General features: G+C 59.9%; 103 protein-coding genes and 1 tRNA gene (1 of these 104 only partly in view). 53 read left to right on the forward strand and 51 right to left on the reverse strand.

Translation table 11 applies throughout. The annotated features are described in order from the left end of the window. Positions 1-811: the 5' portion of a M20 family metallo-hydrolase gene (locus ACTJJ6_RS12430; protein ID WP_016930115.1), read on the reverse strand. 506 nt of this gene lie to the left of the window's left edge; 811 of the gene's 1,317 nt are visible here — the first part of the coding sequence; it begins with the start codon at positions 809-811; the stop codon falls past the left edge of the window. A gap of 272 nt (positions 812-1,083) precedes the next feature. Here ACTJJ6_RS12430 and ACTJJ6_RS12435 point away from each other — a divergent pair, with 272 nt between their 5' ends. Further along, positions 1,084-1,980, forward strand: coding sequence for a LysR family transcriptional regulator (locus tag ACTJJ6_RS12435; RefSeq protein WP_049299864.1), 897 nt, complete (start codon positions 1,084-1,086; stop codon positions 1,978-1,980). Positions 1,981-2,008: 28 nt separating this feature from the next. Here the strand turns inward: ACTJJ6_RS12435 and ACTJJ6_RS12440 are convergent, their stop codons facing one another. The 16 genes from ACTJJ6_RS12440 to ACTJJ6_RS12515 form a co-directional block, all read right to left on the reverse strand. After that, entirely contained in the window at positions 2,009-4,132 is a 2,124-nt protein-coding gene (locus ACTJJ6_RS12440) for a TonB-dependent receptor family protein (protein ID WP_440803642.1), read from the reverse strand. Between the two features lie 159 nt (positions 4,133-4,291). Then, positions 4,292-5,428, reverse strand: coding sequence for an ABC transporter substrate-binding protein (locus ACTJJ6_RS12445; protein WP_049299862.1), 1,137 nt, complete (start codon positions 5,426-5,428; stop codon positions 4,292-4,294). An 85-nt stretch (positions 5,429-5,513) separates the two neighbouring features. Continuing rightward, positions 5,514-7,661 (reverse strand): phosphocholine-specific phospholipase C, encoded by a 2,148-nt coding sequence (locus ACTJJ6_RS12450; protein WP_116403794.1) that lies wholly within the window; start codon positions 7,659-7,661, stop codon positions 5,514-5,516. A gap of 123 nt (positions 7,662-7,784) precedes the next feature. After that, entirely contained in the window at positions 7,785-8,624 is an 840-nt protein-coding gene (gene queF, locus ACTJJ6_RS12455) for an NADPH-dependent 7-cyano-7-deazaguanine reductase QueF (protein ID WP_049299937.1), read from the reverse strand. Further along, positions 8,602-9,498: a queuosine precursor transporter gene (locus tag ACTJJ6_RS12460; RefSeq protein WP_004937338.1), complete on the reverse strand. Its 897-nt coding sequence runs from the start codon at positions 9,496-9,498 to the stop codon at positions 8,602-8,604. The genes queF and ACTJJ6_RS12460 overlap by 23 nt, the downstream gene beginning before the upstream one ends. Next, the gene (locus ACTJJ6_RS12465) at positions 9,499-10,113 is read right to left on the reverse strand and encodes a helix-turn-helix domain-containing protein (RefSeq protein ID WP_016930109.1); all 615 of its coding nucleotides are present in this window, start codon (positions 10,111-10,113) and stop codon (positions 9,499-9,501) included. A 531-nt stretch (positions 10,114-10,644) separates the two neighbouring features. Beyond that, positions 10,645-11,946 (reverse strand): cytosine permease, encoded by a 1,302-nt coding sequence (locus ACTJJ6_RS12470; protein ID WP_028127599.1) that lies wholly within the window; start codon positions 11,944-11,946, stop codon positions 10,645-10,647. Between the two features lie 20 nt (positions 11,947-11,966). Next, positions 11,967-12,656, reverse strand: a complete 690-nt coding sequence (locus tag ACTJJ6_RS12475; protein WP_004937346.1) for a helix-turn-helix transcriptional regulator — start codon at positions 12,654-12,656, stop codon at positions 11,967-11,969. Positions 12,657-12,683: 27 nt separating this feature from the next. Then, a complete protein-coding gene (locus ACTJJ6_RS12480) occupies positions 12,684-13,094 on the reverse strand; it encodes a GNAT family N-acetyltransferase (protein WP_016930107.1) in 411 nt (136 codons plus the stop codon). Between the two features lie 427 nt (positions 13,095-13,521). Next, entirely contained in the window at positions 13,522-14,436 is a 915-nt protein-coding gene (locus ACTJJ6_RS12485) for an alpha/beta hydrolase (RefSeq protein ID WP_440803631.1), read from the reverse strand. A gap of 639 nt (positions 14,437-15,075) precedes the next feature. After that, on the reverse strand, positions 15,076-15,960 hold the full coding sequence (locus ACTJJ6_RS12490; protein WP_016930105.1) for an ATP-grasp fold amidoligase family protein: 885 nt from the start codon (positions 15,958-15,960) through the stop codon (positions 15,076-15,078). A gap of 50 nt (positions 15,961-16,010) precedes the next feature. Continuing rightward, entirely contained in the window at positions 16,011-17,306 is a 1,296-nt protein-coding gene (locus ACTJJ6_RS12495; RefSeq protein WP_151254411.1) for a lysine N(6)-hydroxylase/L-ornithine N(5)-oxygenase family protein, read from the reverse strand. 928 nt (positions 17,307-18,234) lie between these two features. Further along, complete coding sequence (locus tag ACTJJ6_RS12500) at positions 18,235-19,095, reverse strand: hypothetical protein (RefSeq protein WP_228009761.1); 861 nt, start codon at positions 19,093-19,095, stop codon at positions 18,235-18,237. Positions 19,096-19,131: 36 nt separating this feature from the next. Continuing rightward, positions 19,132-19,614 (reverse strand): Hcp family type VI secretion system effector, encoded by a 483-nt coding sequence (locus ACTJJ6_RS12505; RefSeq protein ID WP_025304261.1) that lies wholly within the window; start codon positions 19,612-19,614, stop codon positions 19,132-19,134. Between the two features lie 47 nt (positions 19,615-19,661). Beyond that, on the reverse strand, positions 19,662-20,144 hold the full coding sequence (locus tag ACTJJ6_RS12510) for an Hcp family type VI secretion system effector (protein ID WP_004937362.1): 483 nt from the start codon (positions 20,142-20,144) through the stop codon (positions 19,662-19,664). A 456-nt stretch (positions 20,145-20,600) separates the two neighbouring features. Next, positions 20,601-20,676 (reverse strand) — tRNA-Phe (locus ACTJJ6_RS12515). 705 nt (positions 20,677-21,381) lie between these two features. Here ACTJJ6_RS12515 and speF point away from each other — a divergent pair. Further along, positions 21,382-23,547 (forward strand): ornithine decarboxylase SpeF, encoded by a 2,166-nt coding sequence (gene speF, locus ACTJJ6_RS12520; protein WP_440803720.1) that lies wholly within the window; start codon positions 21,382-21,384, stop codon positions 23,545-23,547. Between the two features lie 48 nt (positions 23,548-23,595). Here the strand turns inward: speF and mltC are convergent, their stop codons facing one another. The 3 genes from mltC to mutY form a co-directional block, all read right to left on the reverse strand. Continuing rightward, positions 23,596-24,672 (reverse strand): membrane-bound lytic murein transglycosylase MltC, encoded by a 1,077-nt coding sequence (gene mltC, locus ACTJJ6_RS12525; protein ID WP_004937402.1) that lies wholly within the window; start codon positions 24,670-24,672, stop codon positions 23,596-23,598. Between the two features lie 63 nt (positions 24,673-24,735). Continuing rightward, a complete protein-coding gene (locus tag ACTJJ6_RS12530; protein WP_004937404.1) occupies positions 24,736-25,008 on the reverse strand; it encodes an oxidative damage protection protein in 273 nt (90 codons plus the stop codon). After that, positions 25,005-26,105 (reverse strand): A/G-specific adenine glycosylase, encoded by a 1,101-nt coding sequence (gene mutY / locus ACTJJ6_RS12535; RefSeq protein ID WP_004937408.1) that lies wholly within the window; start codon positions 26,103-26,105, stop codon positions 25,005-25,007. The genes ACTJJ6_RS12530 and mutY overlap by 4 nt, the downstream gene beginning before the upstream one ends. Positions 26,106-26,282: 177 nt before the next feature. On the opposite strand from mutY, the gene trmB reads away from it, so the two are divergent. The 5 genes from trmB to ACTJJ6_RS12560 all read left to right on the forward strand — a co-directional run bounded on the left by trmB (position 26,283) and on the right by ACTJJ6_RS12560 (position 29,559). Continuing rightward, positions 26,283-27,002, forward strand: a complete 720-nt coding sequence (gene trmB / locus ACTJJ6_RS12540) for a tRNA (guanosine(46)-N7)-methyltransferase TrmB (protein ID WP_016930097.1) — start codon at positions 26,283-26,285, stop codon at positions 27,000-27,002. Next, positions 27,002-27,328, forward strand: coding sequence for a YggL family protein (locus ACTJJ6_RS12545; RefSeq protein ID WP_049300553.1), 327 nt, complete (start codon positions 27,002-27,004; stop codon positions 27,326-27,328). Before trmB ends, ACTJJ6_RS12545 begins: the two co-directional genes overlap by 1 nt. A 215-nt stretch (positions 27,329-27,543) precedes the next feature. Next, a complete protein-coding gene (glsB, locus tag ACTJJ6_RS12550; protein WP_004937414.1) occupies positions 27,544-28,467 on the forward strand; it encodes a glutaminase B in 924 nt (307 codons plus the stop codon). Between the two features lie 30 nt (positions 28,468-28,497). After that, positions 28,498-29,220, forward strand: coding sequence for a DUF2884 domain-containing protein (locus ACTJJ6_RS12555; protein WP_033639389.1), 723 nt, complete (start codon positions 28,498-28,500; stop codon positions 29,218-29,220). Between the two features lie 90 nt (positions 29,221-29,310). After that, the gene (locus ACTJJ6_RS12560) at positions 29,311-29,559 is read left to right on the forward strand and encodes a DUF2442 domain-containing protein (protein WP_143779450.1); all 249 of its coding nucleotides are present in this window, start codon (positions 29,311-29,313) and stop codon (positions 29,557-29,559) included. Positions 29,560-29,595: 36 nt separating this feature from the next. Here ACTJJ6_RS12560 and hemW read toward each other — a convergent pair whose 3' ends face one another. The 6 genes from hemW to ACTJJ6_RS12590 are packed head-to-tail and all read right to left on the reverse strand — an operon-like array spanning position 29,596 to position 33,764. Further along, the gene (gene hemW, locus ACTJJ6_RS12565) at positions 29,596-30,738 is read right to left on the reverse strand and encodes a radical SAM family heme chaperone HemW (RefSeq protein WP_048796774.1); all 1,143 of its coding nucleotides are present in this window, start codon (positions 30,736-30,738) and stop codon (positions 29,596-29,598) included. Continuing rightward, complete coding sequence (locus ACTJJ6_RS12570; protein ID WP_016930092.1) at positions 30,731-31,324, reverse strand: XTP/dITP diphosphatase; 594 nt, start codon at positions 31,322-31,324, stop codon at positions 30,731-30,733. The genes hemW and ACTJJ6_RS12570 overlap by 8 nt, the downstream gene beginning before the upstream one ends. A gap of 18 nt (positions 31,325-31,342) precedes the next feature. After that, positions 31,343-31,633, reverse strand: a complete 291-nt coding sequence (gene yggU, locus ACTJJ6_RS12575) for a DUF167 family protein YggU (RefSeq protein WP_004948014.1) — start codon at positions 31,631-31,633, stop codon at positions 31,343-31,345. Continuing rightward, on the reverse strand, positions 31,630-32,184 hold the full coding sequence (locus tag ACTJJ6_RS12580; RefSeq protein WP_004937436.1) for a YggT family protein: 555 nt from the start codon (positions 32,182-32,184) through the stop codon (positions 31,630-31,632). Before ACTJJ6_RS12580 ends, yggU begins: the two co-directional genes overlap by 4 nt. A 31-nt stretch (positions 32,185-32,215) precedes the next feature. Beyond that, positions 32,216-33,037 carry a pyrroline-5-carboxylate reductase gene (gene proC, locus ACTJJ6_RS12585; RefSeq protein ID WP_033639391.1) on the reverse strand — a complete coding sequence of 274 codons (822 nt, stop codon included), beginning with the start codon at positions 33,035-33,037 and terminating at the stop codon, positions 32,216-32,218. Between the two features lie 19 nt (positions 33,038-33,056). After that, positions 33,057-33,764 (reverse strand): YggS family pyridoxal phosphate-dependent enzyme, encoded by a 708-nt coding sequence (locus tag ACTJJ6_RS12590; RefSeq protein ID WP_049300549.1) that lies wholly within the window; start codon positions 33,762-33,764, stop codon positions 33,057-33,059. A 20-nt stretch (positions 33,765-33,784) separates the two neighbouring features. Here ACTJJ6_RS12590 and ACTJJ6_RS12595 point away from each other — a divergent pair, with 20 nt between their 5' ends. After that, entirely contained in the window at positions 33,785-34,807 is a 1,023-nt protein-coding gene (locus ACTJJ6_RS12595) for a type IV pilus twitching motility protein PilT (protein WP_440803614.1), read from the forward strand. Here ACTJJ6_RS12595 and ruvX read toward each other — a convergent pair. The 6 genes from ruvX to ACTJJ6_RS12625 all read right to left on the reverse strand — a co-directional run bounded on the left by ruvX (position 34,804) and on the right by ACTJJ6_RS12625 (position 39,007). Further along, positions 34,804-35,226, reverse strand: a complete 423-nt coding sequence (gene ruvX, locus ACTJJ6_RS12600) for a Holliday junction resolvase RuvX (RefSeq protein ID WP_015379046.1) — start codon at positions 35,224-35,226, stop codon at positions 34,804-34,806. The two genes, ACTJJ6_RS12595 and ruvX, sit on opposite strands and share 4 nt — an antisense overlap. Beyond that, complete coding sequence (locus ACTJJ6_RS12605) at positions 35,226-35,789, reverse strand: YqgE/AlgH family protein (protein ID WP_033635940.1); 564 nt, start codon at positions 35,787-35,789, stop codon at positions 35,226-35,228. The genes ruvX and ACTJJ6_RS12605 overlap by 1 nt, the downstream gene beginning before the upstream one ends. 146 nt (positions 35,790-35,935) lie before the next feature. Next, positions 35,936-36,886: a glutathione synthase gene (gshB, locus tag ACTJJ6_RS12610; RefSeq protein ID WP_143779453.1), complete on the reverse strand. Its 951-nt coding sequence runs from the start codon at positions 36,884-36,886 to the stop codon at positions 35,936-35,938. Positions 36,887-36,896: 10 nt separating this feature from the next. After that, positions 36,897-37,628: a 16S rRNA (uracil(1498)-N(3))-methyltransferase gene (rsmE, locus tag ACTJJ6_RS12615; protein ID WP_049300547.1), complete on the reverse strand. Its 732-nt coding sequence runs from the start codon at positions 37,626-37,628 to the stop codon at positions 36,897-36,899. A 69-nt stretch (positions 37,629-37,697) separates the two neighbouring features. After that, positions 37,698-38,393 (reverse strand): deoxyribonuclease I, encoded by a 696-nt coding sequence (endA, locus tag ACTJJ6_RS12620; protein WP_049300546.1) that lies wholly within the window; start codon positions 38,391-38,393, stop codon positions 37,698-37,700. Between the two features lie 101 nt (positions 38,394-38,494). Further along, complete coding sequence (locus ACTJJ6_RS12625; protein WP_016930082.1) at positions 38,495-39,007, reverse strand: SprT family zinc-dependent metalloprotease; 513 nt, start codon at positions 39,005-39,007, stop codon at positions 38,495-38,497. Positions 39,008-39,379: 372 nt separating this feature from the next. Between ACTJJ6_RS12625 and fumA the strand changes: the two genes are divergently transcribed. After that, the gene (gene fumA / locus ACTJJ6_RS12630; protein ID WP_016930081.1) at positions 39,380-41,026 is read left to right on the forward strand and encodes a class I fumarate hydratase FumA; all 1,647 of its coding nucleotides are present in this window, start codon (positions 39,380-39,382) and stop codon (positions 41,024-41,026) included. 150 nt (positions 41,027-41,176) lie between these two features. After that, entirely contained in the window at positions 41,177-42,043 is an 867-nt protein-coding gene (locus ACTJJ6_RS12635) for a helix-turn-helix domain-containing protein (protein WP_016930080.1), read from the forward strand. Here ACTJJ6_RS12635 and ACTJJ6_RS12640 read toward each other — a convergent pair. Further along, on the reverse strand, positions 41,967-43,019 hold the full coding sequence (locus ACTJJ6_RS12640) for an XdhC family protein (protein ID WP_049300545.1): 1,053 nt from the start codon (positions 43,017-43,019) through the stop codon (positions 41,967-41,969). The two genes, ACTJJ6_RS12635 and ACTJJ6_RS12640, sit on opposite strands and share 77 nt — an antisense overlap. An 8-nt stretch (positions 43,020-43,027) precedes the next feature. Further along, entirely contained in the window at positions 43,028-43,612 is a 585-nt protein-coding gene (locus tag ACTJJ6_RS12645; protein ID WP_016930078.1) for a nucleotidyltransferase family protein, read from the reverse strand. Between the two features lie 208 nt (positions 43,613-43,820). Here ACTJJ6_RS12645 and ACTJJ6_RS12650 point away from each other — a divergent pair, with 208 nt between their 5' ends. The 3 genes from ACTJJ6_RS12650 to ACTJJ6_RS12660 are packed head-to-tail and all read left to right on the forward strand — an operon-like array spanning position 43,821 to position 48,393. Beyond that, a complete protein-coding gene (locus tag ACTJJ6_RS12650; protein ID WP_049300544.1) occupies positions 43,821-46,610 on the forward strand; it encodes a xanthine dehydrogenase family protein molybdopterin-binding subunit in 2,790 nt (929 codons plus the stop codon). Next, complete coding sequence (locus ACTJJ6_RS12655) at positions 46,607-47,161, forward strand: (2Fe-2S)-binding protein (protein ID WP_015379038.1); 555 nt, start codon at positions 46,607-46,609, stop codon at positions 47,159-47,161. The genes ACTJJ6_RS12650 and ACTJJ6_RS12655 overlap by 4 nt, the downstream gene beginning before the upstream one ends. Beyond that, on the forward strand, positions 47,158-48,393 hold the full coding sequence (locus ACTJJ6_RS12660) for a cytochrome c (protein ID WP_110147407.1): 1,236 nt from the start codon (positions 47,158-47,160) through the stop codon (positions 48,391-48,393). Before ACTJJ6_RS12655 ends, ACTJJ6_RS12660 begins: the two co-directional genes overlap by 4 nt. A 63-nt stretch (positions 48,394-48,456) precedes the next feature. Here ACTJJ6_RS12660 and ACTJJ6_RS12665 read toward each other — a convergent pair whose 3' ends face one another. Continuing rightward, entirely contained in the window at positions 48,457-49,833 is a 1,377-nt protein-coding gene (locus ACTJJ6_RS12665; protein WP_004937488.1) for an amino acid permease, read from the reverse strand. Between the two features lie 631 nt (positions 49,834-50,464). Between ACTJJ6_RS12665 and pdhR the strand changes: the two genes are divergently transcribed. From pdhR to yacL, 6 genes are all read left to right on the forward strand, one after another. Further along, entirely contained in the window at positions 50,465-51,229 is a 765-nt protein-coding gene (gene pdhR, locus ACTJJ6_RS12670) for a pyruvate dehydrogenase complex transcriptional repressor PdhR (protein ID WP_004937490.1), read from the forward strand. A 165-nt stretch (positions 51,230-51,394) separates the two neighbouring features. Continuing rightward, complete coding sequence (gene aceE, locus ACTJJ6_RS12675) at positions 51,395-54,058, forward strand: pyruvate dehydrogenase (acetyl-transferring), homodimeric type (RefSeq protein WP_151254407.1); 2,664 nt, start codon at positions 51,395-51,397, stop codon at positions 54,056-54,058. A gap of 13 nt (positions 54,059-54,071) precedes the next feature. Continuing rightward, positions 54,072-55,955 carry a pyruvate dehydrogenase complex dihydrolipoyllysine-residue acetyltransferase gene (gene aceF, locus ACTJJ6_RS12680; protein WP_004937497.1) on the forward strand — a complete coding sequence of 628 codons (1,884 nt, stop codon included), beginning with the start codon at positions 54,072-54,074 and terminating at the stop codon, positions 55,953-55,955. 233 nt (positions 55,956-56,188) lie between these two features. After that, complete coding sequence (gene lpdA, locus ACTJJ6_RS12685; RefSeq protein ID WP_004937500.1) at positions 56,189-57,613, forward strand: dihydrolipoyl dehydrogenase; 1,425 nt, start codon at positions 56,189-56,191, stop codon at positions 57,611-57,613. A 514-nt stretch (positions 57,614-58,127) separates the two neighbouring features. Next, positions 58,128-60,725 carry a bifunctional aconitate hydratase 2/2-methylisocitrate dehydratase gene (gene acnB / locus ACTJJ6_RS12690; protein WP_004937504.1) on the forward strand — a complete coding sequence of 866 codons (2,598 nt, stop codon included), beginning with the start codon at positions 58,128-58,130 and terminating at the stop codon, positions 60,723-60,725. Between the two features lie 139 nt (positions 60,726-60,864). Then, positions 60,865-61,227 carry a protein YacL gene (yacL, locus tag ACTJJ6_RS12695; RefSeq protein ID WP_016930072.1) on the forward strand — a complete coding sequence of 121 codons (363 nt, stop codon included), beginning with the start codon at positions 60,865-60,867 and terminating at the stop codon, positions 61,225-61,227. A gap of 32 nt (positions 61,228-61,259) precedes the next feature. On the opposite strand, the gene speD is transcribed toward yacL, so the two are convergent. The 3 genes from speD to ACTJJ6_RS12710 all read right to left on the reverse strand — a co-directional run bounded on the left by speD (position 61,260) and on the right by ACTJJ6_RS12710 (position 63,418). Then, complete coding sequence (speD, locus tag ACTJJ6_RS12700) at positions 61,260-62,054, reverse strand: adenosylmethionine decarboxylase (RefSeq protein WP_004937510.1); 795 nt, start codon at positions 62,052-62,054, stop codon at positions 61,260-61,262. A 27-nt stretch (positions 62,055-62,081) separates the two neighbouring features. Then, positions 62,082-62,945, reverse strand: coding sequence for a polyamine aminopropyltransferase (gene speE, locus ACTJJ6_RS12705; protein ID WP_016930071.1), 864 nt, complete (start codon positions 62,943-62,945; stop codon positions 62,082-62,084). Between the two features lie 125 nt (positions 62,946-63,070). After that, the gene (locus ACTJJ6_RS12710; protein ID WP_033634347.1) at positions 63,071-63,418 is read right to left on the reverse strand and encodes a YacC family pilotin-like protein; all 348 of its coding nucleotides are present in this window, start codon (positions 63,416-63,418) and stop codon (positions 63,071-63,073) included. 216 nt (positions 63,419-63,634) lie between these two features. Here ACTJJ6_RS12710 and cueO point away from each other — a divergent pair, with 216 nt between their 5' ends. From cueO to hpt, 4 genes are all read left to right on the forward strand, one after another. Then, positions 63,635-65,278: a multicopper oxidase CueO gene (cueO, locus tag ACTJJ6_RS12715; protein WP_049300404.1), complete on the forward strand. Its 1,644-nt coding sequence runs from the start codon at positions 63,635-63,637 to the stop codon at positions 65,276-65,278. Between the two features lie 105 nt (positions 65,279-65,383). Further along, positions 65,384-65,575 carry a type II toxin-antitoxin system RelB family antitoxin gene (gene relB, locus ACTJJ6_RS12720; RefSeq protein WP_016930068.1) on the forward strand — a complete coding sequence of 64 codons (192 nt, stop codon included), beginning with the start codon at positions 65,384-65,386 and terminating at the stop codon, positions 65,573-65,575. 5 nt (positions 65,576-65,580) lie between these two features. Next, on the forward strand, positions 65,581-65,856 hold the full coding sequence (locus ACTJJ6_RS12725) for a type II toxin-antitoxin system RelE/ParE family toxin (protein ID WP_049208401.1): 276 nt from the start codon (positions 65,581-65,583) through the stop codon (positions 65,854-65,856). Between the two features lie 90 nt (positions 65,857-65,946). Further along, positions 65,947-66,483, forward strand: coding sequence for a hypoxanthine phosphoribosyltransferase (hpt, locus tag ACTJJ6_RS12730; protein WP_004937527.1), 537 nt, complete (start codon positions 65,947-65,949; stop codon positions 66,481-66,483). 38 nt (positions 66,484-66,521) lie between these two features. On the opposite strand, the gene can is transcribed toward hpt, so the two are convergent. Further along, complete coding sequence (can, locus tag ACTJJ6_RS12735; RefSeq protein WP_016930066.1) at positions 66,522-67,178, reverse strand: carbonate dehydratase; 657 nt, start codon at positions 67,176-67,178, stop codon at positions 66,522-66,524. 210 nt (positions 67,179-67,388) lie between these two features. On the opposite strand from can, the gene ACTJJ6_RS12740 reads away from it, so the two are divergent. The 3 genes from ACTJJ6_RS12740 to ACTJJ6_RS12750 all read left to right on the forward strand — a co-directional run bounded on the left by ACTJJ6_RS12740 (position 67,389) and on the right by ACTJJ6_RS12750 (position 70,537). Continuing rightward, the gene (locus ACTJJ6_RS12740; protein ID WP_015379030.1) at positions 67,389-68,312 is read left to right on the forward strand and encodes an ABC transporter ATP-binding protein; all 924 of its coding nucleotides are present in this window, start codon (positions 67,389-67,391) and stop codon (positions 68,310-68,312) included. Continuing rightward, entirely contained in the window at positions 68,309-69,079 is a 771-nt protein-coding gene (locus tag ACTJJ6_RS12745) for an ABC transporter permease (RefSeq protein ID WP_004937535.1), read from the forward strand. Before ACTJJ6_RS12740 ends, ACTJJ6_RS12745 begins: the two co-directional genes overlap by 4 nt. A 177-nt stretch (positions 69,080-69,256) precedes the next feature. Beyond that, a complete protein-coding gene (locus ACTJJ6_RS12750; RefSeq protein WP_440803591.1) occupies positions 69,257-70,537 on the forward strand; it encodes a polysaccharide deacetylase family protein in 1,281 nt (426 codons plus the stop codon). A 34-nt stretch (positions 70,538-70,571) separates the two neighbouring features. Here ACTJJ6_RS12750 and panD read toward each other — a convergent pair whose 3' ends face one another. From panD to panB, 3 genes are all read right to left on the reverse strand, one after another. Further along, positions 70,572-70,952 carry an aspartate 1-decarboxylase gene (panD, locus tag ACTJJ6_RS12755; RefSeq protein ID WP_004937544.1) on the reverse strand — a complete coding sequence of 127 codons (381 nt, stop codon included), beginning with the start codon at positions 70,950-70,952 and terminating at the stop codon, positions 70,572-70,574. A 145-nt stretch (positions 70,953-71,097) separates the two neighbouring features. Then, a complete protein-coding gene (panC, locus tag ACTJJ6_RS12760; protein ID WP_016930063.1) occupies positions 71,098-71,952 on the reverse strand; it encodes a pantoate--beta-alanine ligase in 855 nt (284 codons plus the stop codon). Between the two features lie 23 nt (positions 71,953-71,975). After that, positions 71,976-72,770 carry a 3-methyl-2-oxobutanoate hydroxymethyltransferase gene (panB, locus tag ACTJJ6_RS12765; RefSeq protein ID WP_004937548.1) on the reverse strand — a complete coding sequence of 265 codons (795 nt, stop codon included), beginning with the start codon at positions 72,768-72,770 and terminating at the stop codon, positions 71,976-71,978. A 165-nt stretch (positions 72,771-72,935) separates the two neighbouring features. Here panB and qseB point away from each other — a divergent pair, with 165 nt between their 5' ends. Both qseB and qseC read left to right on the forward strand, forming a co-directional pair. Next, complete coding sequence (qseB, locus tag ACTJJ6_RS12770; RefSeq protein WP_016930062.1) at positions 72,936-73,598, forward strand: quorum sensing response regulator transcription factor QseB; 663 nt, start codon at positions 72,936-72,938, stop codon at positions 73,596-73,598. Continuing rightward, a complete protein-coding gene (gene qseC / locus ACTJJ6_RS12775) occupies positions 73,595-74,953 on the forward strand; it encodes a quorum sensing histidine kinase QseC (RefSeq protein WP_079450230.1) in 1,359 nt (452 codons plus the stop codon). The genes qseB and qseC overlap by 4 nt, the downstream gene beginning before the upstream one ends. Before the next feature lie 5 nt (positions 74,954-74,958). Here qseC and folK read toward each other — a convergent pair whose 3' ends face one another. The 6 genes from folK to thpR form a co-directional block, all read right to left on the reverse strand. Then, entirely contained in the window at positions 74,959-75,459 is a 501-nt protein-coding gene (gene folK / locus ACTJJ6_RS12780) for a 2-amino-4-hydroxy-6-hydroxymethyldihydropteridine diphosphokinase (RefSeq protein WP_440803586.1), read from the reverse strand. Beyond that, positions 75,459-77,006 (reverse strand): polynucleotide adenylyltransferase PcnB, encoded by a 1,548-nt coding sequence (gene pcnB, locus ACTJJ6_RS12785; protein ID WP_071591451.1) that lies wholly within the window; start codon positions 77,004-77,006, stop codon positions 75,459-75,461. Before pcnB ends, folK begins: the two co-directional genes overlap by 1 nt. A gap of 61 nt (positions 77,007-77,067) precedes the next feature. Continuing rightward, positions 77,068-77,979: a tRNA glutamyl-Q(34) synthetase GluQRS gene (gene gluQRS / locus ACTJJ6_RS12790; protein WP_004937564.1), complete on the reverse strand. Its 912-nt coding sequence runs from the start codon at positions 77,977-77,979 to the stop codon at positions 77,068-77,070. A 195-nt stretch (positions 77,980-78,174) separates the two neighbouring features. Next, the gene (gene dksA / locus ACTJJ6_RS12795) at positions 78,175-78,630 is read right to left on the reverse strand and encodes an RNA polymerase-binding protein DksA (RefSeq protein ID WP_004937569.1); all 456 of its coding nucleotides are present in this window, start codon (positions 78,628-78,630) and stop codon (positions 78,175-78,177) included. Between the two features lie 183 nt (positions 78,631-78,813). Next, positions 78,814-79,521, reverse strand: a complete 708-nt coding sequence (gene sfsA / locus ACTJJ6_RS12800; protein WP_004937572.1) for a DNA/RNA nuclease SfsA — start codon at positions 79,519-79,521, stop codon at positions 78,814-78,816. Continuing rightward, on the reverse strand, positions 79,518-80,060 hold the full coding sequence (gene thpR / locus ACTJJ6_RS12805; RefSeq protein ID WP_143779457.1) for an RNA 2',3'-cyclic phosphodiesterase: 543 nt from the start codon (positions 80,058-80,060) through the stop codon (positions 79,518-79,520). Before thpR ends, sfsA begins: the two co-directional genes overlap by 4 nt. Positions 80,061-80,250: 190 nt before the next feature. On the opposite strand from thpR, the gene hrpB reads away from it, so the two are divergent. The 7 genes from hrpB (at position 80,251) to ACTJJ6_RS12840 (ending at position 91,949) form a co-directional block, all read left to right on the forward strand. After that, positions 80,251-82,689, forward strand: a complete 2,439-nt coding sequence (hrpB, locus tag ACTJJ6_RS12810; RefSeq protein WP_170913144.1) for an ATP-dependent helicase HrpB — start codon at positions 80,251-80,253, stop codon at positions 82,687-82,689. A gap of 118 nt (positions 82,690-82,807) precedes the next feature. Continuing rightward, positions 82,808-85,309, forward strand: a complete 2,502-nt coding sequence (gene mrcB, locus ACTJJ6_RS12815) for a bifunctional glycosyl transferase/transpeptidase (RefSeq protein WP_016930056.1) — start codon at positions 82,808-82,810, stop codon at positions 85,307-85,309. Positions 85,310-85,560: 251 nt separating this feature from the next. After that, positions 85,561-87,753, forward strand: a complete 2,193-nt coding sequence (gene fhuA, locus ACTJJ6_RS12820) for a ferrichrome porin FhuA (RefSeq protein WP_049300407.1) — start codon at positions 85,561-85,563, stop codon at positions 87,751-87,753. A gap of 47 nt (positions 87,754-87,800) precedes the next feature. After that, entirely contained in the window at positions 87,801-88,598 is a 798-nt protein-coding gene (gene fhuC, locus ACTJJ6_RS12825) for a Fe3+-hydroxamate ABC transporter ATP-binding protein FhuC (protein ID WP_016930054.1), read from the forward strand. Beyond that, positions 88,598-89,506 (forward strand): Fe(3+)-hydroxamate ABC transporter substrate-binding protein FhuD, encoded by a 909-nt coding sequence (gene fhuD, locus ACTJJ6_RS12830; protein WP_197755423.1) that lies wholly within the window; start codon positions 88,598-88,600, stop codon positions 89,504-89,506. The genes fhuC and fhuD overlap by 1 nt, the downstream gene beginning before the upstream one ends. Then, positions 89,503-91,491, forward strand: a complete 1,989-nt coding sequence (gene fhuB, locus ACTJJ6_RS12835; RefSeq protein WP_440803573.1) for a Fe(3+)-hydroxamate ABC transporter permease FhuB — start codon at positions 89,503-89,505, stop codon at positions 91,489-91,491. The genes fhuD and fhuB overlap by 4 nt, the downstream gene beginning before the upstream one ends. Positions 91,492-91,796: 305 nt before the next feature. Continuing rightward, entirely contained in the window at positions 91,797-91,949 is a 153-nt protein-coding gene (locus ACTJJ6_RS12840) for a Hok/Gef family protein (protein WP_440803715.1), read from the forward strand. Between the two features lie 123 nt (positions 91,950-92,072). On the opposite strand, the gene metK is transcribed toward ACTJJ6_RS12840, so the two are convergent. Beyond that, entirely contained in the window at positions 92,073-93,227 is a 1,155-nt protein-coding gene (gene metK / locus ACTJJ6_RS12845) for a methionine adenosyltransferase (RefSeq protein WP_016926681.1), read from the reverse strand. Between the two features lie 909 nt (positions 93,228-94,136). Here metK and speA point away from each other — a divergent pair. From speA to ACTJJ6_RS12860, 3 genes are all read left to right on the forward strand, one after another. Next, positions 94,137-96,113, forward strand: a complete 1,977-nt coding sequence (gene speA, locus ACTJJ6_RS12850; RefSeq protein ID WP_028127388.1) for a biosynthetic arginine decarboxylase — start codon at positions 94,137-94,139, stop codon at positions 96,111-96,113. Positions 96,114-96,307: 194 nt separating this feature from the next. Continuing rightward, positions 96,308-97,228, forward strand: coding sequence for an agmatinase (speB, locus tag ACTJJ6_RS12855; RefSeq protein WP_004937606.1), 921 nt, complete (start codon positions 96,308-96,310; stop codon positions 97,226-97,228). Between the two features lie 334 nt (positions 97,229-97,562). Beyond that, positions 97,563-97,715, forward strand: coding sequence for a Hok/Gef family protein (locus tag ACTJJ6_RS12860; protein ID WP_004937610.1), 153 nt, complete (start codon positions 97,563-97,565; stop codon positions 97,713-97,715). A 110-nt stretch (positions 97,716-97,825) separates the two neighbouring features. Here ACTJJ6_RS12860 and ACTJJ6_RS12865 read toward each other — a convergent pair whose 3' ends face one another. Further along, positions 97,826-99,070 carry an MFS transporter gene (locus ACTJJ6_RS12865; RefSeq protein WP_440803564.1) on the reverse strand — a complete coding sequence of 415 codons (1,245 nt, stop codon included), beginning with the start codon at positions 99,068-99,070 and terminating at the stop codon, positions 97,826-97,828. A 397-nt stretch (positions 99,071-99,467) separates the two neighbouring features. Here ACTJJ6_RS12865 and ACTJJ6_RS12870 point away from each other — a divergent pair, with 397 nt between their 5' ends. The 14 genes from ACTJJ6_RS12870 (at position 99,468) to ACTJJ6_RS12935 (ending at position 112,574) form a co-directional block, all read left to right on the forward strand. After that, positions 99,468-99,785 carry a non-heme iron oxygenase ferredoxin subunit gene (locus tag ACTJJ6_RS12870; protein ID WP_004937614.1) on the forward strand — a complete coding sequence of 106 codons (318 nt, stop codon included), beginning with the start codon at positions 99,468-99,470 and terminating at the stop codon, positions 99,783-99,785. Between the two features lie 2 nt (positions 99,786-99,787). Next, positions 99,788-100,096, forward strand: coding sequence for a recombinase-like helix-turn-helix domain-containing protein (locus ACTJJ6_RS12875; RefSeq protein ID WP_016930050.1), 309 nt, complete (start codon positions 99,788-99,790; stop codon positions 100,094-100,096). Positions 100,097-100,116: 20 nt separating this feature from the next. Then, positions 100,117-101,160, forward strand: a complete 1,044-nt coding sequence (locus ACTJJ6_RS12880) for an aromatic ring-hydroxylating oxygenase subunit alpha (protein ID WP_028127706.1) — start codon at positions 100,117-100,119, stop codon at positions 101,158-101,160. Then, positions 101,157-101,912 carry an SDR family oxidoreductase gene (locus tag ACTJJ6_RS12885; RefSeq protein ID WP_193843076.1) on the forward strand — a complete coding sequence of 252 codons (756 nt, stop codon included), beginning with the start codon at positions 101,157-101,159 and terminating at the stop codon, positions 101,910-101,912. Before ACTJJ6_RS12880 ends, ACTJJ6_RS12885 begins: the two co-directional genes overlap by 4 nt. A gap of 37 nt (positions 101,913-101,949) precedes the next feature. Then, positions 101,950-102,744 (forward strand): IclR family transcriptional regulator, encoded by a 795-nt coding sequence (locus tag ACTJJ6_RS12890; protein WP_004937625.1) that lies wholly within the window; start codon positions 101,950-101,952, stop codon positions 102,742-102,744. A 109-nt stretch (positions 102,745-102,853) separates the two neighbouring features. Continuing rightward, positions 102,854-103,795, forward strand: coding sequence for a VOC family protein (locus ACTJJ6_RS12895; protein ID WP_016930047.1), 942 nt, complete (start codon positions 102,854-102,856; stop codon positions 103,793-103,795). Then, positions 103,792-105,003 (forward strand): NAD(P)/FAD-dependent oxidoreductase, encoded by a 1,212-nt coding sequence (locus ACTJJ6_RS12900; protein WP_420276686.1) that lies wholly within the window; start codon positions 103,792-103,794, stop codon positions 105,001-105,003. The genes ACTJJ6_RS12895 and ACTJJ6_RS12900 overlap by 4 nt, the downstream gene beginning before the upstream one ends. A gap of 23 nt (positions 105,004-105,026) precedes the next feature. Then, positions 105,027-106,283 (forward strand): MFS transporter, encoded by a 1,257-nt coding sequence (locus ACTJJ6_RS12905; RefSeq protein WP_016930045.1) that lies wholly within the window; start codon positions 105,027-105,029, stop codon positions 106,281-106,283. A 168-nt stretch (positions 106,284-106,451) separates the two neighbouring features. Beyond that, positions 106,452-106,976, forward strand: coding sequence for a cupin domain-containing protein (locus tag ACTJJ6_RS12910; RefSeq protein ID WP_004937634.1), 525 nt, complete (start codon positions 106,452-106,454; stop codon positions 106,974-106,976). Next, complete coding sequence (locus ACTJJ6_RS12915) at positions 106,976-107,794, forward strand: alpha/beta fold hydrolase (RefSeq protein WP_048796837.1); 819 nt, start codon at positions 106,976-106,978, stop codon at positions 107,792-107,794. Before ACTJJ6_RS12910 ends, ACTJJ6_RS12915 begins: the two co-directional genes overlap by 1 nt. Then, complete coding sequence (locus ACTJJ6_RS12920; RefSeq protein ID WP_049299792.1) at positions 107,791-108,585, forward strand: SDR family oxidoreductase; 795 nt, start codon at positions 107,791-107,793, stop codon at positions 108,583-108,585. The genes ACTJJ6_RS12915 and ACTJJ6_RS12920 overlap by 4 nt, the downstream gene beginning before the upstream one ends. Positions 108,586-108,600: 15 nt before the next feature. Then, complete coding sequence (locus ACTJJ6_RS12925) at positions 108,601-109,395, forward strand: aspartate dehydrogenase (RefSeq protein ID WP_033639423.1); 795 nt, start codon at positions 108,601-108,603, stop codon at positions 109,393-109,395. 16 nt (positions 109,396-109,411) lie between these two features. After that, positions 109,412-110,881 (forward strand): aldehyde dehydrogenase, encoded by a 1,470-nt coding sequence (locus tag ACTJJ6_RS12930; protein WP_016930041.1) that lies wholly within the window; start codon positions 109,412-109,414, stop codon positions 110,879-110,881. Positions 110,882-110,933: 52 nt separating this feature from the next. Beyond that, positions 110,934-112,574, forward strand: coding sequence for a thiamine pyrophosphate-binding protein (locus tag ACTJJ6_RS12935; RefSeq protein ID WP_049299791.1), 1,641 nt, complete (start codon positions 110,934-110,936; stop codon positions 112,572-112,574). A gap of 41 nt (positions 112,575-112,615) precedes the next feature. On the opposite strand, the gene ACTJJ6_RS12940 is transcribed toward ACTJJ6_RS12935, so the two are convergent. Then, complete coding sequence (locus ACTJJ6_RS12940; protein ID WP_440803550.1) at positions 112,616-113,368, reverse strand: M48 family metallopeptidase; 753 nt, start codon at positions 113,366-113,368, stop codon at positions 112,616-112,618. Positions 113,369-113,606: 238 nt separating this feature from the next. On the opposite strand from ACTJJ6_RS12940, the gene ACTJJ6_RS12945 reads away from it, so the two are divergent. Continuing rightward, positions 113,607-113,689: hypothetical protein (locus tag ACTJJ6_RS12945; protein ID WP_134267863.1), on the forward strand; the 83-nt coding region annotated here is incomplete at its 3' end.

The following is a 113,689-nucleotide window of genomic DNA, read 5'->3' on the forward strand; positions in this document are numbered from 1 at the left end:
TGTGGCGCGGGATGGCGTAAAGCCCCAGCGCAGCCTGCGCCGCTGCCAGCAGCGCGTTGCGACCGTCTTCCGGCTTGGCGCCGGCGTGGGAGGCGACGCCGCGAAAGGTAACGTCCAGCTTGCTGGTGGCCATAAAGCTGTCGCTGCCGCACACCAGCTCGCCGGCCGGCACGCCGGTGCCGATATGCACCGCGGTGAAGAAATCGACGTCGTCCACCACGCCGGCCTCCACCATCGATTTTGCGCCGCGTGTGCCTTCTTCCGCCGGCTGGAAGATCAGTTTGACGGTGCCGCTAAGCTGGGACTCCAGGCTTTTGAACACGTGCGCCAGCCCCAGGCCGATGGTGGTATGGCCATCATGACCGCATGCATGCATCATGCCGCTGTTGCAAGAGGCGAACCCTTCACGGAACGGCAGGTGCTCGGGTTCCAGCAATTCGTTGAGATCGAGGGCGTCCATATCCACGCGGTAGGCGATAGTCGGGCCGGGGCGGCCGGTATCGAGCGTTGCGACGATGCCGGCGAAGCCGCCGGAAAAATGCGGCAACCATTTTTCCAACGCGCCCTGATTGCGGGCGCGCAGTTCCTGCGCCTCCAGCTCATCGGATGAGGGCAGTCCCATGCGCGCCTCGGCCTTGATGACCTCGCGGCCCAGCTGCAAACGATAACCCAGCCGATCGAGTTCTTCCGCCACCAGGGTAGCGGTGCGAAACTCAAACCAGCCGGATTCGGCATAGCGGTGGAAGTCGCGGCGCCAGGCCTGCAATTGCGGGTACAGATCGGCCACCAACATCGAAAGCGAATTAGTCATAGTGATATCTCATAAGTTATCGCGCGCTGGATCGCTCCAGGCAGCAGTTATGCTCTGAACTGAAATCAGACGGTGAAGCTATTGCAAAGAAAAAGGTGCGTTTGGTTACTAACTGCCGTGAATGGCGCTTATTGGCGCAGAAAATGCGCTTAATTAAGCGAAATAAGAATTTGGTTATTTATTATGTTTTTTCCGAATGTACACAATGGAATCTGGCTAAATAAGATGCCAATATCTTGCTATTGATAAATAACGGTTATCGCCTTTCGCCTATGCCAGCCTCGATAAAATTGCACCAATTGCGCGCATTTGTGGACGTTAGCCGCCAGGGCAGCATCCGCGCCGCCAGCCGCACCTCTCGCCTTTCCCAGCCTGCACTGACCAAAGCCATTCAGGAGCTGGAAGAGGTGCTGGGCGCCAAGCTGTTTATTCGCCGCAGTCAGGGGGTGGTATTGACCGACTGCGGCGATAACTTTTTCCAGCATGCCAGCCTGATCCTCGAAGAGCTGCGGGTGGCGCAGGAAGACATTCAGCAGCGGCTGGGGTTGGCGGGCGGCACGGTGAATATCGGCGTTGGCGGCAGCATTGCGCGCACCGTGATGCCGCAGGTGGTCACCCAGTTTCACCGTGAGTATCCGAACGTGAAGGTGCGCATCGTCGAGGGGCAACTGGTGTCGATGATCCCAGAACTGCGCCAGGGCGAGCTGGATTTTACCGTCAATACCTATTACCCCAGCAGCCTCGACAACGAGCTGCAGTATGAACGGCTGATGGAAAAAGAGTATCGGGTGGTGGTGCGCAAAGGGCATCCGATGGAGGGGGCGACCTCGCTGAAACAGCTGCAGCAATGCGACTGGACCATGCCGACGCCGAAAGGCAGTTATTACCGGCTATTGCACGATCTGTTCGGGGACTTGGGCATGGCGCCGTCGATCAGCGTGACCTGTGAGACCTTTATGGCCTGTACCAGCCTGGTGGCGCAGAGCGATTTTGTCAGCATTCTGTCGGTGGACGTGATTTCGGATCCGATTCTGGGCAAGCATTTGGTGCCGCTTGAGCTGGAAGAGCGTCTGCCGAAAGCGACGTTTTATCTTATCCAACGGAAGGACACCACCTTGACGCCGATGGGCGCGCACCTGGCGCGCCTGTTTCGTCTTTATTGTCGGTGATACCGAAGCCCCATTGGGGGCCTGGGTATCAGAAAGCGATCGACCCCTGCACGAAGAAGGTGCGCGGTTCGCCGACGTACTTGCCGAAGTTATTGTCGTTGGAGCGGGTGAAGTAGCGCTGATCGAACAGGTTTTTCACCCCGGCGCCCAGCGTCAGGTTCGACAGCTGCGGCCCGAAGTTATATTCCCCGCGCATATTCCACACCATGTAACCGGCGATGTTGCCGAACTGGCCATCGGCGCTTTCCTGCGTGATGTACTCCGGCCCGGTGCCCGGCGAATGCTGTTTCGACTGCGCATAACCGTCCAGATTCCATACCCAGTTGCCGGTGGCGTAACGCGTACCGACGGTATAGACCTGGCGCGAGTAGAACGGCAGATCTTTACCGGCGAAGTCGCCCTTGTCGGTGCTGGCCTTGGTGTAGGTATAGCTGGTGTAGACGCTGGCGCCGTCGAGCTCCCGATTCAGCTCGCTGAGATCGTAGCTGAGCGCCAGCTCGATGCCTTTGTGCTTGGTGGCGCCCATGTTGGTCCAGCCCACGTCGTTGCTGATGTACTGCAGCTGGTTATCGAAGTCGATGTAGAACAGCGTGGCCTCGGCCTTAACCACGGTGTCGTCGTAGCGGGTGCCGAACTCATAGGTGCGCGCTTTTTCCGCCGTCAGCCCCGGCGCCGGCTGGTTGCCGTTGCCGCCTTTGGTCAGTTGGAAATACTGCATGCTGCCGAACGAGGTGTTGGCGTTGGCGAACAGTTTCCAGGCGTCGGACAGGTGGTACATCACGTTCAATGACGGCAGCGGCTCGCTGTAGCTTTTCTCGCGGCTAATGTTGTTGAACGAATCGTCCACGTGGGTGCGAATGCTTTCATAACGCAGGCCCGGCGTGACCGTCCAGTTGCCGACGTTAATGGTGTCGTCGATATAGAACGCGTTGGCTGCGGTGCCGCCAGAGGTGTGCTGGTAATAGTCCGGGGTCTCCGGCGTCGAGCCGATATTCGCCGGGTTATACCAGGCCGAACGAGACGCCTTTTCATCCATGGTTTCATTCAGGTAGCGGTAACCGAGGGTGATCTCGTGCGCCATATCCCAGAAACGGAAGACCTGCGAGTAACTTGGTTCGATCGCCCAGGTTGAATAGTGGCGCGGATAGGAAACCATGCGCCGCTGGCCCGCGTTTTTGCCGGTGCCTTCCGATTCGATGTTGCTGCCGCGGTAGCTGTCGGTGAAGTAGGTCAACACTTCGAACTGTTTGTCGTCTTCCTGATGTTTGTACTTGAACGACATATCCTTGCGGCGGCCTTCGAACTGATCCCACGGCCGCGTGGACTGGAACGGGTTCTGCGCGTATTGCGCGCTGCTCAGCCCGCCCGGCATGCCGGCTTTGGCGTCGTAGTAGTGGAAATTGGCCAACAGTTCGTCGCGATCGGTAAACGCATAACGCGTTTTCAGCATGAAATCGTCGATGTCGGTGTTGTCGTTGTTGTCGCGGTAGCCCTGGCCGTGCAGGCCGGAATAGAGCAGTTCGGCGCCGAGGCCGTTGTCTGCGGTGCCGCCCACGGAGGCGCTGGTCAGGGTCTTCAGGCCGCCGTGGCTGGCGCCCTGGGTTTGTACGCTGGCGGTGCCGCCAAACGTTTTGGGAATGTCTCGGGTAACGAAGTTGATCACGCCGCCGACGTTCTGCGGCCCGTAGCGCACCGCGCCGCCGCCGCGCACAACGTCCACCGATTGCAGATTACCGATAGACAGCGGAGCCATCGACAGCTGCGGTTGGCCGTAAGGCGCGACCGCCAGCGGGACGCCGTCCATCAGAATGGTGGAGCGTGGAGAAAGGCGCGAAGTCAGGCCGCGCACGCCGACGTTGAGCGAGATGTCGCTGCCGCCGGTGCCGTTGCTGTCGCGCACTTGCACGCCGGGTACGCCGCGCAGGCTATCGGCGATGGTTTGGTCGCCCTGTTCGTGCATTTGCTGCTGGGTGACGATGGAACGCGCGCCCGGATGGTTGAGCAGCACCGAACTGGTATCAGGGTTGTCCAGCCAGTTGCCGACGACGGTCACGGTGTCGGTATCGTTCTGAGATGAGTTATCAGTAGCAAGGACAGGGAATGCGATGGCGATGGAAGCCGTCAGCAGAGAAAGCCGAAAAAGAGGTGACATAATAATGCCTTAAGAGTTTCAGACCCGGATGTATTTTTTAGAAAAGACAATCTTAATGATAATTATTGGCAAGTAAATAAAATTGTTACGGGATAGTTAAGTAGGCAACTAAATAATGACTGCGGGAAACAGGGCCCGGCTGGCGGGCCCTGGCGGGGGTTATTGTGGCGTAAGCCAGAAGACGCCGCTGTAATCCAGCGCGGTGAATTTCCGGTGCACCATTTCGATATCCGCTTGCGGATCAATATCTTTAAACAGCGCCGGGTGCAGGAATTTGGCGATCGCCTCAACCGCGATAAAGTTGAGCGGCGTGTCGTAAAATTGATGATAAATCGCCATCACGCGTTTTTCTTTCACCGCTTTCAGCACGTTAATGCCGGTGCGATCCAGCAGGTGCGCCAGTTTCTTTTGGCTGGTGGCCATATCGGTGGCGTAACCCAGCGGCACCGCCAGTGTGCCGCGATGGCCGCGGCTCCAGTCGGCGCCGGTCAGCAGATAGAAATCCGGGTTGCTGCTGATCACCTGTTCGACGTTCACTTCACCGCCCATGTCTGAAAACAGCGTGCTGCCGATATTGTTGCCGCCGGCGGTATCGATGAACTGCCCGAAACTGCCTTTGCCGAAGGTGTTGCAGCACTGTTCGCCTTTGATGCCGGCGCTGCGCTCGATGAAGACGCTGGGGCGCTGTTCCGGTTTCAGCGTGGCGACCCGCTGCCGCACCAGCTCGAGGCGCTGCTGATAGAGACGGATGAAGGCGTCGGCATTGGGCTGCTCGTCAAATACTTTACCCAACAGTGCCATGCTGGCGATGGTGTTGGTCAGCGGCTGTTGGCGAAAATCGATGATCAGCACCGGGATACCGACTTTTTCCAGCTGGGTCAGCACGCCGCTGTCTTTCAATTTGCTCAGCAGGCCAATGTCGAAAATGATCAGATCCGGTTGACGTACCACCGCGCTTTCCACGCTGAAATCACTGGTGTAGGGGTTGTCGAAGGTGGGGATCTGCATGACCTGCGGGAATTTTTTCGCGTAGGCTTCAACCAGATCCGGCGCTTTGACCTTCAGCGAGTTGTCCCAGGCGATGATGTTTTTCAGCGGCTCCTGCGGATGCAGAATATTCAGTGCCAGCAACGCGCGGGCATCGGCCAGGATAACGCGTTTTGCCGGTTGCGGCAGGGTGACCTGGCGGCCGGCGACATCGGTGACGACGATCGGCGCGGCTTGAGCGGCGCCGGCCAACAGTAAAACGCAGGCGGCCAACCAGCGGCCGGCTTTGGCGATAAGAACAGCGGGCATGAAGATCCTTGGGTAATAGGCGAAGAACGAGAACGCAATGATAAGCGATATCCTTTCGATTTTTGAACTCCCACAGTGCCGATAGTTACTCATGGCCCATCAGCGGGTCGCTGACGCTGTGTTCGCCATCTTCCAGCCGCCCCGACAGACGACGCAGCCAGCCCCCGGCGCTTTGCAGCGTAATATCGTACCAACCGCCGCTGGCGCGGGCGTCAAACGCTTGCTGGTGGCTGCCGCCCGCAGGCAGCGTGACAGGCCACGGGCCTTGCTGCGTGTAAGGGCAGCGTTCGAGGGTGATCGCTATCGCTTCGGTGCCCGGGTTATTCAACTGCAGCAGCAGGTTGCGGCCCGTCGGGCGCAAACGCACCTCAGGCTGCGGCCGGCTCAGGGCGCCGCGCAGTTCACGATGAAAGCCGTTGGGGCCGAGCAGCCACAGATGGTACTCATTTTCTGCCCGCCAGTCGTCGCTGACCGCCTTGCCGGCCTCGACGGTATAGCGACGCGGGATTTGCGTCAGGTCTCGCCGATCGTAGACGTGAAACACCGCTCCCTGCTCGCCGGTATTGAACAGGTTCAGCGTCACGCGGCGCTGCTCGGTCGCGACGCTGGCCTCGACGTGCAGCTGGTAGGGCAGAGCGCGGGAAGGGCGCGCCAGGCGGCGTTGGTGGGGTAAACGCTGGTGGGTGGGCGGCGGCAGCGGCACCTGCGGCAGCTGTTCCTGACGCTGGCGCAGGCCGTCAGCGGCGTGGCGGCTGGTGGCGGGCAGGCTCGGCAATGCTTCGCCGTTAGGATCGACAAAGTTGAACGCCGAAGTGAGATCGCCGCACACCGCGCGGCGCCAGGCGCTGATGTTGGGTTCATGCACCTGAAAGCGCTTTTCCAAAAATTGCAGCACCGAGGTGTGATCGAAAACCTGTGAATTGACCCAGCCGCCGCGGCTCCAGGGCGACAGCACCAGCATCGGGACCCGCGGGCCGGGGCCGTAGATGCGGCCGTCCGGCGGCGGTTGATCCTGCGAGCCGGGCGGCGCCACGTGCTGGAAGATCTCGGTGTCGAACGGTACGGTCGATTTACCGGCGAAGCTGCCGTCTTCGCGCAGCGACGGCGCGGAAGGCGAAGGCATATGGTCAAAAAAGCCGTCGTTTTCGTCGTAGTTGACCAGCAGGACGGTTTTACTCCACACCTCCGGGTTGTCGGTCAGCGCGTTGAGGATCTCTTGGGTGAACCAGCCGCCCTGCACCGGGCTGGAGGGATCGGGATGTTCCGAATAGGCCGCCGGCGCGATGATCCAACTGACCTGCGGCAGTTTGCCCTGCTGCACGTCGGCGCGGAATCCGGCCAGCATGGCGTCCAGGTCGTTGCCGTCGGCGGCCGGCAGGGTGTTGCCGTTGCCTTTGTAGAGCGGTGCGGCCTCGTTGAGCGCATCGCTATAAGGCACGAAAGCGTTGAAGTCTTTCGGCGGCCGCGCCGGGTTGCCCACTTGAATGCTGGCGGCGCGGTATTGGCGAAAACCCGCCAGCGGGTTGTCGGTAAAGTTGTCCGGCAGGAATTGATACACCTTCCAACTGACGCCGCTCGCCTCCAGCCGTTCCGGATAGGTTGTCCACTGGTAGCCGATGTCCGCCGGGCCGGGGCTGTCCCATTCGTTGACCACTACCGCCACGTCGGCGGCGGACGGGCCGTTGGTGCCGGTCCAGTGGAACAGCCGGTTGGTGTTGGTGCCGGCGTGGATGGAACAGTGATAGGCATCGCACAGGGTGAAAGCGTTGGCCAGTGCGAACTGGAACGGCAGCTCTTGCTGACGGTAGTAGCTCATCGAGGCCGGCGTTTTGTAGGTGGGCCAGGCGCTCATGCGGCCGTGATCCCAGGCGGCTTGCTCATCCACCCACGAGTGCGGCGTGCCGGTGACGCGCTGGGCGTTGCCGCGTTTGCTGTCCAGATGGTAGGGCAGCACCAGCCGTTCGGCCCCCTGTTGCTGCCAGACGAGGCGATCGCCGGGCAGTGGGATGGTAAAGCGATCGCTGAAGCCGCGCACGCCCGGCAGGGTGCCGAAGTAGTGATCGAAAGAGCGGTTTTCCTGCATCAGGATCACCACGTGTTCGACGTCGCGCAGGGTGCCGGTGCGGTTGTTGGCGGGAATGGCCAGCGCTTTGCGAATCGAGGCGGGCAACAGCGAGAATGCCGATCCGATGGCGGCAGCCCGCAGGATATCTCTGCGTGAAAGGTCAGGCATGCGTCGTTAATCTCCGTCAGTGTGCTTTGAAGATAGCCGCTGACGACGATAATGGTGAAAAATAACAGGGAGATGAAAGCGAGGGAAACAATGCTCCCTGGCGGGAGCATTGGGGGGTAACGCTTACTGCCTGATCAGGCGGCCGAGCGCCGGCGCCGTCTCGAAATCGCTGCGGAAGGGGTTGATGTCCAGGCCGCCGCGGCGGGTGTAACGCGCGAACACGCTGAGTTTTTCCGGGCGGCAGCTCTGCTTGATGTCGTTGAAAATGCGCTCGACGCACTGCTCGTGGAATTCGTTGTGCTGGCGGAAGGAGATCAGGTAGCGCAGCAGGCTTTCGCGATCGATTTGGCGGCCTTCATAGCGGATCACCACGCTGCCCCAGTCCGGCTGGTTGGTGACCAGGCAGTTGGATTTCAGCAGATTGGAAGACAGCGTCTCCGCCACGCGTTCCCCTTGATCGGCCGCGCCGCTCAGGTATTCCGGCTTGAAGGCGAAGTCGTCGATCGCGATATCCAGGTCGTCGATGTTGATGCCCGGCAGGCGATCGATTTGCGCCGGGTAACCTTCCAGCCCCGGATAGAGTTTGACGGTGACCTGGCCGTTGGCCGCCTGCGACAGATCTTTTTGCATGGCGGCGCTCACCTGTTCCACGCTGTCGAAGCGCGTTTGGTTGAAACTGTTGAGATACAGCTTGAACGACTTGGATTCGATCAGGTTCGACGAGGAATGCGGGAAGGTAAATTCGCCGATGCCCACCACCGGCTTGCCCTTGCCGTTGAGCCACGACAGCTCGAAGGCGGTCCAGAGATCAAAGCCGCTGAATGGCAGTTGCCGCTCGTCCACGCCGATCAAATCGCGGCCGCGCGCGCGCGGCAAGGCTTCGAGCAATGCGGGAGCATATTGATCCGGATAATCGGAGTTCGCGCCAAGATGGGTGATCTTATCTTGCTTTTGGATATGCATATTCATTGCCCTTTGCTTGTTCGGTATTGATGTAGCGGTTAAACAGACTGCGGGTGGCGTAGATCGGCCCGACGCCCAGCAGGGCGTAAACCACCTTGATCAGGAACTGCGACAGGATCATGGTCTTGATGATGTCCCAGCTCAGCACGTTGTAAAACGCCAGCGTACAGAACACCACGCTGTCGATGGCCGACGCCACTACGGTACTGGTGATCACGCGCACAAACAGGTAACGGGAGTTGGTCAACTCTTTGATTTTGCAAAGCAGATAGGAATTGACGTTCTCGGAAATCAGATAGGCCGCCGACGAGGCCACCAGCACCGCCATGATGCTGTGCACGATGCCGTTGTAGGTCTCGCTGTACTCCCACTGCGGAATGCTCGGCACCAGCGTTGTCACCCAGACTCCCAGAACGAAGGTCAGGTTGGCGATAAACGAGATGATGATGGTGCGCCGAGCCAACCGCAACCCATAGAATTCGTTAAGGATGTCCACCAGAATGAACGTGAGCGGGTAAATGAAGATCGCCGGCGGCGTGATGAGATTCAGTACCGGGATTTGGATCGGCTTGACGCCGCACAGCGTTGAGAAAATATAAATCACGCTGAGCGCCACGGTAATAATCAGATAGGCGTACCAGGAGCGTTCGTGGCGATCGCTGAGCTCGTAGGCGGTTTTTTGTTGGTTATCGCCATAGAGTTTGCGGTACAGCGCCTGCAGCTCGTGCCGGCTCAGATCTTCTGATATTTCGCTGTCGGCCAGCTCATTCAGCCCCATGGTAATGGTTTTGCCGGTGGCCAATACCATGACATTGGCCGCGATGGTGCCATGCCGGGTGAAGCCCAACAGCTTGAACTTCTGATTCGGTTCCATTTATAACCTTTCTCCAACGATGTAACCCAGGAATTGCACGGTGTCCTGAGGGCGTTTGTCCATGCTTTCGCTGTCTTTGTCTTCAACCACAAAGAAGCCGCTTTTTCCCGAGTGATACAGCAAAGGCGAATCGCAAATCAGTACCGGCGGGCGTTTGATGATGATGACCTCGCCGGGAATAAATGACCCTTTAATTTCGGTCTCTATTTTCATTGCCAACATGTTCGACTCATCGCCGAAGAAATAAGTCAAAGGGAACTCAGTGACCAGCTGCCCGATCTTGCGCTGCGAGACGGCCAGATAGCGCGACTGCGGGATCACCGGAATGGCGGAAGGGTTCTTGTTGCCTTCGGTGGACAGCGTTTCGTTAAGCAGCTCCAGCTTTTCCAGATCGTAATCTTCGATCTCTTCACAGGAGACACCGAAGAAATCGGAGATCCGATTCACGGTGGATTGCTGAACGTTGTTCACTCTTCCGTCAAGAATTTTGTAGAGGGTAGTGCGCGTCAGGCCGCTGCGATTGGAAAAGGAAGCCTTGGTTTCACCGCGGGTACGCATCAGATATTCAATATTTTTAATGATGTTGATTTTGCGCTGTGCGTTGGTGGTTTTCATTGGCTGTCCTTACAAACATTACGCAGGCTTCACTATATCTTACGCATTGGCGTTGTCCAGATAAAAAGGCGCGGACGGGCGGGTAACGAACTGATTATTAGTGGTAATTATTGTTTATCGTCAGCCGTTTAGCGCAGTGATGTCAGCGGAGGTGGCCTGCTTCCTCTGCGAGAAAGATAAAGCCGTGCAAATCAATTGATTAGGTTTTACTTATGGAAAAGTGAACACAAAAGCCGGTTTTATGTTTACTTTTATGTTGACCAAAGCCGATTTCATGGGCTACTGTTCATGCAAGCTGAAGCTTTTCTTTACGATCAAAATACGGAAGCCGACAGTTTTTATAATAAAAAGCTCAGAGGGGGCATTGCCACACTCTGAGCATAAATGGATAGCTTGCTACCGACACCAGGGACCCTAACCACCACGGCCGCTTGTCTGCGCGATCGGCCCCTTCTTTTGCATTGAATCCCCTTTTCGAGCGTCAAACACTCCCCAGAGACCTGGAGGAGTGCATTATCGCGTTCACGAAAATCAGAGCGATTTCTGTGATGCCAGCGGTTTTTGCGCCCGGCTGAAGACCAGTTTAAGCACCCAATACAGCAGGCTGGCAGCGACCAGGGAATTGATGGTCGGTACGCCCCATTCGGTCGCCAGGCCGACGGCGCCGCCGGCGATGCTGGCGACGATCGCTGCCCAGCCGATAGTTGGCGTTTCGTTCGGCAACTGGCCGGTACGGCGGCTCTCATCCAGGATCTTGCGATGGCTGCGCAGCAGATAATAGTCCACCAGCATGATGCCGATAATCGGCGGGAAGACCACGCCAAGCACCGTCAGGAAGTCGACAAAGCGGTCAAGAATGCCCAGCACCGACAGCGTGGTGCCCAGAATACCGATCACCAGCGTAGTGTAGGTGTACTTCAGCTTCTTGCCGGTGATGCCTTCCACCGCGTTGACGATGCCCAGCGAAGAAGAGTACAGGTTGAGATCGTTGACGCGCAGGGTGGAGAACACCACCACCAGCAAACCGGCGCCGCCGGCCGCTTGCGACATGATGGTGACCACATCCGCGGTGCCCAGGGTTTTGGCGATCAGGATCGCCAGGCCGTTCACCACGAACTCGCCGGCGATGATGGTGAAGAGCGTGACGCCGAGCACGTGCTTGCCGTTTTTGGAGTAACGGGTCAGATCGGGGGTCATCAGGCTGGCCACGATGGCGCCGCCGACGACGATGGTGATGCCGGCGCTGATGGTCAGCGGTTCACCCGGCGGCGCCAGCTGGATGATCTCCTGCAGGTTATGGCCGGAAAGCGCGGTCACCGAAATATAGGCCACCAGCATGATGAACATCGGCACCGCGATACGGGCGGCGATGCGCAGCGCCTTGAAGCCGAATGCCACCAGGATGGTCAACAGCGTGCCCGAGAGCCCGGCGGCCAGGCCAAAGCCCAGCTTATTGCCGAGCGCGAAGTCGAGCGATTTGGCGAAAATGGCGTTCTGAATGCCGAACCAACCCAGCAGGCTGACGGCAACCACCACGCCGATCAGCACCGAGCCCAGACGGCCGAAACCGCACCAGCGCGCCAGCAGGCTGCCGGAAATGCCTTCGCGCATGCCTGCCAGCCCCAGGCCGAAGGTCACCACGCCGAAGATCAGGCTGCCGACAAAAATGGCGGTGAAGGCGTCAATCAGCGTCATGGAGTTGCCGAGCACGGCGCCGAGCATGAACTGGTCCAGCGCGGTCAGCATGCCCATATGCACGATGGCCACGCTTAAAAACGAAACTCGTTTATCTTGCGGCACCCGGGTGAGCGGATAATCTTCGATCTTTATCACGGTGAGATCTTCCTTGCGGTTCAAATAAACTGAATGCCTTTGGTTATCAGGCGATCGGGAATGTAGTTATCCAGATTGGCGTATTTGCAGTATTCCTCAAATTGCTGCTGAGTATGCACGTTGGCCTTCTGGTAAATGTTATAAATGCGGTTTTCGATGGTCTTATTGCTGACATTATAGATTTTGGCTATCTCTTTCACTGTAAATCGTTGCAGCATAAGGAAAATGACATCGAGTTCGGCACGGGTGAACAGCTCGTTATTGACTTCGGTGGTCAACACGCTGGGTTTTTGCTGGTTGATGTACTTCAACGGCGACAGGCTGTTCATCGGCTTGGCGTTCCAGATCACGCCAATCACCTGTTTGTCATCGTTGTACACCGGCAGCTTTTCGCTGATAAACGGCGTCAGGCTGTCTTTGCCGTACCAGTAGTGCGTTTCTATGACCGTGACCCGATCGCGCGCCGCTTCGGTCATTTTGTCATGTTCGATAAAGTCGGCGGCGGAGTCGGCCCAGTCGGCGGGGAACTCGTGGTCATATTTGCCGGCGACGTCGAAATTCAGCGGCGTATTGGTATAGAGATAAGCGGCGCGGTTCATATAGAGGTGGCGGGACAGGTGATCTTTGATGCCCCAGGGTTCGCTCAGGTGCTCCATCATGGTGATGAGGCCCTTAAAATAAGATTCATTATTTTTATGCGATGACCCCATACCCACCTCTGTGCCGCTCAGGCCGCGTTACAGGCTTTTAGCCAGATAATGGCGGGTGTGGCGATGCGCATAGTCGCCCAGTTCGCCGTAGACCCGGTAGCCCAGTTTTTCGTAGAAGCCTCTGGCCTGGAAATCGAAGGTATCGACATAGGCCATATGGCAACCGCGCTTGCGGGCTTCTTCTTCGGCCAACTCCATCAATTGGCGGCCGTACCCGCTTTTGCGGCATTGATCGCCAACCCACAGATACTGCACTTCCAGGCCGCCCCACCAGGTGCGCGCGACCAGGCCGCCGACGATCTGCTGGCTGTCGTCGGTAACGGTCAGGAACAGCGGGTGAATGTCTACGGGCTGGGTTTTATGATTGTGCGCCCAAAGGCTGTCGATAACGAACTCTTCATCCTGCGGGTTGGGTTTGTCGGTGATATTAATATTCATTTTTAATATAATTCCCTGATTTAATTATTCAAAACTGAACTAGGCGCTTTCGCCCCAACCGCTTCTAATATCACTTTCGTTAATGTATTTCAAGGGTGGTTTTCACCCTTTTCCACCTGGTGAGCGGGCGCTTATGATAGGCGCCACAGGGAGAAGAAAATAGTGAAACAGGCGGTATTAAAACGCTGAAATGCCCTGCTTACACCATCTTTTCCTACTTGCGCCTCACCAGGGCCCCACCGGGAAAACTGCAGTACTGTATGGCTCCACCGGATAGAGCAAGCTCACTTGCCGACGGGGGAGCCACTTTGTTTTTTGACGCGCTCGCCCGCGGCCACCGTTCTCTGTCTCAGATATTAAACACTCTTCTTAACAGAAGATATGCGCCGCAGATGAAAATGTGGCCGATACATTCTGAGCCGCGGATTCAGTCTTCTGCGATGACGCTGTCCAGCGCCGGCTCGATGGTCGCGCCCAGCATGGCGCCGTGCCCTAAGGTGGGCCATTCCCGATAGCCGACGGTGAAACCGTCGAGCTGCGCCAGCTGTTCGGCCAGCAAATGCGTTGCGTCCGCCGGCAGAGCGGGGCTCTTCACGCCGGGCGGGGTCGCGCGATCGCGTTCCGCCAGGCCAACCCACAGTTGCAGCCTTACCGCCGGCGTCGCGCGCCGTTCCGTCCTCTGCTGCGCTTTTTGCAGGATCATGCCATTGCCCCACCACAGCGAGGGTTCCACGGCGATATAGCGCTGAAAGGCGGCGGGATGGGTAAACAACGTGTGCAGAACGAAGAGCCCGCCGTAAGAGTGCCCCCACAGCGTCTGCCGCTGCGGATCGACCGCCAGTCTGGCGGCGATCGCCGGTTTGATCCGAGTTTCAATCAATTGCAGGAACGCATCCGCGCCCCCGCCGGACCGCGGCGGTGTCTTCATGCCTGCCGGCAGAGGGAGCGTATAGTCGTAGGCGCGGCCGGCGGCATCGATGCGCAGATCGTTGTCATAGCCGATCATGACCAGCACCGGCGGCCGCTTCGCCGCTGCCAATTTGGCCAGTAAGGCGGCGTTTAACTCCATCAGCACCGCGTTGCCGTCAAGGAAATAAATCGTTGGATAGCCGTCCGGCTCAGGCGCCCGATGCGGTTGGGCGATGCGAACGCGATAATGCCGTCGGCCATCGGCGGAGGTGAAGCGCAGGTCGCTGAAACGGTAATCCGCAGAATCGCTATCGGCTACGGTAGCGCCGATCTTGCGTTCCAAATCGGGCCTGGCCAGCACGGAGCCCGGCAGCCAAAGGCCGATGGCGAGCGCCAGAAGCGCAGAGATAAAATGCCGGTTGGACAAAAACATGCGGGTTAACACCTTCGGAAAAAGGCCGATAGTAGCATCCGTTCGCGCCCGGCAAAAACCTAGCTTTAGGGCGGACATTCCGGCCGAGAATGGCGGCCAAAACCCGGAAGAGGGGCGCCAGTTGCTTTGCCGGGTTAATAGCAACTCATTGTTATTATTGGTAAGTCAGGAATAAGAGAGATTGCAATTAATTAGAAATGGTTATGATTTTTATGGTGAGAGGAATGGCGAAGGGAGGGGGAACTACACGGTTATCAACGATTTTTAGCAAAAAAAGCCCTATAAAATAGGGCAAAGACACACAACAACACCAGGGAAACTTTCCGGTATCTTATATTATAGCTTCCTATACATATAGAACATTTTATTATAAATATGTAAGCGATTCTTATTGATTATTTAATGCCATTATTTTTCAAATGGTTATGTGGTCCGGCTGAGGCATTGCTCTTGGGTCGGCTGCGGGCTATCAGGGATGGGGGCGGGGCTTTTCTGTAACGGCGGCATGAACAAGCGAGGTCATTGGCCCGATAACCCTCAGGGCAATACCGGCCGGCAGGCTGCGAACATGCCGGCCGGTATTCCTCCTCGCGCTGGATACTGCGCCGCACGATCTTCTCTGCGGGCGTCCGGTGAAAATCAGTGCTGTTGCAGCGTCAGCATCTTGCCAAGCAAAATATCGGTCGGCGGCAAAATATCCGTATCCAACCCGGCGGAGGGGGTAAAAGTCAGTTCGCCAAAAATGATCTGGCCTTGCGAGATGTAGAAATCAACGCGAACAAACTCAAAGGGCGCCGACAAGCGAGTGGCGTACTCAAACAGTTCATCATATCCCTCAGGTTTCACGAAAGCGTTTATCTCCTCCTGGCTCAATGCCAGGCAGTCCTCGCTATAGCAAAGGAACTTGAACTCTTTGTCGAAGAAGTAATATTTTGGCGTCCCGGTATCCCTGCCGACGCACAGTAAGGTGCAGTAAGGCACACCGCGGAAACAATAGATTTTATAGTCTTCAGGCCCGTGACCATTGGCCGATTCGATATATTTTTCCCCAATGATCTTTTTTTGTATCCCTTTGTAGTTGAGTTCTACATAGGTTTTCCAGTAATCGTCTTTCATCCACCCATCAATCAGATGAGAGGCGCTTTTAATGTTCAACGATTGCTTATTTTGGCAAATTAAATTATACCCTGAACCGTGGTTTCCCTTGATGACAAATTTATCAGGCAGCGTTTCCCACGGTATTTCCTGCACTGAATCACAGGAAAAATACAACTCATTAAGAATCTCTTCACATCCCTTTTCTTTGATGTACTCTCTCACCGCATATTTATCTGCACATTGAGTCACTAATGCGTTATTACTGTAGTCATTCAACTTAAGATGATTTATCTTTTCATTCCAGGTTGAGGGGGACTGTAAATTCAGCGGTTTGCCAAATGCCCTTTTGTATATCAATCTGGCCTTGAATTCGGGGGCTAATACGGCCAGCTGATTCAGAATAAACTTCTTGAATTGTCTCTTCATATACGTAATTCCATCAAAGCATAATGACAATGATTAAGACGTTCTTGTATTTAAAACGCGGGCGGCACGCTTTCACTGCGCCATTGAATGGCTGTCGGCGTTGTTCCCAGATCAAATGGCTTGTGCTCTAACGCCCGATTAAGAATACGGGCCGATCGCCAGGCCATCAGGCTCAGCTGAGGATCGGCAATGCCGTGATTATGCATACTGGCGTTCATCGCAAATAAGCAGTTCTCCGCTGGGCCTTCCCACTCAAAGGTAAAGTCAGGGGCTATGCGGTATTCGCCGTCCGCAGTCTTCAACAACCGGTGGGCCAAAGGCTCAAGGAACTCAGGCGTCGCCGATTGATAACCGGTGGCAAAGATCACCACGTCCGCCTTGAAGGTTTCCTGGCCGTGATCGAGATGATGACGCGTTTCGAGCTGATAGGCGTTATCCAGCGTGTGTTTCACGGCCATCAGCGAACGGCTGGGCAGCAGGCGCACCCATAATTTCTCGCGCAGGACGTCGAAGCGGTGGTACATGGCGCGATAAATCGCCAGCAGCGACTCACTGGTGATGCCATCTGAGGTCATCTTCTGTTCGGCCAGCATATGCCGCTTGGCCGCGCTGTCCAGTGAGTAAAAGCTCTCGACGTAATCGGGCGTGAAGTATTCGTTGGCAAAAGCAGCCTCATCGAGCGCATTGTAGTTGTTGCGGCGCGATATCCAGTCGAGCTGCTCCGGCTGCCCCCATTCCCCTTTAAAAATATTCAGGAACAGATCTGCGCCGCTCTGGCCGCCGCCGACGATCGCCACGCGTTTCCCGGTCAGATCGGGGTTGCGCAGCATCATTTCGCTGGCGTGGAAACAGCGATCGCTTTGCGTCGTCACGCAATCCGGCAACTTTATTTTCTTGCCTATACCTATGCTGACGTGTTTGGCGTGGAAGACCTTATTCGAGGTGGTCACCACGAACTGGCGCTGCCGATCGTCAAATTCGACCCGCTGAACGTCTTGATTGAATGCCAATGATCCCATACCGGCGGCGGCCCAGGTAAGGTAATCGGCGAACTCTTCGCGCGATGCGGTGCGCTGCTCCGTCGTCAGGAAACGATAAAATTTTCTGTTTTTCACCAGATAGTTGAGAAAGCTGTAGCGATTGGTTGGGGCAACCGCACTCACTAAATCTTTTAAGAAGTTGGTCTGCATACTGCAATCCGCCAGGATCATCCCTGGGTGCCAGGAGAAGTGAGGCTTGCGTTCAAGGAATTGTCCCGTAAATCCCTCTATTTCACTTCCTAAGGCTGCCAGGCTAAGATTCGATGGGCCAAGGCCAATACCGATGATATCCAAACGCTGATTCATTAATAAGCTCCAGTATAATGAGAATAATACCCAGAAATACGGCTGCAGATAGGGTGGCTTATAGCAACCAGGCTGCCTTTTTCTTATAAGTAAGCTTCACGAATTAAATGTAATTAAACGGTGTACGGGCCAAAATGCCGTATTTTTAAATGCCCGTTGAGAATTCGGTAGCGCATCAGGTAAAGGCTACAGGCGTATTTCTTTCCATGAAAATCCCTATGAAGGTTTGCGCGTGTATTTAATGAATATTCCTAAGTAAAAATCCGATGCCGCCTGATTCATCAAGCCATGAAAACGGCCACCAGGGAGGATGTCCACCGTATGAGTTCTTATCTGCTTTTCTGGTGTATATGCCATTGCATTGCCGGGATCGGTGTATTCGTTGCTTAGAATAGCCTTAAAATAGGCGCGGGGAAGGTGAAATAACGTGATATTAGAGGCAGGATGCTTTTTGCAAAGATGAAATCGGAAGTGAAATTATGAAATTTGTGCGTTGTGAGATGGTTTTTATCATTTAATTCAACGTGTTATTTTGTTTTTTGCGGCAGAGTATCACACTCTTTCACTGAGGTGATACGCACGCTTCTGTACCTTTATCTCCTCTTGTTGCCCCCCGAACGGCAATATTTTACCCCGAGTTGCATCACCCTAATGGGCGCGGATGGTTCGCGTTAACTACCGGGGTCAGGATTCGTTTAATTAATGCCGGACAAAGGCTGGCCGGAGAGGACGCTTGCTCGAGCCGAGTGTGAAAAAACCTGGCCACGCTGGCGCAACGATCGCGTCCGATCCGGCAATCTGCCTTGTCATCATCATTGACCATTCTTACCGACAATAAAAATCTTTTGGTCAGCTCGGGGCATTTTTGCGCGCTGGACAGAATGACAACCGTTGCGCCAAAACCGTGAAGACCTGCCAGGTTGATCAATCACGGGAGCTTCAAATTGCTGAGGTAGTCATACTGGGCTTGCGAAATGTCCAGTTCCCCATCGCTGAAAAAGACTTTTATAAACATATCGCCCTGGCCGACGATATCGACACGTTGGTAGGTTCCCGTCACAAAACGGCGCACGATAGCCTGAATGGCAGCGGTATGATTAGCAGGAACTGCATTGTTATCCGTGACTTTCTGTTCAAAAGTAATAGGGTGCTCTGCCTGAGGATCGGGACTGTATTGTGCGCGTTTGGCTGCGCTTTCGAACTTGAAATCATTAAAGGCGTTGTGGGTGGAGTTAAACATATCGGCAAGGTTTTTGATATGCGCCGCCATCTGATTCACGACCATGGTTTTATTGGTCACGAAGCGTTTACCCAAATAAGTGCCAGTCACTACCGCGAGCTGGGCGGCATTTCTGCCTAAAATGCTGCCTACGCCAGAACCGGCCCCCGTCCATAATCCCGCGATCAAAACCAGTCCGGCTCCGCCGACGGTACTCGATGCGATATTCTCAAAATGCTGAACACGTGCCCCCATTTGCCATGAGGTTCCGGGAAAAGAGACATTAATGCGGTTATCCAGGTGATTAATTCTTCCGCCTGGTCGTTGTCCTGACTCAATATTATTGGCTGTCAGCCGGCGGTTGTTTTCATCTTTGAGTTCACCCAGCGTAAACGCGATCTGTCCGGTCTCCGTTTTTGTTAATCGAAAGACTTCTTCTGGTGACAGAGACCTGACGAGGATCAGAGCCTCATTTAAAATCTCACGGGTCAAAAAGTTGGCTGACACCCGATTATTCGATTCGTGTTGCGATGTCAGAGCTAAAATTTCATGTGACTTAGGAAATGCCATAATCCCCCCGCCATTACGATATGCACCGTAATGTGATTAGCTTTCTTTATTTTGCTTAATATCCCAGCCCATCTGCACCGAAGCTCCTTTATTGCCTTGCTTCGCTTGCTCCCAATATTCCATCGATACTTTACCGGCCTGAAAAGAGTATTCAATGCCTAGCGTGGAACCGTGCTCGACACCGATGAAGTCGGTATGAGTCACTAATACATCTTCCAGGGTAATACGGGTATATTCCACTTCCTGCCCACCGGCTTTGCAAAGCGACAACTGCACTTTGGCGAGGTGTTTACCGGCCGAGCAGTATTTCAATAAGGCAGGAGTCGCTTTATCTATCAGAGCCTGTACGGTCAGATCGCGAAAATTTACTTTACCCGCACCGCCGCCGCCGCCAACGGCCATATTGCCAGGCTGCCGCGCGCCCCAGTTAAAGGAAAAGACATCGATCCATTGCTTGTGATTCGCATTTTTCGATTCGCCATTAATGCCTTCAACTTTTAAAAACATATCCATTGCCATGATTTTATCACCCGATCATTAACGTATTGTTAGGTGCCCGAATGCGCTTAGCTCTCTTTATTCTGCTTGATATCCCAACCAGATTTGCTTTCCGCGCCTTTAGTGCCGCTGCTGCCTTGTTCCCAGTAACTCATGGTGACTTTTGACGCCTGGAAGGCGTAATCAACCAGGATCGCATCATTTTGACCGACACCGTTAAAATCGGTTTGCGTCACCAGCACGTCTTCGAGAACGATTTTGGAATATTCCACCTGGTTGCCGCCCGCTTTGCAGACGGAAAGCTCGATTTTCGCGACATGTTTTCCACTGGAACAATATTTAAGAATGGCGGGCGTAGATTTGTCGATAAGCGCTTGAATACGGAGGTCTTGGTAATTCACTTTCCCGGAACCGCCCCCACCGCCGACAGCCATATTTCCTGGCTGTGAAGCCCCCCAGTTAAACGAAAGTACGTCGGTCCATCCTTTATGATTGCTGTCTTGGGACTCACCCGTCATTCCTTCAACTTTCATATACATATCAATTGCCATTGTCGTCGGATTCTCCATTATTTCGCGTTGGTAGCGGAATAGGTTAAAAATGTCTTATCAATGGGTAAAATTCAGCATAGCCTTATATGAATGAATTAACAGCAATGTTGTTTTTATTCGGAATTTTCCTAGTTTTAATCCAATATGTTGTGATTTAACAAAGTGATACCGTTATAGGTTCGTGGCTATATTCCATCACCGAATGACAATAAAACACTCGATAAACGGAGAATAGGCGTGCGCTCGTTTGACGCTTGGGTGGTCGGGGATTGGGGGGCGGGCCTTTCGTGAAAGTGGCATCTGTAATGCGAAATTGCACATCCATCGGATGATGCGGTGGCGCTTGAGCGCTGGCCCGCAGGGTGAGGTCTTCAGACCGAATAATCGAACGTAGTTCGATGGAGAGTCCAGTCCCTGAAAAGCAAAAACCCAGCCATAGGCTGGGTTCTCTAAATATGGTGCCCGGACTCGGAATCGAACCAAGGACACGGGGATTTTCAATCCCCTGCTCTACCGACTGAGCTATCCGGGCAACGGGGCGCATTAAACCGTATTGGCCGGATGGCGTCAATCGCTTTCTGTCACAAAGCCGATCGGTTGCTCTATTTTCAGGCAGCGAGCCCGGAGGGGCGGGGGACGGGAGGATATCCTCATTCAATAAATATGCATATAAAACGTGTATTTATACTACTCTAGAACGCGCCATTTATTATTTTTCAATTAAATAACAATGGATTATGTCTTGGTCAACGGACGTTCAATCAAGACGATTCTCGCTTGAACCCCGCAACGAATCATGCAATCATTGCGCAAATTTTAGCACTCTCCGTTCGCTAACGGTGTTCCCGCTTCTTATAAGCCAGAGGGTTATTGGCATGACTGGTTTTGTTGCTCAAGCGCTGCTGCGCACCAGACATCTGACGCCGCCACCGTTCCGCCGTTGTTTCCTCCGCACGTCATCCGCCCGAATACGCCTGCCGGCCATGCGGTAAGGCCGCCTGACGCTCGCTGTTAGGCATGCGTAAAGCCAGCGCTGCGGCCCTGATTTTACTGATGCCTGTCGGACGCTGCCAAGACCAGTTCCCCCGATAGCCGCCTCATGATCCCCGATCATGAGCCGGTCACGCACGCCGCTTATGCTGCCGTGCCCGGGTATCGCTTTTACCGGGATAACCGCGTTATCTCATTACCGTGCCGGTGGCACACCCTCATCCTTCACCGTTTGAGAGTCAGCATGATGAAAGAATTGAAAATCGCGACCAGCGCCAGCCTGGTCGCCACCATTGAGACGCTGCGCCAGATCGTGCGCGTAGAGCAGACGGACTACACCGACGTAGCGGCGGTGGTGGTGTCGGTCGCCGACGTGAACGCCGGCATTCTGGCGCGTTTGCAGGCGACGGGGTTCGACATTCCGACCTTCGTGGCGGTGGAAGGGGACGAGCATCTCTCGCCGGACTATCTGCCGTTTGTCAGTGGGGTTTTCGCGCTGCTGGCCGGCGCCAGCAAGCCGTTCTACATGGCGCAGCTGGAGGCCGCCGCCGACGCCTATGAGCAGGCGCTGCTGCCGCCGTTCTTCAAAACGCTGAAGACCTACGTCGAGATGGAAAACTCGACCTTCGCCTGCCCAGGGCATCAGGGCGGCGAGTTCTTCCGCAAACACCCGGCCGGCCGGCAGTTTTTTGATTTCTACGGCGAGACCCTGTTCCGTTCCGATATGTGCAACGCCGACGTCAAGTTGGGCGATCTGCTGATCCACGAAGGCTCGGCCAAGGATGCGCAAAAGCACGCGGCGCGGGTGTTCAACGCCGATAAAACCTACTTCGTGCTCAACGGCACCTCGGCGGCCAACAAGGTGGTGACCAACGCGCTGCTGACCCGCGGCGATCTGGTACTGTTCGATCGCAACAACCACAAATCCAACCACCACGGGGCGCTGATCCAGGCCGGCGCCACGCCGATCTATCTGGAAACCGCCCGCAACCCGTTCGGCTTTATCGGCGGCATCGATGCGCACTGCTTCGACGAACGCTATCTGCGCGAGCAGATCCGCGAGGTGGCGCCGGAGAAAGCCGCGGCGGCGCGGCCGTTCCGGTTGGCGATCATTCAGCTCGGCACTTACGACGGCACGATTTACAACGCTCGCCAGGTGATCGACACCATCGGCCACCTGTGCGACTACATCCTGTTCGACTCCGCCTGGGTGGGCTACGAAGGCTTTATTCCGATGCTGAAAGAGTGCTCGCCGCTGCTGCTGGAGCTGGACGAGCACGATCCGGGGATCTTCGTCACCCAGTCGGTGCATAAACAGCAGGCGGGGTTCTCGCAGACCTCGCAGATCCACAAGAAAGACGACCACATCAAAGGGCAAAAGCGCCACTGCAACCACAAGCACCTGAACAACGCATTCATGCTGCATGCGTCGACCAGCCCGTTCTATCCGCTGTTCGCCGCGCTGGACGTCAACGCCAAGATGCACGCCGGCGCCGCCGGGCGCCGCATGTGGATGGACTGCGTCAAGCTGGGCATCGAGACGCGCAAACAGCTGCTCACGCGCTGCTCGCAGCTGAAGCCGTTTATTCCGCTGCAGGTGGCGGGCAAAGACTGGCAGGATTACGATACCGATCTGATCGCCAACGACGCGCGCTTCTTCACCTTCGTGCCGGGGGAGACGTGGCACGGCTTTGAAGGCTATGCCCAGGACCAGTATCTGGTGGATCCGTGCAAGCTGCTGCTGACCACGCCGGGCATCGACGCTTCGACCGGCCAATACACCGAGTTCGGCGTGCCGGCCACCATTCTGGCCAACTTCCTGCGCGAGAACGGCATCGTGCCGGAGAAGTGCGATCTCAACTCGATCCTGTTCCTGCTGACCCCGGCGGAGAACCCGGCCAAGATGGAACAACTGGTGGAGATGCTGGCGCAGTTCGAACGTTATGTCGAAGTGGATGCGCCGCTGAGCGTGGTGCTGCCGACTGTGTACCGCAAGAACGAGCAGCGTTACCGCGGCTACAGCATTCGCCAGCTGTGTCAGGAGATGCACGATCTGTACGTCAGCTTTGACGTCAAGCAGCTGCAAAAGGAGATGTTCCGTCAGGATCATTTCCCGCCGGTGGTGATGAACCCGCAGGACGCCAACGTGGAGTTTATCCGCGACAACGTCGAGCTGGTTCCGATCGGCCAGGCGGAAGGGCGCATTGCGGCGGAGGGGGCCCTGCCGTACCCGCCGGGCGTACTGTGCGTGGTGCCGGGCGAAGTGTGGGGCGGCGCGGCGCAGCGCTACTTCCTGGCGCTGGAGGAGGGCATCAACCGCCTGCCGGGCTTCTCGCCGGAGCTGCAGGGGGTCTACATCGAGAAAAAAGATCACGGCTGGAAGCGCATCTTCGGCTATATGATCAAGCCATGAAAAAAGGGCCGGTTCGCACCGGCCCTTCTTCCATCCACGCGGGAAGCGCTACTTCCTGCGGTAGCTCTTCTGCGCGGTATTCACTTTCACCAGATAGCGGCGCGACTCGGCGGCCGGGTGCTTGGTGGTCAGCGTTTGGTACACGTCGCCCGGCTGCATGCCGTTGATGATGCCCACCGCGCGCGTCCTGTCGCTGGAGAACACCCGCAGCACGCTGCCGGCGCCGCCGTTGTAGGCGGTGATCACCGCATAGCGGCGCGAGGTCGGGTTCTGAATGCCGCCCAGGTAGTTGTTTTGCAGGATCGCCAGGTAGGCGGTGCCGGTGTCGATGTTGTTCTCCGGATCGAACAGATAGCTGCGGCTCGGGGTGCCCCATTTGCCGCGCATCTGGAACACATCCTTACCGGCGGTGTGCTGCACCACCTGCATCAGGCCCAGCGCATCCGAACCGCTCACCGCATAGGGGTTGAAGCTCGATTCGGTCTGCATGATTGCCAGGATCAGCGATTCGTCCACGCCGTATTTTTCCGACGCCTTGCGCACCATCGGCAGATATTTGTGCGCACGTTTGTCCAGGTGGTTCGGCACCAGCTGGATGGTGACCGAGTAGATGACGTGCAGGCCGGAGGTGCGTTTTTGCAGCTTGGTCTGCAGCAGGTAATCGGCGAAGTGCGCCGCGCGCCATTCCCAGCGGATCGGCGCGCCTTTGTTATCCAGCACCTGGCCGTACAGGAACGGCTCTTTGCTGATCTGGATATCGTTGGCGTCGGAATAGAGATCGATGGAGCCCGGATCGTCACCCATCAGCAGCGTGCTGATGATCGCCTGGCGCAGGTGCGCGGCCGGATCGGTGGTGGCGATGGTCTCGATGGTGATGGCGCCGGTGTCGAAGTTGATGTGGCTGCGGGTTTGGTATTGGTCGGTATATTTGACGTAGTCTTTCGGCCCGGCGATCAGAACTTCGTTCAGACCCCAGATGTTCTCGATGTTGTGAGCGAATTGCCCCATCAGAATGTCGAAGCCGTTGGTGTCTTTGATCCAGGCTTCGTTGATTTCTTCACTTTTTTTGCCGGAACAGGAGATCAGCAAAGGCGCTATTACGAGCAAAGCTAAAATTTTCTTCATCTTAAAGCCGTTTGGAAGAAGTATAAGAGGATTGAAGCGGGCCAGCGCCTGGCCCCAACAGCGTTATTCGCTTGGCGGCGTATAGCCTTCGATGTGCACGTCGTGCCCTTCGAACAGGAACTTGATCATTTCCTCTTCCAGCAGTTTGCGGTCATCCACGTTCATCATGTTCAGCTTCTTCTCGTTGATCAGCATGGTCTGCTTCTTCATCCACTCGCCCCAGGCTTCCTTGGAGATCTCGTTGTAGATGCGCTTGCCGACGTCGCCGGGATAAAGCTGGAAGTCCTGGCCTTCGGCGTCGCGCTGCAGGAAAGTACAAAAAATGGTGCGGCTCATGCTAATTCCTCGTCGATGGCGCTATCGCCATATAAGTTTTGTTGGATCGGGGGCTGCTTCGCCAGCTGTTGCAACAGGCGATCCACCGGCGCTGCCAGCCCGACCGACGGCGGCTGCGCTAAGTTATACCAGAGACCCGCGCCCTCATCCATGCCGCTGCCCGCCGCGTCGAGCGACAGCCACATCGGCACGATATCGAGATGGAAATGGCTGAACGTGTGGCGAAATGCGGTCAGCTGTTCCAGGCGCTTGCCTTTCAGACCGCGCTGCTGCAGCCAGAGTTCCAAATCCACGCGCGCGCTGAACTGCGGGAAGCAGAACAGGCCGCCCCACAGGCCCACCGCCGGGCGCTGTTCCAGCCACACGCGGTCGCCGTGCTGCAGCAATAAGAAGTAGGCGGTTTTTTCCGGCAGGGTCTGTTTGGGTTTCTTGCCGGGGTAGTTGGCCCAGCTGTGATTGGCGTAAGACAGACAGCCGACGTTGAGCGGGCAGAGTTCGCACTTGGGCTTGGAACGGGTGCAGACCATGGCGCCCAGATCCATCATCGCCTGGTTGAACTGGCCGACGCCCTGCGCCGGGGTGACCTCTTCGCTGATTTTCCACAGCCGGTTTTCGACCTCTTTTTTGCCCGGCCAGCCTTCCACCGCGTAGCAGCGGGCCAGCACGCGCTTCACGTTGCCGTCGAGGATCGGATAGTGTTGGCCCAGCGCCAACGACAGCACCGCGCCGGCGGTGGAACGGCCGACGCCCGGTAAATCGGCGATTTCTGCGAAGGTTGTCGGGAACTCGCCGCCGTGCTGTGCGACAATGGTCTGCGCCGCTTTGTGCAGGTTGCGGGCGCGGGCGTAATAGCCGAGGCCGGTCCACAGATGCAGCACTTCGTCCAGCGGGGCTTCCGCCAGCGCGCGCACGTTGGGAAAACGGGCCATAAAGCGCTGAAAATAAGGAATGACGGTGGCAACCTGGGTCTGTTGCAACATCACCTCGGAGAGCCATACTTGATAGGCGGTTTTTTCCAGCTGCCACGGCAGGGTTTTGCGGCCGTAGCGCTGATACCAGTCAAGCACCACCTGTGCGAATTGTTGTGCTTGCATCATGAGCAGCGTCGTTATCCGGCAGAAAATGAAGCGAGATTGCAGCATAGAGTCATGGTGCTGTAAACCGGAACTTTCCGACGCCGCACGGCGGGTACAGAAGATGAACACTTGCTAAACCAATGTATCTTTGCATAATGCGCGTTTCCCTAATTGGCAGCCAAACAGACAGAAAGCACTATGATTAATGACGTCATCTCCCCGGAATTTGATGAGAACGGCCGCGCGATGCGCCGTATCCGCAGTTTTGTCCGCCGCCAGGGGCGGCTGACCAAAGGCCAGCAGCACGCGCTGGAGAACTATTGGCCGGTGATGGGCGTGGAGTATCAGGCTGAGGCTGTCGATCTCGCCGCGCTGTTCGGCCGCGAAGCGCCGACGGTGCTGGAGATCGGTTTTGGCATGGGCGCCTCGCTGGTGACCATGGCGGGCAATAATCCGCAGCAGAACTTTTTAGGGATCGAAGTGCACTCGCCGGGCGTGGGCGCCTGCCTGGCCGACGCCCACGAGGCGAAGCTGAGCAACCTGCGCGTGATGTGCCACGATGCGGTTGAAGTGCTGGAAAACATGATCCCGGACGGCTCGCTGGACATGGTGCAGCTGTTCTTCCCCGATCCGTGGCACAAGGCGCGCCACAATAAGCGCCGCATCGTGCAAACGCCGTTTGTCGAACTGGTGCTGCGCAAGCTGAAGACCGGCGGGGTCTTCCACATGGCCACCGATTGGCAACCTTATGCGGAACATATGTTAGAGGTTATGAACGGGGTCGCAGGCTACCGTAATCTTTCCAGCGATAATGATTATGTGCCGCGTCCGGATTCGCGCCCATTGACGAAATTTGAATTACGCGGCCAGCGCCTGGGACATGGCGTTTGGGACTTGATGTTTGAGAGGAAAGAATAATGGCTAAGAACCGCAGTCGTCGTTTACGTAAAAAGTTGCACATTGAAGAATTTCAGGAGCTGGGTTTCTCCGTAGCCTGGCGCTTCGCCGAAGGCACGTCGGTGGAAGACATCGACAGCACGCTGGATACCTTCATCGATGAAGTGATCGAGCCGAACGGCCTGGCGTTTGACGGCAGCGGCTACCTGCAGTGGGAAGGTCTGATCTGCCTGCAGAAGATCGGCCACTGCACCGACGAGCATCGCGAACTGGTGAAAAGCTGGCTGGAAGCGCGCAAACTGACCGACGTTAAGGTCAGCGATCTGTTCGATATCTGGTGGGATTGATCGCGGCTGCCCGATGAGCGCGGCTTCGCGCCGCTTATTTCCCCCTAAATAATTGGATTCGCATCACGGCGGCAAGAGGGTGATTCCCCAGGAGCTTACTTCAGTAAGTGACTGGGGTGAGCGCTCGCAGCCAACACAGATGCGGATTCAAGTATGACGGGGATGGATTTAAGGTGCCTTAACGGCGCCTTTGTTTTGCCCGGAGTGTGACCGAGGTGGTAACAACATTGGATAACGCGTTGCTGGAAGAGATCCTGCAACAGGTGCGCCCGCTGATTGGCCAGGGAAAAGTGGCCGACTACATCCCGGCGTTGGCGGAAGTGCCCGCCGATCGGCTGGCGATCGCCGTGTGTACGGTGGATGGCGAACTGTTCCAGGCCGGCGACGCCGCGGAGCGCTTCTCCATCCAGTCGATCTCCAAAGTGCTGAGCCTGACGCTGGCGCTGACGCGCTATCAGGAGCCTGAGATCTGGCGGCGCGTCGGCAAAGAGCCTTCCGGCCTGCCGTTCAATTCGCTGCTGCAGCTGGAGATGGAACAGGGCAAACCGCGCAATCCGTTTATCAACCCCGGCGCGCTGGTGGTGTGCGACATGCTGCAAACCCGGCTCAGCGCCCCCAAACAGCGCATGCTGGAGGTGGTGCGTCAGTTGGCCGGCGAAGACGACCTGGCCTATGACCTGCGGGTGGCGCGCTCCGAGTTCGAACACTCCGATCGCAATGCGGCCATCGCCTATCTGATGAAATCGTTCGGCAACTTCGAAAACGACGTCATCACCGTGCTGCAAACCTATTTCCACTACTGCGCGCTGCGCATGAGCTGCGTGGAACTGGCGCGCAGCTTCGTCTATCTGGCCAATCACGGCCGCGATCTCAGCGGCGAGGCGGTGATCAGCCCGCTGCAGGCCCGGCAGATCAACGCCCTGATGATGACCAGCGGCATGTACGACGGCGCCGGCGAATTCGCCTATCGGGTGGGGATGCCGGGCAAGTCTGGCGTGGGCGGCGGCATCGTGGCCATCGTGCCGGACGAGCTGTCGATCGTCGTTTGGTCGCCGGAGCTGGATGCTTCCGGCAACTCGCTGGCGGGAACTGCGGCGCTGGAACTGTTGTCTCAACGTATCGGTCGTTCGATTTTTTAATCCCAGTCTGGATGGGAGTCAGGAGAAGCTATGTTGAAGAAAACCGGGTTAGCCTTACTGCTGCTGGCGGCGACTGCCGCGCAGGCCCACGCCGAGTACCAATGCAGCGTTAAACCCCAAGACGATGTGATCATCAGCCCGCAGAGCGTGCAGGTGAAAGGCGCCAGCGGCGACCTGCAAATATCGCCGGATGGCGACGTGATCCGCAACGGCCAGGCGCTGAGCCTGAACGACAGCCAGCGGCAGAAAGCCTTCAGTTACCAGAGCGCCTTGCGCAAGCAACTGCCGTGGATCGACGACGGCGCGCAGAAACACCTGGAGAAAGCCCGCGCAGCGCTGGATAAAGTGATCGTTAAAGAGCTGGGCAGCAACAGCAACGTGCGCAACCGGCTGACCACCCTGAACGGCCAACTGAAACAGCAGATGAACCGCATCATCGAGCACCGCAGCGACGGTCTGACCTTCCACCACCAGGCGATTGACCAGGTGGAACAGGACGGCCGCAACATCGTGCAGCAGAGCATGGGCGGCGTGCTGCAGGACAGCCTGAACGAGATGGGCGTCAAACAGGCCGCCAATAGCGGCGGCAACCCGCTGCAGGCGATCATGGGCAACCTGGGCGGCTTGCAGAAGGCGATCCAGAACGAATGGAACAATCAGGAGCAGGACTTCCAGAACTTCGGTCATGACGTGTGCAACCGCGTCACCGCACTGGAAACCCAGCGCAAGGATCTGCTGAAGGCGTTGAAGTAACGGATAGATATCGCATATCCATATCAGAGACGCTGAGGCGAAGCGAAATTCTGGTTGATACCTATCAGGCATTGTTTTTGGAGGCTTGGCTTGAGTATTTCGGCTAAACGCGTCAGCTTTGACGATGCGACGATGTGGGTCGAACTGAGCGACGCCCGAATTATTGGCGTGCCACTGGCCTGGTTTCCGCGTTTGTTGAATGCGACGCAAGAACAGCGGGCGGGGTATGAGCTCAGCGCTCGCGGCATCCATTGGGAGGCGTTGGACGAGGATGTTTCCGTTGAGGGATTGCTGAAGGGGCGTGGCGACGTGACGCATCGCCCTCATAATGCCGCCTGAACATGAAAAAAAGCGCTGATCATTCAGCGCTTTTTTTTATTCGTCGTCCGCCAGGAACAGTTCCAGCAGCGAGTTGAGGAACAGCTTGCCCTTCTCGGTAATTTGCCAATGCTCCGCGGTTTCTTCCAGATAGCCTTTGGCCAGCGCCTCGTCCAACTGCGGGCGAATGACGCTTTCCGCCAGCCCGGTGTAGTTGACGAAGTCGGCGCGCGGCGCGGCTTCCAGCAGGCGGAAGCGGTTCATGAAGAACTCGAACGGCCGATCCGCCGCCGCCACCTCATGCTGCTTGTCCATGTAGTCGCCGCGCATAAAGCCGCGCGGGTGCTTGGTCTTGGCGGTGCGCAGGATGCGCCCGTCGCTGAAGGTCACCTTGCCGTGCGCGCCGCAGCCGATCCCCAGATAGTCGCCGAAGCGCCAGTAGTTGAGATTGTGCTGGCATTGGTAGCCCGGCTTGGCGTAGGCCGAGGTTTCATACTGCTGGTATCCGGCGGCGCTCAGCAGCTGGTGGCCGCGCTCGAAGATGTCCCACAGCGCGTCGTCGTCCGGCAAGACCGGCGGGCGTGAGCTGAACAGGGTGTTCGGCTCGATGGTCAGCTGATACCACGACAGGTGCGGCGGATTGAGGGCGATCGCCTGGCGCAGATCGTCCAGCGCCTCTTCCAGCGACTGATCCGGCAGGCCATGCATCAGATCGAGGTTGAAGCTGCGCAGGCCAAGGCCGGTCGCCAGCGTCGCCGCGCGTTTGGCTTCTTCCGGGCCGTGGATGCGCCCCAGACGGTTCAACTTCTCGGCGCTGAAGCTTTGCACCCCGATGGAGATGCGGTTGACGCCGGCGCGCTGGTAGCCGCTGAAACGATCGGCTTCCACGGTGCCGGGGTTAGCCTCCATGGTGATTTCGGCGTCGTCGGCGACGCGAATGCGCGCCCGCACCCCGTCCAGCAAGGCCTGCATCGCCTCGGCGCTCAGCAGGCTGGGGGTGCCGCCGCCGATAAAGATAGTGCTGATTTCCCGGCCGCCGGCCAGCGGCAGGTCGGCATCCAGATCCGCCAACAGATGATCGACGTACTCCTGATGCGGCACGTCACCCTTCAGCGCATGGGAGTTGAAGTCACAGTACGGGCATTTCTGCACGCACCACGGGATATGGATGTAGAGACTCAGCGGGGGCAGCTTAAGCATTGCGCATGGCTTCCAACATCAGCTTCAGCGCCTTGCCGCGGTGCGAAATCGCCCGCTTCTCGTCGCGGCTTAGCTCGGCGGCGGTGCGGCCCAGCTCCGGCACGTAGAAGACAGGGTCGTAACCGAAGCCGCCTTCACCGGCGGCCTGCTCAGTGATTTCGCCGGCCCAACTGCCGTGGAACACCAGTGGCGTCGGGTCTGCCGCATGGCGCAGATAGACCAGCACGCAATGGAATTGCGCGCCGCGCCGGCCCGGCGCCACGTCTTTCAACGCCGCCAGCAGCTTGTCGAGGTTTTGCCGATCGTCGGCATCTTCGCCGGCATAGCGTGCGGAGTAGATGCCCGGCGCGCCGCCCAGCGCGTCCACTGCCAGACCGGAGTCGTCGGCGATCGCCGGCAGGCCGGTGACCTGTGCCGCATGGCGCGCTTTCAGGATGGCGTTTTCGATAAACGTCAGGCCAGTTTCTTCGGCGGATTCCACGCCCAGATCGGTTTGCGCGACCACGTCCAGGCCGAAATCGGCCAACAGGTCGGCAAGTTCGCGCACTTTGCCCGGGTTACCGGTGGCAAGAACGACTTTTTGCATAAGTGACTACCTTGAAAATTATTCGATGAGCGCCGCGACCACGGCGGGGATCTGTTGCGGATTCACGATGCGTAACTGTTTATGCCGCCCCAGTTCGCCTTTCTCGATGGTGACGTTGCTTTTCGCCACTTTGAACTGCTTGGCGATAAACTTGATCAGATGGGCGTTGGCTTGGCCGTCGACCGGCGGGGCGGTGATGGCGACTTTTAGTTCGTCGCCATGCAAGCCGATAATTTGGTCGCGGCTGGCTTTCGGCTGAATATATAGCCTGATCGCCAGCCCGTCCAGCACCGGAGTGACCGCACTCACAGCAGGAACCAGATCTCGCCGAACAGATCCATGCCCAGGTAGTTGATCAGATAGAGGATCAGGATCACTACCATGGCGGAAAAGTCGATGCCGCCCATCGCCGGGATGATGCGACGGATCGGCGCCATCAAGGGTTCGGTCAGTTGGTACATCACGTAGTCGATCGGGCTGCGGCCCTGGCTTACCCAGCTCATCAGCGCACGAATGATCATCACCCAGAAGATCAGGTAGCCGGCGGACTTCACCAGCGAGATCAGACCGAACAGCAGGTTATACGGGCTGAGCGACATCGCGCCGCCCTGAATCAGCAGCAGCAGCGGGTACTTGATGGTCATCAGCAGGAACGCCAGCAGCAGCGAAGCGCTGTCGATGGGCCCCAGTGACGGGATGATGCGGCGCAGTGGGCCGACCACCGGCTGGGTGATCTTCACCACAAACTGTGAGAACGGGTTGTAAAAATCGGTGCGCGCCCACTGCATCCAAATGCGCAGCAACAGCACCATCACGTACAGATCAATAACGGTCTTGACCAGGAAAGTCAGCGTTAGCATGAAGTGGTCCTTCTCCTTAACTCGCGGTTATTTAAAATAATTTTTCCATCTCTTGGGCGCGGGAAACGGCGGCCTGCATCGCTTGCCCCACGGTTTCCGGCAGTTGGCGTTCGTTGAACACCCGCAGCGCTTCGGCGGTAGTGCCGCCTTTGGAGGTCACCTGTTCGCGCAGCGTGCCCAGCGGCGTATCCGGGTTGGCTTCCACCAATGCGGCGGCGCCGGAAGCGGCCTGTTGCACCAGATCGCGCGCGGTCTGGCTGTCGAAGCCCATGCGCTCGGCCTCTTTTTGCATCGCCTCCATAAACAGGAAGAAATAGGCCGGGGCGCTGCCCGCGGCGGCGATCACGCCGTTGATGCCATTTTCGTCATCGACCCAGCAAACTTTACCGACCGACGCCATTAAATCGCCGGTGTAATCGCGATCCCGCTGGCTGACCTGCGCCGGCGCGTACAGCCCGCTCATGCCCTTGCCGACCAGCGACGGAGTGTTGGGCATGATGCGCACGATGTCCAGCTTGTCGCCGAGCAGCTGATAGAAACGGCTGACCTGAATGCCGGCGGCGATCGACAGCACCAGCTTGCCGCTGAAATCGACCTGCTCGCGCAGCGGCTGGCAAACGTCGGCCATCAGCTGCGGTTTGACCGCCAGCACCACCACCTCGGCCTCGCGCGCGCAGGCGACGTTGTCGCCGCTGCTGACGATGCCGTAGTCCGCCGCCAGTGCGTCACGGTTTTTCGCCGAGGGGGCGCAGACGCTGATGGATTTGGCTGGATAGCCGCCCGCCACCAGGCCGGCGATGATTGCACGCGCCATGTTGCCGGCGCCGATAAAGGTAATCTTGCGATGTTGCATCAAATCCCTCGTCTGTGTGTCAGGCCTGCGAGTAGTCGCGGGCGCCAAAAATTGCGGTGCCGATGCGCACCAGGGTGCTGCCTGCGGCGATCGCCGCCGCCATATCGTCCGTCATGCCCATCGACAGCGTATCGGCCTGCGGATAACGCTGGCGCAGGGCGAGAAAGGCGTCGTTCATCCGGCTGAATACCGCCAACTGCCGCTGATAATCCGCTTCCGGCGCCGGGATGGCCATCAGGCCGCGCAGCGTCAGGTTCGGCAGCGCGACGATCGCGTCGGCCAACGCCGGCAGCTCGGCCAACGCAATGCCGGATTTGCTTTGCTCGTCGCTGATGTTGATTTGAATCAGCACGTTGAGCGGCGGCATGTCGGCCGGGCGCTGATCGCTCAGGCGCTGGGCGATGCGCAGCCGATCCACGGTATGACACCAGGCGAAATGTTCCGCCACCAGCCGACTCTTATTGGATTGCAGCGGGCCGATAAAGTGCCACACCAACTCATCGCCCTGCGGCGACTCGGCGAAATGCCGGATCTTGTCTACCCCTTCCTGCACGTAGTTCTCGCCGAAGGCGCGCTGGCCGGCGGCGATGGCTTCTTCGATCGCCGCCACAGGTTTGGTTTTGCTGACTGCAAGCAGAGCAACTTCTTCCGGCGCCCGCGCGCAATTTCGCGCGGCGGCCGCGATGCGGTTTCTGACATCCTGCAGGTTCTGTTGGATAGTGCTCATTATTGACCCGGGAGAGTGATATGGATATCGATGAATTCGTGGCCCTTAGTGTAAAGCATAATGCTTCCGATCTGCACCTTTGTGCCGGTCATCCGCCGATGTTGCGCATCGACGGTGAACTGCAGCCGCTGGCGGCGGCGCCAACGCTGACGGCGCAAGGCGTGCAGGCCCTCTGCGACGGATTGCTGAATGCGCAGCAGCGCGAGAGCCTGCGGCGGCTGGGGCAGGTCGATCTGGCGTTGCACAGGCCGGGCGGGGAGCGGCTGCGGGCCAACGTTTTTCAACAAAGCGCGGGGATTTCTCTCGCGTTGCGGCGTATCGCCGCGCAATCGCCTTCGCTTGCCGAGCTGGCGGCGCCGGCCATTGTCCCGGCGTTGCTGCGGCGCGACAACGGGCTTATCCTGGTCACCGGCGCCACCGGCAGCGGCAAGTCCACCACGTTGGCGGCGATGATCGACGAGATCAACCGGCACCAGCAGCGGCACGTTTTGACGCTGGAGGATCCGATCGAGTTCCTGCACCGCAGCCGGCGATCGCTGATCCAGCAGCGGGAGATCGGCCGCGACAGCCACAGCTTCGATGCGGCGTTGCGCGCCGCGCTGCGCGAAGATCCGGATGTGATCCTGCTGGGCGAGCTGCGCGATACCGCCACCATCCGGCTGGCGCTCACTGCGGCGGAGACCGGCCACCTGGTGCTGGCGACGCTGCATACCCGCAGCGCGGCGCAGGCGGTAGAACGGCTGGTGGACGTGTTTCCCGCGGAAGAGAAACCCTATGTGCGCGCCCAGCTGGCCGGCAGCCTGCAGGCGGTGATCGCGCAAAAGCTGATGAGGCGCCCCGGCGGCGGACGCGTGGCGATCTTTGAAGTGCTGACGGCGACGGCGGCGGTCAGCAACCTGATCCGTGAAGGGAAAACGCATCAGTTGGCGAGCGTGTTGCAAACCGGCGCGCAGTCCGGCATGCAAACCTTTGAGCAAGGTTTGCAGCAGCGGATCGACGCCGGTGTGTTGGGGGACTGCGCGGGGGAGGGAACGGGCGTTTAGCCCAGCTGCCGTTCGAACCAGCTTTCGAGGATAACCACCGCCGAGGCGGAATCCACGCTGCCTTTGTCGAGCGCGCGGAAGCCGCCGCGATCGAACAGGTTGGCGCGCGCCTCCACGGTGCTCAGACGCTCGTCATGCAGATCGATCTGGATGCCGAAGCGGCCGTGCAGGCGGTTGGCGAACTTGCGCGCCTGGGCGGTAACGGGTTGTTCGGTGCCATCCATGTTCAGCGGCAGGCCGACCACCACCAAATCCGGTTGCCACTCCTTCAGCAGCTTTTCGATTTTCAGCCAGTCCGGCGAGCCGTCCTGCGCTTTGAAAGCCGGCAAGGCGCGGGCGCTGCCGGTCAACTCCTGGCCGACGGCCGCGCCGATGCTTTTGGTGCCGAAGTCGAAGGCGATAATGGTGCGGTTGCTCATCAGGCGTGTCCTGCGTGGTTGGCGATGCTGCGAATGTCGATACCCAAAAGGTTCCCCGCCTCGCGCCAGCGGCTGGCGATCGGCGTGCGGAACAAAATGTCGGTGTTGGCTTCGATGGTCAGCCAGGCGTTTTCCAATACTTCCTGCTCCAACTGGCCCTTTTCCCAACCCGCATAACCCAGTGCCACCAGCACGTCGTCCGGTTGCTCTGGCGTGCCGAGCGTTTCCAGCACGTCTTTCGAGGTGGTGATCATGGTGTTGGGCGAAATTTGAATGCTGGCGCCGAAGCCGTGGCGCGGCGTATGCAGGATAAACCCGCGATCGTCCGCCAGGGGGCCGCCGGCGAACACCGGCTTGTCCAGGCTGATGGCCGGATCGCGCGCAGGCGGCATGATCTTCAGCTTGCTCAGCACCGTGGCTACCGTGAACTGCTCCACCGGTTTATTGATCACCAAACCCATGGCGCCTTCTTCGTTATGCTCGCAGACGTAAATCACCGAGCGTTTGAAGCGAGGATCCTGCAGCGTTGGCATGGCGATCAGAAAATGGTGCTGTAAATTCATGGCGTTAGTATAAGGTAATCAATGGGTGAGAAAATAAACAGCCGCCAGTATGCGGCTATACCCGCCGCCTTTCAAGCCGTTGCCGAAAGGCGCGCTTTGGCGGGCGCGATACGGGATAGCGGGCGGCATACCGCCCGCATGACGCATTACTTCGCCGCCAGGCGCTTTTCAATCGCGTCCATCAGCATGCCGGTAATCGAAATCGGGAATGCCGCCTCAATCTCGCGTGCGCAGGTTGGGCTGGTCACGTTGATCTCGGTCAGGCGATCGCCGATCACGTCCAGGCCGACGAAGATCAGCCCTTTCTCTTTCAGCGTCGGGGCGACGGCGCGGGCGATTTTCCAGTCGCTTTCGCTCAGCGGGCGCGCTTCGCCGCGGCCGCCGGCCGCCAGGTTGCCGCGGGTCTCGCCCTGCGCCGGAATGCGCGCCAGGCAGTAAGGCACCGGCTCGCCGTCCACCACCAGGATGCGTTTGTCGCCGTCCTTGATCGCCGGCAGGAAGTTCTGCGCCATGCAGAAACGGCTGCCGTGTTCGGTCAGGGTTTCGATGATCACCGACAGGTTAGGATCGTCCTGCTTCACGCGGAAGATAGACGCGCCGCCCATGCCGTCCAGCGGTTTCAGGATGATGTCGCCGTGCTGCTGGTGGAATTCGCGGATGTGCGCGGCGCTGCGGCTGACCAGCGTATCCGGCGTCAGTTCCGAGAACCAGGCGGTGAACAGCTTCTCGTTGCAGTCGCGCAGACTTTGCGGCTTGTTGACCACCAGCGTGCCTTTAACTTCGGCGCGTTCCAGAATGTAGGTCGCATAGATGTATTCGGTATCGAACGGCGGATCCTTGCGCATCAGGATCACGTCCAGTTCGTGCAGCGCCAGATCCTGCTCGGCGCCGAAGCTGAACCAGCTCTCCTTGTCTTCCTTCACGCTCAGCAGGCGGGTGCGCGCGCGCCCGTCACCGGCGTGCAGATAGAGATCGTTCATCTCCATGTAGTGCAATTCGTAACCGCGGCGCTGCGCTTCGAGCAGCATGGCGAAGCTGGTGTCTTTCTTGATGTTGATGGAATCGATAGGATCCATCACGATGCCGAGCTTAATCATCTTTTCTCCTTTAACCCAGGTCGCCGAAGCGGACCTGCAGAGCGGTAATGGCGGTGAGCGCTGTGGTTTCGGTACGCAGAACGCGTGGTCCCAGCAGAATATCAGTAAATCCGTGGTCGGTGGTCATGGCGATTTCGTCGGCGGACAAACCGCCTTCCGGGCCGATCAGCAGGCGAACATGATCCACCGGCTGCGGCAGCGTGTTGATGCTGTGGCTGGCGCGCGGGTGCAGGTTGAGTTTCAGGCTGCCGTCCTGCTCGGCGCACCAGGCTTCCAGCGACATCGCCTCGCGGATTTCGGGAATGCGGTTGCGGCCGCACTGTTCGCAGGCAGCGATGGCAATCTTTTGCCATTGCTGGATTTTCTTCGCCAGACGCTCGCCGTCCAACTTCACGCCGCAGCGCTCGGAAAACAGCGGGGTGATGACGTTGACGCCCAGCTCGATGGATTTCTGGATGGTGAACTCCATCTTCTCGCCGCGCGAGATCACCTGGCCCAGGTGCAGGTTGAGCGGCGATTCGATGTCATCCACGCGGCCGTCGCCGAGGCGCACCAGCACGCTCTTTTTGTCCACCCGGACTATCTCGGCGTCGAACACCTGGTTGCTGCCGTCGAACAGCTGCAGCGCCTGGCCGGCGCTCATGCGCAGCACGCGCCCGACGTGGTTGGCGGCGTCCTCGCTGAGGGCGATCTCCGCCCGGTCGGTCAACGGCTGCGGATGGTAAATGCGGGGTATGCGCATGGGTAGTCTGATCCTGACGAAACGGCGCCGCGGGTTGGCGGCGCCATGAAAGATAAAGGCTATAGTAGGTTAGCTTTTCCGCTGCTGACAAGCCTGTTGAATATAGGGGTTGTGGTTGCCCTGCACCTTGGCGATACGTGCTTCGCGCTGACATTCCCATTGGCTCACCGGATATTGCCGGTTCCACACCTCGAACAGCCGGGTTTGCTGGCGTGACAGCCGCAGCTGGTAGCGATCGCGCATGTAGAAGTAGGTGCGGGCAATGGCGCCGCGCGCGCGGGCGGGCGGCTCCGCCTGTTTATTCTTGAAATCCACCTTCATCGGGCATTGCCCGTACTGGCCCGCGCCGCCGTTCCATTGGCTGTACATGAAGTTGTTGCGGTCGCCGTTCACTTCGCCGATCGCCGGCTGCAGGTTGTGCAGATCGGTTTCGATCTGGCGATAGGTGGCGTCTTTGTTGCAGTTCTTGCGCCCGCCGTCCTGCCAGCACTGCAGCTGGTGGCCGAACTGCCAGGCCGGCACCACGTGTTCCCACTCGATACGCTGCGCGCGTTGGGCGTTTTTACGCACCTGATAGCCGCAGCCGGCGAGATCTGGGATGCCCTTCTTGCCTTGCCAGTCGATGCGGCAGCCGCAGTAAAAACTGCCCGGCGCATCCTGGTTAATCTTGGCCGCCGCCGCCTTGGCCTGAGAAAAATTATTGATGCCGTGCGCCTGTACGGCGCCTGCGGCGAAAACCGCCATAAACAAAATTCTGCGAAGCATATTCCAAAACAGCTCAAAATTGGAAAAGCAGGCAGGGTAACGGAACTTGCCGGCAGTGGCAAATGGCGATATTTGCTTGTTTTAACGTATAAATCGTTTAACTAAAGGTTCTCGCTAGCAAGAAATTTCAGTTTTTCGCCGCACCGGCGGCAGCGGTATTCGCTTTCGCCGCGCAGCACGCGGTTATGGCGGCGAATGGTGAGCTGGTGCTGTCCGCAGCCGCAGCGGTAGGGGAAGGTTTTGCTTTGCACCGAGGCGGTTTCGAAACGGTGAGTGCGGCTGGCGGGGGTCAGCAGTACGCTTTCCATCATCCAGCGCCATTCGCGGCCGTGCGGCGCCACCCGGCCGAATTGGCGAAACACCAGCAGGTGCGCCAGCTCGTGCGGCACCACTTCATCGATAAACGGCTGTTGGTTTTCCAGCAGCAGCACCGGGTTCAGACGGATTTCCCAGCTTTGCAGCCAGGCGGTGCCCGCGCTGGTGCCGCGTTGCTGATAGACGATGCTGGGTTCGGGGAACTCGACGGCAAAATGCCGGCGTGCCAACTGCAGCTTTTCTCGCAGGCAGCGCATCACCGCTTGTTGCAGCGCGATGGGGATTCTCGGTTTGTTCATTGCGGCCTAGCTTAAGCAATGGCGCGGCGGCTGACAATATGCCCCGGCCTAAATCCGCATCCGACGCTTTCTTGGCGCTGTGCGCCGGTTTTTCGCCACATTGATAAGACGATCGCCGTCGATGGATTGTAATCAATGTGTTAACTGCGGGATAATAAAGCGTGCATGATGAGCCTGTACCCGCAGTTCTCACCGGACAAGGTTGAAACGCCGCCTGTGGTAATCCCTTACGCAAAGAGCGGTTATTTTGCGATTTGGCGCAATAACTGACTGATTAAAAATACGTAAGGTGGAGGCAGTTTTTTGACAAGGCGCCGCCTCGCGCGCCGCAAGTGTGAATTTAACGCAGCTGATGTTGCAAGTGAGAGATCAATGTCGAATAAACCGTTCCACTATCAAGATCCGTTCCCGCTGAAGAAAGACGATACCGAATATTATCTGCTGAGCCGCGACCACGTTTCCGTGAGCGAGTTTGAAGGCCAGGAAATACTGAAAGTTGCCCCTGAAGCGTTAACCCTGCTTGCCCAGCATGCGTTCCACGACGCCTCGTTCATGCTGCGCCCGGCGCACCAACAGCAGGTGGCCGATATCCTCGACGATCCGGACGCCAGCGAAAACGACAAGTACGTTGCGCTGCAATTTCTGCGTAACTCAGAAATCGCCGCCAAGGGTATTTTACCGACCTGCCAGGACACCGGCACGGCGATCATCGTCGGCAAAAAGGGCCAGCGCGTCTGGACCGGCGGCGGCGATGAAGAAGCGCTGTCGCGTGGGGTCTACAACACCTACATCGAAGAGAACCTGCGCTATTCGCAGAACGCCGCGCTGGATATGTATAAAGAGGTCAATACCGGCAGCAACCTGCCGGCGCAGATCGATCTCTACAGCGTGGACGGCGAAGAGTACAAATTCCTTTGCATCGCCAAGGGCGGCGGCTCCGCCAACAAAACCTATCTGTACCAGGAAACCAAGGCGCTGCTGTCGCCGGGCAAACTGAAAAACTACCTGGTCGACAAGATGCGCACGTTGGGCACCGCGGCTTGCCCGCCGTACCACGTGGCGTTCGTCATCGGCGGCACCTCGGCGGAAGCGACGCTGAAAACCGTCAAGCTGGCCTCGACCAAGTATTACGATGGCCTGCCGACCGAAGGCAACGAGCATGGCCAGGCGTTCCGCGATCTGGAACTCGAAGCGGAATTGCTGCAAGAAGCGCAAAACCTGGGGCTGGGCGCGCAATTCGGCGGCAAATACTTCGCGCACGATATCCGCGTGGTGCGCCTGCCGCGCCACGGCGCCTCCTGCCCGGTCGGTATGGGCGTCTCCTGCTCGGCGGATCGCAACATCAAAGGCAAGATCAACCGCGATGGCATCTGGCTGGAAAAACTGGAGCACAATCCGGGTAAATTCATTCCTCAGGAGCTGCGCCAGGCCGGGGAGGGCGAAGCGATCAAGGTCGATCTCAACCGCCCGATGGCCGAGATCCTCAAACAGTTGTCGCAGTATCCGGTTTCCACCCGCCTGTCGCTGAGCGGCACCATCATCGTCGGCCGCGATATCGCGCACGCCAAGCTGAAAGAGCGTCTGGATCGCGGTGAAGGCCTGCCGCAGTACGTCAAGGATCACCCGATTTACTACGCCGGCCCGGCCAAAACGCCGGAAGGCTACGCGTCCGGTTCCTTGGGGCCGACCACCGCCGGACGTATGGATTCCTACGTCGATCTGCTGCAATCTCACGGCGGCAGCATGATCATGCTGGCGAAAGGCAACCGCAGCCAGCAGGTGACGGATGCCTGCCACAAGCACGGCGGCTTCTACCTCGGCAGTATCGGCGGCCCGGCGGCGGTGCTGGCGCAGCAGAGCATCAAGAGCCTGGAGTGCGTGGAGTACCCTGAGCTGGGCATGGAAGCGATCTGGAAAATTGAAGTGGAAGATTTCCCGGCGTTTATCCTGGTGGATGACAAAGGCAATGACTTCTTCCAGAAGATTCAGGCCGGTCAGTGCGCCAGCTGTCTGAAATAATCGCTGCCCCCTCCACCGCCCGCGGGTGGTGGAGGGGATTGTGTAAAGTCCTGTAGCTTGCTGGACGTCGAGTTTTAACCTGTATACCCTACGCGAATAGCACTAAAATTCGACTAATGGAATATCGGCAACATAAGGTTCGGCAAGCACATGGGCACGCAGGAAAGTCACATCAGGGAGTTACTGGTCTGGATTGAAGATAACCTGACCAATCCGCTGTCGTTGGATATCGTTTCCGCCAAGTCAGGCTATACGAAATGGTACCTGCAGCGCATGTTCAAGAAGCAGACCGGATTATCGTTAGCTTCCTACATTCGCGCTCGCCGCCTCTACATCGCCGCCTTCGCCTTGCGTTTCACGCAGAAGAGCATCCTCGATATTTCGGTTGAATATCAATTCGATAATCAGCAGACATTCTCGCGCTGTTTCAAGAAACATTTCGCCGAATCGCCCAGCGTTTATCGTCATGCCCGCAAACAGGACTTCAGCAATCTGGTGCGTTCGCTGGCGGCCAGCCAGCCCGGCGATATTCAGGTCGAACGCGTCAGCATCGCCAGAGGGCAATACGCCTTTCAGGGCAAACAGTACGCTTATCACCTGGATATCGAAAAGTTGGACAAGTCGCATCTGCCGCAGCGCAGCGCGCTGCGGGCGCAGTTCTACACCTTGTTGGGCGAGCGTCCGGCGCAGACCTATTCGTTTACCCAACTGGTGCCGGACGGCGAGCGGGTCAGGGTCGACTATACCCTGGGCGTGACGGCGGACTATCCGCTGCGTGAAGGCGTGGCGCTGGAGCCGCTGCCGGAGGTCCACGGCGAGTTTTGCCGTTTTCGCTATTCCGGCAAGCCGGTGGCGCTCAATGACCACATCATTCAAATCTACACGCAGGTGCTGCCCGAAATGGGGCTGGCCCGCGGCGACGGGCCGGACATGACGGTGTTCAGCTATTCGCTGAGCGGGAAAGAGGAGCTGCACCTGGAGCTGCAACATCTGGTGCCGGTGGTGCCGCTGCACTGATCCCGTCGGCGGCCGGCCGCCGGTTTTTTTGCTGCACGATCGCCGCCATCACCGCCAGGGCGATTTCCGCCGGGGTTTTGCTGCCGAGCGGCAGGCCGATCGGCGCGTGAATGCGTTCCAACTCCTGCGGCGTGAATTCGGCGATCTGCTGCAACCGCTGGCGCCGCCGCGCGCTGTTTCTGAGCGAGCCCATGGCGCCGATGTAAAACGCCGGGGTGTGGATCGCTTCCATCAGCGTCAGATCGTCCATACGCGGATCGTGGGTCAGCGCCACGACGGCGGTATTGGCGTGGCAACCGCCGTCCTCAATGAACTTGGCCGGAAACTGGCGCAGCAGCGTCACGCCCGGTTTTAACTCGGCGGCGAAGTTATCCAGCGCCTCCGGGCGGTTCTCGCACACCAGCACCTCAAACCCCAGCGCTACGGCGAAATCGGCGCAGTACAGCGCCACGCTGGACAGCCCGGCGATCAGCAGGCGCGGCGCGGCCGCGATATGCAGGGTAATCTGTTCGAGCCGGCGTTCAACCTGAGTGGCGCTGGTGAAATGGCTCTGCTCAAGGCTATGGCAGGCGTTGGGCAACGTCAGGCGTTTGAGCAACGCATGATGCCCTTCCAGCGCGCCGGCGATGCGCCGCAGGTAAGCGACGCTGGCTTCTCCCGCCGGCAGATACTCGATCAGTACGTCCAGCACGCCGCCGCACGGCAGCGCCACATTGGGCGTCATGCCGCCTTCGCCGTAGCGGATCACCTGGCTGGCCGCCTGATACTCCCCGGCGGCCACGCGCCGCAGAAAGTCCTCCTCCACGCACCCGCCCGACAATGAGCCGCTGTAGCGGCCGTCGCGGGTCGCGGCCATCAACGCGCCCGGCGACCGCGGCGAAGAGCCATAGGTGCTGAGCACGGTGCATAACCAGACCGGCTGTTGTTGCAGCCAGCTTATCGCCTGGCTGACCACGGTGACATCAAGATGTTGCATAGGTGAATTTACTCGCTGGCCGGGAGTTGCGATGGAAGATCAATATCCCGCACGACGCCGGGGTGTTCAAGCGGCAGCAGGTGCACCGCTGCGCCTTGCAGCAGTTCACGCGCGCCATTATCGCCGCGCAGTTGGCAAAGTGGTTTGCGCAATCGGGCGGAAAAGCCGACCGGGTGGCCGGGCTGTTGCGCATAGCTGGGGCGCACGATCGGGTGCTGCCGTAAGGCATCCGCCACCTGTCGGAAAACGTCGGCGCCGACGAACGGCATATCGGCCAGGTGGATCAGCCAGCCCTGCCAGTGCGGCGTGGCCGCAACGCCCGCGGCGATTGAGTCGCCGAGGCCCGCGCTGGCGAGCAGGGTGACCGGCACCTGGTTGGCGGCGCAGGCTGCCAGCACCGGCAGATTATCCGGCCGGGCCACCACATGTACCGGCAGGCCGGAGGCCAATGCCCGGCGCAGGGTGTGTTCAAACAGCGATCTCTGCTCGCCCGCCGCATCGGCAAATCCGGCGTTCAATTTGTTGCCCTGGCCGCCGGCCTGAATAAAGCGCTCTCCGCGTCCGGCGGCGGTAATGACAATGCCCGTGGTCATGGTTGAAGTCCGCGTTTGCGCAAATTATTTATTAGCCTACAAACTACCTGTGTTTTGTAAATGTTTTTTTGTTGAAAACAACCTGTTAATCATCACATAATTTTAGTTATAAGCATATGCTTATGACGTCTACGGCAAGGTCGTCAGCGTTTGCGCAACAACACCGCGAACAAAAACCAATTACAAGAAAGACGTGAAGGACTTATTTATGAGCAATTTCAACCCGTCGCGGCGCCGCTTTATCAAAAGCGCCGTGATTGCGGGGGTCTCCGTGTACCTCGCCCCCCTGTACAGCCGTGCCTACGCCGCGCTGTTCGAGCAAAAAATCCTCCAGTCGCCCAACTGGGATCCGCAGGCCAAGCGCGTCCGTTTCCGTATCGATGGCCGCGCCAAGGTCATGGGGCAGAAGGTGTTCGCGCGCGATATCCGCGCGGTGGACATGCCGCACTGGCCGCAGAAACAGGCGCACGCCTTCATTCTGCGCGTGACTAAAGCCGACCGGCTGTTCGAAGGCGTCGATCTGTCGCTGCTGGGGGACGATCTGCAGCCCGATCGCCTGGTGACGGCGGAAGATCTGGCGCGCGACGGCCTGGCCTTTCCGGCGTTCTACGGTGACGACATGCTGCTGCCGAGCGGCAAAACCCCGGCCTACCTCGGCCAGGCGGTGGCGATCCTGATCTATCACGACTTCGCCCGTTTCCGCTTCGCCAAGGACAAGCTGAAATTCCGTGAGGAAACCATCAAATACGGCGCGGTCACCGGCCCGCTGGAGCGCGATCCCTGGGGCAGCTTCCGCTATGTGCGGGTGGGGGGAGAACAGCCGTTCGACGACGACCGCTTCTCCAGCCTGAAGGACACGCCGATCTTCCCGGTGTCGATGAAAAAACACCTGCCGGTGTGGCCGGAAGGGCGTGAGGGCGGCAAGCTGGATCAGGAAGGCATGCGCTATGCGGGGATGATCGCCGACGAGATGGCGAACCCGCCGGCCGACTGGCTGGTAATGTCGCGCCGCTACACCACGCAGTCGATCGACACCTCGGCGCTGGAGCCGGACAACGCCAACGGCTGGTTCGACGCGCAGACGCAAACCCTGCATCTGGTGGTGCCGACCCAGTCGCCGCAGGAAGTGGCCGACGAGATGCCGCGCATGCTGGCCAAGCGCAACCCGCCGGTGAAACAGCTGATCCTGCACCCGTGCTACACCGTGGGCTACGGCTCGAAAGATCACTACAACTTCCCGTATTACGGCGCGGTGGCGGCGATGTATGGCGACGGCCACCCGGTGCGCCTGGCCAATGATCGCTTCGAACAGTTCCAGACGGCGTTGAAGCGCCACGCGTTCGACATGAACTACCGCATCGCGGTGAATAAGCAGACCGGCGTCATGCAGTCGTTCCTCGGTGACATGACCGCGGACGGCGGCGGCCGCAGCAACTTTACCCCTTCGGTGGTGATGGTCGGCGCAACCGCCGCCCAGTCGATTTACTACTTCCCGAAAAGCGATCTGTCGTCGGTCGGGTTGGCTTCACGCGCCATCGACGCCGGTTCGGCGCGCGGTTACGGCACGCTGCAGAGCATGGCCGCCACCGAGATGATGGTGGATGAGCTGGCCGCCGAGCTGAAGATCGACCCGATCGAGTTTCGCCTGCGCAACGTGCTGAAATCCGGCATGAAAAACACCCAGGGGGCGATCCCGGCCGGTGCGATCCGCGCCGATGAAGTGCTGGAGAAGGCGGCGAAGCACGAGATGTGGCTCAAGCGCGCCGAACGCAAGGCCGAGTTTGAGAGCCGCCATCCCGGCAAGCGCTATGGCGTCGGCTTCGGCTGCGTGCAGAAAGACTTCGGCACCGGGGCGGAAACTTCGTTCGCCCGGGTGGAGCTGAGCGAAGATGGCCGCATCACCCTGCATCACAGCGGCGCGGAGATGGGCACCGGCATGTCGACCTCGCAGTCGGTATTGTGCGCGCAGTGGCTGGGCAAACCGGCCGACGAAGCGCACTTCTCGGTCACCGACTGGTCGGTATTGCCGATGGTCACCAGCGGCGATCCTTACCTGATGTCGCAGGAAGAGCAGGACAAGCTGCAAACCAACCCCAACTGGACGCCGAGCTACTGTTCGCCGTCCAGCGCCAGCAACTCGGCCTATTACTTCTCGCACAGCACCCGCGAAGCGGCGCGCCTGATCTTCGATCACGGCCTGTGGCCGGCGGCGATGGCGCTGTGGCAGGCCGGTATCGGCGGCGGCCAGGCGGCGCCGCTGGTGGTGCGGCGCGAAGATGCGCGTTGGGTCGAAGGCGGCCTGACGGCGGCGGGCATGTCGGTGCTGAGCCTCGAGCTGCTGGCCAAGACTGCTTATCAGATGGGCGGCGTCACCGGTGCCGCGGTGCACGTGTTCAACCGCTGGCAGTGGGCGGAGGCCGATTTCACGTTGAACGGCAAAAGCGAACGCCTGCCGATCGACGGCATGGCGCTGCGCAATGCCGGCGGCGAATTCAAACCGCTGGCGCGCGGGCAGGTCTACTACCCGCCGACCCAGCGCAACAATGCGGCGGTGACCTACTACAGCGCCGTCGGCACGTTGGCGGAAGTGGCGGTGGATATCGCCACCGGCCAGGTGGAGTTGTTGAATCACCACTCGATCATGGAGTGCGGCAACCTGATCGTGCCGGAACTGGTTTCCGGCCAGCTGCAGGGCGGGCTGGCGATGGGCATCGGCCATGCGCTGCACGAATATTTACCGCTGTACGAAGACGGCCCGGGCAACGGCACCTGGAACTTCAACCGTTACCACCTGCCGCGCGCCAGTGATGTGGCGGTGTGGAAACAGAGCGGCGACATCCTGCCGGCGCTGTCGGAAACCGATCCGCCGAAAGGCATGGCGGAGGTGGTGATGATCCCGATCGTGGCCGCGCTGGTCAACGCCATCGCCGACGCCACCGGCCACCGTTTCCGTGATTTGCCCGTTCGTGCAGAAAATATTCGTGAGGTATTACAATGAGCATTAAAACCCAGCCGATTTCCCTGACCATCAACGAAAAGCAGTACGGCCCGATCGAGGTGCCGGAAGGCCTGATGATGATCGATTTCCTGCACGAGTATCTCGATTTGACCGGTTCGCGCCTCGGCTGCGGGCAGGGCATTTGCCACGCCTGCGTGGCAATCGTCGATCACCCGAGCGGCACCAGCGAAGAGGTGCGCACCTGCATCACCGGCGCGCATTTCTTCAACGGCAAGAAAGTGCGCACTGTCGAAGGCCACGCCAGGGTGGACGAACAGGGCGAGGTGGTCGAGCTGTCGCCGATCCAGCAGGCGTTTCTGGAACACTACAGCTTCCAGTGCGGCTACTGCACGCCGGGCTTCGTCAACGCCGCCACCATTTTCGTGGAAAAGCTCAAGCGTGAGCCGATCGCCCGCGATCAGCTGGAGAATGCCATCGAGCAGGCGCTGGATAGCCACATTTGCCGCTGCACCGGCTACGTGCGCTACTACGAAGCGGTGCGCGACGTGGTGCTGAAAACGCCGGGCCTGCTGAAGGAGACGGCGCAATGAAAAAACGTCTCGCAGTGTTGATTGTGCTGGTGGCGATCGTGGTGATTGCGCTGCTGTGGTGGCGGGAAAACCGCCGTTACGACGGCCCGGTGCAGCAGGTAACCGCCAGCGCCGAACAGATCGCCCGCGGCCGTTATCTGGCGCAGGCCGCCGACTGCGCCGCCTGCCATACCGCCAGCGGTGGGGCGCCGTTGGCCGGCGGCTATCCGCTGGACACGCCGTTCGGCACGATTTACGGCAGTAACTTGACGCCGTCGGCCGACCACGGCATCGGGCGCTGGAGCAAGGACGACTTCTTCCTGGCGTTGACGCAGGGCGTGGCGCCGGGCGGGCGGCACCTGTACCCGGCGATGCCTTACACTTCGTATAAGGGCATGTCGCGTCAGGACGCCGACGACATCTACGCTTACCTGATGACGCGCCCGGCGGTGGACGTGGCCATTCCGGCCAACGACATGCCATTTCCGTTTAACCAGCGCATGGCGCTGATCGGCTGGAATCTGTTGTTCCGCAGTCAGGATCCGTTGCCGGCCAGCTCGCAGGGCAGCTCGCCGCAATGGCAGCGCGGTCGCTATCTGGCCGACGTGCTGGGCCACTGTGGCGAATGCCACACGCCGCGCGGCGCGCTGGGGCAGATGGATCTCGGCAAACCGATGCAGGGCGGCGATCTCGGCCGCTTCATGGCGCCGGACATTACGCCGCACGGTCTGGCGCAGCGCGGCTGGACGCCGCAGGACGTCAGCCGCTTCCTCAGCACCGGCCTCGCACCGCAGGGTTCCGCCTTCAGCGAGATGCACATGGTGGTGGATCTCAGCACCCGTCATTTGACGCCGGAAGATCATCAGGCGCTGGCGCTGTATCTGATGGGTGAGCAGCCGCCGGCGGCGGTGCCGGTGAAAATGGGCCAGGGCAGCGATGCCGGGCGCATGACCTATCTGGATCAGTGCGCCGGTTGCCATGCGCGCGAAGGCGAGGGCAAACCGCACGTCGCACCGGCGATGCGCGATAACGCCACGCTGCGCCAGGCGGACGGCAAGAACCTGATCGTGTCGGTGCTGGATGGCCTGCCGGCCCAGCAGTTCCCGAACGGTGAAAGCATGCAGAGCATGCCGGGCTTCGGCGAGCGTCTGAGCGATGCTGAAGTGGCGGAACTGGTGAATTACCTGCGGGTGACCTGGGGCGGTTTGCCGGCGGACGTCACCGCCGAGCAGGTGAAAGCGCTGCGCAAGTAAGCGGCGTTCAGGCGAAAAAAATGGCCCGCATCTGCGGGCCATTTTATTGCGCGGTCACGGGGTTCAACGGCTGGTGACGCCGTCGACGCGCTGGCTGCGCTGTTTGATGGCGTAACCGACGGCCAGGATCGCTACCCACACCGGGATCAGCAGCACCGAGATTTGAATGCCCGGCGTCAGGTACATGATCACCAGGATGCCGGCCATGAACAGCAGGCACAGGTAGTTGCTGAACGGATACCAGAACGCTTTGAACTTCGGCACCACGCCTTCGCGGTTTTTGGCGGCGCGGAACTTCAGGTGCGCCAGGCTGATCATCGCCCAGTTGATCACCAGCGCCGATACCACCAACGCCATCAATAGTTCGAAGGCGCGGCCCGGGATCAGGTAGTTAATCAGCACGCACAGCGCGGTGGCGAGGGCGGAAATGCCGATGGCCACCACCGGCACGCCGCGGCCGTCGACCTTCAGCAGGCTTTTCGGGCCGTTGCCCTGCTGCGCCAGGCCGTACAGCATGCGGCTGTTGCAGTAGACGCAGCTGTTGTAGACCGACAGCGCGGCGGTGAGCACCACGATGTTCAGCACGGTCGCCACCAGGTTGCTGTTCAGCGCGTGGAAGATCAGCACGAACGGGCTGCCGCCTTCGACCACTTTGCCCCACGGGTACAGCGACAGCAGAATGGCCAGCGAACCGATATAGAAGATCAGGATGCGGTAGATCACCTGATTGGTCGCTTTCGGAATGCTTTTTTGCGGGTTGTCGGCTTCGGCTGCGGTGATGCCGACCAGCTCGAGGCCGCCGAAGGAGAACATGATCACCGCCATCGCCATCACCAGGCCCATGACGCCGTTCGGGAAGAACCCGCCCTGCGCCCACAGGTTGGTGACGGTGGCTTCCGGGCCACCCATGCCGCTGAACAGCAGGTAGGCGCCGAACACGATCATGCCGATAATCGCCACCACTTTGATGATGGCGAACCAGAACTCCATCTCGCCGTAAACTTTGACGTTGGCCAGGTTGATGGCGTTGATCGCCAGGAAGAACACCGCGGCGGAAACCCAGGTGGGGATCTCCGGCCACCAGTACTGCACGTAGATGCCGACCGCGGTCAACTCCGCCATCGCCACCAGGACATACAGCACCCAGTAGTTCCAGCCGGAGGCGAAGCCGGCGAAGTTGCCCCAGTATTTGTAGGCGAAGTGGCTGAAGGAGCCGGCGACCGGCTCTTCCACCACCATTTCCCCCAGCTGGCGCATGATCAGAAACGCGATGAAGCCGCCGATGGCGTAGCCGAGAAGCACTGACGGGCCGGCCATTTTTATTGTTTGAGCGATACCGAGAAATAACCCGGTGCCGATTGCGCCACCTAAGGCGATGAGCTGAATATGGCGGTTTTTCAGGCCGCGTTTCAGCTGGTCACCATGCTGTTGACCATCCATCAATCTAACCCTCTGTCGTTGTGAATGCCCACCTGCTTGTAAAGCAGTGGTTACGATGTGTGTTTTGTTTTATTTACGGCGTTATAGCTATTAATTCCACGGCGCCGCTACCGTTTGGCAGAGAATAATGTTATGTGCGTCGGTTTGCACCTGCTTTGTCGTGTGAGTGATTAAGATTGCAGCAGTTTAGGAAACAAAATGCGGGTTGTGTGACGGCGGGGGGGATTCAGTGCATGAAATAAGCAACAAATCACATAATGCGCAAAAATAACGTAGATCTGAATGGTGGGGTGCGTTCAAATAATGAACGAACCACCGTTGCGCCGCTCGCCAAATAGCCATTCATTAAAGCGTCATAACCATGCAATAAAACTCGGGCAAAAAGTTTGCACTCTGCCTTGCGTAAGGTTTGGTAAAAGTTAAATCCCCAACCCGCCGCGTAAATGGTAATACCATCACGGCGTTACCGGTTTGCAGCGGGGTTTTCAGCGGGGTGTTAAAATGTGCGGGTAACCTGATTTCGATCAAGGCCCGTATGGACAGGAGGTGAATACTTTGTTACTTTACCGTCACGTTTTTGAAATTGGTATTACCAATTGACTCCGCGCCATTCGCAGAGAAGAATTCACTCATGGCCTACAGCAAAATCCGCCAACCCAAGTTGTCAGATGTTATCGAGCAACAGCTCGAATACCTGATCCTCGAGGGGACACTGCGCCCAGGCGAAAAACTGCCTCCGGAGCGCGAGCTGGCGAAACAATTTGATGTCTCCCGTCCTTCTCTGAGAGAGGCCATTCAGCGCCTTGAAGCGAAAGGGCTGCTCCTGCGCCGTCAGGGCGGCGGCACCTTCGTGCAAACTAATCTGTGGCAGAGCTTCAGCGATCCGCTGGCCGAGCTGCTGGCCGACCATCCCGAATCACAGTTCGATCTGCTGGAAACCCGTCACGCGCTGGAAGGCATTGCCGCCTATTACGCGGCGCTGCGCGGCACCGATGAAGATCTGGCGCGCATCCGCGATTGCCACATCGTGATTCAACAGGCTCAAGACAGCGGCGATCTCGACGCCGAAGCCGATGCGGTCATGCAGTATCAAATCGCCGTGACCGAAGCCGCTCACAACGTTGTGTTACTTCACCTGCTACGCTGCATGGGGCCGATGCTGGAACAGAACGTGCGTCAGAACTTTGAATTGCTCTACTCGCGCCGTGAGATGTTGGCAAAAGTGAGCAGCCACCGCGCCGGAATTTTTGAGGCGATTGTGGCACGCGAGCCGGAAAAGGCCCGTGAAGCCTCGCATCGCCACTTGGCGTTTATCGAGGAAATCTTGCTGGATCTCAGCCGGGAGCATACTCGGCGCGAGAGATCGCTACGGCGTCTCCAGCAACGCAAGGATTAAGAGCTGTCCTCTTCAGGGTACACCAGCCTGCGGGGGTTAAGTTCGAGGTACTTAGTTAAGTACTTAAGCGGCAACTAAACTGATGGGCCTGTCTTCGTGTGTTTTTTCACAGAGCACAGGAAGACAGGCTCCAAACAAACCATTAGACAGATAAGGAATACCACCATGTCAGAACGTTTAAACAATGACGTGGATCCGATCGAAACCCGCGACTGGCTGCAGGCGATCGAATCGGTCATCCGTGAAGAGGGTGTTGAGCGAGCTCAGTTTCTGATTGATCAGGTATTGGGAGAAGCCCGCAAAGGCGGCGTTAACGTTGCGGCCGGTGCTGCAGCGCACAACTACGTCAACACCATCGCGGTAGAAGACGAACCGGCCTACCCAGGCAACCTGGATCTGGAACGCCGCATTCGCTCTGCGATCCGTTGGAACGCGATCATGACCGTTCTGCGCGCATCCAAAAAAGACCTGGAGCTGGGCGGCCACATGGCTTCCTTCCAGTCTTCCGCGACCTTCTATGAAGTCTGCTTTAACCACTTCTTCCGCGCACGCAACGAGAAAGACGGCGGCGACCTGGTGTACTTCCAGGGCCACATCTCTCCGGGCGTTTACGCGCGCGCCTTCCTTGAAGGCCGCCTGACCGAAGAACAGATGAACAACTTCCGTCAGGAAGTGCACGGCAACGGTCTGTCCTCTTACCCGCATCCTAAGCTGATGCCGGAATTCTGGCAGTTCCCGACCGTATCCATGGGCCTGGGCCCAATCAGCGCCATCTATCAGGCGAAGTTCCTGAAATACCTGGAACACCGCGGCCTGAAAGACACCTCTGAGCAGACCGTTTACGCCTTCCTGGGCGACGGTGAGATGGATGAGCCGGAATCCAAAGGCGCCATCACCATCGCGACTCGCGAGAAGCTGGACAACCTGGTGTTCGTCATCAACTGCAACCTGCAGCGCCTGGACGGCCCGGTCACCGGTAACGGCAAGATCATCAACGAACTGGAAGGCATCTTCTCCGGCGCAGGCTGGCAGGTGCTGAAAGTGATCTGGGGCGGCCGTTGGGACGAGCTGCTGCGCAAAGACACCAGCGGTAAACTGGTTCAGCTGATGAACGAGACCCTGGACGGCGACTACCAGACCTTCAAATCCAAAGACGGCGCTTACGTGCGCGAGCACTTCTTCGGCCGTTACCCGGAAACCGCGGCGCTGGTCAAAGACATGAGCGACGACGAAATCTGGGCGCTGAACCGTGGTGGTCACGATCCGAAGAAAATCTTCGCTGCACTGAAAAAAGCGCAGGACACCAAAGGCAAACCGACCGTTATCCTGGCCCACACCATTAAAGGTTACGGCATGGGTGAAACCGCGGAAGGTAAAAACATCGCTCACCAGGTGAAGAAAATGAACATGGAAGGGGTTCACCACTTCCGCGATCGTTTCAATGTGCCGGTTGCCGATGCTGACATCGAAAAACTGCCGTACATCACCTTCGAGAAAGATTCCGAAGAGTACAAATACCTGCACGAACGTCGCCAGGCGCTGAAAGGCTACGTGCCTACCCGTCTGCCGGAGTTCACCCAGAAGCTGGAAATGCCGGCGCTGGAAGATTTCAGCTCGCTGCTGGAAGAGCAGAACAAAGAGATCTCCACCACTATCGCCTTCGTGCGTGCCCTGAACGTGATGCTGAAGAACAAGTCGATCAAAGATCGCCTGGTGCCAATCATCGCCGACGAAGCGCGTACCTTCGGTATGGAAGGTCTGTTCCGTCAGATCGGTATCTACAGCCCGAACGGCCAGCAGTACACCCCGCAGGACCGTGAGCAGGTTGCTTACTACAAAGAAGACGAGAAAGGCCAAATCCTGCAGGAAGGCATCAACGAACTGGGCGCAGCCTCTTCCTGGCTGGCCGCAGCGACCTCCTACAGCACCAACGATCTGCCGATGATTCCGTTCTACATCTACTACTCGATGTTCGGTTTCCAACGCATCGGCGACCTGTGCTGGGCAGCGGGCGACCAACAGGCGCGCGGCTTCCTGATCGGCGGGACCTCGGGCCGTACTACCCTGAACGGCGAAGGTCTGCAGCACGAAGATGGCCACAGCCACATTCAGTCTCTGACCATCCCTAACTGCATCTCTTACGATCCGGCTTACGCGTACGAAGTGGCGGTGATCATGCACGACGGTCTGGTGCGCATGTATGGCGACAACCCGGAAAACGTGTACTACTACCTGACCACGCTGAACGAAAACTACCACATGCCTGCGATGCCGCAGGGTGCGGAAGAAGGTATCCGCAAGGGTATCTACAAGCTGGAAACGCTGGAAGGCAGCAAAGGCAAGGTGCAGCTGTTGGGCTCCGGCGCCATCCTGCGCCATGTGCGCGAAGCTGCGCAGATCCTGGCGAAGGACTACGGCGTGGGTTCCGACACCTACAGCGTGACCTCGTTCACTGAACTGGCGCGCGACGGCCAGGATTGCGAGCGCTGGAACATGCTGCACCCAACCGAAACGCCACGCGTGCCTTACATCGCTCAGGTGATGAGCGACGCGCCTGCGGTAGCGTCTACCGACTACATGAAACTGTTCGCCGAACAGGTTCGTACTTATGTGCCGGCCAGCGATTATCGCGTACTGGGCACCGACGGCTTCGGTCGTTCGGACAGCCGCGAAAACCTGCGTCACCACTTCGAAGTCGATGCATCTTACGTGGTGGTTGCTGCTCTGGGTGAACTGGCTAAACGCGGTGAGATCGAAGCTTCTGTGGTTGCTGATGCAATCAAGAAATTCGACATCAACCCGGAAAAAGTTAACCCGCGTCTGGCCTAAGAGGTACTGAATAATGTCTATCGAAATCAACGTACCGGACATCGGTGCAGATGAAGTCGAAATCACCGAGATTCTGGTGAAGGTCGGCGATAAAGTTGAAGCGGAACAATCGCTGATCACCGTGGAAGGCGACAAGGCTTCCATGGAAGTGCCCTCCCCGCAGGCGGGCGTGGTGAAAGAGATCAAAGTGGCGGTCGGCGATAAAACCGAAACCGGCAAACTGATCATGATCTTCGAAGCGGCAGGCGCAGCGGAAGCTGCACCGGCGGCGAAAGCGGAAGAAAAACCGGCGGCAGCAGCAGCTGCCCCGGCTGCCGCTGCCGCCAAAGACGTTGCCGTGCCGGACATCGGCGCCGACGAAGTCGAAGTGACCGAGATCCTGGTGAAAGTGGGCGACAAGGTGGAAGCCGAGCAGTCCCTGATCACTGTGGAAGGCGACAAGGCTTCCATGGAAGTCCCTGCGCCGTTCGCGGGCACCGTGAAAGAGATCAAGATCGCGACCGGCGACAAAGTGAAAACCGGTTCCCTGATCATGGTGTTCGAAGTGGCTGGCGCCGCTTCCGCTGCGGCCCCGGCTGCGGCTGAAGCACCGGCCGCCGCTGCAGCGCCTGCGGCCTCTGCGGCCAAAGACGTCGCCGTGCCGGACATCGGCGGTGACGAAGTCGAAGTGACCGAGGTGATGGTCAAGGTGGGCGACAAGGTTGCCGCCGAGCAGTCTCTGATCACCGTGGAAGGCGACAAGGCCTCCATGGAAGTGCCTGCGCCGTTCGCGGGCACCGTGAAAGAGATCAAGATCGCGACCGGCGATAAAGTGAAAACCGGCTCCCTGATCATGGTGTTCGAAGTGGAAGGCGCTGCGCCTGCCGCTGCCGCCGCTCCAGCCGCTAAAGCGGACGCTGCGCCGGCGCCGGCCGCCGCTAAAGCCGCCGCGCCGGCTGCGAAAGCTGAAGACAAAGGCGAGTTCGCCGAGAACGCGGCCTACGTGCACGCGACTCCGGTCATTCGTCGTCTGGCGCGCGAATTCGGCGTTAACCTGGCGAAAGTGAAAGGCACCGGTCGTAAAGGCCGCATCCTGCGCGAAGACGTTCAGGCTTACGTGAAAGACGCGGTGAAACGCGCTGAAGCGGCTCCGGCTGCTGCCGGCGGCGGTCTGCCGGGCATGCTGCCATGGCCGAAAGTGGACTTCAGCAAGTTCGGCGAGATCGAAGAAGTCGAGATGGGCCGCATCCAGAAGATCTCTGGCGCGAACCTGAGCCGCAACTGGGTGATGATCCCGCACGTGACTCACTTCGACAAAACCGACATCACCGATCTGGAAGCGTTCCGCAAGCAGCAGAACGAAGAAGCGGCCAAGCGCAAGCTGGACGTGAAGTTCACGCCTGTCGTGTTCATCATGAAAGCCGTCGCTGCCGCTCTGGAGCAGATGCCGCGCTTCAACAGCTCGCTGTCCGAAGATGGCCAGAAGCTGACGCTGAAGAAATACATCAACATCGGCGTGGCGGTAGATACCCCGAACGGCCTGGTGGTTCCGGTGTTCAAGGACGTGAACAAGAAGAGCATCACCGAGTTGTCTCGCGAGCTGATGACCATCTCCAAGAAAGCGCGCGACGGCAAGCTGACCGCGGGCGAGATGCAGGGCGGCTGCTTCACCATCTCCAGCCTGGGCGGCATCGGGACGACTCACTTCGCGCCGATCGTCAACGCGCCGGAAGTGGCTATCCTGGGCGTCTCCAAGTCTGCGATGGAGCCGGTCTGGAACGGTAAAGAGTTCATGCCGCGCCTGATGATGCCGATGTCGCTGTCCTTCGACCACCGCGTTATCGACGGTGCCGATGGTGCGCGCTTCATCACCATCATCAACAACATGTTGTCCGACATTCGCCGTCTGGTGATGTAATGCAAAAGGGGCGCAGCATGCTGCGCCCCTGACGATTCTGTAGCAGTTTTGTCGGATTTTGCATAACTCGACAAAATTGTTGAGACACGGGTCACTCGAACACGCTTTGCAGATTATTAACAATTCTGTAAACTGCTCGCGGTGTAAGCGTCCCGGTGGATGAAGGGCGTTATGAGATCGATTAGCAATAAAAATGACGTCTGACCCGCCGGACAATCAATTAAGAGGTCATGATGAGTACTGAAATTAAAACTCAGGTCGTGGTACTTGGGGCGGGCCCGGCAGGTTACTCTGCAGCCTTTCGTTGCGCTGACTTAGGTCTTGAAACCGTTCTGGTTGAACGTTATTCCACTCTGGGCGGGGTTTGCCTGAACGTGGGATGTATCCCTTCCAAAGCACTGCTGCACGTTGCCAAAGTGATCGAAGAAGCCAAAGCGCTGGCCGAACACGGCATCGTTTTCGGCGAGCCGAAAACCGACATCGACAAAGTGCGCGTCTGGAAAGAAAAAGTCATCACTCAGCTGACCGGCGGTCTGGCTGGCATGGCGAAAGGCCGTAAAGTGAAAGTGGTCAACGGCCTGGGCAAGTTCACCGGCGCTAACACCCTGGTTGTGGAAGGCGAAAACGGCCCAACCACCATCAACTTCGACAACGCCATCATCGCTGCAGGCTCTCGTCCGATCCAACTGCCATTCATTCCTCATGAAGATCCACGCGTGTGGGATTCCACCGATGCGCTGGAGCTGAAAACCGTCCCAGAGCGTCTGCTGGTTATGGGCGGCGGCATCATCGGCCTGGAAATGGGCACCGTATACCATGCGCTGGGTTCACAGATCGACGTCGTTGAAATGTTCGATCAGGTTATCCCGGCGGCAGATAAAGACGTGGTGAAAGTCTTCACCAAACGTATCAGCAAGCAGTTCAACCTGATGCTGGAAACCAAAGTGACCGCGGTAGAAGCCAAAGAAGACGGCATCTACGTCACGATGGAAGGTAAAAAAGCGCCGGCAGAACCACAGCGTTACGACGCGGTGCTGGTGGCGATCGGCCGCGTGCCGAACGGCAAACTGCTGGATGCCGGCAAAGCCGGTGTGGAAGTTGACGAGCGTGGCTTCATCAACGTCGACAAACAGCTGCGCACCAACGTGCCGCACATCTTCGCCATCGGCGACATCGTCGGGCAGCCGATGCTGGCGCACAAAGGCGTGCACGAAGGCCACGTTGCCGCAGAAGTTATCGCCGGCATGAAGCACTACTTCGATCCGAAAGTGATCCCATCCATCGCTTACACCGAGCCGGAAGTGGCGTGGGTGGGTCTGACCGAGAAAGAAGCGAAAGAGAAAGGCATCAGCTACGAAACCTCCACCTTCCCGTGGGCGGCTTCCGGCCGTGCGATCGCTTCCGACTGTGCAGACGGCATGACCAAACTGATCTTCGACAAAGAAACTCACCGCATCATCGGTGGCGCGATTGTCGGCACCAACGGCGGCGAACTGCTGGGTGAAATCGGTCTGGCCATCGAGATGGGCTGCGACGCGGAAGACATCGCGCTGACCATCCACGCTCACCCGACCCTGCACGAATCCGTGGGCCTGGCGGCGGAAATCTACGAAGGCAGCATCACCGACCTGCCTAACCCGAAAGCCAAGAAGAAGTAATTCTGCTGGCTTGACCGGTTAACAAGCGGCTCCTGAGAAGGGGCCGTTTTTTTTTGCCCAGATGCACAAAACGGTTTTTTGTGGCCGCTGCGCCAAATTCCGATCCTCATGCTTATATCCGTTTTAATTATGTGGATATAATACCCTGTTTGTCCGGCAGCCGATTACGCTGCGCTCAACGATTCAGCAAAGATTTAATGTTGCTTTTATGTGAACGAATTAACAACCGTTTCAAATCCTGATATGCTGGCTGAGCGGAACCGGGCACTGTACCTTACAGTCCAGGACATCGACAGCAGTGCCCCGTCAGGATAGATGGCATCAATATCGCCGTGCGCTCTACCCATCAGTCTTTCATGCTGTAACGCTGTTTGACCGCGCTTGTTTGCCCCAGTCACCGTTTCGGGGCCTTTACGGGCCGATCGCCTAGCCACAGAGTGAAACCCAAAGGGTATAAACCCGGTTTGCATATACGCCAGGCACAATAAATGACAATGAGAGCGAGGAGAACGTCGTGCTAGAAGAATACCGTAAGCACGTAGCCGAGCGTGCTGCTGAGGGCATCGCCCCTAAGCCGCTAGACGCCACCCAAATGGCCGCGCTGGTCGAACTACTGAAGAATCCGCCAAAAGGCGAAGAAGAATTCCTGTTAGACCTGCTGATTAACCGTGTTCCACCGGGCGTCGACGAAGCCGCCTACGTCAAAGCAGGTTTCCTGGCGGCCATCGCCAAAGGTGAAGCGACATCCCCCCTGGTTACCCCCGAGAAAGCCATTGAATTGTTAGGCACCATGCAGGGCGGCTATAACATTCATCCGCTGATCGAAGCGCTGGACAACGAGAAGCTGGCGCCGATCGCCGCCAAAGCGCTGTCCCACACGCTGCTGATGTTCGACAACTTCTACGACGTGGAAGAGAAGGCCAAGGCCGGCAACCCGCACGCCAAGCAGATCATGCAGTCCTGGGCTGACGCCGAATGGTACCTGTCGCGCCCGGAGCTGGCGGAAAAGATCACCGTCACCGTGTTCAAAGTGACCGGCGAAACCAACACCGACGACCTTTCTCCGGCGCCGGACGCCTGGTCGCGCCCGGACATCCCGCTGCACGCGCTGGCGATGCTGAAAAACGAACGTGAAGGCATCGTGCCGGATCAGCCTGGCAGCGTCGGCCCGATCAAACAGATCGAGCTGCTGAACAAGAAAGGCTTCCCGCTGGCCTACGTCGGCGACGTGGTCGGCACCGGTTCCTCCCGTAAATCCGCCACCAACTCGGTGCTGTGGTTCATGGGCGACGACATCCCGCACGTGCCGAACAAACGTGGCGGCGGCGTGGTGCTGGGCGGCAAGATTGCGCCTATCTTCTTCAATACCATGGAAGATGCCGGCGCCTTGCCGATCGAAGTGGACGTGTCCGAGCTGAACATGGGCGACGTGATCGACGTTTACCCGTACAAAGGTGAAGTGCGCAACCACGAAACCGGCGCGCTGATCGCCAACTTCGAGCTGAAAACCGACGTGCTGCTGGATGAAGTGCGCGCCGGCGGCCGTATCCCGCTGATCATCGGCCGCGGCCTGACCACCAAGGCGCGCGAAGCGCTGGGTCTGCCGCACAGCGACGTGTTCCGCATCGCCAAACCGGTAGCCGCCAGCAGCAAAGGCTTCTCGCTGGCGCAGAAAATGGTCGGCCGCGCCTGCGGCGTCGCCGGCATTCGCCCAGGCGAATACTGCGAACCGAAGATGACCTCCGTCGGCTCTCAGGACACCACCGGCCCGATGACCCGCGATGAGCTGAAAGACCTGGCCTGCCTCGGCTTCTCCGCCGATCTGGTCATGCAGTCGTTCTGCCACACCGCCGCGTACCCGAAACCGGTCGACGTGACCACGCACCACACGCTGCCTGACTTCATCATGAACCGCGGCGGCGTATCGCTGCGTCCGGGCGACGGCGTGATCCACTCCTGGCTGAACCGCATGCTGCTGCCTGACACCGTCGGCACCGGCGGCGATTCCCACACCCGCTTCCCGATCGGCATCTCCTTCCCGGCCGGTTCCGGTCTGGTGGCGTTTGCCGCCGCGACCGGCGTGATGCCGCTGGATATGCCTGAGTCGGTGCTGGTGCGCTTCAAAGGCAAAATGCAGCCGGGCATCACCCTGCGCGATCTGGTGCACGCCATCCCTTACTACGCGATCCAGCAGGGTCTGCTGACCGTCGAGAAGAAGGGCAAGAAAAACATCTTCTCCGGCCGCATTCTGGAGATCGAAGGCCTGCCGGACCTGAAGGTCGAGCAGGCGTTTGAGCTGACCGATGCGTCCGCCGAACGTTCCGCCGCCGGTTGTACCATCAAGCTGGACAAGGCGCCGATCGAAGAGTACCTGAACTCCAACATCGTGCTGCTGAAGTGGATGATCTCCGAAGGCTACGGCGATCGCCGTACGCTGGAGCGCCGTATTCAGGGCATGGAAAAATGGCTGGCGGATCCGCAACTGCTGGAAGGCGATGCGGATGCGGAATACGCGGCGGTGATCGACATCGATCTGAACGAGATCAAAGAGCCGATCCTGTGCGCGCCGAACGATCCTGACGACGCGCGCCTGCTGTCCGACGTGGCCAACAGCAAAATCGATGAGGTATTCATCGGTTCTTGCATGACCAACATCGGCCACTTCCGCGCGGCCGGCAAGCTGCTGGATCAGCACAAGGGCCAGCTGCCGACCCGTCTGTGGGTGGCGCCGCCAACCAAGATGGATGCGGCTCAGCTGACCGAAGAAGGCTACTACAGCGTCTTCGGCAAGAGCGGCGCGCGTATCGAGATCCCGGGCTGCTCGCTGTGCATGGGCAACCAGGCGCGCGTGGCGGACGGCGCGACGGTGGTTTCCACCTCAACCCGTAACTTCCCGAACCGTCTGGGCACCGGCGCCAACGTCTATCTGGCGTCTGCCGAACTGGCCGCGGTAGCGTCCCTGCTGGGCCGCCTGCCGACGCCGGACGAGTACCAGACCTATATGGCGCAGGTCGACAAGACGGCGGCGGATACCTACCGCTACCTGAACTTTGACCAGCTGGGCCAGTACACCGAAAAAGCCGACGGCGTGATCTTCCAAACCGCCGTGTAAGCCGCTATATTGCGCAACTGTTTAACGGGAGGCCTTGGCCTCCCGTTTTATTTTGCTCAGTTGCCAACTTTGCGAGCGCTCACTGAGTTAGTCAGCCATTTATGTTTACACTAAGAAAAAGGGCTCAGGAGGGCATGCTATGGATTACGAATTTCTGCGTGACGTCACCGGTCAGGTGATCGTCAGATTTTCGATGGGGCATGAAGCGATTGGCCACTGGATCAATGAAGAAGTTAAAGGCGATTTCAACCTGCTGGACCGGATTGAAGCCGGTGCGGCCGAGGTCAAAGGCAGCGAGCGTCAATGGCAGCTGGAAGGCCATGAATATACGCTGCTGATGGACGGTGAAGAAGTGATGATCCGCGCCAATCAGCTGGAGTTCGAGGGCGATGAAATGGAAGAGGGGATGAACTACTACGATGAAGAAAGCCTCTCATTCTGCGGCGTTGAGGACTTCCTGCGGGTGTTGAAGGCCTATCGTTCTTTCATGCTGAAGTACTAAGCATCAGGGCGCGGCGTGCCGCGCCCTTTCCATCACAGATGCGGAATATTGCGGCCGTAATAGATTTCCTGCATCTCTTTCCATAACAGATCGGTGATCTGCTTGCGCTCGGCGGCGCTCAACGCCTCCGGCTCCGCGTTAAACAGGTAGTGCTTCAGATCGAAATCCTTCAGCAACATCTTGGTATGGAAGATATTTTCCTGGTAAACGTTCACGTCCATCATGTGGTACAACGCCTTGATGTCTTCCGACATAAAGTTCTGGATCGAATTGATCTCATGATCGATGTAATGTTTCACGCCGTTCACGTCGCGGGTAAAACCGCGCACGCGATAGTCCATGGTGACGATGTCGGATTCCAGCTGGTGAATTAAATAGTTCAGCGCCTTGAGGGGCGAAATGACGCCGCAGGTCGAGACCTCGATATCGGCGCGAAAGGTGCACAGCCCGCCTTCCGGATGGCTTTCCGGGTAGGTGTGTACGCAGATATGGCTTTTGTCCAGGTGCGCGACGACCGTATTCGGCAGCGGGCCTGGGTGTTCCGACGTATCGACGTCTTTCGGATCGATCGGCTCTTCGCTGACCAGGATGGTGACGCTGGCGCCCTGCGGCTCGTAGTCCTGACGCGCGATGTTCAGAATATTGGCGCCGATGATCGAGCAGGTTTCGCTCAGGATCTCGGTCAGCCGGTTGGCGTTATATTGTTCGTCTATGTAGGCGATATAGCCATCGCGATCGTCCGCGGTTTTGGCGTAACAAATATCGTAAATACAAAAACTCAGGCTCTTGGTCAGGTTGTTGAAGCCGTGCAGTTTTAGCTTATGCAATTTGGGCCACCTCCTTTATCTTCTCGCTTAACGTGTTACGTTCAGGGCATTGAGCAAATATTGCGGCAGGGCAAAGCTGCCGACGTGAATTGCCGGGTTGTAATAACGGCAGTGTAGGCCGCTTTGGTTAAAGCGCTGTTGCAGGGTAGGCAGATCGCGCTGGCGCAGCGCCGGGTTCTGGCTCGCCCAGGCAAAGGTCATGATGCCGCCGTAATAGGTCGGGATCGCCGCCTGATAGAAGCTGACGTCGCTAAAGTAGCGGCTCAGTTTGGCGTGGCTGTTGACCGCCTCGTCCTGTTGCAGGAAGCAGACGCCGTTCTGCGCAACGAAAATGCCGCCCTCATTCAGGCAGCGGGCGCAGCCTTCATAAAACGCCGAGGTGAACAGGCTTTCGCCGGGGCCGATCGGATCGGTGCAGTCGGAGATGATCACATCGAACGTTTCGTCGGTTTGATTCACGAAGTTGACGCCGTCGTCGATCACCAACTTGAAGCGCGGATCGTCATAGGCGCCGGCGCTGTGGTTGGGCAGGTATTGGCGGCAGAACTCGACGACGCCGGCGTCGATCTCGACCATGGTGATCTGCTCCACGCCAGGGTGCCGGCTGACTTCGCGCAGCATGCCGCCGTCGCCGCCGCCGATGATCAGCACTTTCTTCGCCTGGCCATGCGCCAGCAGCGGCACGTGGGTCAGCATTTCGTGATAGATGAACTCGTCACGCTCGGTGGTTTGCACCACGCCGTCGAGCGCCATCACGCGCCCCAGCACCGGGTTCTCGAAGATCACCAGATCCTGATGATCGGTCTTCTCGCGGTACAGCACCTTCTCTACCGAGAAGTACTGGCCGAAGCCCGTATGCAGCGTTTCGTACCAAATTTCTTTCTGGGTCATGTGCGGGAAACTCCGTAATAACAGCCATGAAAAATCGGCGCAACATCATAGCTAACTCTGTCTGGCGATGCACGGTTGAATTTCAGACAGAGAGAGCGAAAGGCGGGTGGGGGAGAGGGGCGGAATTAGTTGGCGTAGGCCAGCAGGCTCAACGAGTCGCGCGCCAGCGATTTGCACTTCTTAGGCGTTGGAATGGCGATGCCGCTGAGATCGCGATAGCTGTCTTCGCCCAGCGCCTTCATGTTAAAGCTGTTGTAGTTGCTCAAATCCCAGCGGTTTTGTTGTGCGAAATAGACGATAGCGCGTTTGATTTGCACATTTGGCAAATCGTTGTAGCCGCAATCATTTTTCAAATAAATAAATACCGCCGTCAGATCGGCCAGATCTTCCGCCTCGGATTCATTCAGCGCCAGACTGGCGTTGGAGAAGCCCAGCATCGCCAGCAACAGCATCGATAACGTTGTTTTTTTCATCATGAAATAGGCCTGTTTGTCGTCTGTTGACGTTACCACACTTGCCTGTAAAGGCACCAAATTTTATTGCTGCCGGGCCGGCGTCGCGTGTGTCAGTCACACTCTCTGATTGTGAGGCATAGCTTAAAATACCGCCAGGAAAGGCTTGACCTTCCGCCTGGGGGAAGGTTTAGGCTGGCGGCATTGAGTTATGTCACTGAGAAAAGGGAGTCAGCGATGTTACGCCGTGATTTTATTAAATTAACCGCTGCGCTGGGCGCGGCGAGCGCATTGCCGTTATGGAGCCGGGCGGCCTGGGCGGCCGATCGGCCGGCCCTGCCGGTACCGCCGCTGTTGACGCCGGGCGCGCAGGGAAAGATTGCGCTGGCGCTGCAGGCGGGGGAAACCCGCTGGTTGCCCGGCGCCGCCACCAAAACCTGGGGATTCAACGGCGCGCTGCTCGGGCCGGCGGTGAAGCTGCAGCGTGGCCAGCCGGTGACGGTCGATATCAAAAACAGCCTGGCGGAGGCCAGTACCGTCCACTGGCACGGGCTGGAAATTCCCGGCGACGTCGATGGCGGCCCGCAGGCGCTGATCCACCCCGGCGCGACGCGCACGGTGAATTTCACCGTCGATCAACCGGCGGCCACCTGCTGGTTCCACCCGCACACGCACGGTAAAACCGGCAGCCAGGTGATGATGGGGCTGGCGGGGTTGGTACTGCTGGAAGACGATGAAAGCGCCAAACTGCCGCTGCCGAAAACCTGGGGGCAGGATGATATTCCGGTGATCCTGCAGGATAAGCGGCTGGATAAAGACGCGCAGATCGAATACCGCCTGGACGTGATGAGCGCGGCGGTGGGCTGGTTTGGCGATCGCATGTTCACCAATGGCGCGCAGTATCCGCAACATCTGGCGCCGCGCGGCTGGTTGCGTCTGCGTTTTCTCAACGGCTGCAACGCCCGCTCGTTGAATCTGGCGGCCAGTGACAACCGTCCGCTGTATGTTATCGCCAGCGACGGCGGTTTCCTGGCGGAGCCGGTGAAGCTGACCGAGCTGCCGATGCTGATGGGCGAACGCTTTGAAGTGCTGGTCGATGCCTCCGACGGGAAAGCGTTTGATATCGTGACGCTGCCGGTGAAGCAGATGGGCATGACGTTGGCGCCGTTCGATCAACCGCTGCCGGTGCTGCGCATTCAGCCGTCGTTGGCGCAGGGTATCAAAACCATGCCGGACAGCCTGGTGAAGCTGCCGACATTGCCTGCCACCACCGGCATCCAGGAGCGTTGGCTGCAGCTGATGATGGATCCGCAGCTGGATAGGCTCGGCATGCAGGCGCTGATGGATCGCTATGGCCACCAGGCGATGGCCGGCATGAGCATGAATCATGGCGCGACGGGCGCTGGAGACATGAAAGGCATGGAGAAGGGCGGCATGCAGGGCATGGACCACGGCAACATGAAGGGCATGGATCATGGCAAGATGGCCGGGATGGATCACGGCGGCGCGCAGAGCAAAGCCAAACCGTTCGACTTCAGCCACGGCAACATGATCAACGGCAAGGCCTTCGATATGACCAAGCCGATGTTCGCCGCCAAACGAGGCCAGTATGAGAAATGGACCATTTCCGGTGAGGGCGACATGATGTTGCACCCGTTCCACATTCACGGCACCCAGTTCCGTATCTTGTCGGAAAACGGCAAACCGCCGGCGGCGCATCGCAGCGGTTGGAAGGACACGGTGCGCGTCGAAGGGTGGCGCAGCGAAGTGCTGGTACGCTTCGATCATCCGGCAAGCAGCGAACATGCGTATATGGCCCACTGCCACCTGTTGGAACACGAAGATACCGGCATGATGATGGGCTTTACCGTCGACGAATGATCGCGGTTCATCGCTCAGGTGGCGGTGCGCTCGCGTCGCCACCGCTTGGTTCAATGAAAGGAAGCCGTTATACTGATTAAAATATCAGCTTTTGAGGAGTGCGTCATGCCGACAAAATTGGATCCCATCGTTTCTGAGTTTGAGACTCAAGAGCAGGCTGATAGCTACGATCGTTGGTTCAGAAGCACTGTGGAATCTTCCATCAATAGCGACTCCTCCCGTATCCCCCATGACGAAGTCATGGCCGGCGCTCGTCACATTATCGAGCAGGCGAAAGCCAAAAGAAAATCGGCCTGACCCTTATGTTAACCGTCAAATGGACTGACGAAGCAAAAACGGGTTTATATACGCTGCTGGCTTTTATCGCTGAGCGAAATCCACTTGCCGCTGAGGCTTTGTTACAACGCATTGAAGAGTCGGTTATCCCGTTAGCGGAACATCCTTATCTATTCCGGCCAGGCAGGGTGAACGGGACTCGTGAAATGGTTGTTCATCCTAATTACATTGTGGTTTACCGCGTGCTGGCTGCACATATTGAAATAGTGAGTGTCCTGCACGCTCGTCAGGAATACCCTTAATAAAGAAAACTCCCCTGTCCGGGAGAGAGGCAAGTCGTAACGGCCTATGCTAAACTCTGCGCCTTTCTTCCGGCAACTGACCTGAATACTATGAAACACACTGTAGACGTAATGATTTCCGAGCAGGAAGTTAAGACCCGTATCGCCGAACTTGGCCGCCAGATCACCGAACATTACCGCGACAGCGGCAGCGACATGGTGCTGGTCGGGCTGCTGCGCGGCTCCTTCATGTTCATGGCCGATCTCTGCCGCGCGATCGAGGTGCCGCACGAAGTCGACTTTATGACCGCCTCCAGCTACGGCAGCGGCATGTCCACCACCCGCGACGTGAAGATCCTCAAGGATCTGGACGAAGACATTCGCGGCAAAGACGTGCTGATCGTGGAAGACATCATCGATTCCGGCAACACGCTGAACAAAGTGCGCGAGATTTTGGCGCTGCGCGGGCCGAAGTCGCTGGCGATTTGCACCTTGCTGGACAAACCTGAGCGCCGTGAAGTGCAGGTGCCGGTCGAATATGTCGGCTTCTCGATCCCGGATGAGTTCGTGGTGGGGTATGGCATCGACTACGCTCAGCGCTACCGTCACCTGCCGTACGTCGGCAAAGTGGTGCTGCTGGACGAGTAATTGGATGTGGGGCGCGGCAAGCCGCGCCCGCGGCGGGGTTATACGCCTTTATCCTGCTTCAGTTTGGCTATCGCTTTGCGGTAGCCCATCTCCAGGCTCTCGCGGCTGGTCGCCAGCACTTCCATATCGCGCAGACGGCCGTCCTGAATGCCGTACACCCAACCGTGGATCATCACCTTCTGGCCGCGCTTCCAGGCGGACTGCATGATGGTGGAGTGGCCCAGGTTGTACACCTGTTCAATGACGTTGATCTCGCACAGCATGTCGAAACGCTGTTCCGGCGGCAGCTCGCCCAGCAGCGAGCTGTGCTTGTACCACAGATCGCGAATGTGCAGCAGCCAGTTGTCGATCAATCCCAGCTCAGGGTTTTCCACCGCCGCCTGCACGCCGCCGCAGCCCAGGTGGCCGCAGATGATGATGTGTTCGACTTCCAGCACATCTACCGCATACTGCACCACCGACAGGCAGTTAAGATCGGTGTGGATCACGAGGTTCGCCACGTTGCGATGGACGAACAGTTCACCCGGCTCGAGGCCGGTCAGGCGTTCTGCGGGAACGCGGCTGTCAGAGCAACCAATCCATAAGAAGCGGGGCTTTTGCGCCTGGGCTAAACGTTCAAAAAATTCCGGGTCTTCCTGACTGATATTGGCCGACCAGGCCTGGTTGTTGGCGATAAGCTCTTCGATTTCTTTCATGAAGGTGATTGACCCGTAACGGACAGATTGCGTTGGGGTAATATAGGGTAAGCGTCACAATTTGGAAATCGGAACAGTGGTGCAGCCTCATTTACCGCACGGATTCGACGCAGTGAAAACGCCGTCGATGCTAGGATTATTGTTAGTGTTTCAAGCCTCGCAAACAGGGGCGCGGCGGCATACTCATCGTTATAAGGTACTATTTTACATATGAATTATGCACTGGAATTAGCGCAGCTGACCAAGACTTACGCCGGTGGCGTCAAGGCGCTGCGCGGCATCGACCTGAGCGTCGAAGCGGGGGACTTTTATGCCCTGCTGGGGCCAAACGGCGCCGGAAAGTCCACCACCATCGGCATCATCAGCTCGCTGGTGAACAAAACCGCCGGCAGCGTGCGGGTGTTCGGTTACGACATCGATAAAGACATCGTCAACGCCAAGCGCCAGCTCGGCCTGGTGCCGCAGGAGTTCAACTTCAACCCGTTCGAGACCGTGTTGCAGATCGTGGTGAACCAGGCGGGTTACTACGGCGTCACGCGGCGTGAAGCGATGGCGCGCGCCGAAAAATACCTCAATCAGCTGGATCTGTGGGGCAAGCGCAACGAGCGCGCCCGCATGCTGTCCGGCGGCATGAAGCGCCGCCTGATGATCGCCCGCGCGTTGATGCATCAGCCGAAGCTGCTGATTCTCGATGAGCCGACCGCCGGGGTGGATATTGAGCTGCGTCGCTCGATGTGGGGCTTCCTGAAAGAGTTGAACGCCCAGGGCACCACCATTATCCTCACCACCCACTATCTGGAAGAGGCGGAGATGCTGTGCCGCAACATCGGCATCATCCAGAACGGGGAACTGGTGGAAAACACCTCGATGAAGGGGCTGCTGGCCAAGCTGAAGTCGGAAACCTTCATCCTCGATCTGGCGGCGAAGAGCCCGCTGCCGAAGCTGGACGGTTACCACAGCCGCCTGACGGATACCTCGACGCTGGAAGTGGAGGTGATGCGCGAGCAAGGGCTGAACGGCCTGTTCGCCCAGCTGAGCGCGCAGGGCGTGCAGGTGCTGAGCATGCGCAATAAGGCGAACCGCCTGGAAGAGCTGTTTGTCACCCTGGTTAACGGCAATGGAGAGAAAGCATGACGCGTTTGTATTGGGTGGCCTTACAAAGCATCTGGGCCAAAGAGGTAAACCGGTTCGCGCGCATCTGGATCCAGACCCTGGTGCCGCCGGTGATCACCATGACGCTGTACTTCATCATCTTCGGTAACCTGATCGGCTCGCGCATCGGCGATATGCACGGCTTCAGCTACATGCAGTTCATCGTGCCCGGCCTTATCATGATGGCGGTGATCACCAACTCCTATGCCAACGTCGCCTCGTCATTCTTCAGCGCCAAGTTTCAGCGCAACATTGAGGAACTGCTGGTGGCGCCGGTGCCGACCCACGTGGTGATCGCCGGCTATGTCGGCGGCGGCGTGGCGCGCGGCATCTGCGTCGGCGTGCTGGTGACCATCATCTCGCTGTTCTTCGTGCCGCTGCAGGTGCACGCCTGGTGGGTGATTGCGCTGACGCTGCTGCTGACGGCGATCCTGTTCTCGCTGGCGGGGCTGATCAATGCGGTGTTCGCCACCACTTTCGACGACATCAGCCTGATCCCGACCTTCGTGCTGACGCCGCTGACTTACCTGGGCGGGGTGTTCTACTCGCTGTCGCTGCTGCCGCCATTCTGGCAGGCGGTGTCCAAGCTGAACCCCATCGTTTATATGATCAGCGGCTTCCGCTACGGTTTCCTCGGCATCAACGATGTGCCGCTGGCGTTCACCATGGCGGTGCTGGTGGCATTTATCGCGGTGTTTTACCTGCTGTCCTGGTACCTGATCGAGCGCGGCCGCGGCCTGCGCAGCTGATCGTATCGCGCCCTCGCTTTCCCGGCGGGGGCGCTTTTCTTGATTTGGCGCAGGCGGCGCGTAAATCAATAGAATTGCTCAAATAACCGCTAGTTCCCCGCTGTTCAAATCGTGCTATGCTGGCGCTCCACATTTCCTCCACTTTTGTCATTACGCACTCGTAAGCAGAACATCATCATGCGGTCTCAATACACGTTAACGGCTGGGTTGCTCGGCATTCTGATGTCGTTGGTTTCCCCTGTGAGCCTGGCTAGTTTGCTGTCGGAAGACAGCGCGGTTAAATCTGAATACATGGAAGCGCAGCGCGATAGCGAAGTCTATGCGTTGGTGGGCGAGCATGTGATCCCGGTAGGGGAGGTGAAGCGCGGGCAACTGATCCAAGTCTTCCCGGCGGATGCGGAATACTACGAATTCAAATTTGGGCATGGTACCGGCTTTATCGATAAAGACGACGTGCGTGAATTGAAGAAGTCGCGCAAGGTGCAAGACGATCTGGGCGAGCTGAACAAACCGCTGACCAACCAGAATCTGATCACGCAAAAAACGATCGACGTATACACCGCAGCGGACAAGGACAGCGAGGTCTTGGGCACGCTGGAAGGCAACCTGCGCTATCCGATCATCGGCAAGCTGAAGGATCGCCTGAACAACACCTGGTACGAGGTCAACATCGGCGAGCGGCTGGGGTTCATTAATGAGTTGGACTGCGAGATCGATAACGGCATACCGGTGCTGACTTACCACCACCTGCTGAAAAACGAAGAGAACAAACGCTTCCGCCACACCTCGACCACCACTTCAGACGTGGCGTTCAGCAACCAGATGACCTACCTGAAGCAGGCGGGTTACGACACCATTTCGCTGTACCAGCTGGAAGCCTACCTGAAAAATCAGATCAACCTGCCGGGCAAGGCGATCGTGCTGACTTTTGACGACGGCCTGAAATCGGTGTATCGCTACGCTTATCCGGTGCTGAAGGATTACGGTTTCCGCGCCACGGCGTTCATCATCTCTTCGCGCATCAAACGCCACCCGCAGAAATGGAACCCGGACTCGCTGCAGTTTATGAGCGTCTCGGAGCTCAAGCAGATTCAGGACGTGTTCGACGTGCAGTCGCATACCCATTTCCTGCACCGCACCGACGGCAATCGCCAGCCGATTTTGCTGAGCCGTTCGCTGCACAATATCGAGTTCGATTTTGAGCGCTCGCGCCGCGCGCTGTCGCAGTTCAATCCGCACGTGCTGTATCTGTCCTACCCGTTCGGCGGCTATAACCATCGGGCGATTCAGGCGGCGCAGGACGCCGGTTTCCATCTGGCGGTGACCACGGTGCAGGGCAAGGTAAAGCCGGGGGATAACCCCTATACGCTGAAGCGGCTGTATATTCTGCGCACCGACTCGATCCAGACCATGGCGGATCGGATAGCCAACAAGCCGGGCACGGTGGTGGTGCAATAAGGAAGAACGGGCGCGCAAGGCGCCCGTTTTATTGTCAGGCGACCTGAACCGGCACGGCTTTCGCCTTGCGCTGCAGGTTGTTGTCACCTTCGAAATAGGCGACTTTCGGGTGGTGTTGGCGGGCGTCGGCGTCGGTCATTTGCACATAGGAGCAGATGATCAGTTTGTCGCCGACGCAGGCGCAGCGCGCGGCGGCGCCGTTGACCGAAATGATGCGCGAACCGCGCTCGGCGGCGATGGCGTAGGTGGAGAAGCGCTGGCCGTTATCCACGTTGTAAATATCGATCGCTTCATATTCCAGAATGCCGGCGGCCTCCAGGAAATCCTGGTCGATGGCGCAGGAGCCTTCATAGTGCAAGTCAGCCTGAGTGACTTTGACGCGATGCAGCTTGCCTTGCAGCATAGTACGTATCATAGCTTTACCTAACTGAATATCGGCCTTCACAGGCGCTGGGGTTGAACATCTCTCCTGCATCCCTGCAATCTCTATCGTCACCGATTGCTCCGCCATTGTCTACCAATGGTCAGGTCTTCTGGGTGACGACAGTATAAAAAACGGCTTACAGCGTCAGGTCGACCTGCTGGTTGTCGATAAGACGCGCCTTGCCCAGCCAGGCGGCCATCAGCACCACCGCCCGCTGGCTGTCCACCGTCAGCGGCTGCAGGCTGTCGGCGTCGCGAATAAACAGCTCATCCGGCGTAAAGCCGGCGGCGCGCAGCTGCTCGGCGGTCTGCTCTAGCAGCGCTTCGACCTGGCGCTCGCCATTGGCCAACTGTTGCGCCAGCGCGTTCATGATTTTGCTCAGCTGCGGCGCAACCTTGCGCTCTTCGGCGGTCAGGTAACCGTTGCGCGAGCTGAGGGCCAGGCCGTCTTTGGCGCGCACGGTCGGCACGCCGACGATATCGATGTCGTAACCCATGTCCGCCACCATTTTGCGGATCAGCGCCAGCTGTTGGTAATCCTTCTCGCCGAAACAGGCCAAATCAGGCTGCACCAGGTTGAACAGCTTGCTGACGATGGTGGAAACGCCGCGGAAGTGGCCCGGACGGCTTGCGCCTTCCAGGATGGTGGAGATGCCCGGCACATCGACGTAGGTCTGCTGCTCCAGGCCCTGCGGATAAACCGCGGCCGGGGCCGGCGCAAACACCAGATCGACGCCGCGGCGAGTCAGCTTCTCGCTGTCTTCCTGCAGCGTGCGCGGGTAGCGCGCCAGATCGTCCGGCCGATCGAACTGCATCGGGTTAACGAAGATGCTCACCACCACCACGTCGGCGCGGGCGCGCGCTTCATCGACCAGCGTCATGTGGCCGTCGTGCAGGTTGCCCATGGTCGGCACCAGTGCGATGCGTTTGCCTTCCTGGCGCCAGCGGCGGATCTGCTGACGCAGCATCGGCAGGGTTTCGATAATAATCATTGGGGGACTCCTGGAACCATCGCTTAGTTAAAAGAGTGTTCAGCCGCCGGGTAGAGGCCTTGCTCCACTTCCTGAATGTAATGCTGCACCGCCGTGCGGATATCGCCGCTCTGCGCCAGGAAGTTCTTGGCGAACTTCGGCGTGTGGCCGCCGGTGATGCCGAAGGCGTCATGCATCACCAGGATCTGGCCGTCGGTGCCGTTGCCGGCGCCGATGCCGATGACCGGAATGGACAGCGCTTCGGTGATCTGGCGCGCCAGCTCGGTCGGCACGCATTCCAGCACCAGCAGCTGAATGCCGGCCAGTTCCAGATTCTGCGCGTCCTGCAACAGCTGTTTGGCGGCCAGTTCGTCGCGTCCTTGCACCTTATAGCCGCCGAACACGTTGACCGACTGCGGCGTCAGGCCCAGGTGTCCGCACACCGGTACCGCGCGTTCAGCGAGCATTTTCACCGTGTCGCACAGCCAGCTGCCGCCTTCCAGTTTCACCATGTTGGCGCCGGCGCGCATCAGCTCGGCGGCGTTGGCGAAGGTCTGTTCCGGGGTGGCGTAACTCATGAACGGCAGATCGGCCAGCAGCAGGCAGGCCGGCGCGCCGCGGCGCACGGCGCGCGTGTGGTAGGCCACGTCGGCGACGGTGACCGGCAGCGTGGAGTCGTGGCCCTGCAGCGTCATGCCCAGCGAATCGCCCACCAACAGGACTTTGATGCCTTGCTCTTCAAACAGTTTGGCAAAGCTGGCATCGTAGGCGGTAAGGGTAGCAAACTTGCGCTGCTCCTGTTTCCACTGGCGCAAATGGGTCACGGTGGTGGGTTTCATCACAACGTCTCCTGAAAGGGCCGTGCGGCTTACGCAGGCCCAGGCTGCAAAAAAGTGCAGCCATTCTACTGTAACCCGATCGGGGTGGGTAGCGCGGATCGCCATGCTTAAGCGGTTCTTAAGAACCTTGTGGTGCAATGGCGCCAAGACTCAAAAGGGATACTCATGCGAATTCTGTTGATCGAAGATGACAAATTGATCGGGGACGGCATCAAGGTCGGGCTGACCAAACTCGGCTTCAACCTGGACTGGTTCACCGACGGCGCCGTCGGCAAAAATGCGCTGGACAGCGCACCGTATGACGCGGTGATCCTCGATCTCAGCCTGCCGGGCCTCGACGGCCTGGATCTGCTGCGCCAGTGGCGCCAGGCGGGGCAGGACGTGCCGGTGCTGATCCTCACCGCCCGCGACGCGCTGGAGCAGCGGGTCAGCGGGCTGCAAAGCGGCGCCGACGATTATCTGTGCAAGCCGTTCGCGCTGGCCGAAGTGGCGGCGCGCCTGCAGGCGCTGATCCGGCGTCGTCACGGCCAACTGATGCCGCAGCTGACGCACGGCAACGTAGTGTTCGACAGCGCCACCCGCAGCGTGAGCTGCAACGGCGAACCGGTGACGCTGACGCCACGCGAATTGGCGGTGCTGGAGCTGTTTTTGCACAACAAGGGGCGGGTGCTGGCGCGGCCGTTGATTCAGGAGAAACTGTACAACTGGGACGACGACGTGAGCAGCAACGCGGTGGAGGTGCATATTCACCACCTGCGGCGCAAGCTGGGCAACGGCTTCATCCGCACCATCCACGGCGTGGGTTACACGCTGGGGGATGCACCGTGAAGCGTCTCAGCCTGCGGCTGCGCCTGATCCTGATCTTCAGCCTGTTGGCGCTGCTGACCTGGAGCACCGCCAGCGTGGTGGCCTGGGTGATGTCGCGCAACACCATCAATGAAGTGTTCGACACCCAACAGATGCTGTTCGCCAAACGGCTGGCGACCGCCAACCTCGGCGATCTGTTGGCCGATGAAAGCGCGCGCAGCCTGCCGAAAACCAAGAAGCTGGTGCATCACGGCAAGCGCGGCGAGCAGGACGACGACGCGCTGGCGTTCGCCATCTTCGATCGCCAAGGCAAGATGCTGCTCAACGACGGCGAGAACGGTGCTGATTTCCTGTTTGACGGGGAGCGTGAAGGTTTTACCGACGGTGAGCGCAAAGGCGATGACGACAGCTGGCGCCTGGTATGGTTGACCAGCCCCGACGGGCGCTATCGCATTGTCGTGGGGCAGGAGTGGGATTACCGGCGCGATATGGCGCTGGGCATGGTGACCGGCCAGCTGGTGCCCTGGCTGGCGACGCTGCCGGTGCTGATGTTGCTGATCGCGCTGATGGTCGGGCGCGAGCTGCGGCCGCTGCGCGCGGTGGCGGCCGGTTTGCGCCGGCGCGCGCCCGATGACGCCACGCCGCTGGATGCGCGCCAGGTGCCGACCGAGGTGCGCCCGCTGGTGGATGCGCTCAATGCGCTGTTCGCCCGCATCAACGCTTTGCTGGTGCGGGAGCGGCGCTTCACCTCCGATGCTGCGCACGAGTTGCGCAGCCCGCTGGCGGCGCTGCGGGTGCAGACTGAAGTGGTGCAGCTGGCGGGGGACGATGCGCCGATGCGTGAGCACGCGCTGGACAATCTGACGCTCGGCATCGACCGCGCCACCCGGCTGGTGGATCAACTGCTGACGCTGTCGCGGCTGGATTCGCTGTCGGATCTGGCCGAACTTGCGCCGGTCGACTGGAACGATCTGGTGACGATGACCCTGGCGGAGCAGGATCGGCAGGCCCATGCGGCGGGCGTGACGCTACGCTATGAACATCAGGGAACGCCACCGCCGAGTCAGGGAGAAACCTTGCTGCTGTCGTTGCTGTTGCGCAATCTGCTGGACAACGCGGTGCGCTATACCCCGCAGGGCGGCGTCGTCACCGTGACGTTGAGCGAACGTTCGCTGACGGTGGCGGACGACGGTCCGGGTGTCACCACGGAGCATCTGGCACGGCTCGGAGAACGTTTCTACCGCCCGCCGGGACAGGAACAAACCGGCAGCGGTCTGGGGTTATCTATCGTGCAGCGTATCGCCGGCTTGCATGGTTTGCAGGTCAGTTTCGCCAATCGCCCGGCGGGGGGATTTGTAGCGCGGTTGGCGCTGTAGGTGGGTCAGGACTTGAGTTTTGGCTGATGCCACAGCGCCATGCCGTTTTCCGGCACGCGCTTGAGGCAGCTGGCGAGCGGTTCGCCATCGGGGAAAATCAGATCGGGGGCGATTTCCGCCAGCGGGTAGAGCATGAATTCGCGCTCTTTCAGGCCGTAATGCGGCACCGTCAGGCGCTCGGTATGGATCACCTTGTCGCCGTACAGCATGATGTCCAGATCGAGCGTGCGCGGCCCCCAGCGCTCATCCTTGCGCACGCGCCCCTGATTGCGTTCTATCGCCTGGGTATGGTCGAGCAGCTGTTCGGGCGGCAACAGGGTATCCAGCGCCACCACCGCGTTGAGAAAGTCCGGCTGGTTTTGCGGCCCCAGCGGCTTGGTGCGGTAAAACGAAGAACAGGTGACCAGCCGGGTGCGCGGGAGATGCTCCAGCGCCTCCAGCGCGGCGTTAACCTGTTGCAGCGGCTGCGCCAGGTTGCTGCCCAGCGCGATATAAACGCGGATCATTATGCCCCTTCTTTACGCGGTGCCCGGCGGCGAGGGCGGCGTTGGCGCGCGCGGCGCGGCGCCGGATCGTCACCCAGGGTGCTCAGCATGGCTTTCTGCCGCGCCGGCGTGGCGTCCTGGAACTCGCCCCACCACTCGGCCAGACGCAACATTTCCTGATTGTCTTCCACTTCCGCACGCAGCGCCAGCAGGTCATAGGCGGCGCGGAATTTCGGATGCTCCATCAGTTTGTGTGCGCGTTTGCCCTGGCGGCGGGACAGGCGCAGCTGCAGCTGCCAGATATCGCGCACCAGCGTGGTGATGCGTTTCGGGATCGCCAACGAGCGGCACTGCTCGTCGAGCACATCGTTCATCGCCAGCGCGAAGGCGTCGTAGTAGGCCAGGCCGCTTTCCTGCGCCAGCTTCTGCGCGTGCTCCAGCAGCGGGTACCACAGCATGGCGGCGAACAGGAACGCCGGGTTGACGCGCATGTCGTTCTGCAGACGATGATCGGTGTTCTTCAGCACCTGCACCAGAATGCGCTCCATCGGCGTATCGTGGTTCGGCGTGAAGTTGCGGGCGATCAGCGGGAACAGCGGTTGGAACAGCTGATATTCGCACAGCTTCAGGTAGGTTTGGAAACCGTAACCCGCCTGCAGCAGCTTGAGGGATTCTTCGAACAGACGCGCCGGCGGGATCTCATGCAGCAGCGAGGCCAGGCGCGGGATCGGCTCGGCGGTCTCTTCGCTGATGCGCATGTCCAGCTTGGCGGCGAAGCGCACCGCGCGCAGCATGCGCACCGGATCTTCGCGGTAGCGGGTTTCCGGATCGCCGATCAGGCGGATCACGCCTTGTTTCAGATCGTTCAGGCCGCCGACGTAATCGCGCAGGGTGAAATCCGCCACGCCGTAGTACAGGCTGTTGATGGTGAAATCACGGCGCTGGGCGTCTTCCTCGATCGAACCGAAGATGTTGTCGCGCAGCAGCATGCCGTTTTGCGCCTGCTGGGAGGAATTCTTGTCGGATTCCTGATTCTGTTCGTGGTGACCGCGGAAGGTGGCCACTTCGATGATCTCCGGCCCAAACATCACGTGCGCCAGACGGAAGCGGCGGCCGACCAGGCGGCAGTTGCGGAACAGTTTGCGCACTTGTTCCGGCGTGGCGTTGGTGGTGATGTCGAAGTCTTTCGGCTTTTTGCCGAGCAACAGATCGCGCACCCCGCCGCCGACCAGATAAGCCTCGTAGCCGGACTTGTTCAGGCGATAAAGCACTTTCAGCGCATTTTCGCTGATGTCTTTACGGGAGATCGAGTGCTGTTCGCGCGGGATCACGGTCATCGAGTCGTTGCTCTCGGCGATAGGAAAAGGCGGACGCTTGCGCGGCGTTGAGCGGCGGGCAGGGGCGTTGCTGCCGTTATCGGCGGCGCGCGGCTGCGGCGCAGGGCGGCTTGGCGCCGCGGCACGCTCTTCGCGGACTACGTTTTTATCGCCGGCCGCCGCGTCGTCGCGGGGCAGCTTGTCATCGCGGGTCAGTACCTTACGACAGAAGTTGGCTACTCGGGTAAAAATGGTACACCTCGATAGTGACTGATAAAAATGGAGCTAACAAAAAATAGCGGCTAATCATAGCTCACCATGGCTCCTTTGAGAATGCCGGCGTGTTTTCATCCAGAGGGATAGCCTCCTGACGCGGCACGTTTTCCAACCGCCAGTGTTCGATCGCCCAGCTCAATAATAATGGCAGGTCAAGATCTTGCCAGCTTTCCGGCAGCGGTTGGCGCAGAAATTTCAGCGCGGCGATCAGCACCGGGCGCGGATCGCCTGCGGGCAACGCCGGCGCATGATTTTGCTTCGACAGCTTGATGCCGTTGGCGCCCAGAGCCAGCGGCAGATGCACATAGGCGGGCACCGGCGCCTGCAGCTGGCGGTAGAGGGCAATTTGGCGCACCGTCGGTTCGATCAGATCGGCGCCGCGGACAATCTCGGTCACGCCCTGAAAATGGTCGTCGATCACCACCGCCAGGTTGTAGGCGAACAGCCCATCGCGGCGGCGAATGATAAAGTCTTCCCCCGCCAGCGCCGGATCGGCGTGCAATTCTCCCTGCAGGCGATCGTGGAACCGGTAAACGGGGGCGGTCTGACGCAAGCGGATAGCGGCACCCTGCGGGCCGAGCTGCAAATCGCGGCAGTGGCCGTCGTACAATCCGCCGATGTGCTGGATGCGGCTGCGGGTGCAGGTGCAGTAATAGCTGAGCCCCTGGCGCTGCAACAGATCCAGCGCGGCGCGATAGGCGTCGTGACGTTGGGATTGATAGATGACCTGGCCGTCCCAGTGGAGACCATAATGTTCCAGCGCGGACAGGATGCGAGCGGCGGCGCCGGGGACTTCACGCGGCGGGTCGATATCTTCGATGCGAACCAGCCACTGCCCGCGTTGGGCGCGAGCCTGAAGGTAGCTTCCCAGAGCGGCAATCAGCGAACCGAAATGCAGATCCCCGGAAGGCGATGGGGCAAAGCGCCCCACATAATGACTTTCTTGCATATCAGAGGGGAGGGGTTCCCTTTTCTCTGTGCGGCGCACGCGGGTACGCACGCCGCAGCGGTAACATACTCGTTATGCTTGAAACTGCATCTGTGTTAGCTGCGCCTGCTTACCCGAATCACTTACTTGAGTAAGCTCATCGGGATGCGCATTCTTGCCACCTTGATGCAGCTCCAATCATTTAGAGTAGCGGTATTAGCCGGCCATCTGCTTTTCGCGGATCTCGGCCAGCGTCTTGCAGTCGATGCACAGATCGGCGGTCGGACGCGCTTCGAGGCGACGAATACCGATCTCCACGCCACAAGATTCGCAGTAGCCGAAATCATCGTCTTCCACTTTCTTCAGCGTTTTCTCGATCTTTTTGATCAGTTTGCGTTCACGGTCACGGTTACGCAGTTCAAGGCTGAACTCTTCTTCCTGGGTGGCACGGTCGGCCGGATCAGGGAAGTTGGCTGCCTCTTCTTGCATATGCGATACAGTACGGTCCACTTCGTCCCTGAGCTGGTTGCGCCACGCTTCAAGAATGCGCTTGAAATGCGACAACTGGGCGTCGTTCATGTACTCTTCGCCCGGCTTCTCTTGGTACGGCTCCACCCCAGCGATGGCGAGAATGCTCAAGGACGAGGTTTTACGGTTTTGCCCTTCTTGCATGTTGCTTCTCCTACATACACACGCACTATCGAATCCCCAATGCGGGGGAAAAACAGGCCGCTATAAATAACAGAAGGAAGGTAGGTTGGCAATTATTCCTGTCGCCCGCTTGACAATCGTGTGAAGGAGGGCGTATTTGGCGATCGTGCTGGCCGGTTGTCTATTTATAGGGACCCGACTGCGCTAATCGATAAAAAACGGCAGCTTATCGCAGAGATAAATACCGTCAGGTGATAATTTTGCCCCGTAGCAAACCACTTCCACTCCCAACTGCCGGACCTGTGCCAACAGCGCCGCATAGCGCTCATCTATATGATGTGCCGGTGCGACCTGCTCAATACCGCTGTGTAACACGGCAAAGAACAACACCGCCCGTTGCCCGCTTTCAACCACGCTGAGCAACTCACGCAGGTGCTTTTGCCCTCTGAGCGTTACCGCATCAGGAAAGTAACCACGTTGTTGTTGCAGTAATGTGACTGACTTAACTTCAATATAGCAGTTAACCCGATTTTCTGCCTGTAATAACAAATCGATACGGCTGTTTTCACCGCCGTATTTCACCTCGCCGCTGATTTTACTGTAACCGGATAATTCATTGATTAAATTGTGTTCAATCGCCTCGCGCACCAGCGCGTTGGCGCGCAGGGTATTGACGCAGATCCAGTGCCCCTGTTGGGTATGGGTCAACTCCCAGCTGTGAGCGTATTTGCGCTTGGGATTGTCCGAGGTGGAGTACCAAACGGTGTCGCCGGGCGTGGCGCAGCCGGTCATGGCGCCGGTATTGGCGCAGTGCAGCGTAAAGGTTTCCCCTTCCGGGGTGATCACGTCCGCCAGAAAGCGTTTGTAACGTTTGATCAGCGTGGCGGAACGCAGCGGTGGAGAAAAAATCATGCGGATGCCTGTTTGGCCAGCGGCCACTGTTCGAGGTGTTGATAGCGGGTGCGGCCGTTTTCGAACACCGACTCATATAAGGAAAAGGCGTCGGCGCTGAACGCCCAGCCCGGCGTCGCCGGCGGGATCGCCACCGGCTGGGTGGCGGCGCGCAGCAGCGTGACATGCGGATGGAACGGCAGCGCGCTTTGATGGCAGCCGCTGCGGGCGGCCTGCGATCGCAGCAGCTCGGCCAGCTGCAGCAGCCCGCGCGGCGCGCGGCGGGTGCCGAGCCAGACCACGCCGGGGCGCGGCCAATGGCCGAGATCGTCGAGCCGCATGCTGAACCCGGGTTGTACGATGCGGCCGGCCAGCTTGCGCAGCGCTTGCTCTTTCTGCGCGGTGACCTCGCCGAGAAACGCCAGCGTCAGATGCAAATTGGCCGCCGCCACCGGCCGGCCGGCCTCCGGCGTAAACGCCTCGGCGCGCCAGCGGATCACCTGCTGTTGCAGGGCGTCAGGCAAGGACAGGGCGAAAAACAGGCGGCGCGAATTGGACATAAGGGCTCGGCAAATGCATGACAAAACGGTCGGGAACAGCGGTAAACGTTGCTGGCAGCGGCCCCGCGAGGGGCGCGGCGCACGAATGAGCTCCGTACTATAGCTAACGACGCCGCAGTTTGAAAGGCTACGGGGACAAAGCTAATGCTACACTGTACGCCGTTTAACGTTAACCACCACGGAGAGTTCAGTGTCTTCATTGCCCGTCAGCGCGGTGCTTGATGAGTTGCTGGCTGCGTTGCAGTCCGCTCCTCAGGTGCTGTTGCACGCCCCGACCGGCGCCGGTAAATCCACCTGGCTGCCGCTGCAGCTCCTGGCGAAGGCCGGGCTGCCGGGGCGCATTATCATGCTGGAGCCGCGGCGGCTGGCGGCGAAAAACGTCGCTTACCGCCTGGCACAGCAACTGGGGGAAGAGCCCGGCCAGACCGTGGGCTACCGCATGCGCGCCGAAAGTAAAAGCGGGCCGCAGACCCGGCTGGAAGTGGTGACGGAAGGCATTCTCACCCGCATGTTGCAGCAGGATGCCGAGCTGCAGGGCGTGTCGTTGGTGATCCTCGATGAATTCCACGAACGCAGCCTGCAGGCCGATCTGGCGCTGGCATTGCTGCTCGATGTGCAGCAAGGGCTGCGCGACGATCTGAAGCTGCTGATCATGTCGGCCACCTTGGATAACGCTCGCCTGTCGCAGTTGCTGCCGGAAGCGCCGGTAGTGGTGTCCGAGGGGAGAAGCTTTCCGGTTGAGCGTTTATATCAGCCGTTGGCCAGCCATCAGCGGCTGGAGGACGGCGTAGCGGCGGCGGTGAAGCGGTTGCTGGCCGAACAGCCGGGATCTTTGCTGCTGTTCCTGCCGGGCGTGGCGGAGATCAATCGGGTGCTGGAGCGATTGACCGGCGAGGTGGCGAGCGATACCGATCTTTGCCCGCTGTATGGCGCCTTGCCTCTGGCGCAACAGCAAAAAGCGATTCAGCCGGCGGCGCCTGGTCGCCGCAAGGTGGTGCTGGCGACCAACATCGCCGAAACCAGCCTGACGATCGAGGGCATTCGGCTGGTGGTGGACAGCGGTCTGGAGCGCGTGGCGCGTTACGACGTGCGCAACGGTTTGACGAGGCTGGCGACGCAGCGCATCAGTCAGGCCTCGATGGTGCAGCGCGCCGGGCGCGCCGGGCGGCTGGAGCCGGGCCTTTGCTGGCATCTGTTCGCCAAAGAACAGGCGGAACGCGCGGCGGAACATGCCGAACCGGACATTTTGCAGAGCGATCTCACCGGCTTCTGGCTCGAACTGTTGCAGTGGGGTTGCCACGATCCGGCGCAACTGACCTGGCTGGATGCGCCTCCGGCGGCGGCATTGACGGCGGCCAGGGCGCTGTTGCGCCGGTTGGGGGCTACGGATGACGGCGACAAACTCACCGCGCCGGGGCGCCAGATGGCTGCGTTGGGGTGCGAGCCGCGGTTGGCGGCGATGCTGGTTGCCGGCGCGACGCTGAGCGCCGACGGCCTGGCGACGGCGGCATTGTTGGCGGCATTGCTGGAAGAACCGCCGCGCGGCGGGCAGATGGATATCGGTTATTGGCTGAGCCGCCCGCAAGCGAACTGGCGGCAGCGCGCCGCGCAGTTGGCCAAACGCCTGCCGCAACGTGCGGGGCAAGTCGACGTCGAGCTGGCGCCGCGTCTGTTGGCACAGGCATTTACCGATCGCATCGCCCAGCGGCGTGGCCAGGACGGCCGCTACCTGCTGGCCAACGGCCTGGGCGCGGCGATGAATCAGGACGAGGCGCTGTCGCGCGCCCCCTGGCTGATCGTTCCCAGCCTGTTGCAGGGCCACAACAGCCCCGATGCGCGTATCCTGCTGGCGCTGCCGGTGGACATCGAAGCGCTGGCGGCGCAGCTGCCGGCGATGGTCATGCAGCGCACGGCGGTGGAGTGGGATGAAGAAAAGGGCACGCTGCGCGCCTGGAAACGCCAGCAGATCGGCCGTCTGACGCTGCGCGCTCAGCCGCTGGCCAAACCGGCGGACGAAGAGCTGCAGCAGGCGCTGCTCGACTGGGTGCGCGCGCAGGGGTTGGCGGTGCTCAACTGGGAGGGCGCCGCTGAACAATTGCGGGTGCGCCTGCAGTGCGCGCAAGCCTGGCTGCCGGAGGCGGAATGGCCGGCGATGGATGAAGAGCCGCTGCTGGCGGCGCTGGAGCAGTGGCTGTTGCCGTCGCTGAACGGCGTGCGCGATCTGCGCGGCTTGAAGCAGGTCAACATCGCCGAGGCGCTGTCCCGCCTGCTGGACTGGCAGCAAAAGCAGCGGCTGGATAATGCGTTACCCACTCATTACACTGTGCCGACCGGTAGCCGCCTGCCGATCCGTTATGAGGCCGGTAAACCGCCGGCGCTGGCGGTGCGCTTGCAGGAGGTTTTCGGCGAGCAGCGCAGCCCGATGTTGGCGGAGGGTCGCATCCCGGTGGTGCTTGAGTTACTCTCACCGGCGCACCGGCCGTTGCAAATCACCGGCGATCTGGCGGCCTTCTGGCAAGGCGCCTACCGCGAGGTGCAAAAAGAGATGAAGGGCCGCTACCCGAAACACGTGTGGCCGGACGATCCGGCCACGGCGGTACCGACGCGCCGAACGAAGAAATATCAGTAGGTCGCGATCATTCAAGGTTTGGAATTCAGATGTTTCTTCTGGTCAGCGCTGCGGCGTCGGCACAGATTAAGCGACTAATCATGGCCGGCAGTGTCGGCAAGCTCGGAGAACAACAGCCATGGCTGGGGATGACCGCGAGCCCATCGGGCGCAAAGGAAAACAACCAAAAAGCACCGCGTCGCGCAAGCCGCCGCGCCGTCGCCGAGACGACGATTATGACGATTACGAAGAAGACGAGTATGACGATGATGAGTATGAAGAGGAGGAGGAACGCATGCCGCGTAAGGTAAAAGCGACTCCGCCGCGTAAAAAACGCCGCTGGCTCGGCCTGATTATCAAACTGATCCTGGTGCTCGCCGTCTTGTTGGCGATCTATGGCGTCTACCTGGACTCGCAGATCCGCAGCCGCATCGACGGCAAAGTCTGGCAGCTGCCGGCGGCGGTGTACGGCCGCATGGTCAACCTGGAACCGGGCATGCCGTACAGCAAGAAGGAGATGGTCAACCTGCTGGAAGGCATGCAGTATCGCCAGGTCAGCCGCATGACGCGTCCGGGCGAGTTTACCGTACAGGCCAACAGCATCGAGATGCTGCGTCGCCCGTTCGACTTCCCGGACGGTAAAGAAGGGCAGATCCGCGCCCGCCTCGATTTCCAGAACAACCGTTTGGCGAAGATCGAAAACCTGGACAGCGGCCGCAGCTTCGGCTTCTTCCGCCTCGATCCGCGTCTTATCACCATGCTGCAGTCGCCGAACGGTGAACAGCGCCTGTTCGTGCCGCGTTCCGGTTTCCCGGATCTGTTGGTGGACACGCTGATCGCCACGGAAGACCGCCACTTCTACGAGCATGACGGCATCAGCCCATACTCCATCGGCCGCGCGGTGCTGGCCAACCTGACCGCCGGCCGTGCGGTGCAGGGCGGCAGTACCCTGACGCAGCAGCTGGTGAAGAACCTGTTCCTGACCAACGAACGTTCGCTATGGCGTAAGGCCAACGAAGCCTATATGGCGCTGTTGGTGGATTACCGTTACAGCAAAGACCGCATCCTGGAGCTGTATCTGAACGAGGTGTACCTCGGCCAGAGCGGCAGCGACCAGATCCGCGGTTTCCCGCTGGCCAGCCTGTATTACTTCGGCCGCCCGGTGGATGAGCTGAGCCTCGATCAACAGGCGTTGCTGGTCGGCATGGTCAAGGGCGCGTCGCTGTATAACCCGTGGCGTAACCCGAAACTGGCGCTGGAACGCCGCAATCTGGTGCTCAAACTGCTGCAGAACCAGGGGGTGATCGACGGCGAGCTGTATGACATGCTGAGCGCGCGTCCGCTGGGCGTACAGCCGAAAGGCGGCGTCATTACGCCACAGCCGGCGTTTATGCAGATGGTGCGTCAGGAACTGCAAACCAGGCTGGGCGATAAGGTCAATGACCTGTCCGGCGTGAAGATCTTCACCACGCTGGATCCGGTGTCGCAAGACGCGGCGGAAAAAGCGGTTGAAGACGGCATCCCGGCGCTGCGCGCCGCGCGTCACCTGCAGGATCTGGAAGCGGCGATGGTGATCGTCGATCGCTTCAGCGGTGAAGTGCGCGCCATGGTCGGCGGCGCCAACCCGCAGTTCGCCGGTTTCAACCGCGCCATGCAGGCGCGACGCCTGGTCGGCTCGCTGGCCAAACCGCCAACGTACCTGACCGCGCTGTCCGAGCCGGACAAATACCGCCTCAACACCTGGCTGGCGGATGCGCCGCTGTCGCTGAAACAGCCCAACGGCGCCGTCTGGCAGCCGAACAACTACGATCGCAAATTCCGCGGTCAGGTGATGCTGGTGGATGCGTTGGCCAACTCGCTGAACGTGCCGACGGTGAACCTCGGCCTGTCGGTCGGGCTGGATCAGATCAGCGCCACGCTGCAACGCCTGGGGATCCCGAAAGCGGAGATCAATCCGGTGCCTTCGATGCTGCTGGGAGCGATCGGCCTGACGCCGATGGAAGTCGCGCAGGAGTACCAGACCATCGCCAGCGGCGGTAACCGTGCGCCGCTGTCGGCGGTGCGTTCGGTGATCGCCGAAGACGGCACCGTGCTGTACCAGAGCTTCCCGCAGGCGGAGCGCATGGTGCCGGCGCAGGCCGCTTACCTGACGCTGTACGCGATGCAGCAGGGCGTGGCGCGCGGGACCTCCCGCTCGCTGTCGGTGAAGTTCCCGAACTACAACCTGGCGGCGAAAACCGGTACCACCAACGATCTGCGCGACAGCTGGTTCGCCGGCATCGACGGCAAGGAAGTGGCGATCGCCTGGGTCGGGCGCGATAACAACGGCCCGGCCAAGCTGACCGGCGCCAACGGCGCGTTGACCCTGTATCGCCGCTATCTGGAAAACCAGACGCCGCTGCCGCTGATGCTGCAGCCGCCGGAAGGCATTAACCAGATGAGCATCGACTCTGCCGGCAACTTTATCTGCGGCGGCGGCAGCTGGCGCACCATCCCGGTCTGGACCGACAATCCGCAGGGATTGTGCCAGGCCAGCCAGGCGGCGGTGCAGCAACAGCAGCAACAGCAACAACCGGCGGCGGGTGAGCAAAAAGATGGCGATGGCGTCGCCGGCTGGATCAAGGATATGTTCGGCCAGTAATCGCTACCGGGGCGTCGGCCCCGGTGAAAGTTTTTTCTTTGTTATTAAGCCCGTAACCTTGGTTGCGGGCTTTTTTATTTTTCTGCTCGTTTTATTTCCCTGCTAACCGCAAGGCTAAGCGTCTAATCCTTAACCTATTTGCCCTATGAATTCGGCTTGCAGTTTAATTTGGCTTCTGCATAAAATGCGACGCTTATAATAATTATTATCGTTTACATTCGTCATTTAATTATTCATCAGAGAAATCAACTATGCCGACCAAGCGTCTTCCATCATTCGCGGCCAAGCAGGGCCGCCTCCCCGTCAGCGCGTTAGCGATCACCGTCGCCGCGGCGCTGGGCACGCTGGCGATGCCGGCCTTTTCCGCCGACGCCAAGTCGTCCGCCAAGGAAGACACGATTACCGTTGTGGGCGGCAGCAATACCGCCCAGCAGGAAAGCGCCTGGGGGCCGGTCGGCACCTATGTCGCCAAACGCAGCGCTACCGGCACCAAAACCGATACGCCGATCGAAAAGAACCCGCAGTCCGTTTCCGTGGTGACGCGTGAAGAGATGGACATGCGCCAGCCAGATACGGTGAAGGGCGCGCTGGCCTATGCGCCGGGCGTATTCGCCAGCCGCGGCAGCTCCACGACCTATGACGCGGTGGCAATCCGCGGCTTCCCGGCTACCAACACCACCCAGTATCTGGATGGCCTGCGGTTGCTGGGCGACAACTACAGCGAAGCGTCCATCGATCCTTATTTCCTCGAACGTGCCGAGCTGCTGCGGGGCCCGGTCTCGGTGCTGTACGGTAAAAGCAACCCGGGCGGTTTGGTCTCGATGGTCAGCAAGCGGCCAACCACCGAGCCGCTGCGCGAAATCCAGTTCAAAATGGGTACCGATAACCTGTTCCAGACCGGTTTCGATTTCAGCGACGCGCTGGACGATCAGGGCATTTATTCCTATCGCCTGACCGGCCTGGCGAAAGACAGCGATACGCAGCAGAACATGAGCAAAGAGAAGCGCTATGCGATCGCGCCGTCCTTTAGCTGGCGCCCGGATGACAAAACCAACTTCACGCTGCTGGCCAACATTCAAAACGATCCCTATACCGGTTATTACGGCTGGTTGCCGAAGCAGGGCACGCTGATCCCGTTGCCGGACGGCAGCAAACTGCCGACCGATTTCAACGAAGGCGAAGCCAGCAACTATATGGCGCGCAAGCAGCGGATGATCGGGTACAGCTTCGAACACGCCTTCAACGATACCTGGGCGGTGCGCCAGAACCTGCGTTATATGCAGGTGGACACCGATATGAAGAGCATTTACGGGTTCGGCTTGTCATCACCGACGACGATCAATCGCGCTTACGTTCAGTCGAAAGAACACCTGAACAATTTTGCGGTGGATACTCAGGCGCAGGCGAAGGTGAAAACCGGCGATATCGACCATACGCTGTTGTTTGGCGTAGATTATTCGCGTATGCGCAACGATATCAATTCCGACTATGGTTCCGCAGACGGCCTGAGCATGACCCAGCCGCAGTATGGCAATGATGTGGTCAATATCAACTTCCCATACAAGTACTTGAACCGTCAGGAGCAAACCGGCCTGTATGTGCAGGAGCAAGGGGAGTGGAACCAGTGGCTGTTGACGCTGGGCGGGCGCTATGACTGGGCGAAAACGTCGGCCAATAACCGCGTTCTCGGGTACACCAACGAACGCTCCGATGGGCAGTTTACCTGGCGCGGCGGATTGAATTACCTGTTCGACAACGGCGTGACGCCGTATTTCAGCTACAGCGAGTCGTTTGAACCGACCCTCGATACGTCAATCAATGGCCAGACCTTTAAGCCCTCGATCGGCAAGCAGTATGAAGCCGGTGTGAAATACGTGCCGAAGGATCGCCCAATCGTGCTGACCGGCGCGCTGTACCAGCTGACCAAGAACAACAACCTGACGCCGGATCCGGATAACGCGCAGTTCAGCGTGCAGAGCGGCGAGATCCGTTCGCGCGGTGTGGAGCTGGAAGCCAAGGCGGCATTGAATGCCAACGTCAACCTGATCGCCTCCTATACCTATACCGATGCGAAGTATACCAAGGACAATACCTATCAGGGCAAACCGACCGTCGAGGTGCCGAAACATATGGCGTCGCTGTGGGCGGATTATACCTTCCACGAAACGGCGGTGAGCGGCCTGACGCTGGGTTCCGGCGTGCGTTACGTCGGTTCCAGCTCGAGCTTCAACAGCGATAACTCCACCTTCAAGGTGCCGGACTACACGCTGGTGGACGCGACCATTAAATACGATCTGGCGCGCTTTGGCCTGCCGGGCTCGTCCGTGGGCGTCAACATCAATAACCTGTTCGACAAGACCTACGTGTCGAGCTGCTACCGCGACTACGCCTGCTACTGGGGCGCAGAACGCCAGGTGGTCGCCACCGCAACCTTCCGTTTCTAACCGGATAGCCGGGGCGGCGCCGCGTCGCCCCGGACAAAGCAGGATCTATGCAGGACAAACTTCTTAATCCCGGCGCGACCTTCGCGCTGGATAACGCCAGTTTCGCCGTCCCCGGCCGGGTGCTGCTGCAACCGCTGTCGCTCAGTTTTCCCCAGGGCAACGTCTGCGGCCTGATCGGCCATAACGGTTCCGGTAAATCCACCCTGTTGAAACTGCTCGGGCGGCACCATGCGCCCAGCGGCGGCCAGGTACTGCTCAATCGGCAGCCGTTGGCGCAGTGGGACAGCAAATCCTTCGCCCGCCAGGTGGCCTACCTGCCGCAGCAGTTGCCGGCGGCGGAAGGCATGACGGTGCGCGAACTGGTGGCCGTCGGGCGCTATCCGTGGCATGGCGCGCTGGGACGGTTTGGCGCCAACGATCGCCAATTGGTGGAAGAGGCCATTTCACTGGTGGGGCTGAAGCCGTTCGCCAACCGCTTGGTGGACAGCCTGTCCGGCGGCGAGCGCCAACGCGCCTGGCTGGCGATGATGGTGGCGCAGGACAGCCGCTGCCTGCTGCTCGACGAACCGACCTCGGCGCTGGACATCGCGCATCAGGTTGAGGTGTTGGCGCTGATCCAGCGCTTGAGCCGCGAACGCGATCTCACGGTGATCGCCGTGCTGCACGACATCAACATGGCGGCGCGCTACTGCGACCATTTGGTGGCGCTGCGCGGCGGTGAAATGATCGCCCAGGGCGGCCCGCTGGAACTGATGCAGGGGCCGGTGCTGGAGCAAATTTACGGTATTCCTATGGGCACGTTGCCGCACCCGAGCGGCGGCGCGCCGGTGAGTTTTGTCTACTGATGTCCTCTGCATTCACTTCTTCTCACGATCCGCTGCGCCGCCGTCTGTTGATGGCGCTGGCGCTGTCGCCGCTGTTGGGAGCGTGGCCCGGGCGAGCGGCGGATACGCCGCCGGATATCGCGCGCGTTGCGGCGCTGGAATGGCTGCCGATCGAGCTGCTGTTGGCATTGGGCGTAACGCCGCTGGCGGTGGCCGATGTGCATAACTACAACCTGTGGGTGGCGGAGCCGAAGCTGCCGGCGACGGTGGTCGACGTCGGCCAGCGCACCGAACCTAACCTCGAACTGCTGCAGCAGCTCCAGCCTTCGCTGGTGTTGCTGTCGCAGGGCTATGGCCCGACGCCGCGCAAAATCCAACCCATCGCGCCAACCATGAGCTTCGGCTTCAACGACGGCAGCGGCAAACCGCTGACCGTCGCCCGTCAGTCGCTGCTGGCGCTGGGCCAGCGGTTGGGCATAGAAAGCCGGGCGGTAAACCACCTGGCGCAGTTCGACAGTTTTATGCAGGATGCGCGTCAGCGCCTGCAAAGCTACACCCGCCAACCGTTGCTGCTGTTTTCACTGATCGACACGCGTCATGCGTTGATCATCGGCCAGAAAAGCCTGTTCCAGGAAGCGATGGACCAACTGGGCATCCGCAATGCCTGGCAGGAGCCAACCGACTTTTGGGGCACGGCGGTGGTGGGGATTGAACGGTTGGCCACGGTGCGTAACGCCCGGGTCATCTATCTCGATCACGGCAATCAGGCGATGATGGACAAGGTCAGCGCGACGCCGCTGTGGCAGTCATTGCCCTTCGTGCGGCAAAACCAGCTGCGGCAGGTGCCGGCGGTGTGGTTCTATGGCGCCACGCTGTCGACGATGCGGTTTTGCCGCCTGTTGGCGCAGGCTCAGGAGAGTGCGTCATGAATGCGGGCATCCGGAAATTGCCGCTGACGCTGATCCTGCTGTTGCTGGCGGCGGCAGGTGGCCTGACGATATACAACCTGACGCAGCAGCTGCCGCCGGCGCAATGGGCGCGGGCGCTCAGCGCGCCGGACATCGACGACGTGCGGCAAATGCTGTTCCATTACAGCCTGCTGCCGCGGTTGACGGTGTCGCTGTTGGCCGGCGCCGGCCTGGGGTTGGTCGGCGTGCTGTTCCAGCAGGTGTTGCGCAATCCGTTGGCGGAACCGTCGACGCTCGGCGTGGCCGCCGGCGCGCAGCTCGGCCTGACCATCGCCACGCTGTGGGTGCTGCCGGGGGGCGAATTCACCCGCCAGCTGGCCGCTATGGTGGGCGCGATTGTGGTGGGCGGGCTGGTGTTCGGCGTCGCCTGGGGCAAGCGTATGTCGCCGGTCACGCTGATTCTGGCCGGGCTGGTGCTGGGACTTTACTGCGGCGCGGTCAACAGCCTGCTGGCGCTGTTTCATTACGATCAACTGCAGGGCATGTTCCTGTGGGGCACCGGCGCGTTGAACCAACAGGACTGGAGCGCCGTACAGTTCCTCCTGCCGCGTTTGCTGGTGGCCGGTGCGCTGGCGGCGCTATTGCTGCGCCCGCTGACGCTGCTGGGGCTGGACGACGGCGTGGCGCGCAACCTGGGGTTGGGGCTGTCGATGGCGCGCTTCTGCGCCCTGGGGGTGGCCATTATCTTCAGCGCCATGCTGGTGAGTGCGGTGGGCGTTATCGGCTTTATCGGCCTGTTTGCGCCGCTGATGGCGAAGATGCTGGGCGCGCGCCGCCTGGCGCACCGCATGATGCTGGCGCCGTTGCTGGGGGCGCTGCTGCTGTGGCTGACCGATCAGGTGATGCTCGGGGTGACGCAGGTGTGGCGCGAGATCCCGACCGGTGCGGCCACCGCACTGTTCGGCGCGCCGCTGCTGTTGTGGCTGCTGCCGCGTTTGCGCAGCGCCGCTACGCCGCCGCCGATGAACCTTGGCGACAAGGTGCCTGCCGAACGCGGGAATCTGCCTGGCTGGGCAGCGCTGGCCGGCGTCGTGCTATTGATCGGCCTGACGCTGGCGCTGATGCTGGGCAAAAACGCCGGCGGCTGGCACTGGAGCCTGGGTGCGGAGCTGGACGCCCTGCTGCCGTGGCGCTGGCCGCGGGTGCTGTCGGCGTTGGCCGCGGGCATGATGCTGGCGGTCGCCGGCACGCTGATCCAGAAGCTGACCGGCAACCCGATGGCTAGCCCTGAAGTGTTGGGCATCAGCTCCGGCGCCGCTTTTGGCGTCGTGATGATGCTGTTTATGGTGCCGGGCGACGCTTTTGTTTGGCTGCTGCCCGCCGGCAGTCTGGGGGCGGCCGTTACGCTGCTGATCATCATGACTGCCGCCGGCCGTGGCGGTTTCTCGACCGAACGCATGCTGCTCGCCGGTATCGCGCTCAGCACCGCCTTTACCACCGTCATCTTCCTGCTGCTGGCCAGCGGCGATCCGCGTATGGGGGGCTTGCTGACCTGGCTCTCCGGTTCAACCTATTCGGTTGAGCCGGCGCAGGCGCTGCGCACCGCGCTGGTGGCCGCCGGCCTGATGGTATTGGCGCCGCTGTGCCGTCGCTGGCTGACCATTCTGCCGCTCGGCGGCGCCACCGCCCGCTCGGTGGGGATTGCGCTGACGCCGGCGCGGTTGACCATTCTGTTGCTGGCCGCCACGCTGACCGCCATGGCGACCCTGACCGTGGGGCCGCTGAGCTTTGTCGGGCTGATGGCGCCGCATATGGCGCGCATGTTGGGCTTCCGCCGCGCGCTGCCGCAGATGGTGATCGCCGCGCTGTTGGGCGGTTTGCTGATGGTATTTGCCGACTGGTGCGGGCGGATGCTGCTGTTTCCGTATCAGATCCCCGCCGGGTTACTGGCGACCTTTATCGGCGCGCCGTACTTCGTTTATCTGTTGCGTAAGCAGACGTCGTAAGCTTCATCCCTACTTTGCTTTCTCCGCCATCAAGGGCCCAGCGTTGCTGGGCCTTTTTTCAACGCCTTGCAAGGCGTTGCGTGTCGCTGCGCAAGAAAGACATTTAACGTGAAAAGGAACGCGGGAAGAGAGGGGGAGGTGAATATACTGCGTGCGGGTGCTCTGGATCTTTGTCTCTGGAGCCTGCGTGAAAGATACAAAGAGAAAAGCCCCGAGTCGATATCCATCAACCCGAGGCCTACTCTAACGCGTGACAACGTTAAGTTAGCCTCTTACCCGCCGCGAGGCAAGGAGAAGAAGGCATGATGCCGAACAAACGGAGCCTGTTAAAATTGGTGGTTATTTGTGCCACGGTAATATCACTGGCATGGATAACCCGCTGCACGCTGTGTGAACTGCGTATCCGATCGGGCACTACGGAGGTTGCGGCCATTTTGGCTTACGAATCCGAACGGTAAGACAACCCGGCGGCGGGGGCTTTGCCTCCGCCGGCCGGCAGTTGATGCGTTGATCCATGAGCACCCATCTGCTCAAAAAAAACGGCGAGCCCAGGCTCGCCGTTTTCATGTTGATGTCGGGGCTTATTTCAGGCCGGCGGCATCGCGCAGCAGTGCGGCTTTGTCGGTCGCTTCCCATGGGAAGTGTTCGCGGCCGAAGTGGCCGTAGGCGGCGGTTTCGCGGTAGATCGGCTGCAGCAGATCCATCATCTGGATCAGGCCGTATGGGCGCAGATCGAAGAATTCGCGCACCAGCAGCGTCAGCTGTTCGGTTGGCACTTTCTCGGTACCGAAGGTTTCCACCATGATGGAGGTCGGTTCCGCTACGCCGATAGCGTAAGACACCTGAATCTCGCAGCGATCGGCCAGGCCGGCGGCAACGATGTTTTTCGCCACATAGCGCGCCGCGTAAGCCGCGGAACGGTCAACCTTGGACGGATCCTTACCGGAGAAGGCGCCGCCGCCGTGGCGCGCCATGCCGCCGTAGGTGTCGACGATGATCTTACGGCCGGTCAGGCCGCAGTCGCCCATCGGGCCGCCGATAACGAAACGGCCGGTCGGGTTGATGTGGTATTTGGTGCCCGCCGTCAGCCATTCCGCCGGCAGTACCGGCTTGATGATCTCTTCCATCACCGCTTCTTGCAGATCTTTCAGCGAGATGTCTTCAGAGTGCTGGGTGGACAGCACCACGGCGTCGATGCCGACGATTTTGCCGTCGTCGTACTGGAAGGTCACCTGGCTCTTCGCATCCGGGCGCAGCCACGGCAGGGTGCCGTTTTTACGCACTTCGGACTGGCGCTGCACCAGACGGTGCGCGTAGGTGACAGGTGCAGGCATCAGCACGTCGGTTTCGTTGGTGGCGTAGCCAAACATCAAGCCCTGATCGCCGGCGCCCTGTTCGAGAGGATCGGTACGATCAACGCCCTGATTGATATCCGGGGATTGCTTGCCGATAGCGCTCAATACTGCACAGGAGTTGGCGTCAAAGCCCATGTCCGAATGAACGTAGCCGATCTCGCGCACGGTCTTGCGGGTAATCTCTTCGATATCGACCCAGGCGCTGGTGGTGATTTCACCGCCGACCAAGACCATGCCGGTTTTCACGTAGGTTTCGCAGGCGACGCGCGCCTTCGGATCTTGTTCCAGGATGGCGTCGAGGACGGCATCGGAGATCTGGTCGGCGATTTTATCGGGATGTCCTTCGGAGACGGATTCGGACGTGAAGAGGTGTTTAGCCATTGTGTTCTTTACCTTGCATAAGACGGGTTAGAAATTACTGCACAGCGCTGGAGATCCGGCATCGAAGCGAAGGGTCTTCCGCTGATGGCGCGAGATGCATCCTGCAACGCCCCTCAGGCAAAGCCGTTAAGCAGTTTATCAGTTAACCAGTATAGATGGATTAACATCTGGACGTCTATTTTAGGTCAGGGTTTAGCCAGATTGCCAGTAATTTTTTGCGCTTTCGCTCTTTTGCGCAAACGGGTTGGCGCCATTTTCATCGCTTGAAACAGTTTTCGGCGAATTTTCATTTTGCTTTTTCACCTGCTTACCGGTATAAACTGCGCGCGCGGTTCATTTGCTGCACAGTACGGCGGTCTGGCGTGGTGGAAGGTGCGATTAACTTCCGCTTTGCATTCGCCGGCGTTGCGCTATTATCCGTCGCGGGCGTTCGCCGTAAGCGCCGCCGCTTCATCGAACGGTCACGTTCTTACACTATTTTAGAGGCTGGGTCGTTCACTCCGAACGGCGCGCGTGGAGGTGGTTGGATTAATGATCCGTTGTCTACCGGTTGTTGGTTCTCAACAGCAGTGCCGTTCTGGCGCACATTCTTCTGCTATTTCCCGTCTTGTCTCTCTGTCACTTACCAGGTGCGATAAACACTTGGCCGCTACTCAGGATTCTCGGGCCGGCTAACGGTCGTCTGAAGAACTGAACAAGGGTAGCCTGCAGCCTTCCTGTGGGATGTTTCTTGGCCCGATTCACGAGGTTTGAACAGGGTGTCTTACAATTATATGAGTGATAAACCGATCGCTGACCGCGAACGGCAGTTCTCTTCGCTGCCGCCGGCGCGGCTTGTTGGGTTGTTCTCGCGGGTTGTAGCTGCGATAGTGGCTGACGGTTTCGTCAGTAGGGAATGTGAGGCGAACCATGTCTGATGATCTGTTGATTCACCGTCCGCCGGTTGCGGGCGAGTCTTTATCTTTGCGCTCCATGCAGGAGGTTGCCATGAATGATCGTAATGCCAGCAAGATGCTGCGTACTTATAACGTCGCCTACTGGGGCAACAATTACTATGACGTCAACGAGCTGGGCCATATCAGCGTGTGCCCGGATCCGGATGTCCCGCAGGCGCGCGTCGATCTGGCAGAACTGGTGAAAACGCGCCAGAAAGACGGCCAACGTCTGCCGGCGCTGTTCTGCTTCCCGCAGATCCTTCAGCATCGCCTGCGTTCGATCAACGCCGCGTTCAAACGCGCGCGTGAATCCTTCGGCTACCAGGGCGGTTATTTCCTGGTGTATCCGATCAAGGTGAATCAACACCGCCGCGTGATTGAATCGCTGGTGAATTCCGGCGAACCGCTGGGGCTGGAAGCCGGCTCCAAGGCCGAGCTGATGGCGGTGCTGGCGCATGCCGGCATGACCCGCTCGGTGATTGTCTGTAATGGTTATAAAGATCGTGAATACATTCGCCTGGCGTTGATCGGGGAAAAGCTGGGGCACAAGGTGTACCTGGTGATCGAGAAAATGTCCGAGATCAACCTGGTGCTGGAAGAGGCCGAACGGCTGAACGTCATACCACGCCTGGGCGTGCGTGCGCGTCTGGCGTCGCAAGGCTCCGGCAAATGGCAGTCGAGCGGCGGCGAAAAATCCAAATTCGGTCTGGCGGCAGTGCAGGTGCTGAAGCTGGTGGAGACCCTGCGCGAAGCGGGCCGCCTCGACAGCTTGCAGCTGCTGCACTTCCACCTGGGCTCGCAGCTGGCCAACATTCGCGATATCGCCACCGGCGTGCGCGAATCGGCGCGCTTCTACGTTGAGCTGCACAAGCTGGGCGTCAACATTCAGTGCTTCGACGTGGGCGGCGGTTTGGGCGTCGACTACGAAGGCACCCGCTCGCAGTCCGATTGCTCGGTCAACTACGGCCTGAACGAATACGCCAACAACGTGATTTGGGGCATCGGCGACGCCTGTAACGAACACGGCCTGCCGCACCCGACGGTGATCACCGAGTCCGGCCGCGCCGTGACTGCGCACCACACGGTGCTGGTCTCCAACGTGATCGGCGTCGAGCGCAACGAGTTCAGCGAACCGCAGCCGCCGGAAGCCGATGCCCCGCGCGCGCTGGAAAGCATGTGGGAAACCTGGCTGGAAATGAACGAGCCGGAAAACCGCCGCTCGCTGCGCGAATGGTTGCACGACAGCCAGATGGATCTGCACGACGTGCATACCCAATATGCGCACGGCATGCTGGACCTGACCAAGCGCGCCTGGGCCGAGCAGCTGTATCTGAACATCTGCAACAAGATCCAGCAGCAGCTCGATCCGAGCAACCGCGCGCACCGCCCGATCATCGACGAATTGCAAGAGCGCATGGCGGACAAGTTCTACGTCAACTTCTCACTGTTCCAGTCGATGCCGGATGCCTGGGGTATCGATCAACTGTTCCCGGTGCTGCCGCTGGAAGGGCTGGATAAGCCGCCGGAAGGCCGTGCGGTGCTGCTCGATATCACCTGTGACTCCGACGGCACCATCGACCATTACGTCGATGGCGACGGCGTGGCGACCACCATGCCGATGCCGCCGTACGATCCGGAGAACCCGCCGGCGCTGGGCTTCTTCATGGTCGGTGCGTATCAGGAGATCCTCGGCAACATGCACAACCTGTTTGGCGACACCGCCTCGGTTGACGTGTACGTGTTCCCGGACGGCAGCGTCGAGACCGAATTGTCCGACGAGGGCGACACCGTGGCGGACATGCTGGAGTACGTGCAGCTGGATCCGAGCGCGCTGCTGTCCAAATTCCGCGATCAGGTCAAAGAAACCGATCTGGACAGCGAGCTGCAGGCGCAGTTCCTGGAAGAGTTTGAAGCCGGCCTGTACGGTTACACGTATCTGGAAGACGAGTAATCGCCCTCTTCAGGGAGGCGATGTCGGCCCCCTTGAAGCATGAACAAAATGCGGCCATAATCTGCTGCATCGGTAGCACCGAAACACACATCGAACAAATCCCTTTCTCGTCGGGCTAACGACGCGGGAGGGATTTTTTTTTGTAACGGCCCGGCGTCTGCGCCCGGCAACTTGTTGAACTACGAGGGTTTACTATGAGCACCTTAGGCCATCAGTCCGATAATTCATTAGTGTCCAACGCCTTTGGTTTCCTGCGCTTTCCGCTGAACTTCATGCCTTACGACAGCGATGCAGAGTGGGTCATCACCGGCATTCCGTTTGACATGGCGACCTCCGGTCGCGCCGGCGGCCGTCATGGCCCGGCGGCCATACGCCAGGTGTCCACCAACCTGGCCTGGGAAGGCAACCGTTGGCCGTGGAGCTTCGATCTGCGCGATCGCCTGAACGTGGTTGACTGCGGCGACATCGTGTTCAACTTCGGCGATGCGCAGGACATGAGCGACAAGCTGCAGGCGCACGCGGAGAAACTGCTGAAGGCCGGTAAGCGCATGCTCTCGTTCGGCGGCGACCACTTCGTCACCCTGCCGCTGCTGCGTGCGCACGCCAAGCATTTCGGCAAGCTGGCGCTGGTGCACTTTGACGCCCATACCGATACCTACGCCAACGGCAGCAAGTTCGACCACGGCACCATGTTCTACCATGCGCCGAACGAAGGCCTGATCGACCCGCATCACTCGGTGCAGATCGGCATTCGCACCGAGTTCGATCACGACAATGGCTTTACCGTACTGGACGCCGCTCAGGTGAACGATCGCAGCGTGGACGACCTGCTGACCCAGATCAAAGGCATCGTCGGCGATATGCCGGTGTACCTGACCTTCGACATCGACTGTCTGGATCCGGCGTTCGCACCGGGCACCGGCACGCCGGTGATCGGCGGTCTGACTTCCGATCGCGCGCTGAAACTGGTGCGCGGCATGCAGTCGCTGAACATCGTCGGCATGGACGTAGTGGAAGTGGCGCCGGCGTATGACCAGTCCGAGATCACCGCGCTGGCCGCGGCGACGTTGGGTCTGGAGATGCTGTACCTGCAGGCGGCCAAGAAACACGCCTGACGCCAGGCCACGCCTCGCTGAAAAAGCGGCTCCCATCGTATGGGGGCCGCTTTTTTTATTTCATTTTCGCCATCTGCGCGGCGATTTTCAGTCTGTTGCAACACCTTTGCGCAATTTTGCGCAGAAATGAAACGGAGTCAGTAAAAAGGAACCGGGATAACGGGAAGGGTGAATATACTGCGCGCGGGTGCTCTGGATCTTTGTATCTAGAGCCTGCGTGAAAGGTACAAAGAGAAAAGCCCCGAGTCGATATTCATCAACCCGAGGCCTACTCTAACGCCAGCAACGTTAAGTTAGCCTCTTACCCGCCGCGAGGCAAGGAGAAGAAGGCATGATGCCGAACAAACGGAGCCTGTTAAAACTGGTGGTTATTTGTGCCACGGTAATATCATTGGCATGGATAACCCGTAGCACGCTGTGCGAGCTGCGGATCCGATCGGGCACTACGGAGGTTGCGGCCATTTTGGCTTACGAATCCGAACGGTAAGGCAACCCGGCGACGGGGGATGTCCCCCGTCTGCTGGTTGTTGGCGTCCAGATCCATGAGCACCCTCTCAAGGCCATTGGCTTTCTCTGCCGCAACGGTGCGGGAACAGACTATGCCCGTTTCACCTGCCGCGTCAGCAACATACGGCTAAACAGCGCGCCGCCCGCCAGCAGCGTCAACAGCTGTGAGGCAATCAGCACCGCAAAGCCCGAGGACACCTTGCCCTGGCCGGCCATCACCATGCCCATCGCCATCGGCACGAACGCCGAGAACAGATTGCCGATGCCGTTGATCAGCCCATAGGCGCTGCCGACCGCCTCCGGCCGCGCATAATGCTGGAGCAGCGTGGGGATCGCCGCGCCCTGCGCACCCCAACAGGCGTTGGCCGCCAGCAGGAAGAAGGCGATCCAACCAAGCTGATGGCTGTTCATTACGCCATAGATGCACAGTGCGGTCGCCGCGCCGCCAAAGACGAAGATCAGCGGCGCCTGATAGGGGCGGATACGATCGAGCAACGCGCCGCCGAGGTATTTGGAGGCGATGCTGACGATGAACGGCAGCGCCGCCATCCAGCCCATTTGCTTGATGGAGAACCCCTTTTCATCGGTCAGGTAAGCCGGCAGCCAGGCGCTGGAGCCCCACAGGTAGCTGAGCGTGGCGATCTCGATCAGCAGGATCCAGCCGAGCATCGGCGTGCGCCAGGCCAGCGCAAAGGTGTGCCAGACGCGGCTTAGCACCGGTTGCGAATCGGCAGGGTGTGAAGAAGATGAGGGTAAGGCGAGCGGATGAACGAACAACCGCACCAGCGCCAGGCCCAGCAGCAGGTTGAGCAGCGCCAGCAGGTGAAACGACATCGCCCACCCGAAGTGCGCCATCAGAAAACTCACCAGCGGAAAGCCGAGCACCAGCCCCAACGAGACGCCCAGCGCGCTGACTGCGTTGGGCTTGCCGCGCTCGTCGGCGGCGAAATGATCGCTGATGTACATGGTTTTCAGCGAGAACAGCGGCCCTTCGCTGACGCCAAGCAGCGCGCGCACCGCGCACAGCAACAGCAGCGATCCCGCCAGCGGCGAGGCGGCGGTGAGCAGCGCCCACAGCACCACGCTCAGCGTCAGCGCGCGGCGGTAACCCATCAGCGTTTCCAGAAACGGCGTCAGCAACATGGCGGACAGGCCGTAACCGAGTAAAAACACCGTCATCAGCGTGCCCTGGTGAGCGCGGTCACCGCCGAGTTGAAAGTGTTGCAGGAAGTCGGGATTGACCAACATCACGGCGATATTAACCCGATCCGCATAGGCGATAACGATCAGAAACAGCAGGGCGATCACCCCAAACCAGCGTTGACGTTGTTGCACGGCGCGTTCCTCAGTGCGAGCGGTTGACGAATTCAGGCAGCAGTAAACTCACCCGAGGATGCCATTTGGCGCAAACGCGGGGATGGGGCTGATTGATGTAAATTTATTGTTATCAAATAGGGTGTAAATGACAGAGGGAAAACACTTTTACGCGCAATTCGCCGCAGAGATCAACGCGTTTTTTGCCATAAATTAGCGAGGGAGCGCACAACTGACATAGGTTTTTCATATCGGTGCAAGATTTCGTGATCCTTCCCGCATTTGTCATTTTTAAACAACCTTTCATTAACATTTGCCGTTCCGCTCGCTTGACGAAAGTTTCGCCAGACTTATAGTGGCTGTATTAAATAAGAAACTGAGTTTCATATATGAAACAATCAGATAGAGGATAAAAGCAATGAGCTGGAAGAATGTGTGCGAAGTGTCTCAGGTGAAAGAAGATTTTCCTTTCTCCGGCAAAGTGGAAGGAAAAGAGATCGGGGTGTACCTGCTCGACGGTAACTACTACGCGCTGGAAGACGTCTGCCCGCATGCTTATGCCTTGCTCAGCCAGGGGTTTGTAGACGATGGCAAGGTTGAGTGCCCGCTGCACGAAGCGCTGTTTGACGTGCGCACCGGCCAGTGCCTGCGCGAGCCGGGCGGCCGAGATCTGCAAACCTATCCCACCCGGGTGGTCGACAACCAAATCCAGATCACCTTTATCGCGGAGGAGTAATCATGCAGCACATCACCGATTTCAATCCCTGGCTGCCGGACACCCAACAAGTGACGCCAGCCCGCGAAGGCGGCAACGGTCAAATCCATCAGCCGGGCCAGTTCCGCAATGTCATCTGGCAAAACCGCGCCCGGGTGCCGGACGGTTTCGAAACCGCCCTGGTGGCGGCGCTGGAAACGATCTTCGATCAGGGGGGGGAAGAGCTGGAGCAGATCGTTAGCGCGTTGAATCAGCGTCGTCTGTTCGATCGCAGCGGCCAGCCGTGGAATGAGGCGACGTTCCGCGAATTCCTTCACGTTAACGGTTTCTGAGCGACACCCGGGAGAAGACAATGACAGCAAACACAACATCCTCCGAACAGAGCTTGCAGGACTATCTTGACCAGGGGCTGCGCGGCATGTGGTATCCGGTGCTGGCCAGCTGGGAAGTGGGCAACAACCCGGTCGGCATCACCCGCCTGGAGCAGCAAATCGTGGTGTGGCGCGACGGCGAAGGCCAGATCCACGCGCTGGAAGACCGCTGCCCGCACCGTGGCGCGCGGCTTTCCATGGGGTGGAACCTCGGCGATCGCATCGCCTGTTGGTATCACGGGGTGGAAGTCGGCGGCGACGGGACGGTGAAAGACGTGCCGGCGGTGGATCGCTGCCCGCTGGTGGGGCAAAAATGCCTGCGTTCTTACCCGGCCAAAGAAGCCTATGGCGCGGTGTTCCTCTATTTCGGCGTGACGGCGGATGAAGCGCCGGCGGAGCTGACTTTCCCGCAAGAGCTGGCGGACGAAGCGTCGTACAGTAATTTTCTGTGCACCGCCAGCTGGAACTGCAACTACCAGTACGCCCTGGAAAACGTGATGGATCCGATGCACGGCACTTACCTGCACTCCTCTTCACACTCGATGGCGGAAGGGGATCGCAAGGCGGACATGGCGCTGGAGCCGACCGACAGCGGCTTCATCTTCAAGAAAAACGGCCAGATCGGCGTCAACTTCGACTGGGTGGAATTCGGCAACAGCGGCGCGTATTGGATGCGCCTGTCGATCCCGTACAAGAAGCGTTTCGGGCCGGGCGGTCACTTCTGGATCATCGGCATGGTGGTGCCGGAAGACAAGGATCACTGCCGGGTATTCTTCTGGCGCATTCGTAAGGTCAAAGACTGGCAGCGCGACATGTGGCGCTTCATGTACCGCAATCGCCTGGAATCGTTGCATTGGGACGTGCTCGAGCAGGATCGCATCGTGCTTGAGAACATGGCGCCTAACGCCCGCGGCCGCGAATATCTGTACCAGCACGACGTCGGTCTTTCTCGCCTGCGCCGCCTGATGCAGAAAGAGGCGCAAAAACAGCTGGCGACGCTGCGCGAGCGGGAGGCGGCGCAGTGAACGGCCTGCTGAACGATAAACGCATCGTGGTCACCGGCGCGGCGCGCGGCCTGGGCTACAGCTTCGCCGCCGCCATCGCGGCTGCCGGCGCGCAGGTGGTGATGTGCGACATTTTGGCGGATGAGCTGGCGGCGAGCGGCGCCGCGCTGCGCGAGCAGGGCGCTCAGGTGGAAACGCAAATCATCGATCTGGCCTCACCGGATTCGATCCGTTCGGCGTTCGAGAAGATCGCCACAGGCGGCGAGATCGACGGGCTGGTGAACAACGCGGCGCTGGCGACCGGCGTCGGCGGTAAAACCATGATGGAATACGACATCGATCTGTGGGATCGGGTAATGCAGGTCAACGTGCGCGGCACCTGGCTGGTGAGCCAGGCGGCGGTGCCGCTGCTGGCGCGCAACCCGCACGCCAAGATCGTCAACGTGGCGTCGGACACCGCGCTGTGGGGCGCGCCGCGCCTGATGGCCTATGTTGCCAGTAAAGGCGCGCTGATCGCGATGACCCGATCGATGGCGCGTGAACTGGGGCCGCAGGGGATCTGCGTCAACGCCATCGCGCCGGGCCTGACGCGGGTGGAAGCCACCGAGTATGTCCCCGCCGAACGCCACCAGCTGTACGAGCAGGGGCGCGCGCTGGCCGGGGCGCAGCACCCGGACGATGTGAACGGTACGGTGCTTTATCTGCTGTCGCCGCTGGCGAATTTTGTCACCGGTCAACTGCTGCCGGTCAACGGCGGCTTCGTATTCAACTGACGGCCCGCAGGGCAGGCGCACAGCGCAGGAGCGAGAGATGGCGGACGAGCAAGCATGTAAGTATCTGATCCCGGGGCTGGATCGCGGGTTGCAGTTGCTGCTGGCGTTTGGCGAGCAGCATAAGGAGATGACCTTCGCCGAGTTGCATCGCTTGGTCGATATGCCGAAGGCCACCGCTTATCGCGTGGTGCAGACGCTCGAACACTTGGGCTTTCTGGAGCGCAATCCGCGCACCAACACCTTTGCGCTCGGCATCAAGGTGCTGCGCCTCGGCTTCGAATATATCGCGTCGCTGGACGTCGCGCAGGCCGGCCAGCCGGTGATCGAGCAGCTGCGCGATCGCAGCCAGTGCAGCAGCCATCTGGCGATCCGCGACGGGCGTGATGTGATCTATATCGCCCGCGTCAGCGCTGCCGGTTCGCAGATCAATCAGGTCAGCGTCGGCACCCGCTTGCCGGTGCACCAAACCTCGCTCGGCCGCATGTTGTTGACCAGCGCGACTCGCAGTGAGTTCGAACAACTTTATCCAGACGCGCAACTGCCGGGCAATGCGCCGGGCACCCCGGCGGATCGCGAAACGCTGTGGCAGATGGTGCAGCAAGACAAGGCGCGCGGCTATGTGATCGGCGAATCGTTCTTCCGCCACGGCATCTCCTCGATCGTCTATCCGATCTTCAACCGCGAGCAGCGGGTCGAGGCGGTGGTCAGCATCATGGTGCCGTCCGATGAGATCCCGAAAGCGGATCGCGAGCGGCTGCGCATGGAAGTGCGCGACGCGGCGGAGAAAATTTCCGGCTTCCTCGGCGCGCCGCCGCAGGCCAACGTCGGCTAACCGACAGGACCGACTCTTTTACTCAGGCAGGGATAAGGCCCGCAGCAAACACGGGCCGGGGTTCAGTCATGCCTGAAAACCGTATGCAGCGAGAATGTGAGGCTGAACAATGAGCGTAATCGGAATCGAAAAACTGGAATTTGGCGTCGAAGATCTGCCAACCTGCGAAAAATTCATGCAAGATTTCGGCCTGCAGCCCGCCACGCAACATTGGGGCGAAGCGCAGCGCGAATTCACTACCCTGAGCGGGGCGCGGGTTGTCCTGCACCCGTTGCAAAGCGCGGCGCTGCCTGCGGCGTTTGAAGGCGGTTCCACCCTGCGCCGCATGACATGGGGCGTGGCCTCGCCCGCCGAACTGGCGCGCCTGCAGCCGCGTTTGGCGTTGATGCCCGGCTTCCGTCAGGTGGGAGAAGAGTTGGAATGCCGCGATCCCAACGGCATGACGCTGCGCTTCGTCGTCAGCCGCCAGCAGGCGGTCGAGGTGCCGGTCACGCCGATCAACCAGTGGGGCGACGTGCGCCGCATCGATCAACCCAGCCCGGTCTATTCGCAGGCGCAGCCGATCAACATCGGCCACGTGGTGTTCTTCGTCGACGATCTGGCGGCGACCGAGCGTTTCTACCGCGAGCTGTTGGATTTCCAGGTTTCCGATCGCTATATCGATCGCGCCGTCTTCCTGCGCACCCAGGCGCGCGGCGGCCATCATAACCTGTTCCTGCTGAAGTTGCCGAACCGCCCACGCGGCCTGAATCACGTGGCGTTCACCGTGCGCGATATCCACGAAGTGATCGGCGGCGGCATCGCCATGAACAAAGAGCAGTGGAGCACCTTTATCGGCCCCGGCCGTCACCCGATCTCCTCGGCCTATTTCTGGTACGTCAACAGCCCGACCGGCGGCGCGTTCGAGTACTACACCAACGACGATTATCTGACGGAAAACTGGCAGCCGCGCGAGCTGGAGCATTCGCTGGTCTCCTTCACCGAATGGGCGGTAGAGGGCGGCATCGATCACGACACGCGCCGCCAGCATAAAAAAGCGGAGGCGTTATGAACCGGGCTGAACAGGCGGGCATCGTCATCGTCGGTGGCGGCCAGGCCGGCGGCTGGGCGGCCAAGACGCTGCGCGACCGCGGTTACAGCGGCCGGCTGACGGTTGTCAGCGACGAACCCTACGATTTTTACGAGCGGCCGCCGCTGTCGAAAGCGGCGTTGCTGGATGCCGCGGCTCCCCTCAGCCGGCTGTTCAGCGAACAGACGGTGGCGGAGCTGAATATCGACTGGCGCCGCCCGCTGCGCGCCGAGTCCATCGACGCCGAACAGCAAATCGTTACGCTCAGCGATGGGCAACGGCTGCAGTTCGAGCAGTTGCTGATCGCCACCGGCGGGCGGCCGCGTGTGCCGGGCGCCGCCTGGGCGCAGCACCCGCGCGTGATGACGCTGCGTTCCTGGGACGATGCGGCCCGGTTGCGGCAGGGGCTGCAGGGCTGTCGTCGCCTGGCGATCGTCGGCGGCGGTTGGATCGGGCTGGAGATCGCCGCTTCCGCGCGGCGTCTCGGTGCCGAGGTGACGGTGTTTGAACGCCAGCCAGCGCTGTGTATGCGCAGCGTCGGCGCCGATGTCTCGCAGGCGTTGCTCGAACTGCATCGCCGGCAGGGCGTCACGGTGCTGTGCGGCTGCGGCGAGATCTCGCTGGAAGATCGCGACGGCGCCGCCTGGATCGGCAGCGAAGTCAGCGATCCGCAGGCCTTCGATCTGGTGGTGGTGGGGATCGGCGTCGAGCTGAATCTCGAACTGGCGCGCAGCGCCGGGCTGGCGATCGAGTCCGGCATTGTGGTCGACGGCCAGGGGCGCACCAGCCATCCGGCGATCTTCGCCGCCGGCGACGTGGCGCGTCACCCGACGCTTGGCCTGTGCCTGCAGTCTTGGGCCTACGCGCAAAATCAGGCCATCAGCACCGCCTGCGCGATGCTCGACGCCTTCGCCGCCCCGTATGACGACGTGGCCTGGCTGTGGTCGGATCAATATGACGTCAATATCCAGATCCTCGGCGTGCCGAGCGGCGGCGTACACCATGTGGTGCGCCGCACGCCGCAGTCGCAGGTGTTCTTCACGCTGAACGCCGATCGGCAGCTGGTGCAGATGGTGGCGTTCAACGACGCGCGCACCATCAAACTCGGCAAGCGTTGGCTGGCGAGCGGCCGGGTGCTGGATCTGCAGCAACTGGCGGATGCGGAGTTTTCTTTGATGGCGTTGAAATAACGCCCGAACCTCGGGAGCGTTTTATGACTACGCAAGACATTGACGCCCGCGCTGGACGGGCGGGGGAAACCGTTGCCGAAAATCCGCAGCAGCGGGTGCGCTGGTCGGTGCCGATCGCGCTGTTCGCCTGCGTGCTGCTGGCGTTTTTCGACAAGATCAGCATCGCGGCGCTGTTTTCCGACGCCGAGTTTCAGCAGGCGTTGGGCATTGGTTTTGACCCGGCGCGGCTGGGCTTGCTGATGAGCGCGTTTCTGTTCTCCTACGGCATTTCCTCAATGCTGCTCAGCGGCATCGGCGATCGGCTTAATCCGGTCAAGGTATTGATTGGCATGATGGTGGTGTGGGGCGTGCTGATGGTGTTGATGGGGCTGGTGCGTTCCTATCACGCCATGATGACGCTGCGCATCCTGCTCGGCATCGCCGAAGGGCCGTTGCTGCCGATGGCCTACGCCATTATTCGTCAGGCTTTCCCGCCGCAGCTGCAGGCACGCGCCACCATGCTGTGGTTGCTCGGCACGCCGTTGGGGGCCGCGCTCGGCTTCCCGGTCACCCTGTACATCCTCAATACCTTCGACTGGCAGGCCACCTTCTTCTTTATGGCGTTTCTGACGTTGCCGGTGATGTTGCTGGTGCTGTTCGGCATGCGCCACCTGAACGTCTCGCGTCCGGCGGCGGCGGCCAAACCGGCGGTGTCCGAACGCAAACAGCACCGCCGCGAGCTGCTGCGCAGTCCGCACTTTTGGATGATCTGCCTGTTCAACATCGCCTTTCTGACCTACCTGTGGGGCATGAACGGCTGGTTGCCGAGCTATCTGATCAAGGGCAAAGGCATTCATCTGGAGCATGCCGGTTACCTCTCTTCGCTGCCGTTCATCGCCATGCTGCTCGGCGAAGTGCTGGGCGCCTGGCTGTCGGACAAGCTGGATCGCCGCGCGCTGGCCTGCTTCCTGTCGCTGTGCGGCGCCGGCCTCGGTCTGGCGGTGGTGTTGCACCTGCAGGGCACCTACAGCGTGATCGCCGCCATGGCCTTCAGCACCTTTATGTGGGGCGCCGGCGCGCCGAATATTTTCGCGCTGTTGGCGAAGGCCACCAGCAGCAAGGTGAGCGCCACCGCCGGCGGCATCTTCAACGGGTTGGGCAATTTTGCCGGCGCGCTGGCGCCGGTGCTGATGGGGGCGCTGATCGCCGCCACCGGCAATATGGATAACGGCCTGCTGTTCCTGGTGGTGATGGCGTTCGTCGGCTGCCTCATTCTGCTGCCGTTGCTGAGAAAGTACTGAATTAACAATTACTAAGCCCAATGGATTTCATGCTGTGGCTAGGCGGCAAGTTCGTGAGTCTCCAGGAGCTTACTGCGGTAAGTGACTGGTGCGAACGAATGCAGCCAACAACGCGACAGCGTGAAAGACGAAGGGGATAACCATTTGATTCAACAGAGGAGTGACAACATGTCTCAGGTTGAGAACAAAGCCGGCGTCAAGCCGCAGGATCTGTCGATGGAAAACTGGGTGGAGTCGCGCATTGCCCGTTTCGAAGGCCGCAAATATGACTGGAACGCGCTGAAATTCCAGGCCGATTTTGACCCGAAATACCGCCGCGCGCAGATGCGCTACATCGGCACCGGCGCCACCGGCGTGGCCAGCGACGCCAACACCATTCCGGCGGGCAACTTCACCTTCTCCACCATGGTGCTGCCGTCGAAGTGCGAGGGCCCGCTGCACCTGCACGACGACGTGGAAGAAGTGTTCTTCATGCTGAAAGGCAGCATCACGCTGATGATTCAGGATGGGGAAGAGTATTACGAAACCAGGCTGAAAGAGCGCGATCTGATCTCGGTGCCGGCGGGGGTGTATCGCGGCCTGTTCAACCACGGCGAGGAAGAGGCGCTGATGTGCGTGATGCTCGGCACCGCCAAGCCGGAGATCCCGACCTATCCGGCGGATCACCCGCTGTCCAAAGTGAAGCGCAACTGATGAACGGCCTGGCGCAACGCCAACGGGCGCGCTGCGGGGCGTACACCCTGAGCTGGCGCGAGGCCGGGCAGGGGCGGCCGGTGGTGTTGCTGCACGGCATCAGCTCCGGATCCGCCTCGTGGATCAAGCAGTTCAACGATAACGGCCTGACGGACGGCCACCGTCTGTTGGCGTGGGACGCGCCGGGCTACGGCGGCAGCCTGCCGTTGGCGGATCCGCAGGCCGATGCCGCCGGTTATGCGGCGGCGTTGGCGGCGCTGATTGATGAGCTGCAGCTGGTGCAGCCGCTGATCGTCGGCCATTCGCTGGGGGCGCTGATCGGTAGCGCCTATGCCGCCGGCTATCCGGATGGGCTGTGCGGGCTGGTGTTGGCGGATCCGGCGCAGGGCTATGCCACGGCGCCGGAGGAAAAACGCCGGCAGGTGTACGGCCAGCGCCAGCAGATGATAGAGACGCTGGGGCCGGTGGGCTACGGCGAGCAGCGGGCGGCGGCCTTGCTGCGTGAAGGGGCGGATCCGCAGGATATCGCCTGGGTGCGCAACGGCATGCAGCAGCTCGATCCCGACGGTTTTCTGAGTGCCGCCTGGATGTTGGCCAACGATGATATCGGTCGCTATCTGGCGCGCTATCGCGGCCCGCTGGAGGTGTGGTGCGGTGAACAGGATCGCATTACGCCACCGGAGAAGGCGGCCGAGCTGGCGCGCGAGCAGGACGCGACGCTGCGTCTGATCGCCGCCGCCGGTCATGCCAGCTACCTCGATGCGCCGGCGTGTTTCAACCGCTATCTGCGGGACTTTACGGGAGCAATCCAACGATGAATTTTCAGCTTGAGGATCGGGTGGCGGTGGTGACCGGCGGCTCGTCGGGCATCGGTTTTGAAACCCTGAAGCTGCTGCTGGCCGAAGGGGCGAAAGTGGCGTTCTGCGGCCGCGATCAGGACAAGCTGGCCGGCGCAGCAGCCAGCCTGCGCGCGGACTTCCCGCAGGCGGATATCCTGGCGCTGCGCTGCGACGTGCTGGACGCGCAGCAGGTGGCGCAGTTCGCCGCTCAGGTGACGGCGCATTTCGGCGGCGTGGATCTGCTGATCAACAACGCCGGTCAGGGCTTCGTCGCCCATTTTGACCAGACGCCGCGCGAGGCCTGGCTGCATGAGGCCGAGCTGAAGCTGTTCGGCGTGATCAACCCGGTGCAGGCGTTCTTACCGGCGCTGGAACGATCGGCGATCGCGTCTATCACCTGCGTGAACTCGCTGCTGGCGCTGCAGCCGGAAGAGCACATGATCGCCACCTCGGCGGCGCGTGCCGCGCTGCTCAACATGACGCTGACGCTGTCGAAAGAGCTGGTGGGCAAAGGCATTCGGGTTAACTCGATCTTGCTGGGGATGGTGGAGTCGGGCCAGTGGCGCCGCCGTTTCGACGAGCGCAGCGATAAAGATCAAAGTTGGGAGCAGTGGACGGCGGCCATCGCCGAACGGCGCGGCATCCCGATGAAACGCCTGGGCAAGCCGCAGGAGCCGGCGCAGGCGCTGTTGTTCCTCGCTTCGCCGCTGGCTTCCTTTACCACCGGCGCGGCGCTGGACGTTTCCGGCGGCTTTAACCGCCATGTGTAGCAGGGGCCGAGAAAGATGAAGAAGATCATGATGATTGGCTACGGCGCGATGGCGAAGGAAGTGATCGCCCGTCTGCCGGAAGGCGTGGAGGTTGGCTGGATCCTGGCGCGCGCAGCTCATCATGCGGCGATCGCCGAGGCTTTTGACGGGCGGGTGCAGGCGCTGACCCATCCGGAGCAGTGTTCGCAGCGGCCGGATCTGGTGCTGGAGTGCGCCAGCCAGCAGGCTGTGGCGGAGTTTGGCGAGGCGGTGCTGCAGCGCGGTTGGCCGCTGGCGGTGGTCTCGACCGGCGCGCTGGCGGACGCCGCATTGCAACAGCGGCTGCAGCAGGTTTGCCGCCGCCATCACGGGCAGCTGATCGTGCTGTCCGGCGCGGTGGCGGGGATGGACGGGCTGGCGTCGGCGCGTGAAGGCGGGTTGGAGAGCGTGACCTATCAGGCCAGCAAGAGCCCGGCCAGCTGGCGCGGCAGCCCGGCGGAGCAACTGATCGACCTCGATGCGGTGCGCGAGGCGCAGGTATTTTTTGAAGGCTCGGCGCGCGAAGCGGCGCGTTTGTTCCCGGCCAACGCCAACGTGGCGGCCACTATTGCGCTCAACGGTCTGGGGATGGACGCCACCCGGGTGCGCCTGCAGGTCGATCCCGCCACCCGGCGCAATACCCACCGCCTGCAGGTGTGCGGCGACTTTGGCGAGTTTCACATTGAGCTGAGCGGCAACCCGCTGGCGAGCAATCCCAAAACATCAACCCTGGCGGCGCTGAGCGCGGTACAAGCCTGCCGCCGTCTGGTGGACGGCGGTTTTATTGCCTGAACGGCAGGAGCGGAGCATGGAACGATTGAATATTTTTGTCGCCGGGCGCTGGCGTGAAGGGCGCGGCGAAGAGATGGCTTCGGTATTCCCGGCCGACGGCAGCGTCAACGCGCGGCTGCGCGCCGCTAACGTCGAGGATGTCAACGAGGCGGTAGAGGCGGCGGAAAAGGCCTGGCGCGCGCCGGAATGGCGCGGACTGGTGCCGCACCAACGCGCCTCAATTCTCTACCGCGTGAGCAACCTGATCCTGGCGCAGCAGGAACAGCTGGCCGAGTTGCAGACGCGCGACAACGGCAAACCGCTGGCGGAAACCCGCGGCCTGGTGGCCAGCGCGGCGGCGACCGCGCGCTACTTCGCCGCCGCCTGCGAGGTGTTGGAAGGCGAGCTGCCGACCCCGCGCAGCGCCGAAGTGATGACGCTCAGTCAGTATCAACCGATGGGGGTGATCGCCGCCATTACGCCGTGGAACTCACCGATCGCCAGCGAAATGCAGAAGGTGGCGCCGGCGCTGGCGGCGGGCAACGCCGTGGTGCTCAAACCGGCCGAAGCCACGCCGCTGATGGCGCTGAAGCTGGCCGAGCTGTTCGAACAGGCGGGGCTCCCTGCCGGGCTGCTCAGCGTGCTGCCGGGCAAAGGTTCGGTGATCGGCGAGGCGTTGGCGCGCCATCCGCTGGTGAAAAAGATCGCCTTTACCGGCGGGACCGGCACCGGGCGCCATTTGGCGCACATCGCCGCCGACAAGCTGATCCCCACCTCGCTGGAGCTGGGCGGTAAATCGCCGACCATCGTGCTGGAGGACGCCGATCTGGAGCAGGCGGCGCGCGGCATCTGTTACGGCATTTTCAGCTCTGCCGGCCAGGCGTGCATCGCCGGTTCACGGCTGTTCGTGCATCGTTCGCTGTATCAGCCGCTGCTGGCGCGCTTGACCGAACTGACGGCGGGGCTGCGCATCGGCAACCCGCTGGTGCCGGGCGTGCATCTCGGCCCGCTGATCAGCGCCAAACATCGGCAAAGCGTGGCGGACTACGTGGCGTTGGCGCGGCAGGAGGGCGGCCGGGTGAGCATCGGCGGCGAAGCGCCGGCCGATCCGCAACTGGCGAGCGGCAGCTATTACCTGCCGACCATTATCGAAGGTTTGAACAACGATGCCCGCGTGTGCCAGGAGGAGATCTTCGGCCCGGTGCTGGTGGCGCTGCCGTTCGACGACGAGCAACAGCTGATCGAACAGGCCAACGACTCGGTGTACGGCCTGGCGGCCGGCATCTGGAGCCGCGATTTCCCGCGGGCGATGGCGCTGGCGGAGCGGCTGGAAACCGGCACCGTCTGGATCAACACCTACAAAACGTTCTCGATTTCCACGCCGTTCGGCGGCTTCAAGGAAAGCGGACTGGGCCGCGAAAAGGGCCTGAACGGCATCAAGGCCTACATGCAGCAGAAAAGCGTGTATCTGGCGCTGAGCCATCAGGTGAACCGCTGGAGCGACTAGGCCGACACCTCTACGCATAACCCTAATAACGATTACCCTAAGAAGGCAGATGATGAGCGATAAAATCACGGTTGGCGAGGCGATAGCCCGGACTCTGGAACAGTACGCGGTGTCGGCGATGTACGGCATCATTTCGATTCATAATCTGCCGATCGCCGATGCGGTGGGGCAGCGCGATAAAATTCGCTTCGTGCCGGCGCGCGGCGAAGCGGGCGCGGTGACCATGGCCGACGCGCACGGGCGTTTCTCCGGCCTGGGCGTGGCGTTGACCAGCACCGGCGCCGGCGCGGGCAACGCGGTGGGGGCGATGATTGAAGCGCTTAACGCCAACACGCCGCTGTTGCATATCACCGGCCAGGTGGAAAAAGCCTATCTGGACGCCGACGCCGGTTTTATTCATGAAACCCGCGATCAGCTCGGCTTCCTGCGCGCCTGCTCCAAGCGCGCCTACCGGGTCAATTCGCCGGAGCAGGCGGTGGCGGTGATCCAGCGAGCGATCCTGGATGCGCAAACCGTGCCCTGCGGCCCGGTGGCGGTCGAGATCCCGATCGATATTCAAAGCAGCCTGGTGTCCCGCTCGGTGCTGGCCGAACCGTTGGCGCTGGCGCCGCTGCCGAAGGCGGACGCCGCAGCGGTGGAGCGGCTGCATCAGCGGCTGAAACAGGCCAAGCGCCCGCTGTTATGGTTGGGCGGCGGTGCGCTGGCCTGCGGCGACGCGGTGCGCAAGCTGGCGGACGCCGGCGTGGCGGTGATCTCCAGCACCCACGGGCGCGGCATTCTGCCGGACAGCCATCCGCGCAGCCTGCGGGCGTTCCACAACTCGCCGAGCATTGAAGCGATCCTGACGCAGTGCGACCTGACGCTGGTGGCCGGTTCGCGCCTGCGCAGTAATGAAACCCGCACCTGGACGCTGCCGCTGCCGCGCCCGTTGGTGCAAATTGACATCGATCCGGCGGCGGCCAACCGCAACTACCTGGCCGATGAACAGATCAATGGCGACTGTGCGGCGCTGCTGACGGCGCTGGCGGCGCGGTTGACCCCTGGCGAGAAGGTGAACGCCGAGTGGGATGCCGAGATCGCGGGAGCGGTGCAGCAGGCTGAGAGCGCGCTGCGCCAGCAGTCCGGCGAATACGCCAAACTCAATGACGCCATCGACGCCGCGCTGCCGCAGGACGGGCTGTTGGTGCGCGATATCACCGTTTCCGGCAGCGTCTGGGGCAGCCGGCTGTTCCGGGCGATTTCGCCGCTGTGCAACATACACTCGCTGGCTGGCGCCATTGGAATGGGGCTGCCGATGGCGATCGGCACCGCAATCGCCAACCCGCAGCGCAAGGTGGTGGGGCTGGTGGGCGATGGCGGTCTGGCGCTGGGTCTGGGGGAACTGGCGACCATGGCGCAGGAACAGGTGAACATCACCCTGCTGATCATGAACGACGGCGGTTATGGCGTGATGCGTGGCATTCAGGACAAGTATTTCGCCGGGCGCCAGTATTACAACGAGCTGCATACGCCGGCCTTTACCCAGATCGCCGAAGCGATGGGGTTGAAAGCCTGGAAGGTGGACGCGGCGGCGCAGTTCAACGGCGTATTGGCCGAGGCGATCAATTACCCGGGGCCGTCGGTGGTCGAGGTGGACATGAAGCGGGTCGGGCCGCTGACCTTCGCCGGGCCGCCGCAGAAAACCCTGTATTGATACGATAAAAAACGCCCGGCGGTTGCCGGGCGTTCTCGTTGTTACTTCTCTGCCGCGATGCGATCGCGAATGTGCTGCGCGCGCGCTTGGGAAGATGGGTGATCGTCGAACATGCTGCTCTGACGGCCGGCTTCTATTTGGGCCAGTTTTTCGAAGCTGGTGGCCAGGCCGTTCGGATCGATGCCGCGTTTTTTCAGCAGATCGAACGAGTAATCATCCGCTTCGCTTTCCTGCTTCTGCGAGAACTGGGCGCTGACCAGCTTCTCGCCGATATCCGCCAGCTGCGACTGCGACAGCGAGCCGATGACGCCGCCGGCGGAGGACGCCGCGGTGCGCAGCGCCACGGTGCCGTAAGCCACCTGCATCGCTTTACGGGTGTGGCCCAACGCCACGTGGCCCATTTCGTGGCCCAGCACGCCTTCCACTTCGTTGTCGTTCATCATGTCCATCAGGCCGCTGTAGACGCGGATACAGCCGTTGGCCATCGCCCAGGCGTTGACGTCTTTGGTCACGTAGACCTTGTAGTTGGCCGGGGTGCCGTTGATGTTGTCGCCCAGCGCCGCAGCGATTTTGTTGAGACGCTTGGCGTAGGTGCTGCCGGCCGGCGCGATTTGTGCCTTGCTGTCCATCTCGGCGCAGGATTTATCACTCAGGGCCTTAACGTCGTCGTTGCTCAGGGTCGCCGCCTGGAACGCCTGCGCGCCGGACTGCATCAAGGTTTCGGTATTCAGGTTTTGACAGCCGGTTGCCAAGGTGGCAATGCCCAACGCAATCAAAGAGGTACGAATTTTCATAACGCCATCTTCCTGTGAAGGTAACAAGGTAAAAGAGTCATTTTGCTTTGAGGAAATCTTGTCGCAAGAGCCTAGTGTACGCCAGCTAAGGCGAGAATAGTGTTATTCCGAAAAAGCGTCCAATCGTGCTAATAAGTGGTGAACTCGCTCTCATTTGGCATTAGGGATTGCCGTTGTGATGTGGAGTCTGAGAAAATAGGGAACTTGACTGCTTTTTTTATCCGACCTGGAGTAAAACATGTCCTCTCGTAAAGAGCTTGCCAACGCCATCCGCGCACTCAGCATGGACGCCGTACAAAAAGCAAATTCCGGCCACCCGGG

The organism is Serratia sp. 22278 (assembly GCF_052045405.1).
Classification (GTDB): domain Bacteria; phylum Pseudomonadota; class Gammaproteobacteria; order Enterobacterales; family Enterobacteriaceae; genus Serratia; species Serratia marcescens.

What these genes read in the sequence shown, in the direction of transcription:
- speA (WP_028127388.1), top strand. Translation starts at nt 94,137, where the DNA reads ATGTCTGATGATCTGTTGATTCACCGTCCGCCGGTTGCGGGCGAGTCT.
- ACTJJ6_RS12545 (WP_049300553.1), top strand. Translation starts at nt 27,002, where the DNA reads ATGGCTAAGAACCGCAGTCGTCGTTTACGTAAAAAGTTGCACATTGAA.
- metK (WP_016926681.1), bottom strand. Translation starts at nt 93,227, where the DNA reads ATGGCTAAACACCTCTTCACGTCCGAATCCGTCTCCGAAGGACATCCC.
- ACTJJ6_RS12890 (WP_004937625.1), top strand. Translation starts at nt 101,950, where the DNA reads ATGGCGGACGAGCAAGCATGTAAGTATCTGATCCCGGGGCTGGATCGC.
- ACTJJ6_RS12875 (WP_016930050.1), top strand. Translation starts at nt 99,788, where the DNA reads ATGCAGCACATCACCGATTTCAATCCCTGGCTGCCGGACACCCAACAA.
- can (WP_016930066.1), bottom strand. Translation starts at nt 67,178, where the DNA reads ATGAAAGAAATCGAAGAGCTTATCGCCAACAACCAGGCCTGGTCGGCC.
- ACTJJ6_RS12635 (WP_016930080.1), top strand. Translation starts at nt 41,177, where the DNA reads ATGGGCACGCAGGAAAGTCACATCAGGGAGTTACTGGTCTGGATTGAA.
- sfsA (WP_004937572.1), bottom strand. Translation starts at nt 79,521, where the DNA reads ATGATTTTTTCTCCACCGCTGCGTTCCGCCACGCTGATCAAACGTTAC.
- speB (WP_004937606.1), top strand. Translation starts at nt 96,308, where the DNA reads ATGAGCACCTTAGGCCATCAGTCCGATAATTCATTAGTGTCCAACGCC.
- ACTJJ6_RS12745 (WP_004937535.1), top strand. Translation starts at nt 68,309, where the DNA reads ATGACGCGTTTGTATTGGGTGGCCTTACAAAGCATCTGGGCCAAAGAG.
- ACTJJ6_RS12725 (WP_049208401.1), top strand. Translation starts at nt 65,581, where the DNA reads ATGTTAACCGTCAAATGGACTGACGAAGCAAAAACGGGTTTATATACG.
- ACTJJ6_RS12860 (WP_004937610.1), top strand. Translation starts at nt 97,563, where the DNA reads ATGCCGAACAAACGGAGCCTGTTAAAACTGGTGGTTATTTGTGCCACG.
- thpR (WP_143779457.1), bottom strand. Translation starts at nt 80,060, where the DNA reads ATGTCCAATTCGCGCCGCCTGTTTTTCGCCCTGTCCTTGCCTGACGCC.
- ACTJJ6_RS12640 (WP_049300545.1), bottom strand. Translation starts at nt 43,019, where the DNA reads ATGCAACATCTTGATGTCACCGTGGTCAGCCAGGCGATAAGCTGGCTG.
- ACTJJ6_RS12460 (WP_004937338.1), bottom strand. Translation starts at nt 9,498, where the DNA reads ATGGAACCGAATCAGAAGTTCAAGCTGTTGGGCTTCACCCGGCATGGC.
- ACTJJ6_RS12490 (WP_016930105.1), bottom strand. Translation starts at nt 15,960, where the DNA reads ATGAAGAGACAATTCAAGAAGTTTATTCTGAATCAGCTGGCCGTATTA.
- queF (WP_049299937.1), bottom strand. Translation starts at nt 8,624, where the DNA reads ATGCATATCCAAAAGCAAGATAAGATCACCCATCTTGGCGCGAACTCC.
- fhuC (WP_016930054.1), top strand. Translation starts at nt 87,801, where the DNA reads ATGCAGGACAAACTTCTTAATCCCGGCGCGACCTTCGCGCTGGATAAC.
- ACTJJ6_RS12750 (WP_440803591.1), top strand. Translation starts at nt 69,257, where the DNA reads ATGCGGTCTCAATACACGTTAACGGCTGGGTTGCTCGGCATTCTGATG.
- ACTJJ6_RS12910 (WP_004937634.1), top strand. Translation starts at nt 106,452, where the DNA reads ATGTCTCAGGTTGAGAACAAAGCCGGCGTCAAGCCGCAGGATCTGTCG.
- pdhR (WP_004937490.1), top strand. Translation starts at nt 50,465, where the DNA reads ATGGCCTACAGCAAAATCCGCCAACCCAAGTTGTCAGATGTTATCGAG.
- mrcB (WP_016930056.1), top strand. Translation starts at nt 82,808, where the DNA reads ATGGCTGGGGATGACCGCGAGCCCATCGGGCGCAAAGGAAAACAACCA.
- mutY (WP_004937408.1), bottom strand. Translation starts at nt 26,105, where the DNA reads ATGATGCAAGCACAACAATTCGCACAGGTGGTGCTTGACTGGTATCAG.
- ACTJJ6_RS12740 (WP_015379030.1), top strand. Translation starts at nt 67,389, where the DNA reads ATGAATTATGCACTGGAATTAGCGCAGCTGACCAAGACTTACGCCGGT.
- relB (WP_016930068.1), top strand. Translation starts at nt 65,384, where the DNA reads ATGCCGACAAAATTGGATCCCATCGTTTCTGAGTTTGAGACTCAAGAG.
- speF (WP_440803720.1), top strand. Translation starts at nt 21,382, where the DNA reads ATGAAAGAATTGAAAATCGCGACCAGCGCCAGCCTGGTCGCCACCATT.
- gshB (WP_143779453.1), bottom strand. Translation starts at nt 36,886, where the DNA reads ATGATTAAGCTCGGCATCGTGATGGATCCTATCGATTCCATCAACATC.
- ACTJJ6_RS12445 (WP_049299862.1), bottom strand. Translation starts at nt 5,428, where the DNA reads ATGCCCGCTGTTCTTATCGCCAAAGCCGGCCGCTGGTTGGCCGCCTGC.
- ACTJJ6_RS12500 (WP_228009761.1), bottom strand. Translation starts at nt 19,095, where the DNA reads ATGGCATTTCCTAAGTCACATGAAATTTTAGCTCTGACATCGCAACAC.
- ACTJJ6_RS12435 (WP_049299864.1), top strand. Translation starts at nt 1,084, where the DNA reads ATGCCAGCCTCGATAAAATTGCACCAATTGCGCGCATTTGTGGACGTT.
- ACTJJ6_RS12650 (WP_049300544.1), top strand. Translation starts at nt 43,821, where the DNA reads ATGAGCAATTTCAACCCGTCGCGGCGCCGCTTTATCAAAAGCGCCGTG.
- ACTJJ6_RS12905 (WP_016930045.1), top strand. Translation starts at nt 105,027, where the DNA reads ATGACTACGCAAGACATTGACGCCCGCGCTGGACGGGCGGGGGAAACC.
- ACTJJ6_RS12935 (WP_049299791.1), top strand. Translation starts at nt 110,934, where the DNA reads ATGAGCGATAAAATCACGGTTGGCGAGGCGATAGCCCGGACTCTGGAA.
- folK (WP_440803586.1), bottom strand. Translation starts at nt 75,459, where the DNA reads ATGATCCGCGTTTATATCGCGCTGGGCAGCAACCTGGCGCAGCCGCTG.
- trmB (WP_016930097.1), top strand. Translation starts at nt 26,283, where the DNA reads ATGATTAATGACGTCATCTCCCCGGAATTTGATGAGAACGGCCGCGCG.
- lpdA (WP_004937500.1), top strand. Translation starts at nt 56,189, where the DNA reads ATGAGTACTGAAATTAAAACTCAGGTCGTGGTACTTGGGGCGGGCCCG.
- fhuB (WP_440803573.1), top strand. Translation starts at nt 89,503, where the DNA reads ATGAATGCGGGCATCCGGAAATTGCCGCTGACGCTGATCCTGCTGTTG.
- aceF (WP_004937497.1), top strand. Translation starts at nt 54,072, where the DNA reads ATGTCTATCGAAATCAACGTACCGGACATCGGTGCAGATGAAGTCGAA.
- ACTJJ6_RS12440 (WP_440803642.1), bottom strand. Translation starts at nt 4,132, where the DNA reads ATGTCACCTCTTTTTCGGCTTTCTCTGCTGACGGCTTCCATCGCCATC.
- ACTJJ6_RS12590 (WP_049300549.1), bottom strand. Translation starts at nt 33,764, where the DNA reads ATGAGCACTATCCAACAGAACCTGCAGGATGTCAGAAACCGCATCGCG.
- proC (WP_033639391.1), bottom strand. Translation starts at nt 33,037, where the DNA reads ATGCAACATCGCAAGATTACCTTTATCGGCGCCGGCAACATGGCGCGT.
- ACTJJ6_RS12710 (WP_033634347.1), bottom strand. Translation starts at nt 63,418, where the DNA reads ATGAAAAAAACAACGTTATCGATGCTGTTGCTGGCGATGCTGGGCTTC.
- hpt (WP_004937527.1), top strand. Translation starts at nt 65,947, where the DNA reads ATGAAACACACTGTAGACGTAATGATTTCCGAGCAGGAAGTTAAGACC.
- fhuD (WP_197755423.1), top strand. Translation starts at nt 88,598, where the DNA reads ATGTCCTCTGCATTCACTTCTTCTCACGATCCGCTGCGCCGCCGTCTG.
- ACTJJ6_RS12645 (WP_016930078.1), bottom strand. Translation starts at nt 43,612, where the DNA reads ATGACCACGGGCATTGTCATTACCGCCGCCGGACGCGGAGAGCGCTTT.
- ACTJJ6_RS12480 (WP_016930107.1), bottom strand. Translation starts at nt 13,094, where the DNA reads ATGAATATTAATATCACCGACAAACCCAACCCGCAGGATGAAGAGTTC.
- ruvX (WP_015379046.1), bottom strand. Translation starts at nt 35,226, where the DNA reads ATGAGCAACCGCACCATTATCGCCTTCGACTTCGGCACCAAAAGCATC.
- ACTJJ6_RS12595 (WP_440803614.1), top strand. Translation starts at nt 33,785, where the DNA reads ATGGATATCGATGAATTCGTGGCCCTTAGTGTAAAGCATAATGCTTCC.
- ACTJJ6_RS12895 (WP_016930047.1), top strand. Translation starts at nt 102,854, where the DNA reads ATGAGCGTAATCGGAATCGAAAAACTGGAATTTGGCGTCGAAGATCTG.
- ACTJJ6_RS12510 (WP_004937362.1), bottom strand. Translation starts at nt 20,144, where the DNA reads ATGGCAATTGATATGTATATGAAAGTTGAAGGAATGACGGGTGAGTCC.
- ACTJJ6_RS12570 (WP_016930092.1), bottom strand. Translation starts at nt 31,324, where the DNA reads ATGCAAAAAGTCGTTCTTGCCACCGGTAACCCGGGCAAAGTGCGCGAA.
- ACTJJ6_RS12660 (WP_110147407.1), top strand. Translation starts at nt 47,158, where the DNA reads ATGAAAAAACGTCTCGCAGTGTTGATTGTGCTGGTGGCGATCGTGGTG.
- ACTJJ6_RS12475 (WP_004937346.1), bottom strand. Translation starts at nt 12,656, where the DNA reads ATGGGGTCATCGCATAAAAATAATGAATCTTATTTTAAGGGCCTCATC.
- ACTJJ6_RS12625 (WP_016930082.1), bottom strand. Translation starts at nt 39,007, where the DNA reads ATGAACAAACCGAGAATCCCCATCGCGCTGCAACAAGCGGTGATGCGC.
- yacL (WP_016930072.1), top strand. Translation starts at nt 60,865, where the DNA reads ATGGATTACGAATTTCTGCGTGACGTCACCGGTCAGGTGATCGTCAGA.
- panD (WP_004937544.1), bottom strand. Translation starts at nt 70,952, where the DNA reads ATGATACGTACTATGCTGCAAGGCAAGCTGCATCGCGTCAAAGTCACT.
- ACTJJ6_RS12555 (WP_033639389.1), top strand. Translation starts at nt 28,498, where the DNA reads ATGTTGAAGAAAACCGGGTTAGCCTTACTGCTGCTGGCGGCGACTGCC.
- ACTJJ6_RS12665 (WP_004937488.1), bottom strand. Translation starts at nt 49,833, where the DNA reads ATGGATGGTCAACAGCATGGTGACCAGCTGAAACGCGGCCTGAAAAAC.
- ACTJJ6_RS12465 (WP_016930109.1), bottom strand. Translation starts at nt 10,113, where the DNA reads ATGAAAACCACCAACGCACAGCGCAAAATCAACATCATTAAAAATATT.
- ACTJJ6_RS12880 (WP_028127706.1), top strand. Translation starts at nt 100,117, where the DNA reads ATGACAGCAAACACAACATCCTCCGAACAGAGCTTGCAGGACTATCTT.
- ACTJJ6_RS12605 (WP_033635940.1), bottom strand. Translation starts at nt 35,789, where the DNA reads ATGAATTTACAGCACCATTTTCTGATCGCCATGCCAACGCTGCAGGAT.
- ACTJJ6_RS12920 (WP_049299792.1), top strand. Translation starts at nt 107,791, where the DNA reads ATGAATTTTCAGCTTGAGGATCGGGTGGCGGTGGTGACCGGCGGCTCG.
- ACTJJ6_RS12495 (WP_151254411.1), bottom strand. Translation starts at nt 17,306, where the DNA reads ATGAATCAGCGTTTGGATATCATCGGTATTGGCCTTGGCCCATCGAAT.
- ACTJJ6_RS12900 (WP_420276686.1), top strand. Translation starts at nt 103,792, where the DNA reads ATGAACCGGGCTGAACAGGCGGGCATCGTCATCGTCGGTGGCGGCCAG.
- hemW (WP_048796774.1), bottom strand. Translation starts at nt 30,738, where the DNA reads ATGCTTAAGCTGCCCCCGCTGAGTCTCTACATCCATATCCCGTGGTGC.
- endA (WP_049300546.1), bottom strand. Translation starts at nt 38,393, where the DNA reads ATGCTTCGCAGAATTTTGTTTATGGCGGTTTTCGCCGCAGGCGCCGTA.
- speE (WP_016930071.1), bottom strand. Translation starts at nt 62,945, where the DNA reads ATGACCCAGAAAGAAATTTGGTACGAAACGCTGCATACGGGCTTCGGC.
- ACTJJ6_RS12485 (WP_440803631.1), bottom strand. Translation starts at nt 14,436, where the DNA reads ATGTTTTTGTCCAACCGGCATTTTATCTCTGCGCTTCTGGCGCTCGCC.
- panC (WP_016930063.1), bottom strand. Translation starts at nt 71,952, where the DNA reads ATGATTATTATCGAAACCCTGCCGATGCTGCGTCAGCAGATCCGCCGC.
- ACTJJ6_RS12870 (WP_004937614.1), top strand. Translation starts at nt 99,468, where the DNA reads ATGAGCTGGAAGAATGTGTGCGAAGTGTCTCAGGTGAAAGAAGATTTT.
- ACTJJ6_RS12530 (WP_004937404.1), bottom strand. Translation starts at nt 25,008, where the DNA reads ATGAGCCGCACCATTTTTTGTACTTTCCTGCAGCGCGACGCCGAAGGC.
- ACTJJ6_RS12925 (WP_033639423.1), top strand. Translation starts at nt 108,601, where the DNA reads ATGAAGAAGATCATGATGATTGGCTACGGCGCGATGGCGAAGGAAGTG.
- qseB (WP_016930062.1), top strand. Translation starts at nt 72,936, where the DNA reads ATGCGAATTCTGTTGATCGAAGATGACAAATTGATCGGGGACGGCATC.
- fumA (WP_016930081.1), top strand. Translation starts at nt 39,380, where the DNA reads ATGTCGAATAAACCGTTCCACTATCAAGATCCGTTCCCGCTGAAGAAA.
- ACTJJ6_RS12915 (WP_048796837.1), top strand. Translation starts at nt 106,976, where the DNA reads ATGAACGGCCTGGCGCAACGCCAACGGGCGCGCTGCGGGGCGTACACC.
- panB (WP_004937548.1), bottom strand. Translation starts at nt 72,770, where the DNA reads ATGAAACCCACCACCGTGACCCATTTGCGCCAGTGGAAACAGGAGCAG.
- ACTJJ6_RS12940 (WP_440803550.1), bottom strand. Translation starts at nt 113,368, where the DNA reads ATGAAAATTCGTACCTCTTTGATTGCGTTGGGCATTGCCACCTTGGCA.
- mltC (WP_004937402.1), bottom strand. Translation starts at nt 24,672, where the DNA reads ATGAAGAAAATTTTAGCTTTGCTCGTAATAGCGCCTTTGCTGATCTCC.
- cueO (WP_049300404.1), top strand. Translation starts at nt 63,635, where the DNA reads ATGTTACGCCGTGATTTTATTAAATTAACCGCTGCGCTGGGCGCGGCG.
- aceE (WP_151254407.1), top strand. Translation starts at nt 51,395, where the DNA reads ATGTCAGAACGTTTAAACAATGACGTGGATCCGATCGAAACCCGCGAC.
- dksA (WP_004937569.1), bottom strand. Translation starts at nt 78,630, where the DNA reads ATGCAAGAAGGGCAAAACCGTAAAACCTCGTCCTTGAGCATTCTCGCC.
- rsmE (WP_049300547.1), bottom strand. Translation starts at nt 37,628, where the DNA reads ATGCGCATACCCCGCATTTACCATCCGCAGCCGTTGACCGACCGGGCG.
- ACTJJ6_RS12930 (WP_016930041.1), top strand. Translation starts at nt 109,412, where the DNA reads ATGGAACGATTGAATATTTTTGTCGCCGGGCGCTGGCGTGAAGGGCGC.
- ACTJJ6_RS12840 (WP_440803715.1), top strand. Translation starts at nt 91,797, where the DNA reads ATGCCGAACAAACGGAGCCTGTTAAAATTGGTGGTTATTTGTGCCACG.
- ACTJJ6_RS12450 (WP_116403794.1), bottom strand. Translation starts at nt 7,661, where the DNA reads ATGCCTGACCTTTCACGCAGAGATATCCTGCGGGCTGCCGCCATCGGA.
- gluQRS (WP_004937564.1), bottom strand. Translation starts at nt 77,979, where the DNA reads ATGCAAGAAAGTCATTATGTGGGGCGCTTTGCCCCATCGCCTTCCGGG.
- ACTJJ6_RS12580 (WP_004937436.1), bottom strand. Translation starts at nt 32,184, where the DNA reads ATGCTAACGCTGACTTTCCTGGTCAAGACCGTTATTGATCTGTACGTG.
- ACTJJ6_RS12655 (WP_015379038.1), top strand. Translation starts at nt 46,607, where the DNA reads ATGAGCATTAAAACCCAGCCGATTTCCCTGACCATCAACGAAAAGCAG.
- fhuA (WP_049300407.1), top strand. Translation starts at nt 85,561, where the DNA reads ATGCCGACCAAGCGTCTTCCATCATTCGCGGCCAAGCAGGGCCGCCTC.
- ACTJJ6_RS12505 (WP_025304261.1), bottom strand. Translation starts at nt 19,614, where the DNA reads ATGGCAATGGATATGTTTTTAAAAGTTGAAGGCATTAATGGCGAATCG.